Below are 115,343 nucleotides of genomic sequence, written 5' to 3' on the forward strand. Positions count from 1 at the left end.
CCGATCCGATCTTGCCCGAGGCAACGGTCGTCGCCTTCGACCTGCGCCGCAACCGCACGCTCTGGGAGGTCGCGCCGCTGCCCGGGGCGCAGTTCTACGGCGATCTCGTGGTTTATCGCGGTCGCCTCTACGCGACGACCGACGACGGGCGGCTCGCCGTACTCGATCCGTCGAACGGCAAGGTGCTCTCGACGGTTGTCCTCGGCACGGGTCAGAACCGGCTGACGATCGCGCGCTCCGGGCTGTTCGGGACGGACAGCAAGCGGGTGTTCCAGGTCGTGCCGAGCCGCTCCGGTCCGCCGACGATCACCACGGTGGTCGACGGGCTGGGCGCCCAGATCTACAGCTATCCATTGATCACGACGTCGCACACCGGCGACGCCCTTTACACGATCAAGGGCCGCGACCTGGTCCGAATCGGCAATCTCCCCCGTGAGAACTGAGGCCTCCCGATGACGATCTCTCGCCGTACCGTGCTGACCGGCGCGCTCCTCACCGGCGCCGCGACCGCGCTGCCGATCTCCAACGCTCACGCCACGGTCCGAGCCGACCCCGTCGACGGTTCTACGCTGCCTTCCTTCGGCGCGGCGTGCCTGACGGCTGCGGTGGTGGCGATGGCTGTACACGACGGGCATGCGTACGTGATCACTCGCGGCATCGTGCCGCCCAAGCTGGTCGAGATCGACCTCACCAGCCGTCAGGTGACGAGGACGATCGATCTCCCGGTCGGTGAAGGGGGCTGGGGCATCACGGTTGCCGCCGGCAAGATCTACGTCGGGCTGTATCCGGTCGCGGACGTCTATTGCTTCGACCCGATGAGCGCTCAGCTGACTCGGGTCGGCAGCCTGGCCGGAGCCGGTGGTTTCGTCTGGGACATGACGACCGCGCCGGACGGTCAGGTCTTCGCGGTCAGCTACCCCAACGGCACCGTCTGGCAGATCGACCCTGCCACCAACGCCCTGACCCGACTGGGCGCGCCGGTGACAGGTGCACAGTACGGACGGTACGTCGGCGCAGCGGGAGACTTCGTCTACGCCGGGATCTACACGCCATCCCAACTTGCCGGCTACGACCGGACCGCGAAGACCTTCCGCGATCTCACCCCGGCGGAGTTGAGCGGCCGGAACTTCGGTCCGTTCGCCGCGACGGCGGACCGGATCTACGCGGGTGCATCCGGTGCGCTGGTGAGCATGGCGCCGGACGGCAGCGACGTTCGCATCGTCCCGCTACCGGATGGCGAGAGCAGTGTCGATGCGATCGCGGTCAGTCCGGGCGGTACGGCGTACCTGACGACTCGTCGGTCGGGGACGGTGTGGTCCTGTGGCCCGACAGACACGACGCTGACCGCGGTCGGCACGCCTGCGCCCGCCGACGAGCATCGCCGGCTCGTGCTGCTCGATCCGACCACACTGCTCGGCTCGACCGGATCCGGCGTGCTCTGGTGGCTCAACCTCTCGACAGGCTCCTTCGAGCTGCTCGATCCCGTCGACGCCGGCTTCACCCCCGCGCCGGACAAGCCGCAGTCGATCGAGCTCGGCAACCCGCATCTGTACGTCGGCGGCCACTGGGTCGTCACCGAACACGCGATCGGCACCGGCACCACCCGCCGGATCCGCGTGCCGGGCGAGGCCAAGACCCTGACCTGGGTGAACGACGAGCTGTACTCCGCGATCTACCCGAGCACGGAGGTGGTTCGCATCAACCCGCGGACCAAGGAAGTCCACAGCCTCGGCATCATCGGCCACGACCAGATCCGGCCCTGGCAGGCGGCGTACGACGAGAAGACCAAGCTGCTCGCGATCGCCTCCGCACCAGGCACCGGGAAGCTCACCGGCGCGCTGACCCTGCTCGACACCACGACCGGCGCGCTCGACGTGTATTACGGCGTCCTGCCGGATCAGAGCATCATGTCGGTCTCGATCGTCGACGGTATCGCGTACCTCGGCGGCGACGTCGTCGGCGGTGGCGGGATCACCCCGACCCGTACGGCGGCCGCGATCGGCGCGTTCGACCTGAGCCGGCGGACGCTGCTGTGGAGAGCCGATCCGCTGGCCGGTGAACGGTCGATCCAGAGCGTCGCGGTCAAGGACGGCATTCTGTATGGCGTCCTGAAGCGGACGAGCGGGGGTTGGTTCACGTACAACCTGCGGACGCGCGCGGTCACCCGTGGGACGAACAAGCTGTCCGGCTACGGTGAGATCTATACCGACCGCACCGGCGTCTATTGTGAAACGAACTTCGGCGGGAACCTGTATCAGCTCGGTCCGGGTCTCACCGAGGCGAAACTGCTGGTGAACAAGCTCGGCGACGGGTGGTACACGGTGCCACAACTGTCGCCGGTCCGCGGCGGAGTACCGCACAGCGTGTGGGGCCTCGCCGACCGTGATCTCGTCCAGCTACCGTTGCCGTGAGCAACTTAATCGACCTGGGGACTGTTTCGATGGACCAGACACTCGCCCGCGACGGCGGCACCCCGGTGCGTTCCGCCCCGCTGCCGACGGTGATGGACGCCTCCGGCCGGCGCTTCGGCGACGAGGAGGTGAAGGCCGTCGAGCGAGTGCTCCGCAGCGGCATGCTGTCGGCCACCTGGGGCGCCGAGGTTCCGGCGCTCGAGCAGGAGTTCGCGGAGCTCCTGGGCGCCGGGCACGCAGTCGCCTGCAGTTCCGGTACGGCGGCTCTGCACCTTGCCGTCGCCGCGGTAGACCCGGAGCCGGGTGACGAGATCATCACCACGCCGATCAGCGATATGGGCACGGTGTTCCCGATCCTGATGCAGAACGCCGTACCGGTGTTCGCCGACGTGGACCCGATCACCGGCAACCTCGATCCGGCCGCGGTCGCCGCCGCCATCACGCCACGGACCAAGGCCGTGATGGCGGTCCACCTGTTCGGCAAGCCGGCACCGATCGTCGAGTTGCGGGAGCTGTGCGACCAGCACGGGATCATGCTGATCGAGGACTGCGCCCAGGCCTACCTCGCGCCGGTCGGTGACACGTTGGTCGGCCGGATCGGGCACGTCGGCTGTTTCAGCTTGCAGCAGACCAAGCACATCAGCGCCGGCGATGGCGGGCTGGTCGTCACCGAGGACGCGGCGCTGGCTCGGCGGATGCGGCTGTTCGCCGACAAGGGCTGGCCGCGAGCCACCAACGAGCGGAACTACCTCTTCCTCGCGCTCAACTACCGCATGACCGAGCTGGTCGGCGCGGTCACCCGTGCGCAGCTGACGCGTCTGGCCGGCGTGGTCGCAGATCGTCGTACGGCGGCCGCCCGAGGCTCCGCTGGGATCGCGGACTTGGCGGGGATCACGCCACCACCGGACTCCGGCGATCACGTGTACTGGCAGTACCCGCTGATCCTTGATCCTGCGGTTGCCGGCGACCTGCACGAGTGGGCGACCGCGCTCACCGCCGAGGGGGTGCCTGCGAACGGTGGTTATCTGACCAGCCCGCTGTACGGCGCACCGGCGTTACGGGATCGGCTGACGTACGGCGGCTCGCACTTCCCGTTGCAGGATGTCGAATATCCAGAAGGCCTGTGCCCGAACGCCGAGGAGCTGATCAGTCACCGGCTGCTCGTGCTCCCGTGGAACGAGAACTATACATCGGAGGACGTGGACGACATCGTCACCGCGATCCGCAAGGTCCACGCCGCCCTGTCTAAGGTGTCTTGATGAACGACGTACCCGTGTTGCTGGATTGCGACGTACTGGTCGGCCATGACGTGACGACGGGGCGATGGAGCCGGCCCGATGCGGTCCGGGACGTGATGAAGGCGACCGGGATCTCGGGTGGCGTGGTGTCGTCGCTGCGGGCGACGTACTTCGACGTACCGAGTGGGAACGACGAAGCGATGGAGGTTGCTGAAGGCAACGGGTGGACGGTGTGCCCGGTGCTGGATCTGCGCGATCCACTCGGTGCTGAGCGGGAGCTCGATCGCCTGCTGTCCGGGTCGGAGCCGCCGCGGGCGATGCGGTTGGCGCCGACGTCGCAGGGGGTCGCGCCGAGTTTCCCGGCGTTCGAGCATGTCGTGCGGTTGCTGGTGGATGCGGGACTGACGATCTTCACGGAGGGCGACGTACGGAAGGTGGGTCCGGCGTTCCGGGGGCTCGGGGCGCGGGTCGTGTTCCTCGACACGCACTTCTACTACCTCGGCGACTTCGTCATCCTGGCGCGAGGTGAAGCTGGCTTCCACACCTCGACGCGGATGCTGACCGGGCCTGATTCCTTGGAGATCGTCGCTTCGGAGGTCGGTGCCGAGCGATTGGTGCTCGGCTGCCGCACGCCGTTCCACGAGACTCAGGCAGTGGTCCGCCGTCTCCTCACCTCCAAACTCACCCCGGCCGAGACAGCCCTCACCGGCAGCCACAACCTCACGCGTCTCCTGGAGCAAGCATGATCATCGACGTGCACGCGCACTGGGGGCCGTGGTTCTTCTCCATGGATGTCGGCAGTGTGGCCGTGAACAGTGAGCTGCTGGACCGGTTCGGGATCGATATCCAACTGGTGTCAGCGATCGAGGCCATCGTGTACGACGCCCCGGCCGGCAACCGATCCCTGGCCGCCCAACTCCCGGCCGACCCGCGGTTGCGCGGCATGCTCGTGGTCGACCCGCGCCGGCTGGACGAGGCGCGGACCGACCTCACCGAGTTGCTCGCCGGCGACGGCCGCTCCCGATGGGTCGGCGCGAAGATCCACACCGAGTACAGCAGGACGCCGATCGACTCACCCGGTATGCAGGCCGCCATCGAACTCACCACCGAGTTCGGCTTGCCCACCTTGGTGCACACCTGGGGTGAGAACGTGCTCGACCTCGCCGACGTCGCAGCCCGCGTGCCAGGTGCCCGGGTGATCGCCGGTCACATGGGGGCGAACGGCTGGCCGCTCGTCCCCGAGGCCGCGAGCCGCAGCGACCGCATCTGGTTCGAGCCCTGCTGGTCCGCGCCCGAAGCCGGCCGGATCCGCTGGATCCTGGACCGCATCGGCCCGTCCCGCCTGATGTTCGGCACCGACGCCACCCTGATCGACCCCTCGGTCGCGCTGGGCACCTTCGAAGCCGCCAACCTCACCCCCGCCGAACACGAAGCCATCATGTCCCGCAACGCCACAGAGCTCTTCGCGCTGTGAACTACTTCTGGTAGTGGCAGGAGGCGGCGAACCTCACCAGCGTGGGCATGTCCCAGCCCGCACCCTGTACTACTGAGCGACCACCCGGCGCGGTTGCATCAGTTTGGCGCGAGGAAGACCACGATGTCGGTCTCCGGGCCGCGCACCGGCGGCTCCACCCAGCCGACCCGGCGGTAGAAGGCGATCGTGTCGTGCGCCTGGTTCCAGGTCAGTAGCCACGCTCGCGGGTGTTCCCGCACCGCCGCCTCCAGCAACCGTCGCCCGAGGCTGGTCCCACGTGCACTCTTCAGTACGCCGAGCTCGTCGATCTCGAAGGCGCCGACCAGCAGCTCCTCCGCCTGCTCGGCCCCGAGCCGCGCGAGCACGCTCCCGTACGAGCGATCCGTCCGGAACGGCGCCGGCGTCGTCCACCCGGTCACGAACCCCGCGATCGCCCCGTCGGCCGACCGCTCCACCAGCGCCCGGAACCCGTCCCGGTGCGCATCCCCCTCGAGCCGCCTCCGAAAGGCGATCCGAGTCTCGTCCGGATCCCGATGCTCCCACGGCGGCGCCGTGAACACCTCGACGTACGCCTCGGTCAACTCGTCGGCGATCCCCAGCACGTCAACCCCATAACTGTCCACCCGCCGAACTTACCCCGTGCGACCCGTTCGCAGGTGCGGGTTTTTCGCCGTACGACTGAGGGAAATCGTTTCCTCCAACGACACCCAATGATTGCCGGGAGCGCGTCGGATGGATTCTCATGCGGCGCCTGCTTGCCTTCTCCGGATTGGTCCTCCTCCTGTTCACAGTGGGAGCCGCGACCGCGTCCGCCCACGTGATCGCGTCCACCGGTTACTCCACGGTTCGCCAGACGGGCAGCCAGGTGACGTATCAGCTCAGCCTCGAGTACGCCGTACTCGCGAGGGCCGTCGATCTCGGCGTACCGGCAACCGACGACGGGCAGCGCGCGCAGGCACTCGACGCGGCCAAGCCCAAGCTCGAGGAGTATCTCCACGATCGCGTCGTCGTCTCCCTCGACGGCGCCGCATGCGAGCCCGCACTGGAGAGCACCTCCGTCAGCCAACGCGCCGAGAAACCGTACGCCGACCTGAGTTTGATCTACTCCTGTCCCGGTGATCGCGGCAGATTCCAGCTGCGGTACGACGTCTTCGCCGAGGCCGAGGCGGTCGCGGACGATCACACCAACGTGGTCGAGTACAGCTTCGGCGACGAGTCCGGCCGGACCGTCTTCGACCGGTCGCGGCACGACTTCACCGTCGGCGACAACACGCTGGCCTCGTCCAGCCTGCAGTTCGGGAAGATGGGCGTCGAGCACATCCTGCTCGGGCTGGATCATGTGCTGTTCGTGGTCGCCCTCATCCTCGGCGCGACCACGTTCCGGAGCCTGCTGCAGGTCGTCTCGATGTTCACCGTGGCGCACAGCGTCACGCTCGTCTCCACCCTGCTGGGCGGGATCTCAGTGCCGGCGGTGATCGTCGAACCGCTGATCGCGCTGTCGATCGCCTTCGTCGCGGTCGAGAACCTGCTCGGCTCCACCCGCCACCGGCTGCCGGTGGTCTTCGGATTCGGTCTTCTGCACGGTCTCGGCTTCGCCGGGTCGCTGCGGATCACCGATCAGGTCAGTCCGGAACTGCTCGTCTCGCTGCTGAGCTTCAACCTCGGCATCGAGGCGGGTCAGGCGATGCTGCTGGTCGCCGTCTTCCCGCTGGTCCTGCTGATCCGCCGGAGCCGCCTCGCGGTCCCGGCGGTGCGTACGGCGACCGGGGTCGTCGCCGCCTTCGGCCTCTTCTGGTTCGTAGAAAGGTTCTTCCTCGCATGATCCGCCTGACCCGAAGCGATCCCCCGGCCACCAGCCGGTGGCACAGGATTCTGTACGGCGTGACCGGTGGCCTGACCGCGTTGGTGATCGGGGTGCCGCTCAGCGGTGTCATCGCCGACGCCGTCGACGGCCCGAGCGCCACCATCTCCGGCACGGTCTTCGAGGACCGTGACAACAACGACCGGCTCGACGCCGGTGAGCCGGTGCTGCCCGGTGTCAGCGTGTCCGACGGACAGCAGCTCGTCGTGACCGACGCGCAGGGCCGCTACACCCTGACGACCGACGTCGAGCGCCGGGACGTCGACCTGGTCTTCGTCACCCAGCCGGCCGGCTACTCGGTCGGCACCGATGCCAACATGACCGCGAAGTTCTACCGGAACCTCGGTCAGCTCGCCACCGGCGACGCGAAGCAGGTCGACTTCGGCCTGCGCAAGGACAAGCAGTCCGAGGACGGCGGGTTCACCTTCGGCAATGTCGCCGACCCGCACGTCAACGCCCAGCTGGCCGAGCAGATCACCGAGATCAACACGACCCGGCAGCACCTCGCCTTCATCCAGGTCAGCGGCGACCTGACGAACAACGCGACCGACGCGGAGTTCGAGTTCTACAAGGCCGGCACCGCGCACTCGAAGGTGCCGGTCTGGCCGGCCGTCGGCAACCACGAGTACTCGGCGGGGTCGACGTACAAGGCCCGGATCAACAACTACCGCAAGCACGTCGGCCCGGAGTGGTACTCCTTCGACTACAGCGACCGGCATTTCCTGGTGCTGGAGAACAACGGCGCCGCCCCGTTCGCCGAGCAACTCGAGTGGGTCAAGGCCGACCTCGCCCAGAACGTCAAGACGGGCAAGCACCTGGTCGTGCTCGCTCACCAGCCGATGAACGTCCCGTTCGGCTCGCCGTCGGTGTACGACGAGTACGGCAAGCTGCTCGAGCAGTACGGCGCCGAGCTGATGCTGGTCGGCCACGAGCACTCGAACGACGTGGAGCCGCGGAGCGACTTCGCCGGCACCGCGAAACACGTGCAGACCGTGTCGAGCTCGTACACGATCGACAACTCGCCGCGCGGGTTCCGGTTCGTCAACATGGACAACAAGGCCTTCGACAACCCGTTCCGCCTGTACGGCGCCGAGAAGGACCTCACGATCGTCAGCCCGGCCCCTGGTACGTCGGTCCCGCTCGACCGCTTCCCGGGGATCCAGGTGAACGCCTACGACACCAGCGACGCACCCAAGCAGGTCCGCTACCGGATCGACAACGGCAGCTGGCTACCGCTCCACTCCACCGGTGACTTCACCTGGTACGGCGCCCTGCCTGGTCTCACCCGGGCAGGCAAGCACACCGTCACCGTGGAAGCCACCGACCAGAGCGGAGCCACCTGGCAGCGCACGTCGACCTTCACCCTGACCAACGAGAAGGCGATCGCGCCGATCGCGGGCGCGAACTGGTCCCAGCACCACGGCGACGCCACTCACAGCGGTGTCTCGGCCGATGCCATCGCAGCGGGTCAGCGACTCGCCTGGTCGTACCGCACCGAGGGCACCTTCCTCACCGGCTCCCCCGCGATCGTCGACGGTGTCGTGTACGCCGGTACGCGGGACGAGAACGGTGACGGAAACAGCGCCGTCCACGCGGTCTCGCTCGCGACGGGCAAGAAGTTGTGGAGTTACGCCGTACCGTCGTCCGTGCACGGCAGCGTCGCCGTGTCCGACGGGCTCGTCTACGTCCCGACGTTGCGCGGCACGCTGTTCGCGGTGGACGCCAAGACCGGTCAGCTCGAGTGGCGGAACGACCCGGGTCCGGCGCCGGAGGGCAACAACCAGCGCACCTACGGGTACTACGGCGTGACGGTTGCCGACGGCAAGGTCTTGTATCCGTACCAGACCCGCCACGGTGAGGCGAGCCGCGGTCTACTCGTCGCGCTCGACGCCAAGACGGGCACGCGAATCTGGGCGGCGCCGATGAGCGGCGCGACCATGAGCGACGGCACTCCGGTCGTCTCCGACGGTCACGTGTACGTCGGCAACGAGACCGCCGACCGGGTGATCTCGTACAACCTCCAGACCGGCGCGCAGGAATGGATCGGCGAGGCTGCCCTCGGCGGCTGGCAGGACGGCATCCCGTCGGCCGCGGACGGCCGGGTCTTCATCGGCTCGGGCAACGGCATCATCGCTCGCAACGGCACCACCGGCGCGACGCTGTGGAGCTACCGCAGTTCCTGGCCGTCGTTGGTCAACGGCAACGCCACTCCGGCGGCGCCCGCGATCAAGGGCGACGTGGTCTACATGGGCTTCCCGAGTGGTGAGGTGGCCGCGCTCAACGCGGGCACAGGTGCCGTTATCTGGAAGCGACTGTTGCCAGGCCAGCAGTACCGCGGTGGGTCGTTCACTTCGCCCGCGCTGAGCGGCAACACGCTCTTCGTCGGCTCCAACGGCGGCAGCTTCTACGCCCTCGACGCGCGGACCGGTCAGCCGCTCTGGCAGCAGGACATTGGCACCTGGGTCTCGGCGGGGCCTGCGGTCAGCGGCAACACGGTCGTGGTCGGTGCACTCGACGGCAACCTGTACGCCTTCACTCCCGGAGGTGTCGCGGCCAAGCCGTGGCCGGTCGTGTCCGGCAAGGTGACCAAGAAGGCCACCGGCGAGCCGCTCGCCTCGACCGCGGTCACGCTCGTCCAGAACGGTACGGCGATCGCCTCCACGTCGACCGACACGGCCGGCAACTACCGGCTCGGTCTGGAGAAGGGAGCCGGCTCGTACACCGTCCAGTCCGCGCAACTCGGCTACGCGACGGCCGCACGCGACATCACGGTCGGCGACACCGGAGCGTCGGGGATCGACCTCGAGATCTCCCCGGTCGCCGTCGACGCGAGTATCGGCAAGCGGCTGCTGAGCGGCCTGGTCGAAGGCGGTCCCGACGACGTGGTGATCGAGAACAGGAAGCTGGCTCTCTCGGTCGCCAAAGTCTACAACGACCCGCAGCTCAACCAGTCGACCACTGGCAAGGTGCTGGACATGGCGATCACCGGCCAGCCCGACCAGCTCGACTGGATCAACCTGCCCTACGTGAGTACGGCGGAACCGCTCGGCGGCAACTCGTGGCAACAGTTGCAGACCCGATCGAACGACGTACAGATCGTCGAGAACACCGGTGAGAAGGCGGTCGTCCGGGTCACCGGCACCTCGGCGGAGCACCCGGGGTTGAAGATCGTCACGACATACACCGCGACACCGGACGAGCAGTTCGTCACCGCCGCGACGACCTTCACCAACGACTCCGGTACGGCGCTGTCGGTATGGGCCGGTGATGCCATGGACCACGACGGCACCGGCTCACGCTCGGCCGTGTCCGGCTACCCGGTGATCACCAGTGGTGGTCCGTTCAGCCAGGTACCGGACGCCAAGCGGTGGATCGGCCAGTCGGGCACCGGCCCGGACAACCAGACCTACGGCCTGGTCTACTCCACCGACAGCGGCGCCTTCACCGGCTACTCCCAGAGCAACTTCACCATGAGCAAGTTCAAGCTCGACCTGCCCGCGGGCGGGAACCACACCATCACCCGGCGCATCGTTGCAGCCAGCAACGGAGGCGCCGCCGACAAGTTCGCCGTACTGAACCAGTTCGCCTTCTGACCTGACCCGTTGCGTCCGAAGATCCGTGGCCTATAGCGCTCGGATCTTCGGACGCTAGCGAATTTTGTTAGCGTTGCGTGTGGCCAGGCGGGAGGAGTTGCGGGCTCGGCGGGCGGCGGTGTCGCCGGGTGAGGTGGGGCTGCCGGACGTCGGGAGGCGGCGTACGCCGGGACTTCGGCGGGAAGAGGTCGCGTGGTGCCCGCCGGGCGCATCGGGACCGCCGAGGACGTCGCCGGCGCCGTCGCCTTCCTCGCCTCCGACGAGGCGTCCTACATCGACGGCCAGGACCTGATCATCGACGGCGGCCTGGTCACCGCCGGCGCCCCAGTCTGATCAAGGCGGCAGGCGTCGTCTGACGCGGATCGCTCGACCGCCGGCGGGTCCGGCCGCTCTCACTCGGTCGGACGGCCGCCGGCAGCCCTCAGGCGGCGGTTACCCGGTTGTGACGGGCGATGGATCGGCGGCGATGGTCTCCAGTTCGGTGCGGAACTGCGGCAGCATCCAGCGCAGCGGCTGGTCCACGACGCGGCCGATGGTGGCCTCGTCGACATGCAGCAGATCGGCGATGCGCGTCAAGGCGTCCGGCTCGTCGACCGCGGCGTAGAGCAGATGGACCACCTCGTGCCGGTGCGCGAACACCGCCAGCGCCGCGGCCGCCAATCCGGGATCGATCTCCGGCGGACTCGTGATTTCCCCGTGAACAGTCACGACATCACAACCTGACAGAACACCGATCGGTTACGGACCAGAGCCCTTTCAGCCTGGCAGCCAGCCCACCTTCCCGATCAGGTACGTCGCCCCGACCAGGGCGCCGATGTCGATCAGGGTGTGGGCCACGACCAGCGGCATCACCCGGCCCCAGCGCCGGTAGAGGTAGCAGAAGATCACGCCCATGATCACGTTGCCGAAGAACCCGCCGAGCCCCTGGTACAGGTGATACGACCCGCGCAGCAGCGAGCTGGCCGCCGTACTGCGGCCGACCGACCACCCAAGTTGGTCCAGCCGCCGGTTGAGGTAGGCCAGCACGATGACTTCCTCGAGTACGGCGTTCTGGGCCGCGACCGCGATCAGGATCGGGATCCGCCACCAGGTGTCGGGCAGCCGGGCCGGGTCGACGGTCAGGTTCGCCCCGGTGGCGTAGGCGGCCAAGTAGAAGGCCAGCCCGGCCCCACCGATGGCCGCGGCAACCGCCGTCCCTCGCCCGAGGTCGCGGAGGCGATCCCGAAGATCGAACCCGAGCGTCCGCATGGTCTCGCCGCCGCGGGCCAGGAAGTGTGCGACCAACGCGACCGGCACGAGCGCTGTCACCACCGCGAACAGCTGCCAGGTCAGGTCCAGCCACGGCCGTCCCGGCGCGCGCGACCCGACGATGATCGCGGTCTGACCACTGATCGGCTTCGCCGAGGTGAGCACCCCGGTGAACGAGATGATCGCCGACACCCCGGACGCCCCGAGCGACAACGCCAGGACCAGCCAGACCTCCTTCGTCAGCACCCGCCGGTCGGCCACCAGAGCCGCCGGTTCGGCGGCCTCATCCGCGGATCTCGTCATGCGTCAACTATCCCGCGCCCGCCAACCCGCGCCGTGCTCTCCCGGACGACGAGGTGCGGGACGAGGGAGATCATCTCGCTCGCGTTGGCAGGGGATGGTGGGCCGAGGAGGGTCCCGATCGCCGCCTCGGCGAGCCGGTCGATCGGGAACGCGACCGTGGTCAGGGCCGGGTGCGCCTCGCCTGCCGGGCTGATGTCGTCGATCCCGATGACCGACAGATCCCCCGGGACCCGTCGGCCGAGCGCGGCCGCCGCCTGCAGGACGCCGAGCGCTAGCAGGTCGTGAGTCGCGATCATCGCGGTCACGTCCGGGTGGTCGGACAGGATCCGGGTCGCGGCCTCGAAGCCGCCGAACTGCGACTTGGCCGGTGTCGGCCCGATCCGCGCCGGGCGGATCGCGATCGAGCCCTCGGCCAGCGCGCGCTGAGCACCCCAGAGCCGCACCTCGTGCGCGGGGAACTCGCCGACCACCGCGATCTCCCGATGACCGAGATCCCGCAGGTGCGCACCGGCCAGGTAACCGGCCTGGCCGTGGTCGAAGGTCACCACTGGGGTCGCGTCCGGGATCGTGGTCTCGGATCCGCACAGCACGAACGGCAGGCCGAGCTGCCGGACCAAATCCAGATGGCGGCTGACGTTGCCGTCGTCGAACAGGATCAGCCCGTCGATGTAGCGCCGCTTGAGAGTCACCAGCTGCCGCGAAGCGCGGTCCGGGTCGCCGTCCGTCGTACACAGGGCGATGCCGTAGCCGTCGGTCTCCAGACCGCGTTCGAGGCGGGTGATCAGCTCGGTGTAGAACGGGTTCGCCAGCGTCGGCACGACCAGGCCGATCATCATCGTCTGCCCGGTGGCCAGGCCGCGGGCGAGCAGGCTCGGGGTGTACCCGAGGTCGGCGATCGCCTGCTCGACCCTGGCCCGGGTGTCCGCCTTCACCACCGGGCGCTGGTTGATGACGTTCGACACGGTCTGCTTGGTGACTCCGGCCCGGAGCGCGACGTCCTTGATCGTGACCACTCGGCAGCTCCCCTCGACGACCGGTCCAATGATCTGCCCTCGATACCCTCGAACACCAGCATTCGAACGATCGAATCGCCCCGAAATTTTCGGTCGGAGACGGGCTGTTGACCGGTCCAAAGCCGCCCGGCAGGGTGACGCCATGCTGCTGAACCGTCGCACCTTGCTGATCGCCACCGGCGGCTCGATCGCCGCCGCGCACCTCTCCCCCGCCGCAGCCGCCACCTCCACCACTAGCAGCGCGACCGGGGCACCCTTCGCCCACCCCGGCCTGCTCCACTCGGCCGAGGATCTGGACCGCATGCGGACCGCCGTCGCCGCGCAGCAGTCACCCGTGTACGACGGCTTCCGCGCCCTCGCCGCGCACGCCAGATCGTCGTACGCCTATGTGGTCCGCAACGCGGGGCACATCACCTCATGGGGTCGCGGTCCGGCGAACTTCATGGCCGAGGCAGTCAGCGACTCGTGCGCCGCGTACCAGAACGCGCTGATGTGGGCCGTCACCGGCGACGTCCGGCACGCCGACAAGGCCCGCGACATCCTGAACGCCTGGTCCGCGAGCCTCGAGGCAATCACCGGCGCGGACGGCCAACTGGGTTCGGGCCTGCAGGGCTTCAAGTTCGTCAACGCCGCCGAACTCCTCCTCCACAGCGGGTACGACGGCTGGGCACCGGCCGACCTCGATCGCTGCCGGGACTCGTTCCGCAAGGTCTGGTACCGCTCCTTCGCCGGTACGGCGCTCTTTGCCAACGGCAACTGGGATGTCGCCGCACTGCAGGCGATCATCGGCATCGCGGTGTTCTGCGACGACCGAGTGATGTTCGAGGACGCGGTCCGGTACGCGGTCGCCGGCGCGGGCAACGGCCGCATCGAACACATCGTGGTCGAGGCGAGCGGCCAGGGCCAAGAGAGCGGACGCAGCCAGGCCTATGCCCAACTGGCCATCGGGCTGCTCGCCAACACGGCCGCGGTTGCATGGACTCAAGGCGTCGACCTCTTCGGTCACCTCGACAACCGCATTCTGAAGGGCTTCGAGTACACCGCTCGCTACAACCTCGGCAACGACACCGTCCCGTTCGTCACCGACCTCGATCGCACCGGCAAATACCTCAAGACAGCCATTGCCACCGGCAACCGCGGGCAGTTCCAGCCGATCTACGAGCTTGCCTACGGCCACTATGTCGGTCGTCGTGGCCTGCAAGCGCCGTACCTGGAGCAAGTCGTCGCCCGAGGCATCGAAGGCACGAACGACGACCACCCGGGCTTCGGCACCCTGACCCATCGCGGCGCGACGTCGGGCCCCGCCACGCTTCCCGGAATCCCCTCCGGCCTCACCGCGCGGTTCGAAGCGGCCGGCGTCGTCCTGACCTGGGTCCGATCCGTCAACGCCACGAGCTACACCGTGAAGCTGGACTCCACCACGATCGCGACCGGCGTCACGGCAACGACGTACACGGACAGTACGGCGAAGCAGCCGGGCCGCACGTATCACTACACGGTCGAGGCAATCGGCACCGTCGGCACCAGCGCGGAGTCGCTGCCGGTCACGACCCAGAGATCGCCCTGGGCAAGTAAAGACATCGGGTCGATCCGCGCCGGGCGAACAGACTTCGACGGTCAAACCCTGGTCGTCGAAGCCGCCGGCACGGACCTCAGCGAGGGCTTCCGTTTCGTCTACTACCCGCTGTTCGGCGACGGCACGGTCGTCGCTCGCCTCGTCCACCCGGTGAGTTCGCAGTACGCGACCCTCGGCGTGATGATGCGGCAGACGCTGAACCCCGACTCCGCCCACGCGTCCATGCTCCTCAAAGGACTCCCCCTCCACACCTGGAGCGGAGTATGGACGGTCCGACCGACTACCGGCGCGCCGACCACAGGCATCGGCAGCACCCTCGTGCCGCCGACACAGCAGCAGGCCATCACGGTCAACGCAGGCTTCCCGATCTCCAACCTCGGCGCGCTCCCCGAGTCCGCGACCCCACTCTCCGCGCCGTACGTCGAAGCAGCCAGCGACGGCTACCGTCTGCGCCGCCCGTACTGGGTCCGCATCGTCCGCAAGGGCACCACGTTCACCGGCTCGATCTCCCCCGACGGCAAGACCTGGACCGAGGTCGGCTCGTCCAAGCTCCACCTCGGCCCCCAGCTGTACGTCGGCATCGCCGTCTGCGGGAGCCTCGGCGACCGCGAGACAACCACGGCGGCCTTCGACAACCTCGGCATCTCGAGACCAGCCGCACCTGTTGGACCGCTGACGGCGAAGAGTACGACGAGCGCGGTCGAGCTCGCCTGGACCGACCTGGACGCCAACGCCACCTACACCGTCCGCCGCAGTTCGGGCGGTCCGTTCCAGGTGATCGCGGCGGACGTCTCCGGCTTCGGCGTGGAGACCCGCTATCGCGACGCGACCGGCGTACCGGGCACGACGTACAGCTATGTCGTCGCGAAGACCAACGGCCCCTACTCGCAGCCGACCAGCGCCCGAATGCCCACGAAGCCCGAGTCCGTGATCACCAGTGCCACCACCGCGTACGCCAACGTCGGCACCCGCTTCGATTATCGAATCGCCGCCACCAACGACCCGGCGACCTTCCAGGCAACCGGCCTCCCCAGCGGTCTCACTATCGACCGAAGCACCGGTGTCATCTCCGGAAATCCTGCTGAGCAAGGGGTTTTCACCATCCAGCTCGAGGCGGCGACAGCCACGGCCGACCTCACGCTGACCGTCGGCGCGCCACCTCCCGAGCCGTGGACCTACCGCGACATCGGCGACTACGTCCTGGACGAGCGCCAGCTCGCCACCTACAGCGCGGTCGCCATCCGCACCCCCGGCATCACCAGCTACGACGCCGGCCGCTTCACCGTCCGCGGCGCCGGCGCCGACCTGAACGTCATCAATCAAGGCATGACGGCCCAGTACGCCTCCCAGCTCGTGACCGGCGACCGCACCATCACCGCCCGCGTCTTGAGCACCGACACCGGCGGCCGGATCGGCCTGATCATGACCAAGTCCCTGTCACCGTTCGACCAGTCGGCCGGCCTGATCCTGACCGGCGACAAACAGCAGTTCGTACGACGCTTGCGAGTGGCAACCGGTCTCGTCACCACCGAAACCGTCGGCACAGCGACGTGGCTACGTCTCCACCGGATCGGCGAGACCTTCAGCGCCGAGCTCTCCGACGACGGCCAGACCTGGACCCCACTCGGTGACCCCGTCCCCATCCCCGGCTTCGGCAATGCGCCGTACCACGCCGGCCTCGCGGTCGTGTCCCGCAACCCCTTTGCCCTCAACACCACCGTTTTCGACCACGTGTCGATCGCCTGACCCCAAGGAGCCCCTTATGACCATGTCAGTCACCCGCCGCACGACCCTCAAGGCGGCCGGTGCCGCCCTCGTGGGAGCCGCCTCCGGCGTGCTCGGCGCCGGTCGGGCCGCTGCCGGGGAGCAGACCGCGGTCGGGAGCACCGTCGTCACCTATCCGATCCCGTCCGGCGTGCCGACCAACACCGCCTTCACCGTGAAGGTCCGCCCGGTCGGCGGCACGTGGGAAACGCTTGACGTCTACCTGGCCAAGCTGCCCCTGATCGACCCCCTGAACGGCCGCAACACCGCCCAGAACTCCTCGATGGCGTACTTCGACTTCTCCGGCACCGTCGAGGTCGAGGTCACCTACACCAAGGGAGCCTTCGAGAAGGCCCGCATCCGTCCCGACTCCTACGGCATCACGCCGGAGGTGCTGGGCAGCACCCTGCGCTTCACCCTCGACCGGCCCCGCGGTCTCGTCATCCAGCTCGACGACAAGATCTTCGACTGCCTGCACCTGTTCGCCAACCCCATCGAGACGGAGCGGCCCGACGAGAACGACCCGAAGGTCATCTACTTCGGCCCCGGCGTCCACACCCACCCCGACCGTACGCTGAAGGTCTCCAGCGGCCAGACCGTCTACCTCGCCGGCGGGGCGGTCCTCACCTCCAACGTCATCTTCGAGGGCGTGGAGAACGCCCGCCTCATCGGGCGCGGCGTGATCTACAACGCCACGGGCGGCGCGATCTACGTCCACGACTCCCAGAACGTCCAGGTCGAGGGCATCACGGTGCTCAACCCCCGGTACAACACGATCACGGTCGCCGAGTCGGAGAACGTCACCATCAAGAGCCTGCGCTCCTTCAGCCACCTGGGCTGGGGTGACGGCATCGACATCTTCTGCTCCGAGAACGTCACCATCGACGACGTCTTCATGCGCAACTCCGACGACTGCATCGCCATCTACACCCACCGCTGGGACTACTACGGCGACACCCGGAACATCACCGTCAGGAACTCCACCCTCTGGGCCGATGTCGCCCACCCGATCAACATCGGCACGCACGGCAACCCCGACCCCAACGCCCCCGAGGTACTGGAGAACCTGCGCTTCGAGAACATCGACATCCTCGACCACCGCGAGCCGCAGCTGCTGTACCAGGGCTGCATCGCCATCAACCCCGGCGACGGCAACCTCGTGCGGGACGTGAAGGTCGACGGCATGCGCGTGGAGGACATCCGCTGGGGCCAGCTCATCCACATGCGGGTCACCTTCAACCCCAAGTGGAACACCGCGCCCGGCCGGGGCATCGAGTCCGTCTACATCAAGGACCTCTCCTACACCGGCACGCACGCCGACATGTCCATCATGCTCGGTCTCGACGCAGAACACCTCGTCAAGGACGTCACCTTCGAGAACCTCGTGGTCAACGGCCGGGTCATCCGCGACAGCGGCGGCAAGCCCAGCTGGTATCTGGCCGCCGACGGCGTGCCGATGTTCGTCAACGACCACGTCCGCAACCTGCGCTTCCTCACCACGGCGGAGGCAGCAGCCCGATGACCCCGCTCACCAGAGCCTCGTTCTCACCGTTTCCTCGCGCACCGCTCCACCGCCCGAAGGAGAAGGACATGAAGGAGATCAATCGACGTACGCTGCTCAAAGCCGCCGGAGGTGTGGCCGCTGCCGGAGCAGCGGCCGCCGCCGGCGTCACCGCGCTCGGTCCGGCCGCGGAAGCCGCACCGGCCACGTTCACCCATCCAGGCGGGCTGCACATCTGGGGCGACCTGAACCGCGCCAAGGTTCGGGTCGCCGCAGGCGACGACCCCTGGCTGTCCGGCTACAACAAGCTGATCGCCAACGGGCACGCGCAGTCGACCTGGCAGCCGAACCCGCAGGCCACCATCATCCGCGGCGGCACCGGGCAGAACTACGGCATCCTCTACAACGACATCCACGCCGCGTACCAGAACGCCTTGCGCTGGTGGATCACCGGCTCCACCGCGCACGGCGACTGTGCCCGCAACATCCTCAACGCCTGGTCGGGCACGCTCACCAGCATCGGCGGTAACGCAGACCGGTTCCTGGCGGCCGGCCTCTACGGATACCAGTTCGCAAACGTGGCCGAGCTCATGCGCGGCTACTCCGGGTTCGACCTCAACCGGTTCAAGACGATGATGCTGAACGTCTTCTACCCGATGAACAACTCGTTCCTGATCAACCACAACGACGCGTGTATCACCAACTACTGGGCCAACTGGGATCTGTGCAATATGAACTCGATCCTGGCCATCGCCATCCTCTGTGACGACGGGCCGAAGTACGACCAGGCGGTCAACTACTTCAAGACCGGAGCCGGCAACGGCTCGATCAAGCACGCCGTACCGTTCGTCTACGACTCCGAGGGCCTGGCGCAGTGGCAGGAGTCCGGCCGCGACCAGGGCCACACGGTGATGGGCATCGGACAGATGGGCGCGTTCTGTGAGATGGCCTGGAACCAGGGCGAGGATCTGTACGGCTACGACAACAACCGGTTCATGAAGGCGGCGCAGTACGTCGCGAAGTACAACCTCGGCCAGGACGTGCCGTTCACCAAGTACACCTGGGGCACCGGCCAGAGCTGCGCCTATCAGGAGCACACGGTGATCTCCAGCGCCAGCCGCGGTCAGCTGCGACCGGTCTGGGAGATCCTGCACTTCCACTACACCCGGCGGAAGGGCCTGTCGGTGCCGTACATCTCCCAGATGGCCGCGCTGGTCCGGCCCGAAGGAGGCGGCGGCGACTACGGCTCGACCAGCGGCGGCTTCGACCAGACCGGCTTCGGCACCGTCATGTACGCGAAGTAGGTCCCAGCAACGCCAGCAGGTGATCCAGCACGTCGGCCGGCTCGGTGTCCAGGCGGAACTGTGACTGGACCTGCAGCCCGTCGGACAGGGCGATCAGCAGGGTGGCGATCTTCTCCGGATCGGCCGCCGTGCTGATCGCTCCGTCCGCTTGCCGGGCCCGAACTCCCTCGGCCAACGTCTCCCGCAGCCGCTGATAACGCTCCACGAAGTACGCGTGCGCACCATGCTGCGGATCCCCTGCCTCGGCCGAGAACGTCGAGTACAACTGGACCAGGCCGGGAACGTCGGTGTTGTGCCGCACGATCGCGGTCAGCTTGTTGATCACGTCCGGCTCAGTCTTCAGACGCGCGGTGTCGGCTTCGTCGCGGGCCCGCAGGACTGCCTCGAACAGCTTCTCCTTCGAGCCGAAGTAGTGCAGCAGACCCGCCTCACTCAGCCCGACCGCAGCGGCCAGCTCCCGCGTCGACGTCTTGCGGTAGCCCTGGCGGGCGATCACTTCGAGCGCCTTGGTCAGGATCTCCTCGCGCTTGGCGATCCCTTTCGCGTACGGACCTCTGGTCGTGGCCATATTTCAAAACCTAGCATCACTCGGTTTTCGCGCGTAGAGTGACACGCATGAGCCCGACGCCTCCTGATTTCGAAGAACTCCTCGGCCGCCTCACCCTCGAGGAGAAGGTCCGGATTCTGACCGGCCATGACTTCTGGTCGACCTATCCGCTTCCCGGGGTCGGGCTGCGGTCGATGGTCCTGTCCGACGGTCCGAGCGGTGTCCGCGGTCCGGTATGGGACGAGCGCGACCCGTCGCTCAACCTCCCGTCCGCGACCGCGCTCTCGTCGTCCTGGGACCTCGACATCGCCCATCGGTACGGCGTCGTGTCCGCACTCGAAGCGCGTCGCAAGGGTGTGGACGTCGTACTCGGCCCGACGATCAACCTGCATCGGTCGCCGCTCGGTGGGCGACACTTCGAGGCGTTCAGCGAGGACCCGGTGCTGACCGCCGAGCTCGCCGCCGCATACGTGGCCGGCGTACAGGAGCTCGGTGTCGGCGCGACGCCGAAGCACTACGTCGCCAACGACTTCGAGACCGAGCGCTTCACCGCCAACGTGGTGGTGAGCGACCGTGCGTTGCGCGAGGTGTACCTGCTCGCGTTCGAGAAGGCGGTCATCGAGTCCAAGGCGTGGCTGGTGATGAGTGCGTACAACTCGATCAACGGCGCGACCGCTTCGGAAAACGAACTGCTCGAGACCCCGCTGAACAGTGAGTGGGGTTTCGACGGCGTCGTCGTCAGCGACTGGACCGCCGTACGCAGCCTGGAGAGTGCCAAGCACTCGCAGGACCTGGCGATGCCAGGCCCGGCCGGGGCGTGGGGGGACGCCCTGGTCGAGGCTGTCCGGTCTGGTGAGATCAAAGAGGACGCGATCGACCGGAAGGTACTGCGGCTGCTCAGCTTGGCTGCCCGGGTCGGGGCACTCGAAGGGTTCGAGAAGCCGACCGACGTCCCGGACATCGACGGTGTGGCGTTCGCGCGCTCCGCGGCGGCCGAGGGTTCGGTTCTGGTACGCAACGAAGGCGAGCTGCCCTGGCAGGCTTCGGCGCTGCAGCGGGTGGCGGTGATCGGGCACAACGCGCGTGATGCGCGGACGCAGGGTGGCGGTAGTGCGACCGTCATCCCGACGGCTGTGGTCTCCCCGCTCGACGGACTCCGCGCGGCTCTCCCCGATGCCGAGGTCACCTACTCGATCGGCACGGTCGTCCAGGACGGTGTCGCCGAGCTGCCGCCGGGCACGATGACGAACCCGGTCACCGGTCAGCCGGGTGCCCGGGTGCGGTTCCTTGCTGCGGATGGCGCCGAGCTGTTCGCCGAGGACCGCTTCTCCAGTGCGCTGGTGTATCTGGGCGGGGACGCACCGATCGAATCCACCTCGGTCTTCGAGTTCCAGACGACGTACACCCCGGTCGAATCCGGCTCGATCCTGCTCGGCTTCGCCTCGGTCGGCCGCGGCCGGATCTTTGCCGACGGCAAGCTTCTGCGTGAGGAAGTCGCCGTACCGATGGGCGCGGATCTCGGCGCCGCCTTGCTGTCTCCGCCGTCCACCTCGGCCCCGCTCGAGGTGACCGCCGGGCAGCCTGTCGACGTACGGGTCGAGCTGGAGCTGCCGACCCGCGAGGGCGGTCTCAGCAACGCACTCGGCATCACCGTCGGCGTCGAGCCGGACCCGTCGGACCCACAGGCGTTGATCGACGAGGCGGTCGCGGCGGCGCGTGCTGCCGAGGTCGCGGTCGTTGTCGTCGGCACCAACTCCAAGGTCGAGTCCGAAGGCTACGACCGCAGCAGCCTCGCGCTCCCCGGTCTGCAGGACGACCTGGTCCGCGCCGTCGTGGCGGCGAACCCTCGCACGGTCGTGGTGGTCAACGCCGGTTCGCCTGTGCTGATGCCGTGGCGTGACGACGTGGCCGCCGTACTGCTGACGTACTTTGGCGGGCAGGAGTACGGCAACGCGCTGGCCGACGTACTGCTCGGCGTGGTCGAGCCCGGAGGTCGCCTCCCGACCACGTGGCCGCGCGAGCAGGCCGACGTACCGGTTATCGACGTCACCCCACGCGACGGCGAGGTCCGGTACGACGAGGGCATCCACATCGGCTACCGCGCCTGGCTCCGCGCCGGCGCCGAGCCCGCCTACGAGTTCGGCCACGGCCTCGGCTACACGACTTGGTCCCTGTCCGACCTGCGTGGCTCCGCGACGACTGCCTCGGTGACCGTCCAGAACACCGGCGAGCGGTCCGGCAAGCACGTCGTCCAGGTGTACGCCGAACGTCCGGGGAGCACCGTGGACCGCCCAACCCGCTGGCTCGCCGGCTTCACCGTCGTACGCCTCGCCCCCGGCGAGTCCCGCGACGTCACGATCCCCCTCCACCAACACACCTTCAACCACTGGGACAACGGCTGGACAACCGAACCAGGCGACTTCACCCTCCGAGCGGGCTCGTCCGTCGCACAGTTGCCGCTCTCGACCCGCGTCCGCCTCCCCTAGCCGGTTCGCGGCGGGTCGGCTGCCCACCCGCCGCGAACCAATCCAGCTGCTCTGCGGTTGAACAGAGAATGTGGTGTCGCGGCTCCGGGCTGCTTGATCGTGCTGGGAAGGACGCAGCTATCCCGGAGCTGCTCACCCGAGTGGTCGCAGGTGTGGGTGGATCCGGTGGGCGGGCCTGGATCCGGGGCATTTGGTGCAATCGGCGGGACTTTGAACACCTTTCGGGGACCTCGGACATCTGACCAGATGTTCGAGGTCCCCACGGGGTGTACGAGGTTCGGGGTTTTGCCCTGTTTGCCCACCATCCGGACCAAACCGGCCACATCCCGGGATCCCCGGCCGGATCGATCATCGAGTCGTGGATTCGTGTCCTCTCCCGGCAGTTTCTGGAGCAAACTTCCACGACTCGGTGATCCAGTTGCCCTCGGCACCGATCCGGGACACCACGAAAGGGGTGGTCCCGGCGAGCCGGTTCGCTCGGACGGACCAGATCGCCAAATGATTCGGGCTGCACTTTCCCGCGGGATCCGCGTAGCTGCGTCCTTCCCTGGTCGGGGCGGTGTGAGTCAAGGGTCGAACTTGTTCGATCCGCGCAGCGGACGCCGACGAAGGAGGCGCCCTTGACGCACGCCACCCCGACTAGCACCATCACGCAGCGGAGACCGCGAAACCACCTCACGTCTCGGAAGCCCCCGCGAGAACCACGATCCGCCCGGCGGACCCGCAGAGCCGCACACACCGCATGGCGTCGAGGCGGCGAGGTTGAATGGGCTACTTCTTCTGTGGCTGCACGAGTTTGAACAACCCGCGGACGGCGACGCGGTGGGCGGTGTGGCGGATCCGGGCGACCGGTGACGCGGTTGGCTTGATGGCCCGGGTAGTCGCGAGACGCGGAAAGAGAGCCTGCGCGTTGGCGTGGTTGATCCCAGCCAACTGACTCCCGTCGACGCCCTCGTCCAATCCAGCAGCGAAGTACTGCCCAGCGACATCCGGCGCGAACGGCCAGTCACTGCCAAACAGCACGCGCTCAGGCTGCGCAAACGCCAGCAAGCTCGGCAACGCCGCCGGACTCGACGACAACGCCGTATCGAAGTAGAAGCCACGGAAGTCATCCAGTACGTCGAGCACACTCGCACCGGTGTCAGCCGAGATCGCAAAGGCCATCCGATGCGACGCGTACGGCACCATCCCGCCCGCGTGGCCAAGGATGAACCTGATGTTCGGATACTTCCGCACTATCCCATTACGCACCAACAGATACGCCGCGCGCGTCGTATCAAGCAGGAAGTCAGCAGCAAACGCCGGTACGCCGACAACCTCCGGCCCAGGCAGCTCAGCCGGATGGATGAACACAACCGCGCCCCGCTCATCAAGCGCCCGCCACAGCTCATCCCGGCCTTCAGCGCCAAGGTATTCCCCATGGGTATTCGCCAGCAGTACGACGCCATCCGCCGTACCGTTGTCAAGAACCCGGGCGGCTTCCCGCGCGGAACCAGCGAGATCGGGCACCGGCAGCGTAGCGAAGTACCCGAATCGGTCCGGAAGCCCCGCACTGAAGTCGTTCAACTTCTGAGCCAGCGCGACCGCATCGTCGGCGTCCTTCAGAAACGACGTCCCCGGCATCGAGATCGACACGATCGCCGTAGTGATGCCGAGCAGATCCATCAACTCGACCGCAGCCTCGGAACTCCAGTCAGGCCAGGCACGCCCACCGGCCTCAGCGACACCGGTATCCCGCAAAGCTTCCCGGTAGAAGGACGGGATCAGGTGGTGGTGTACGTCGATGCGGTTCATGATGCGACCTGCTGCAGATCCAGGGCGATATCGGTGAGCATGTCCTCCTGGCCGCCGACCATGCGACGCCGACCGGCCTCGATCAGCAGGCTCCGGACGTCGATCCCGTAGCGCTCCGACGCGGCTTCGGCGTGACGCAGGAAGCTCGAGTACACCCCGGCGTACCCAAGCGTCAGCGTCTCTCGATCGACCCGGACAGGCCGGTCCTGCAACGGCCGAACCAGATCGTCGGCCGCATCCTGCCGAGGGAACAGATCGCAGCCATGCTCCCAGCCGAGCCGATCCGCGGCGGCAACGAACACCTCCAGCGGCGCGTTGCCGGCCCCCGCGCCCATACCGGCCAGGGATGCGTCGACACGATGGCAGCCGTGCTCGACGGCGGTGATCGAGTTCGCCACCCCGAGCGAAAGGTTGTGGTGGGCATGGATCCCGAGCTCGGTCGCCGGGTCCAGCACCTGCCGGAACGCATCGATGCGTTCGGCAACATCCCGCATGGTGAGGGCGCCGCCGGAATCGACGACGTACACGCAGACTGCGCCGTAGCTCTCCATCAGCTTCGCCTGCTGGGCAAGGCTCGACGCGTCGGTCAGGTGACTCATCATCAGGAACCCGACGGCCTCCATGCCGAGACGCACGACGAACCGCCGAGTCCGTCGCCGTGGGCAACTTCGATGGAGTCAACGCCGGCACGATCCAGCGCGGTGGCTATCGTCTTGACCTGATCCAGCGTGTACTGGTGCTTGATGGCGTGCATGCCGTCCCGCAGCGTCACGTCACTGAGGTAGAGGCTCATCCCCGGACTCCCACCTGGTTGCTCAGGGCGATCCGCTCGGCGACGGCCACCGCGGCCGACGTCATGATGTCGAGGTTGCCGGCGTACGCCGGGAGATAGTGCGCGGCGCCCGTGACCTCCAGCATCACGGTCACCTTCGGCCCGTCGAACTGCACCCGCTGCTTGAGCCGGTAGCCGGGCACATCGGCACGGACCTGCTCGGCCATCGCGAGAATCGACGCCTCGATCGCAGCGCGGTCGTAGTCGCCGTCGATCAGGCAGTAGACCGTGTTGCGCATCAGCAGCGGCGGCTCGGCCGGGTTCAGAATGATGACCGCCTTGCCGCGCCGGGCCCCGCCGACCTCCTGCAGCGCGGTGGCCGTCGTCTCGGTGAACTCGTCCAGGTTGGCGCGCGTCCCCGGCCCGGCCGACTTCGAGGCGATCGACGACACGATCTCGGCGTACTCCACCGGCGCGACCTGGTTGACTGCGGCAACCATCGGCACGGTGGCCTGTCCGCCGCAGGTGACCAGGTTGAGGTTCGGCGCGTCGAGATGCTGGTCCAGGTTCACCACCGGCACGCAGTACGGACCGATGGCGGCCGGCGTCAGGTCCAGCATCCGTACGCCGGTCGGCCCGAGTTTCGCCCAGTTGGCTCGATGCGCCGAGGCGGAGGTGGCGTCGAAGACCAGCCGGATGTCGGCGAACTCCGGCATCGCCATCAGGCCGTCGACACCGTCGGCGGTCGTTGCGACACCCATCCGCCGGGCCCGGGCCAGGCCGTCGGACGCCGGATCGATCCCGACCATCGCCCGGATGGAGAGTGCACCGGATCCGCGCAGGATCTTGATCATCAGATCGGTGCCGATGTTGCCGGAGCCGATCACGGCAACCGGCAGCGGTTCACTCATGGGTCACTCCTGGTACGAAGGTCGCCGAGACCCTGCCGAGCGTGCTGAAGACCGCCTCGACCTTCTGCCCGGCTGTGACGAACGGCGCCGTGGTCATCGCGCCAGGGAGGATCAAGTGGCCCGGCTCAAGCGCGGCGCCGAAGGTTGCGAGTGTGTTCACCAACCAGGCGACGGCCTCGGCCGGATGCCCCAGCACTGCATCACCCGCACCGCTGGCCGTGGCCTGACCGTCGATGAACAGGTCCACGGTCACCTTGGCGAGATCCGGCACCTGGCCGATCGGCGTCCACGCGCCGTGGATCAGACCGGCCGAGCTCGCATTGTCCGCGACCGTGTCGACCAATGTGATCTTCCAGTCGACGATCCGACTGTCGACAATCTCCAGCGCCGGCGCGACGGCTTCGGTCGCGGCCAACACATCCCCGGCGGTGACACCGGGACCACGCAGCGGTCGAGCCAACCGGAAGCAGATCTCAGGCTCGATCCGCGGCTGGCAGTAGCGCCCCGCGGGTACGGCGGCACCGTCGCGATGGACCATGTCGTCGAACAGCTGCCCGAAGTCCGGCTCGTCGACGCCGAGCAGTTGCTGCATCGCGGCCGCGGTGAGTCCGACCTTGTGACCGACCACGGTCGCTCCGGCTGCCATTCGCCGTACGACGTTGTCCTGCTGGATGGCGTACGCGTCGGCCAGGTCGATCGCGGGCCAGGTCTGGGACAACGGGTCGATCGGGGCGACGTCCCGCTCTGCTTGCCACAAAAGGTCTGCCGCGTGGCGTCGGTCGATCATCGGGTCCCTCCGGTCAGCCGTATGGCGGCCTCGTAGATCTGCCGTGCATGCAGCTCGAACAACGTCACCAGGTCGATCGCGTCGCCGCCGATCTCGCGCTGGATGAAGAGACCGTCCGCGCCGGCGACCGCGTACGTGGTGAGCGTGTTCAGCGCGGCCTTGTCGAGCTCGGGCACCACCAGCGCGATCGCCTCGGCGATCTTGTCCCGGGCGATCTCGCGCACCCGCAAGAACTCAGCCCTCCCCCGCGGCTCCTCCGGTCGCCGCTCCAACGCGAGCATCAGGCCGAGCCGGAGGAAGTCCGGCTGGTCGACCAGCGACTTGGCCACGTTCGCGGCCATCACGGTGACCCGCTCCAGCGGCGTACCGGCCTCCTCGCCGGGCAGCTCGAGGGCGCTCAGCCAGGCCTCGAAACTGCGCTCGATGACGGCGGCGATCAGATCGTCCTTGTCCTTGAAGTGCCAGTAGATCGAGCTCGCCGGCAGCCCGCAGGCGGCACTGACCGCCGCGATCGAAGTGCCCTCGTAGCCGCGCTCGCCGGCGATCTGCACCGCGGCATCGAGGATCCGCCGCCGTGACTCCACACCGTTGGCCCGCTGCCGGCGCGTGACTGCCTTGCTCATCCGACCTCCCGGTCTTGACCGCCCGTCTCCGCCGACCTTACCGTATCGATCACTCCAATTGGAACAGTCACTACAGTAAGCGTGATCACTACACTAAGGCGGCTTCGATGGATCGGTACGACGTGGCGATCGTAGGCTACGGCCCCACCGGGGTGACCGCGGCGAACCTGCTCGGCGGGCTCGGCCTGACCGTCGTCGTGGTCGAGAAGGACCCGGTGGTCTTCAACCGGGCCCGCGCGATCTCCACCGACGAAGAGGTCCTGCGGATCTGGCAACGCATCGGCCTGGCCGACCGGCTCGCGGCGGACATGCTGAGCGAGCGGCCGCTCGATTTCGTCGATGCTGGAGGCCGCGCCTTCTTCAGCGCGCGCCCGACGCCGCGCGGCCACGGTCATCCACCGCAACTCTTCATCTACCAGCCCGCACTCGAGCAGGTGCTGCGCGACGGACTCACTCGCTATCCCAAGGTTGACATCCTGCTCGAGCACGAGTGCCCTCGTACGGCGGCGCGGCCGCGCTGCGCTTGGCTCTGGACACACCGGATCGAGTCGACCGGATGGTGCTGATGGGCCCGGGCGGTATCGGGACGACCAGGGCGCTCCCGACGCGTGGGCTGAACAGTCTGCTCAACTACTACAGCGGTGAAGGTCCGTCGCGGCTCAAGCTGGAGAAGTTCATCCGGCAGTACCTGGTCTTCAACGCCGCCGAGATCCCCGAGTCGATCATCGATGAGCGGTACCAGGCGAGTATCGATCCCGAGGTCGTCGCCGCTCCCCCACTGCGCCGGCCGTCCAACCCCAAGGCTCTGTGGAGGATGGACTTCACCCGGGACAAGCGACTCGACCGGTTGCCGGTGCCGACGCTGGTGCTCTGGGGCGCCGACGACAAGGTCAACCGGCCGAGCGGCGGCCGAATGCTGGCCGACCGGCTGCCCAACGCAGATCTCTACCTGGTCGCCAACACCGGACACTGGGTGCAGTTCGAACGCGCGGAGCTGTTCAACCGGTTGTGCGCCGAATTCCTGGCAGGCCGGCGATGAGTGTCTTCGGGAACGTTCACCTCGGCTACATCGTGATCGAGACCAACCGCTTCGACGACTGGCAGCGATTCGGGGTCGATGCCATCGGCATGCATCACGACAGTCTCGGCCGCAACCTGATGCGGTTCCGGCTGGACGACCAGGCCTGCCGCTTCCTGGTACGGCGAGGGCCGGCCGAAGACGTAGTCGCCACCGGCTGGCATCTCGACGATCACTCGACCTTCGACGAGATCACGGCTCGGGTGCGGGCACACGCCGTACCCATGACTGAAGGGACTGCCGAGGAGGCGGAACTGCGCGGCGTCGAACGACTGCTGCGATTCCCCGGGCCGAAAGGGATCACACAGGAGATCTACACCAAGGCGGTGACGACGGCCGAGCCGTTACGGATGCTGGCGTCCGGATTCGTCACCGGTGACGCGGGCATGGGTCATGTCGCGATCACGTCGTCCAAGCCGGCGCAGTTACGCGGCTACTTCAACACCGTGTTCGACGCCCGGCTGACGGACTACATCGACGAGACGATCAGCGGGGTGAAGCTGAAGATTCGGTTCCTGCGGGTGAACGAGCGGCATCACTCGATCGCGATCGCCGCCATCCAGGGCGTGCCGGTCGATCCGATCCGCACGCGGGTCCAGCACCTCAACATCCAGGCCGCCACCCTCGACGACGTCGCGGCCAGCTACCAGCGGGTGCGCGAACTCGGTTTCGACATGGCACTGTCGGTCGGCCAGCACACCAACGACAAGGAGCTGTCGTACTAGGCGCGGACGCCGTCCGGCTTTGAATGGGAGGTCGGCTGGAACCCGCTCGTCGTCGACGAGACCACCTGGGAACCGACCACCCACCAGGGCATCAGCATCTGGGGTCACACCCCGGTCGGCCAGACCATCGTCGACAAACTCGACCAGTTCCGCCGCGGCGCTCTCTCCCTCGCGGCCCGCGAAGACACCGTCCCCGCCCTCAGCGCCCCCGGTATTCCGGACGGCTGAGATGAACGGCTCACGCGGTCGGCAGGTCGTCCAAGCTGGGCAGTGGCGCCCGGCTGAGCGCGTGAGCCTCATCGGCGGGTACGCCGAACATCCGCAGCAGGTCCTCGGCGATTTGATCGGTTGCCGCCGCGTCGTCACGGTCGGGGCGATCGAGAAGCAGTTGGCCGAGGGCGAGCAGCGCGCCACCGACTACGACCACCGCCAGCTCGGGGTCCTGCGTCGTGATGCGGCCGGCGTCGATCGCGGCCTGCAGATCGCGGATGGCGCGCGGCGCCAGCCCGCGGCCCGAGGTGATCAGCTCCGTCCCGCTGCGCAGCAGGACGCGGCTCAGCTGGGGCGCCTTACGGTGCAGCCGGCCGGTCAGGCGGAAGCTGCGCGTGAACGTCTCGATCGGATCGTCGGACGGTTCACCGAGCGTGTCCAGGACGGCACCATGCGACTCCAGCGCGTCGTCGACTGCGGCCTGGAACAGCTCGTCCTTGGTCTGGAAGTGGTTGTAGAACGACCCCATTCCGACATCTGCCGCCTTGGTGATCTCCAGGATCGGCGCGTTCAGGTTGCCCTCGGCGATGAACGCCTGGGCCGCACTCACAAGGGACGCCCGGGTCCGCATTTTGCGGCGTTCCAGGCGGTTCGGTTCGGGCGTGCGGTCGGCTGCCATGTCAATCACCCTAACACGGATCGTCAGGGGTGACGATATCGTCAGCTTGGTCTATGCTGACATTTGTCTCGCTACTGACGATATCGTCAGCACCGCATGATCGAAGGAGTCAGCGTGTCGTCGTTCCTCTATCGCCTCGGCCGGGCCGCGGCTCGCGCGCGGGTGCTGGTGGTCGCCATCTGGGTGCTCGTGCTGGCGGCAGCCGGCGGCGGTGCGGTGGTGTTCAACCACGGCACGGACGACACGTTCAGCATCCCGGGTTCCGAATCGCAGGATGCGCTCGACTACCTCGGGCGGGTCTTCCCGGAAGTCAGCGGTTCGTCGGCCCAGCTGGTCCTCGTCGTACCGGACGGGCAGAAGGTCGACACCGCCGCGAACCGGACCGCGGTCGGCGCCGCGGTGACCCGGATCGGGAAGGTCGACCAGGTCGCCACGGTGGTGAACCCGTTCGGGTCCAACGTCTCGGGCGCGGTGTCGGGTGACGGCCGAGCTGCGTTGATCGCCGTACCACTGAAGGTGGATCTGGCGCAGGTGGAGCCGTCGACCAAGGACGAACTGACCGATATCGCCACCGCGCTGGCATCGACCGTCGGCAACGGCGCGCACGTATACACCGGCGGCGACGCGTTCTCCGACAAGGTGCCGAAACTCAGCCCGACCGAAGGTATCGGCCTCGGGATCGCGCTGCTCGTCCTGCTGCTGATGTTCCGCTCCGTCATCGCGGCGGTGATGCCGTTGCTCACCGCCGTACTGGGCGTCGGGATCTCGGTCGGACTGATCTACCTCGCGACCGTAGTGACGCCGATCTCGTCGACCGCGCCGATGCTCGCGGTGATGCTCGGCCTGGCCGTCGGCATCGACTACGCGCTCTTCCTGCTGTCGCGGCATCGCGACCAGCTCGCCGACGGGCTCGAGGTCGAGGAGTCGATCGCCCGGGCGACCGCGACGGCCGGCTCGGCGGTCATCTTCGCCGGCCTCACCGTCGTGATCGCGCTGCTGGGCCTGGCCGTCGCCGGCATCCCGTTCCTGACCACGATGGGCGTCGCCGCCGCGGTCGCGGTCACCTTCGCCGTGTGCATCGCTGTCACCTTGATCCCGGCCCTGATGGCCTTCGCCGGCGACCGGCTGCGACCGCGCAAGCCTAAGGCCCAACGGCGCAGGCGGATCCGGCTCCCCCGCCCGCAGATCGCCAAAGCATGGGTGCGTACGGCGACCAAGATCCCACTGCTCACCGTCGTGATCACCGTGGCCGGGCTCGCCATCTGTGCCATCCCGGCGACCGACCTGCGACTCGCCTTGCCGGACAACGGCAGCGAGGAGCACGGTACGCCGGCCAAGGTCACGTACGAGGTGGTCAGCGAGCACTTCGGCCCCGGCTACAACGGCCCGCTGATCGTCACCGCGGACATCATCGCCAGCACCGACCCGGTCGGCCTGGTGAACAACATCGCCGCCGAGATCCGGACCATGCCCGGTGTCGCGTCGGTCCCGCTGGCCACTCCGAACCCGAAGGGCGACACCGGCATCATCCAGGTCATCCCGACCACCGCCGCGGATACGGCCGAGACCGAGGATCTGGTCAACCGGCTGCGCGATCAGGAGCAGCATTTCCTCGACAAGTACGGAACCCAGACCGCCGTCACCGGTATCACGGCGGTCGGCATCGACGTCTCGGCCAAACTCGGCCAGGCCCTGTTGCCGTTCGGGATCCTGGTCGTCGGATTGTCGATGATCCTGCTCGCGATGGTGTTCCGCTCGATCTGGGTGCCGCTGAAGGCGACGTTCGGGTACCTGCTGTCGGTCGGTGCCGCGTTCGGCGCGACCTCGTTCGTCTTCCAGCAGGGGCATCTGGCCGAGCAGTTGCATGTGGCCCACACCGGGAGTGTGATCAGCTTCCTGCCGATCATCCTGATGGGCGTCCTGTTCGGCCTGGCGATGGACTACGAGGTGTTCCTGGTCTCCCGGATCCGGGAGGACTACGTCCACCACGGCGACCCGCACCACGCGATCGAGTCCGGCTTCGTGTCCGCCTCCCGGGTCGTGGTCGCGGCCGCACTGATCATGTTCGCCGTCTTCGCCGCGTTCGTCCCGGAAGGCAGTGCGACGATCAAGCCGATCGCGTTCAGCCTTGCTGTCGGCGTCTTCGTCGATGCGTTCATCGTCCGGATGACGCTCGTACCGGCCGTGCTTGCCCTGCTCGGCAAGCGGGCCTGGGGTCTGCCACCGAAGCTGGATCGCGCGCTGCCCGTCTTCGACGCCGAGGGCGACGCACTGGTCCACGAGCTGCGGCTGGCGGACTGGCCCGGTGTCGACGAGGTGATCAGCGCCCGCGAGCTCAGCCTCACCGATGATCGCGGTCACCCGCTCTACCAGGACGTCGAGCTCCACCTGCCGCCCGGCGACACACTCGTCCTGCACGGGTACGGCGCTGTCGGCAAGACAGCCCTGTTGTTCACTCTCGCCGGCCGGGTCACCAAGCACAAAGGCGACCTGAAGGTTCTCGGCCGGGTGCTCCCCCAACACAGCCACTCGCTGCGCCGCGACGTCCATGTCATTCGCTGCCGCGATGTCGCCGACCCGGGCCCCGAAGTGGCCGCCGCGATCGCGGACGGCGTCGGCCTGGTGCTGCTCGACGACGTGGACGTCGTACTCCGGACCGATCAGCGCAACGCACTGCGCGAGGTGCTGGCCGGCCCCGGCACGTTCGTCGTCAGCTGCCAGGACCCGGAACGGATCCGCGACCTTCTCCCCATCACTACCCAACTGTTCGGGCTGGCTCCTCAGCTCGCGGAGGTTCACTGATGTTCACGCCGTTTGCCAACTCCGCGCGCGTGCCCGATGCCGGGCCACTGACCTGGCGGACCTGGGCCGGGCTGATCGCCGTACCCCTGCTCGTGATGGGGCTGTTGACCTGGGCGTTCTGGTCACCGGACAGCAACCACGACACGGCCACCGCGGCGGTCGTCAACAACGACGAGCCGGTCAAAGTCAACAATCAGACGATCCCGCTCGGCCGCACCCTCGCCGGCAACCTGATGAACAGCACGGACTCCCCCTACAACTGGGTCCTGACGGACGCATCGGATGCCGCGGACGGTCTCGCCGACGGCAAGTACGCCGCGGTCGTGACCATCCCCAGCAACTTCTCCGCGAAGGCCACGTCGTCCGCGACCGGCAAGCCGCTCGACGCCTCGCAGGCCGTCGTCGACGTGCGGACCTCCAGTACGGCGGGAGTCGCGGATCCGGCCCTGGCCACGCAGATCGCCCAGTCGACCCAGCAGTCGCTCGACCAGCAGATCGTGGAGACCTACCTGGACAACGTCTACGTCGGCTTCACCAACATCCACGGCCAGCTCGTGAAGGCAGCCGACGGCGCGACCCAACTAGCGGCCGGCACCAAGCAGCTCGTCCCCGGAGCGAAGCAGGTCGCCACCGGCTCGTCGCAGCTCTCCACCGCGGCTGCCCAGCTGGCGACCGGCTCCAAGGAACTGGCGTCGGGTACGTCGCAGCTCGCAACCGGATCGTCGCAACTGTCGAAGGGTCTCACCCAGGCCGAGCGTGACACGGCCCAGCTGCCCGCGTTGACCAAGCAACTGGCGGCCGGCGCCGAGCAGGTTGCTCAAGGCAACGAGGAGATCGCTGACACGGTCGTCCCGCTGGCCAACCGGGTGATCGCCGCGCTGGACGCCGTACCGTCGGCCAAGACGGAAGCGGCCAAGTTCAGGACGCTGTCGAGTCAGTGCAGTGCGAACGGCGGATCGGCGCAGTTCTGCCGGAACCTGGCGAAGGCAGCCGGCGACTTCACCGCGACGGCGGCCAAGATCGACGCGACCAAGGCTCGCGTGCGGGCGAACGCCGTACAGATCCGGAACTCGGTCCAGGCGCTGGCGACCGGATCTCGCAAGGTTGCCAACGGCAACGCGGAGTTGGCCAAGCAGGCTGTGCCGCTGACTCGTGGGATCGCGTCCGCGGCGCAGGCGTCGCGTAAGCTCGCATCCGGTGCCGCCAAGGTGAACACAGGGGCGCAGCAGCTTTCGACCGGCGCCGGCAAGTTGTCGACCGGGGCAGCTCAGCTCGCCAAGGGTTCGCAGCAGTTGTACGGCGGGGTGGTCAAGGTCAACACCGGCACGCAGCAGTTGGCGACCGAGCTCAACAAGGGTCGCAACCAGGTGCCGACGTACACGGCTGACGAGCGGGCGCACCTCAAGACGGTGGCGGCGAATCCGTCGACCGCCAGGATCGACAGCAGCTCGACCGGTCCGCTGGCGCTGACACTGTTCGCGGCGTTGGCCTTGTGGGCATTGGCCTTGGCGACGTACATCGTCACGCGGGCGGTGCCGGACGCCGTACTCATTGCTCGGGAGGCGACTTGGCGGATCATCGTCCGGGCCGCTCTTCCCGGCGCGACCGCCGCGGCCATGGCGGCCGCGGTGATCACGGCGATCGCCGTACCCGTGCTGCACCTCGGGTTCGGAGCGACCGTGGGCTTCCTCGCCGTGACGTTGCTCGCAGCCTGCGCTTTCGTCTCGCTGAACCAGGCGGCGACCGCGATCTTCGGCCGGTCCGGGCGGATCGCGTCCCTCGCCGTACTGCTCGTGGCCGGGGCGACCGGGATCATCTCCACCTTGCCGTCGCCGTTCTACGGGGTGGCGAACTACCTCCCGACCCACGGCGCGGTCGTCGCGTTGCGGGCCGTCGCGACCGACAGCCCTGGGTTGGTCGACGGCATCGTCGAGTTGGCAACCTGGCTGGCCATCGGCACCCTGGTCAGCATCGTCGTCACCGACCGCCGCCGGTACCTCGCCCCACGCCGGCTTCGTCGACCCGCTGCGGTGGCTGCTTAAGGACGGCGGCGGTTCGACGCCGGTCGTCGTACGACGCGGCGGCCGGTGTCGGACTGCCAGTAGAGGACTGAGCGGCCGGAGCGGCGGCGGTCGAGGAGGCCGGCGTCCGTGAGGACGCGGAGATGATCTGACACCGTGGCCAGGGACAGGCCGGTCGTTGCGACCAGCACGGTCGTGCTGACCGGGTCGGCGGCCTCGACCAGGATGCGGGCGCGGTTGCGACCGAGCAGCTGGACCAGCGGTTCGGGTGGGGCCTCGGTGCCGGCGAAGATCCCGGTGACGGGGTAGGTCAGCGCGAACCGGTCCGGTTTGCGCCAGGACACGTTGACCTTGTTCGTGTGGGCCGCGATGAACATCAGGTCCTGACCGCGGACATCGGTCACCGGATAGTCCCAGCGGTTCACCTGGATCCGCCCGTCACCGAGCCAACGGACATCCGGACCGAGCCCTCGCAGTACGCCGGACCACCCCTGCTCACTGAGCCGTGACGTCCGGGACACGATGTCGGCCTGTAACACCCGGAGCCGCCGCGGCCAGTCGGGCTCGACCGTGGTCGTCCACACCCACGTGAGCAATTCGGCCACCTGCTCAGCCAGCCCGGTCGACGCGAGCAGGATGTCCGGCAGAGGTGTCCGTACGACGCTCAGGTCCGCGCGGATGTGGTCGTCGTCCAGTGCGGTCAGCAGCTCGAGTTCGTCGTACAGCTCCTGGTTCGGTTCGAGTGGTGGGACGGTGAGGAAGTCGGCCACCCAGCTACGGCCGAAGGCATTGTCGACAATCGACGCCCAGATCGGGTGCTTGCTCAGCTGCTCCTCGTAGGCGGCGACGTGGGCGTCCTTCCAGGCCCGGTGCCAGGGCTCGGTCGGCGCGCGCAGGAGCTTCAGCGCGGACACCGTCTCGGTGAGCTGCGACGTACCGAACCGGGCGTTCGCCAGGGTGTCGGCGTCGACGAGGAATTCAGACAACGTTTCGCCTCCATCCGAAACTGTAGGTGGCTGCGGGGTCGGCGTCGATGCTCCTGACATGAGCACTTACCGCCAGATCTTCGCGAATCGGGAGTTCCGCAGCCTGTGGATCGGGAGTGCGCTGGGCAACGCGTCCTCGACCATGACGAGCCTGACACTCGCGCTGATGGTCGACGCCGCGACCGGGTCGGCGCTGCTGGCGGCGCTGGTGATGTTCGGGCCGTCGCTGGCCCAGGTACTGGGTGCCTCCACGCTGATGTCGGCGGCGGACACCGCGCGGCCCCGCCGGGTCCTGACCTTGCTCGCCTGCCTCTCGACCGTGGCGGTTGGTATTCAGGCCGCGCTGGATCTCAGTGCGGGGATCCGGTTGCTGCTCGCGCTGCTGGTGGCTTACGGGTTGTCGATTGGAGCCGGGGTGCGCTGGGGTCTGCTGAACGAGGTGGTCGACCAGAACCAGTTCGTGCTCGGTCGCTCGGCAATGAACCTGTCGGTCGGCGCTATGCAGATCGCCGGGTTCGGCACTGCGGGATTGTTGCTGCAGGCCCTCAGCCCGTCGGATGTGCTCTGGTTGGCGACCGGCTGCTCGGCGTTGGCCATCCCGATCATCCGGTTCGGCCTGCGGGACCGCTCCCCGCGCCGCGTTGCCCGCACGAGCTTCGCTGAGACCTGGCGCGGCAACCGCCGTTTGCTCGGTCAGGCCAACACCCGTCCGTTGCTGCTGGCACTGACTCTCCCGAACGGCCTGATCGTCGGTTGCGAAGCACTCTTCGTCCCGTACGCCGGTCCGGGTGCTGGTTGGCTGCTGGCCGCGGGTGCCGCGGGCATGATGACCGGTGACCTCGTCGTCGGCCGGTTCCTCAGTCGCTCGGGTCGACGCGTCGCCGGGCGCTGGTTGCGGATCATGCTCGCCGTGCCGTTCCTCGGCTTCGCGTTCGACCTGCACATCGCCGTACTGTCGGTGCTGGTCGCGGTCGGCAGCAGTGGGTACGCGGCATCCCTGTCCCAGCAGGAGGTTCTTGTCGAGCTGACTCCGACGGATCTTCGTGGTCAGGTCCTCGGCCTCGAGAGCGCGTTGCGGATGACGACGTTCGGCGTCGTCGCGATCCTGGCGGGCGCCACGGCCGACCTGACCTCCCCCGCGCCGGCGATCACCGCGTTCGCCACCGCTTCGCTGCTCGTCTCGATCGCCCTGACCCGACCGCTGTCCCGGGTGATGAACCCCGAGGCCGGGCTAGGCTCGCCGCATGGAGGTAGTGCGGCTGCGGAGGGTCTCGAAGAGGTACGGCCGTCGGCGTGAGGTCCTGGCGGACATCGACCTGCAGGTAGCCGCCGGTGATTTGCTGGCCCTGGTCGGCGCCAACGGCTCCGGCAAGTCGACCGTACTGAAGCTCATGGTCGGACTCTCGCGACCAACCTCGGGGACGGTACGACGGAATGCTCGCGTGGTGAGCTACGTGCCGGACATCTTCACCTCGCACGATCGGTTGTCGGCGTCGTCGTACCTGCGACACATGGGACGCATCCGCGGACTGAGCGCCCACGCGGCGCGGGCACGGTCCGACGAACGACGCCGCGCTGCTCACCGCCCTCAACCACGGCTGGTCAGTCACTACCGTCCGCCAGGTGAGGCCGGAGTGATCGCCTTCTATCGCTACCTGCTCATCAGCGTTTTGCTGTCCCAGCGCTACCTGCCGCCCACGCTGATCTTCCTCGCCGCGATGGCGGTCGGCACGACCTCGGACTCCGGTCCCCTGCAGGAGTCGTACGCGTTCTGCGTCCTCGCCATGCTCGTCTGCACCACCTGGCTCACCGTCAGCATCGTCAACCACGAGGACCCGACCCAACGCAAGATCACCCTCGTGATGCTCGGCGGCTCACTGCGGTCCTCGCGATCACGGTCGCCGTCGTCCTGACCTGGTCCGTCCCACTCCTGGTGATCGGCCTCGTCTACCCCATTGCCACCGGCAACCACGTGGTCACCGCCGGCGCCCTCACCATCGGCACCGTCGCCCAACTCTCCGCCGCCATGATCGGCACCTCCATCGGCCTACTCTGCTCCCGCCTGGTCATCCCCCGCATAGGCATCGCCATGCTCACCGCAACCACCGCCATCCTCGCCGTACTCCTCCTCCGCTGGCTCTCTCCCATCAGACCCCTCATGACCCTGCTGTCTGCGGACCGCACCTCCGCCGTACCCCTGACTCTCCTGACCGCGGCGAGCGTGGCGATCCTGATCGCCGCGCTCTTCACCACTCGAACCCTCGCGGACAGGAAGGAATGATCAGCGGCTGAAGCCGGCGGTGAGGCCGCTGAGGAGTTGGCGGCGGCCGATGGCGTAGAGGAGGACGATGGGGAGGGTGGTGAGCATGACGGAGGCCAGTACGGCGGGGATGTTGACGCTGTATTGGCCTTGGAAGGTCCAGAGGGCCAGCGGGAGGGTTCGCTTGTCGGGGCTCTGGGTGAGGATGAGTGGGAGCAGGAAGCCGTTCCAGACGCCCAGGCCGTTGTAGATGCTGACCGTGACGAGGGCAGGCCGGGTCAGAGGCAGCGCGAGGCCGCGGAGCATGTCCCATTCGCTCGCGCCGTCGACCCGCATCGACTCGAAGAGTTCTTTCGGTACGTCGCGGATGAAGTTCGACAGCACCAGCACCGACAGCGGGATGGCGAACGCGATCGACGGCAGGATGATCGCGAGCAGGCTGTCGTACAGGTGCATCCGGATGATCAGCAGGTACACCGGGATGATGGTGGCCTGCAGCGGGATCGCCAACCCCATCAGGAACAACCCGTTGACCCCGGCCAGGAACCTGCCGCCGGCACCGCGGACGATCGCGTACGCCGCCATGAACGAGATCGCGACCGCCGGGACGATGGTGCCGGCCGTGACGATCACGCTGTTCAGGAAGTACTGCGGGAAGTCGGACTCGATCACGAGTTTGTAGTTCGCCAGCGTCGGCGCCGACGGCAGCGCGAACGGGTTCTGGCTGAAGTACGCCGTCTGGTCCTTGAAGCTGGTCACCACGATCCAGTACAGCGGGACCATCACGATCACCAGCCACAGCCAGGCCGCCGTACCGCCGAACCAGTTCAGCCGGAGCAGTTTGCGGAGGTTGAACCGCCCGCGGGAGGTCGAGTGGCTCGCCGTACCGGCACCACTGGTCGCCACTGCCATGTCACGCACCTTCCTGCTGGCTGGCCGTCGTACTGCCGCCGAGCCTTCGCAACAGCAGCGCGAGCGCGAGGCCGATCAGGACCAGCAGTACGGCGATCACACTCGCCGGACCCATCAGGTTCGCCTGGAAACCGCGCTTGTACATGTCGAGGGCTAGTACCCGGGTGGCGTCACCAGGACCGCCCGCGGTGAGGACGAAGATCAGGTCGAAGAACGTCAGCGACCCGACCACCATCAGCGTCGACGACGTGATGATCGTGTACTTCAGTTGCGGCACGGTGATGCTGAAGAACTGCCGGACCCGGCCGGCGCCGTCGATCGACGCGGCCTCGTACATCGAGGCCGGGATCTGCCGGACCCCGCCTTGGTAGATCAGCGAGTGGAACGGGATGAACTGCCAGGACACCACGAAGACGACCACGCCGAGGGCGAGGTTTTCCCGGCCGAGCCAGTCCTGGGTGAGGAACCCGATCTTCAGTCCGGCGCCGAGCCCGAAGTTCGGGTCGAGCAGCGCCTTGTAGGTGATCGCGATCGCGGTCGAGCTGAGCAGCAGCGGGATGAAGAACAGGACGGCGAGGAAACCGCGATACCGCTGCCGGCCGGCCAGGAAGGTGCCGAGCAGCAGGCTGAGCGGCGTCTGCACCGCCCAGGACAGGATCATGATCTCGAACGTCACCCAGATCGAGTGCGGCAGTCCGGGATCGCTCAGCACCGAGCGCCAGTTGGAGAAACCGGCCGGATTGATGGCGCCGAGGCCGTCCCACTGGGTGAAGCTGAGGAACAGTACGCCGAACAGCGGGACGACCCCGAAGACGATGAAGACCACCAGCGCGGGGAGCGCCATCCAGGCGACCGCACCGCTCCGCCCGACGCCGGTCGGAGCTTTGCGGGCACTGGCCGGCAGGACGGGCGGAGCGGTCGCAGTCACTTGCCGATCACCGCGTTCATGCTGTCGGCGAACTGCTGGGGTGAGATCGACAGCTGGAACAGCTTGGCGATGTTGTCGAGCAGGGTCTCGGCCTGAGTCGGGCTGAGCGCCTGGTCCCAGGACTGGGCGAAGTTCTTGGCGTTGGCCGAGGTGTCGTAGACGAAGTTCAGCCACTCGGAGTCGTTCTTGTCCGTCACCGTGGACAGCTTGTCCTTGGCCGACTTCACCACCGGGATGTTGCCGGACTTGACCCACGCCTCGACCGACGCGTCGTCGAGGGTGTTGTTGGCGAGGAACTTCTTCGCGGTCTCCTTCTCGCCCTGGCTGGCCTTGGAGGAGATGGACAGGTACTGGCCCGGGTTGCCGACGGTGTCGCTCGGGTCGCCCTTGCCGCCGTCGACCGGCGGGAAGTTCATGTAGCCGAGGTGGCCGCCGGTGACGAAGTCGCCGCCGGAGGCCTTCATGTTGCCGTAGGTCCAGGCACCGTGCAGCATCATCGCGGCCTTGCCGGTGAACAGCAGCGCCTGGTCGGCGTTGGAGTCGGCGGTGATCGAGGAGAAGCCCTTGATGAAACCGTTCGCCTTGATCAGCTTCTGCATCTCGTCGAGCGCCTTCAGCGCGGACGGGTCGGACCAGCTGTTCGGCTTGCCGTCGAAGATGTTCTGGAAGACCTCGGCGCCGCCGATCCGGTCGAACAGGAACTCCAGCCACATCATGTTGGTCCAGCGCGACTGGCCGCCGAGCGAGAACGGCGCGATGCCCTTGTCGTTGAACTTCGGCACCAGGTCCATGATGTCGCCCCACGACTTCGGTGGCTCGGCGCCGATCTTCTCGAAGGCCCGCTTGTCGTAGAACAGCACGATCGGCGTGGTGGTCTCGACCGGCATCGCGTAGATCTTGCCGCCGACGGTCGCGGCACCGAAGGCGGACGGGAAGATCGACTCCTTCAGCGCGGACTGCTCGCCGAACCACGAGGTCAGGTCCTCGACCTGGCCGGCGTCGACGTAGCTCTTCAGGCCGCCGCCGCCCCAGCCCCAGATCAAGGTCGGGCCCTGGCCGGCGCCGATGGCGGTCTTGATCTTCTGCTTGAACGCGTCGTTCTGGAACTCGGTGAACTTGATCTGGGTGCCCGAGTTCGCGTCGTTGAACCGCTTGACCTGCGCTTCCCGGATCGCCTGCTGCGGCTGGCCGGTCAGGAACCAGTACGACGCACCGCTGCCGGCCGCCGCACCACCCGTGGAGCTACCGGAGCTCTGTGGGCCGGATGTACCGCAAGCAGCGAGGCCGGCGGCGAGCGCGCCGCCGCCGACCAGGCCGAGGAAGGAACGCCGAGATGTCGTCATGGGATCCACAGTGATCTCCGTACTCCGTGCCGCGGACCGCTCCACGGCGCATCGGTGGCGAGGTGCTCCACAGCGACCGCAAGCACCCCGATTAAGACTATGTTTCGTAACGTAGATTTCGGGAGTTTCGCTGTCAAGACTTGAACTACCGACTTTTTGGGGTCACAGTGAGGTCACGGAATCCCTGCTGTCACAGGCGATCCGCAGACTTCCCGAGTACCGTGGCGAGTTCGGCGATCAGCACCCGAATCTTCGAAAAGTTTTCGATACTTTGTCACGGCAAAGGGTCCAGGTTAAGGGAGAATTTCTTGTCCACGCCGACCTCCTCCACCCCGTCGGACCGGCCTTGGTACGACACCGCGCTCGCACCCGAGAAGCGGGCGGAGCTCCTCCTGCAGGCGATGACGCTGCCGGAGAAGATCGCGCAACTCGGCAGCCGGTGGGCCGGAAACGACATGGCCGATCACGAGCTCCCCGAAGAGGAGACGATCAACGTCGCGCCGATGGAGGACGTGTTCGCAGTCGGCGGTTCGCTGTCGCTGGAGGAGGCGAGCGAGCACGGCCTCGGCCACTTGACCCGGGTCTGGGGCAGTGTCCCGCAATCGGTCGAGCACGGCGTGGCCGAAGTGATCCGGCAGCACAAGGTGGTCCTCGAGGGCTCGCGGCTCGGCGTCCCCGCGCTGGTGCACGAGGAGTGCCTGACCGGCTTCACGACGTACGGCGCGACCGTCTATCCGGCCTCGATCGCGTGGGGTGCGACGTTCGATCCCGAGTTGGTCGAGCGGATGGCCGCGGCGATCGGGCGCGACATGGCCGCGGTCGGTGTGCATCAAGGGTTGTCACCGGTGCTGGACGTCGTACGCGACTATCGGTGGGGCCGGGTCGAGGAGACGATCGGTGAGGATCCGTATCTGGTCGCGATGCTCGGGTCGGCGTACGTCCGTGGTCTGCAGAGTGCCGGTGTGATCGCGACGCTGAAGCACTTCGCCGGGTACTCGGCGTCGCGGGCGGGGCGCAACCACGGGCCGGTGTCGATGGGGCGTCGTGAGCTGCTCGACTTCATCCTGCCGACCTTCGAGACCGCGATCGCGACCGCCGACGCCGGGTCGGTGATGAGTTCGTACTCCGATATCGACGGCCTCCCCGCGAGTGCCGACCCCTGGCTGTTCACCGATGTACTGCGCGATCAATGGGGTTTCGGCGGCACCCTCGTGTCGGACTACTGGGCGGTGCCGTTCCTCTCGTCGATGCATCGCGTCGCCGTCGACAACGCCGACGCCGGTGTGGTCGCGCTGACGGCCGGCACCGATGTCGAACTGCCGGACACGATCGGGTTCGCGGGCCTGGCCGACAAGGTCGCGTCGGGCGAGGTCTCCGAGGACCTGATCGATCGCGCGGCCCGGCGACTACTGCTGCAGAAGGTCAAGCTCGGCCTGCTCGATCCCGACTGGACCCCGGAGGGCTCGGTCCGCGAGGGCATCGACCTCGACTCGGCCGAGAACCGCGAGATCGCTCAGCAGCTCGCCGAGCGGTCGATCGTCCTGCTCGACGCGGGATCCGCGTTGCCTTTGAGTCCTGAGCTGCGCAAGATCGCCGTGGTCGGGCCATCGGCGGGCGATCCGCGCACGCTGATGGGTTGCTACGCGTTCCCCAATCACGTGCTGCCGCGCTACCCCGGCCGCGGTCTCGGCATCTCGGTGCTCAGCCCGCTGGTTGCCTTGCGCAATGAATTGCCAGGCGTCGAACTCGTGCACGAGAAGGGTTGTGACGTCACCGGCGACGACCGGTCCGGGTTCGAGGCAGCGGTCGCGGCGGCGCGCGACGCCGAGCTGTGCGTCGCGTACGTCGGCGACCTGTCCGGACTGTTCGGACACGGCACCTCCGGCGAAGGCTGTGACGCGGAGGATCTGCGCCTGCCCGGCGTACAGGGAGAACTGTTGTCAGCGGTCCTCGACACCGGCACGCCGGTCGTCGTGGTGGTCGTGTCGGGTCGGCCGTACGCACTCGGCGATTTCGCGGATCGGGTGGCCGGCCTGGTGCAGGCGTTCATTCCCGGTCAAGAGGGTGCGGCCGCGATCGCCGGCGTACTCAGTGGACGGATCGTGCCGAGCGGCAAGCTGCCGGTGCAGATCCCGCGGCACGTGGGTGGGCAGCCCGGTACGTACCTGCAGCCGGCGCTCGGCAGCGTCGAGAGTGCGGGGATCAGCGGGCTGGAGGTCCGGCCACAGTTCCCGTTCGGGTACGGCGCTTCCTACATCAGCTTCGAGGTCGGCGACCTGCGGATGAGCGCGACCGAGATCGGGAACGACGGTGAGTTCACCGCGACCGTGCGGGTCCGCAACACCGGTGAGCGAGCCGGTGACGAGGTGGTCCAGCTCTACCTGCACGACGTGGTGGCGCGGATCGCCCGGCCGCTGAAGCTGTTGACCGGGTTCGCCCGGGTGTCGCTGGAGCCTGGAGCGGCCATGGATGTCACCTTCCGTGTGCACGCGGATCGCACCGCGTACACAGGCCCGGACTTGCGCCGGATCGTCGAGCCGGGTGACGTTGAGGTGATGATCGGCACGTCGTCGGCGGACCTGCCGTGTCGGGCTTTTGTCCGGGTTACCGGGGATGTGAGGGTGGTAGGGCACGATCGCACGCTGACCACGCCGGTTGATCTCACGCCGGTGGTCGACGAGGGAGTAGGAGGAGGGTGATGAGATGCCGCGGTTGAAGGGGCGCGTCACCCTGGCCACCGTGGCCGACACGGCCGGAGTGTCGGTCGCCACGGTCTCCAAGGTGCTCAACGGGCGCAGCGACGTCTCGCCGGCCACCCGTGCGCGGGTGCAGGAGATCCTCGAGCGGCACGGGTACGTCGGTCGCCGGCCGGAACCGGTCGAGCGGGACACGGTCGAGCTGTTCTACCAGGGCGTGGTCAACGCCTACTCGGTCGAGGTGATCCAAGGTGTCGTCGAAGCCGGCCAGCTGGCGGGCGTGGACGTCGTACTGAACGCGCATCCGAAGCACCCTCAGACCTCGAACGCCGGCCGGACGGCCCGTTGGATCCGCGAACTCATCGCCAACGGCCGGCGCGCCGCCATCGGCATCACCAGCGAACTGGCCGACGCCGACCTGGCCGCGCTGTCCCGCGCCCGGCTGCCGCTCGTGGTCGTCGACCCGGCCAACATCCCGCAGCCGGACGTGACGAGTGTCGGCTCGACCAACTTCGCCGGCGGGATGACCGCCACCCAGCACCTGCTGTCCCTAGGCCATCGCCGAATCGCGTACGTCGGCGGACCACCGACGTCGGGCTGCAACCAGGCCCGGATGAGCGGCTTCCGCAGCGCGATGGAAGCCGTCGGCGCACCCGTGCCGCCGGAGTACATCTGGCTGCGGGACTTCCTGTACGACGACGGTCTGGCCGGCGGATCCACCATGCTCGACCTGCCGGATCGGCCGAGCGCGATCTTCGCCGGCAGCGACGAGGTCGCCCTCGGCATCCTGGAGGCAGCCCGCGCGCGCGGCCTGCGCGTCCCCGACGACCTCAGCATCGTCGGCTTCGACGACACCGAGGTGGCCCGGCTGGCGTCGCCACCGCTCACCACCGTGAAGCAGCCGCTCCGCGAGATGGGCGCCGTCGCCCTGCGCACAGCGCTCCAACTGGCGGCCGGCGAAAAGGTCGACTCCCACCACGTGGAGCTGGCGACCACCCTCATCATCCGGGCCTCAGCCGCCCCCAACCCCGTCACCTCGATCGCCGCCTCCTGACCCGCGCCACTCCGACGCGCCGGTCGGCTTCCCGAGCTTGTTCGGGCCGAACATCACCCTGACCAGTGGTCCGGCGCCGGCCCGCTCCTACATCGAGCGCCTCCTGCCGGGGATCCTCGACGGCACCGTCAACCCGGGCAAGGTGTTCGACCGGACCGTCGACCTCGGCGGAGTCCCCGACGGCTACCGTGCGATGGACGACCGCGAGGCACTGAAGGTCCTGGTCCGACCGTGATCTCGCGCGCCCGGCCGGGAGCGATCCTGGCGATCATCCTGGCCAGCTACTTCATGATCCTGCTGGACAACTCCGTCATCTTCACCGGCCTGCCGAGCATCCGCTCCGAGCTGGGGCTTTCGGCAACGGCGTTGTCGTGGGTGCAGGACGCGTACACGCTGGTGTTCGGCGGTCTGTTGCTGCTCGGCGCACGGGCCGGGGATCTGATCGGCCGACGGCGGTTGTTCGTCGCGCCGACCTCCCTGTCGTTGCTGACGGCAAACTTCCCGGAGGGTCGCGAACGCACGCGTGCGGTCGGCTGGTACGGCGCCACCGCGGGAATCGGCGCGAGTCTCGGGCTGGTCGTCGGCGGTGCCTGTGCACACTGGATCTCCTGGCGCGCCGGGTTCTTCATCAACCTGCCGGTCCGGCTGGCCCTGATGGTGGCCGCGCGGAAGTACCTCGGCGAGTCAGAACGCCGTACCGGACGCTTCGACAGCATCGGCGCGTTGACCGCCACGCTCGGAGTGGGTGCGATCGTGTTCGGGATCGTGAACTCGGCCGAGGCGGGCTGGAGTTCGGCGGTGACGATCGGTGCACTGGTCGCGGGCGTCGTACTGCTGGTGGTGCTGGTGGCGAACGAGTGGCGGGCGGAGCAGCCGATCATGCCGCTACGGTTGTTCCGGAGTCGCGAGCGCAGTGGTGCGTACGTCGTCCGGATGCTAATCCTCTTCGGAGAAGGAGCCGAGCAGTGACCACCTGGACCGCAGACGAACTCGACCGAATCGGCAACGCCACCGAACTCCGCGTCGCCTCCCTGCGCAAGGACGGCACCCTCCGCCGCTACATCATCATCTGGGTCGTCCGTGTGGGCGACGACCTCTACATCCGCTCCGCCTACGGCACCGACAACCCGTGGTACCGCCGCGCGAAGACCAGCGGCAAAGGCCGCATCAAAGCCGGCGGCATAGAACGCGACGTCACCTTCACCGAGGCCGCTCCAGACGTACACGAATCCATCGACGCCGCCTACCACACCAAGTACGACCGCTACGGCAAGGCGATCGTCGCCACCGTCGTCGGTCCCGAAGCCGCCCGATCCACCCTCCACCTCCTCCCCCGCGGCTGAGGCGGCCGAGCCGATCTCCGCCCACCGACCGGCTTCTGAGCGAAGGCGCCCGACAGTGAGCGGACGGTCACGATTGGTGAGAACTTTGGGCAGATGCGTTAACTCTGTAACGAAAAGGTCCCGGAAAGCCCTGTCCTGACGTAATCTGCCGGACCATGCACAGAGGCGAGCCGGCCCGGCCCAACGTCGTTCAGTCGGTGATTCTGTTCCTGCTGGTCAGCGGCCTCTGCGGCGCGCTCGTCGCAGGGCTGGCCCTTCCGTTCGCCGGCCTGGCCGGAGTCACCACCGAGAAGGCGCACGACACCGTCCAGTACCTTCCGCAGGACCTGAAGACGGCGCCGCTGGCGCAGAAGAGCCAGATCCTGGCCGCCGACGGCTCGCTGATCGCCACCCTCTACCAGGAGAACCGGACGCCGGTCACGCTGAAGCAGATCAGCCCGGTGATGCTCCAGGCGATCGTCGCGATCGAGGACGACCGGTTCTACGAGCACGGCGCGCTGGATGCCAAGGGCACCCTGCGCGCGCTGCTGCGGAACCAGTCGCAGGGCTCGGTGCAGCAGGGTGGTTCGAGCATCACCCAGCAGTACGTGAAGCTGAGCCTGATCGCCAAGGCGCGGACGACGGAGGAGATCCAGGCCGCCACCGCGGAGACGTACGAGCGGAAGGTCGCCGAACTGCGCTACGCCATCGCGATCGAGAAGCAGTACTCCAAGGACGAGATCCTCAACCGCTATCTGAACCTGGCCTTCTTCGGCGATCGCTCGTACGGCGTCGAGGCCGCGGCCATGCACTACTTCGGCGTCCACGCCTCGAAGCTCAACCTGCCGCAGGCCGCGCTTCTGGCCGGCCTGGTGAAGAACCCGACCGGCTACAACCCGACCAACAACCCGAATCGGGCCAAGGATCGCCGGGACCTCGTACTGCGCCGGATGCAGGAGCTCGGCATCATCTCGGCCAAGGAGGCCCGGCAGGCGATCAGTACGCCGGTCATCGACAAGACCAAGGTCCGCAACGTACCGAACGGCTGCGCCAACTCGAAGTACCCGTTCTACTGCGACTACATCGTGGCCAAGCTCAAGGAGAACCCCGCGTTCGGCAAGACCCCGGAGGACGCCGAGAACTACATCGAGACCGCCGGCCTGATCGTGCGGACGTCGCTGGACCCGAAGATGCAGCAGGCGGCCGAGGCGTCGATCAAGAAACACTCCAAGCCGACCGATGCCGCCGTCGCCGCGGTCACGCTGGTCGAGCCCGGGACCGGCCTGGTGAAGGCGATGGCGCAGAGCCGCCCGTACGGGAGCAAGAAGGGCCAGACGTCGTACAACTACAACGTCGAGAAGTCCTATCCCGGCGGGTACGGCGGTTTCCAGAACGGCTCGACGATGAAGGCGTTCACGATCGCAGCCGCGATCAGCAAGGGCGTCCCGATGACGTACCGGATCGCCTCGCCGCAGGTGCTCCCGCTGAGTGGCAAGAAGTTCAGCACCTGCACGGGGACGACCGAAGCCGACGACTACAACCCGGTGAACTCGACCAAGACGGTTCCGGACCCGTCCATGATCGACGCGGCCCGGGCGTCGACGAACACCTACTTCCTGCAGCTGTCCCAGCAGATCGGCCTGTGCCCGATCGCGACCATCGCATCGAAGCTCGGCATGTACGACGCCCAGACGATGAACCCGTTGAACCAGGTCGTCTCGTACACCCTGGGGCCGGGCCTGGTCACGCCGTTGATGCTCGCCAACGCGTACGCGACGTTCGCGGCCCGGGGGATGTACTGCAAGCCGCAGGTGATCACCGCGATCACGACCAGCAAGAACAAGCCGGTTCCGACACCGGGCCCGAGCTGCAAACGGGCCTTGTCACCGTCGGTCGCCGACGGCGTGAGCTATGTACTGGAGAAGGTGATGGAGCCTGGTGGCACCGGCGCCAAGCTGAAGTTCGGGAAGAGCGATCTGGCCGGCAAGACCGGAACCACCGACTTCAACAAGGCCGTCTGGTTCGCCGGCTACTCGACCAGGCTGGCCGCTGCTTCGGTGGTGGCCGACGCCAGCCTGCCGTACACGAACCTGATCGGGCAGACGCTCAACGGCAAGAAGATGCGCGACGCCTCCGGTTCCGGGACCGCGGGCCCGATCTGGGAGGCGGCGATGCAGGCCGCGCTGCAGGGTCTGCCGACGAGCCGGTTCGTGCAGCCGGACGACAAGACCATCCGCGGCGACGTGAAGGATCTGCCGTACCTGAAGGGGATGCCGCCGGCCGAGGCGATCGCCAAGCTGCTGGCGATGGGCTTCAAGGCCCAGGTCGCGCCGGCGCCGGTGGACTCGGACGCCGCGGCGGGTACCGTCGCCTACACCACCCCGCGGCAGGAGGACGGCGCGCCGGCGGGTGCGACCGTGACGCTGTTCCTCTCCAACGGCAGCAAGGCGCCGACCCCGCCACCGACCACACCGCCGACGATTCCGGGTAAGCCGCCGACCATCAAGCCGCCGCCGGGCTTCCCGACCTGTGGACCGTGGGACCCCAAGTATCCGAACTGCGGCCGCGGCCGCTGACCGTCCTGTGGATATCCGCGGGCGGACAGGTTCGGTGAGTCACTAGGCTGTGGTCTGCAAACGCCTCAGCTGAAAGGGATTCCCGTGACTGTCGACGAGCTGCACCGCGCCCGCCAGGAGTACGACGCCCTAGTCGCGCGCGGACTGAAGCTCGACCTGACGCGGGGCAAGCCGTCACCACGTCAGCTCGACCTCGCGAACGGGATGCTCGATCAACTGGACGCGCCGGTCTCCGCGGCCGGGGTCGACCTCCGCAACTACGGCGGGCTCGAAGGACTGCCGGAGCTGCGCGCGATCTTCGCCGACGCCTTGCAGGTGCCGGCCGATCAGCTGCTGGCGGCCGGTAACTCCAGCCTGGAGCTGATGCACGACGCGATCGTGTTCGCTTTGCTGGGCGCCGTACCAGGTGCCGAGCGGCGTTGGGTCGACGAGCCGGAGATCACGTTCCTCTGCCCGGTGCCCGGGTACGACCGACACTTCGCGGTGTGCGAGCGGTTCGGCATCAAGATGGTCCCGGTGCCGATGACCGCGGACGGCCCGGACATGGATGTCGTCGAGCGGCTGGTCGCCGCGGACCCACAGGTGAAGGGCATCTGGTGCGTGCCCAAGTACAGCAACCCCGACGGCACGGTCTACTCGGACGAGACGGTACGGCGCCTGGCCGCGATGGAGACCGCGGCGCCGGACTTCCGGATCTTCTGGGACAACGCGTACGCCGTCCATCACCTGACCGACGTGGAGACTGAGATCGCCGACGTGCTGGCGCTGTGCGCGGAGCACGGTCATCCGGACCGGGCGTTCGTGTTCGGGTCGAGCTCGAAGATCACCTTCGCCGGCTGCGGTGTCGCGTTCTTCGGGTCCTCCCCCGCCAACGTCGCCTGGTGGTTGAGCCACACCTCGAAGCGCAGCATCGGCCCGGACAAGATCAACCAGCTCCGGCATGTGCGCTTCCTCCGCGACACCGACGGCCTGCGGGAGCACATGCGGGACCTGGCCGAGTTGATCCGGCCCAAGTTCGAGGCGGTCGACAAGATCCTCACCGCTGAGCTCGGCGCCACCGGCCTGGCCTCGTGGACCAGCCCGGCCGGCGGCTACTTCATCACGCTGCAGGTGCCGGAGGGCTGTGCCCGCGCGGTCGTCGCCAAGGCCAAGGACGCCGGCATCGCCCTCACCCCGGCCGGCGCGAGTCACCCGTACGGCGACGACCCCGACGACCGCACGATCCGGATCGCCCCCACCTACCCCGAGCTACCGGAAGTGGAGGCAGCCATCTCCGGCCTCGCGACCTGCGTCCGCCTCGTCGGCCTCGAGAAGCAGCACGCCGCGGGCTGAGCTACTGAGCCGGGATCTCGAAGATCAGGCAGGTCGAGGTGGCGTGCGCCAACAGGGTGCCCCGCTCGTCGAACAGGCGCGCTTCGGCGGCGGCGGTACGGCGGCCGCGAGTGATGATGGAGCCTTCGCAGCGGAGCACGCCGGAGGCGATCGTGACCGGCTTGAGGAAGCGCGTCATCAGGTCGAGCGAGGTGTAGCCGACGCCGGCCGGCAGCGTCGAGTGCACGGTGCAGCCGGCCGCGGTGTCGAGCAGGGTCGCGATGATCCCGCCGTGCACCGTGCCGAGCGGGTTGTAGTGGAACTCCGCCGCCGGCATGAAGACCGTGACCCGGCCCTCCTCGACCTCGAACCCGGTCCCGCCGACCAGCTGCAGGATCGGCGGCGCCGGGATCTTCCCGTCCCGCATCGCCTCCAGCATCTCCAGCCCGGAGACCGCGCCGAGCGACGCGGCTGTCAGCGCCGGGTCGGACCAGGAGAACGTACGGCTGCGGGTCGCCTGCTGGGTCTCAGTCATGGACCGAGCGTCACATCACGCACCTGGGTCTGTCAACGAGACCTAGCCCTCACCCGATCGGGCGGTTGTCCACCGACCAGTCCAATGCGTCGTACGTGGTCATGGGGCCTCCCGACCTGGACTGAGGAGCGTAGGGAGCGAAGCGACTGGAGCGACGAGGGAAGGCCGGGAGTCAAAGCCCCGTGACCCCGCCGGCGCCGAAGGCCCGGCCAAAAGCACAGCGGTGGACGGTGGTCGTGCTGCGCGAGGTGTTCAACGGCATCCGGCGGTTCGACGACCTGCGGATCCGGACCGACATCCCGCGCCAGGTGCTGTCCAACCGGCTCGGCACCCTCGTCGACCACGGCATCCTCCGCCGGGTGCCGTACCGGGAGCCGGCGCCCGGCAGCGCGACGAGCACCGGCTGACCGAGAAGGGCTTCGACCTCTACCCGCTGCTCATCGCGATCCGCGACTGGGGTGACAAGTACCTCGTCGGCGACGAGGGTTCACCGCTCACCATCACCCACCGAGACTGCGGCGCAGTCGTCCACACCGAGGTCCACTGCGAGGCCGGGCATACCGTTCTGTCACCGCGTGACGCCGTACCGCGACCGGGTCCGGGTGCGCGCCGCCGACGGTCAAACGTATGAAAACAAGGCTTTCCGGCCCCGGTCCCCACTTCTCGCGCAGTACTGGGTAGGCTGCACCGGCGAAGAACAACCTCGGGGATCTGGGGGAGGTTGAGTGAGGCAGTTCAACGCGCCACCCGGTTGGCCCGACCCGCCGAACGCGAGGTGGCGTCCACCCAAACGCTGGGGCCCTGCTGAGTCCTGGCCGCCCGCGCCGTCCGGCTGGGCGTTCTGGGTCGACGAGGACGGTCGTCCGGTCCGTGGACCGATCGGCCGGTACGGCGGTCCGAGCATCGTCAAGCTCGGCGCGGTCGCTGCCGTCGTCCTCGCATCGATCGGCCTGGTGCTGTTCAACCCGTTCACCGGCGGCGACGACTCGTCGACCACCGCTGCGCCGACGTCCGAGGTCGAGACGACCCCGGCGCCGGAGGACACGCCGACCGCGCCCGAAACCGGCGCTCCGGCGACGACTGCCCCGACCACGGCGCCCACGCACACGCCGACGCACACGCCGTCGCAGACACCCAGCTCCACGCCCACCGAGTCGGAGTCGCCAACACCGACGCCGTCGTCGACGACGCCGGTGCCGACCACCGACCCAACGACCGAACCCGTCAGCACCAGCGACGCGATCGCGTACAAGAACTGCGCCGAGGTCCGTGCGGCCGGCAAAGCACCCCTGCTCCGCGGTCAGCCGGGCTACACCGAAGAGCTCGACCGCAACGGCGACGGCATCGCCTGCGAGAAGGGCAACTCCTGATCAATGACGCACGGGTGGGCCGCAGTGCGACCCACCCGTTCTGAATCAGCCGGCCTGGGCCGTGTTGTAGACGTTCTGGGCGTCGGTGCCGAAGTAGGGGCCGAACATCCAGGTCGGGATGAAGTTGATCTTGTAGCTGTTCACCGAGTTGACGATGCCGGCGCCGGTCGACTCGCTGAACTGCAGGAACCAGCCACCGCCGCTCGAGCCGCCGGTCATGTCGCACGTCATCCCGATCCCGTCGGAGATGAACGCGTCGAACGTCGACCCACTGCAGTAGATCAGCTTCGAACCGTCGTACGGCGCAGCGGCCGGGTAACCGAACGCGTACATGTTCTGGCCGCGCGCCTGGTTGAACGCGATGCCCTGCCCGCCGACCACGTCGGTGAGGTTCTGGCCGTTGAGCGGGTTCACCGCGGCCGCGCCGACGTCGTAGTTGATGTCCTCACTGGCCACCCACTGCGGCGTCGCGTAGGTCTTCTTCGCCGTCCAGGTCCCGTACGGCGTGCTGCCGTTGTTGTACGCCGGGACGAACACCCAGTTGGTGTGGAATGCGCCGTCCAGCTTCACGCAGTGCCCGGCGGTGATGACGGTGCTCTCGTTCGTACTCGTCACCGCCGTACCACTGCAGGACGCCGTACGGCCCTGATAGGTGAAGAACACCCGGCCTTCGGTGCTGACGATCTTGCCGCCACCGGTCCACTGACCACCTCCGTTCGGGAAAGCGGTCGGCGCGACTGTGGTCGGCTTACCGGCTGCCGCGACCTTGCCGGCCAGGCCCTGCTTCGGTTTCAGCAGCCGATCGATCGGTACGGCGGACTTCATCCGCTCGGGTGTCCAGAAGTCTCTGACCTTGGCCTGCTCGGCTTTGGTCGTGGCCTGCTCGTACACCGGCGACGGTTTCGCGGTGGGCGCCGCGGTCGCCGTACCGGTCAGCGGTACGACGAGGCCGACGGCGCACAGGGTTGCGATGAAGGCGGGGCGGAATCGCATCATCTGTAGCCACTCTTTCCCGGCCGGTGGGCGTGCCGGCCGCGCTCACGGGAACGATCTGGCCGGACCGGTTTCACTGTGTCACCGGTCCGTCACTTCAGGTGCGCCACGATAAGCGGAAAACGAGCGCTTCAAAAGGTCATAGTCGGATCGACTTCTTGTTCATGAACTCCTCGATGCCGGCCGGGCCGAGTTCGCGGCCGATGCCGGAGCGTTTGATCCCGCCGAACGGGAGGTCGGCCTGGGATCCGCCGGCGCGGTTGAGGTAGACCATGCCGGCGTCGATGCGCTCGGCGACGCGGCGGAGGCGATCGGGGTCGGTCCCCCACACGCTGGCGCCGAGACCGAACGGGGTGTCGTTGGCCAGCCGGACCGCGTCGTCCTCGGTCTCGGCCCGGAACACGATCACGACCGGCCCGAAGATCTCTTCGTAGTACGCGTCCATGCCGGGCGCGACATCGGTGAGCACGGTCGCCTCGAGGTACGCGCCGGGCTCGATCCGGTGACCGCCGGTCCGCAGCGTCGCGCCTTGCTCGACCGCCTTCGCGACCTGGGCCGCGACCTCGTCCGCCGCCGCGATCGACGCGAGTGGTGGCAGCTTCGTCTCCGGGTCGGCGGGATCGCCTGGGACGTAGTACTCCGCGACCCGTTTGGTCAGCCGGTCGACGTACTCGTCGTAGATGTCGGCGAGCACGATCATCCGCTTCGGCGCGTTGCACGACTGACCGCAGTTCCGCATCCGCGCGGTCGCGGTGGCGTTGACCGTCTCGTCCATGTCGTCGGTGTCGAGCACGATCAGCGGGTCCGAGCCGCCGAGTTCGAGCACGGTCTTCTTCAGGTGCCGGCCGGCCTCGGCGGCGACCGCCACCCCGGCCTGTTCGCTGCCGGTCAGCGAGACGCCCATGATCCGCGGGTCGGCCAGGATCGCCGGGATCTGCCGGCTGGACGCGTACGTGTTGACGTAGACGTCGTCCGGTACGCCGGCCTCCCGCAGTACCTCCTCGATCGCGCGCGCCGAGCGCGGGCAGATCGACGCGTGCTTGAGCAGGATCGTGTTGCCGAGCACCAGGTTCGGCGCGACGAACCGGGCCACCTGGTAGCACGGGAAGTTCCACGGCATGATCCCGACCAACGCACCGATCGGGCTCTTGGTGATGACCGCCTTGCCGCCCTTGATGTTCAGCGGTTCGTCGGCCAGCAACGCCGGCCCTTGCTCGGCGTAGTACCGGAAGATGTCGACCACGATCCCGATCTCGCCGCGGCCCTCGTTGATCCGCTTCCCCATCTCCAGCGTCATCACCGCAGCCAGCTCGTCGGTCCGCGCTTCGAAGATGTCCGCCGCCCGGGCCACGATCGCGGCCCGCTCCTGCACCGACCGGCCACGCCAGCCCGGGAACCCGGCGTGCACCCGCCCGATCGCCTCCCGCACCTCCTCGTCCGTCGAGTTGGCCACCTCCTCGACCAGCACCCCGTTCGCAGGATTCGTCAGCACATACATGGCTCCTCCATCCACAGACGACGCAAGCGCCCAGGCTAACCACTTCTCTCCATACTGTATACAGTGGTCTCATCTGTTGTAGTCAGGGGTGTTCACAAGGCAAGCTCATGGCAGCCCGTTGTCCCGCCCTGAGTGATCGGATGCCCGCCCGTGTCTGAGCAGCGGAAGTTTCGTGTTGTCCTGCGACTGGTCGCCGTACTGGTTGCCGTGTCTGTGCCGAGTCTGGCGCTTGCGTCGCCGGATGCCAGCCCGCCCCCGGATCCCGCCAACGCCTGGCAGTACCCGCACTGGCCGCAGAAGCAGCCGTGGCAGGAGTCGGGTGAGCAGCAGCGGATCGCCTCCACGACCGGCAACGGTCTGCCGGGGCCGATCGATCCCCAGAACTGGGAGAACCCGGACCACATGACCTGGAGCGACTATCGCAAGCCGCCCGGGACGAACTGGGCCGACCCGGACGTCAAGGGGTCGACCAGGACGTTCAAGGGTGCGCTGGTGCTGGTCGACTACCCGAACCAGGACTTCGTCGTGACCAAGCCGAAGGGGTCGACGCCGTTCGGCAACCCGAGTGCCGAGGCGAACGGCGTACCAAGGGATCAAGTCGCCGAGTTCTACAAGAACTTCCTCAACACCCCCGGCGCGCTGAATCGCGGTCACACCATCCACGAGTACTGGATGGAGGACTCCGGCGGCCGGTACGGCGTCGAGCTCACCGGGTTCGGCCCGTACCGGATGCCCGGCAAGTCGCACGAGTACGCGATGGAGTTCCAGGGCGGCACCGCCTGTCCGGCCGGCGACAACTGCACCAAGAACATCCGGACCGACGCCCGCGCCGCCTGGGTCGCCGCCACCGGACCCGAGGTGCCGGCCGGTTTCGACTTCGTCTTCTACCTGAGCGCCGGGCAGGACGAGTCGTCCACCTGGCAGGAGTTCGGGATGATGAAGTTCCCGACCAAGGAGGACGTCACCGACGAGTTCGGCCCGCCGGACCCGGCCCTGCCGAACTGGTCGAACACCCGGTACGTCGACTGGACCTCATGGGCCGCCGGTGCGTCGATCTGGCCGAACGCGGGCGGCGGTTCGTCGACCCAGGCGGAGAGCTCCGGGATGGCGGTCTACGCGCACGAACTGAGCCACATCCTCGGCATCGGCGACAACTACAACAATCCGTACGGCGTCCCACCACGGCGCGCGTACACCGGTATCTGGGAGATGCTCAGCCGGGGCAGCTTCAACGGACCGGGTGGACCGCACAGCCGGTGGATGATCCCGGCCACCGGTGGTGCGTCGATGGGCGCACAACACATGCTGCGGAACAAGATCAAGCTGCAGATGGTCGACGAGCAGAACGTCCTCCGGCTGTCCCGCGATGCATTGAAGACCTCGGGTGTCGTGATCGCCGACGTCACCGCGCGGACCGTGCAACCAGGCCCGAAGGGGCTGGCTGGGGTGAACGTCGAGCTCGGCGCCGCGGGTGATCTCGCGCCCGCGTGCAACGTCGCGACGGACCCGATGTGCGACGGCCGCGGGTACCAGAACTACACGGTCGAGGTCGTCGACCGGATGGGCACCGACTCGTTCACCCCCGACTCCGGCGTCCTGCTGGCGAAGACGAAGAACGAGGACCGGGCGCCGTTCGAGTGGGTCGTCGACGCCAACCCGCAGAACATCAACATGACCGACTACGTGCTGCCCGACGGTACCGAGGTCCCGATCACCATCGGCGACTACCGTCAACTGTCGGACGCCCTGTTCCACGCGGGCACGAACTCGGGCAGCGAATACGAGTACACCGATACCGCCAACCGTCTGCACTTCTACATCACCAACGTCAAACGGGATCAGCAGGGCGTCCTGTCCTACACGGTCGCCATCCGATCGCTCGACGGCGCCGGACCGCAGAAGCGCGGCGTCCGCGTCCTCCCGACGGCCGCGGTGAAGGCCCAGAACGGCGTACTCACTTGCAAGTTCCCGCTCACCAACACCGGCAAGGCCGGCGGCGGAACCCAGCACCCCGAGGACGTCACGTCGTACCTCAAGGGCGACGTCTACCGCCTCAGCGCCACGATCGACGGCAACGGCTGGTCGATGTCCCTCCCCAACGCCCTGACCACCGCCAACGCAGGCGAACACACCACCGTCCCGGTCCACGCGAAGCCCGGCACATCACCCCTGGCCAAGATCACCCTGACCGCCATCTCCGAAAGCGACCCCACCAAGAAGTCCACCGCGACCTGCATCGCGGTCAAGCAGTAAGAGCAACCAGCTCGTCCACCGTCCACACGCCGTCGACGCCGGGCGCGGAGATCAAGTACTCCGCGACCCGGACGGCGGTCCAGCCGTGGGCCTCGGTCAGGCCGGCGGCGATCCAGCGGAGGTATGGGATGGTCGGCGCTTTCGGCTCGAGATCGCCCACCGTCCCATGCGTCACCGTGAACATCGGTACGCCGTCCTGTTCGCCAACGCGGGCCACGGTTTCGTAGCGGCCCGGGCCCATCGCGTGGACCGCGTCGACGTCCGGGAGCAGGGCGGTCAGGTCGCGGGCGTATTCACCGCCTGGCTCGCGACGCATCTCCTGGGCGGCCACATCGCCCAACTGTTCCGGAGTCAGCAGATAGGCCCGCGCGGCCACTCGCCCCGGCGCTGTCGGGTCGTAGAACGCCGACCCGCCGCCCCACACCCTCGACTCCCCGGCGAACACCAATCCACCCGGCACCTCGACTGCCACGATCCGGTCGGGGTCGGTGTGGTCGCGGCAGCCTGGGTACACGCGTGCGCCACCGGCCGGGCGGCCGCCGGCGAGGTAGCAGCGGAAGCGGTCGAGCGCGAGATTGGACCCGTAGGCGACGTACCAGACTCGCTGCATCGAACCTCTCAGGCCGGAAGCGGACGTTCGGCGAAGGCCTGTTCGGCCTCCGCCAGCACAATGCGGGAAGCATCACGGTACCGGCGATCCGCTTCGGCCGGGGTGTTCCCCACCGCCGTCAGCCCCAGCCGGCCCTTCTCGGTCAGGCAGCTGATCATGTGGAACACGACGCCGACCTGCCGGGACTGGTCGAAGTGCAGCCCGTGCCGCGCGACGATGTCGAACAGGTCCGCCGGCATCAGGCCGGTCAGCAGTTCCGACTCGAGGTGATCGGTCGCGACCAGATGTTTCTCATCGCCTCCCGGTGTCATGAAGAGCGCCGTCCGCGGGTCGTAGCGCCCGTCGGTCAGGAACTGCAGGGTGAGGAACGGATGCGTCGTCCCGCCCTTGCGCAGGTTCAGTTCGATCGCGTACGGCGTCCAGCCGCCGTCCGCACCGCGGACCACGACGAAGTCGACCGCGAACCGTCCGAGCGCACCCTCGGTCGCCAACCGCCGCCCGATCGTTGCGGCGTGCTCGGTGATCAGCCGCGCGTACTCGGGCGCAGCCGGGAACACACAGCCCAGATAGCTCTGACCGCTCGCACCACCGAGCAGCTGATCATGCGTGGACAACAGCTCGATCTCACCACGAGGCAACACCCGCAGCTGCACACTCGGACTCCGCAGCTCGTCGCCGACGATCCGCTCCTCGACGATGCCGCCGTTCTCGGCGAACTTGGCGAGGTAGACGTCGAACGGCGTCTTCTGCGACTCCAGCTCCATCTCCAGCAGTCGCTTCGAGACCTCGTCGCGTTCCGTGGCCGAACCGGGTGCCGGCAGCCCCTTCAGCCGGACCACCGCGTTGCCCTCACCCGAGACACCCTCGTTGAGCTTCACGATCGCGCTGTCCATCGTGGGCCGTTCGGCCCGCATCGCCAGCACCGCGTCGGCGATGTCGTCGAGGCTGCGCAGGTTCTCCGCCCCGAGCGGATGCGGTACGCCGACCTCCGCGAACAACCTCCGGCACCCGGACTTCGAACCCAGCGGGGCCAGTCGCGGATCGGCGCCGTACATCGGAATGCCAAGACTGATCGCGACATCGCGCTCGAGCTCGGTCGTGTTGTAGGGAACCAAGTGTGAGCGCATCGGGTTCGGGATCAGCGCGGCGATCCGCTGCAGCAGCCGCGGCCGGGCCAGGAGTTTCTCGCTGAGCGAGATCGGCGTGGCGTCGTTGACCGCGATCAGCGACAGCCGGGCCCGCGCGTGGCTCGGGATCACCCCGGGCAGCAGCGCCAGGTAGTACTCGACGATCTCGGGCGCGATCGGCATGGACGTCACGTAGACCATCCGCAGCCGCGGCTCCCGGAGCAGGATCAGCAGGAACAGGAACCGTTCCTCGTAGGCCTGCATCATCGTTCCGGTCCCGGTGGTCTCGGTCCGGTCCAGAGTGATCGACGGTACGACGACCACCGACTCGTCGTCGTGGTTGAGCCGCATGGCGTCCCACACCCCGGCCATCCGCGTCTGCAACTGGTCGAAGTGACGGTAGCGCTCGTCCTCGCTCAGCGCTGACAGCACCTGCGCCGCCTGGCCCGGAGCAGTCCAGAGGTCGCCGGTCATGACGCGACCTTCGAGGTGTCCAGGCCGCGGATACTGTAGGCGTGCACGGTCCGGCTGAAGCCGCGAACCTCCCGCAACCCGGCGTCCTCGCCGACGACCGCGTTACCGGCGGCGCTGTAAACCCGTTCGGTAGCGAGGATCTGCCACGGTTCCGCGTCGGCGCACAGCCGCGCGGCCAGGTTGGTCACACTGCCGATCGCGGCATAGTCGAGCCGCCCGTCGAACCCGATGGTCCCGAGCGTCGCGTAGCCCTGGGCGACCCCGATGCCGAGCCCGAGGTCATGCCCGTGCCGGCTCCACGCCTCGGCCAGCCCGCGGACCCGGGTCCGCATCGCCACACTCATCCGCAACGCGCGCAGCGGGCCGTCCTCGCACCGCACCGGGTCGTTGAAGAACACCATCAGGCCGTCGCCGGTGAAGCGTTCGAGTGTGCCCTCGAACCGGAAGATCAGGTCACCGAGCGCGTGGTGGTACTCCTCGAGCACGCCCATCACCTCCTCCGGTTCACTCGCCTCGGCGAAGGTGGTGAAACCGCGCAGGTCGCAGAAGACCACGACGATCTCGCGCCGGTGGCTGGCCAGGAACGACTCGTCGCCGGAGTCGACGATCAGCTCGGCCAACTGCGGGCTGAGGAACCGGCGCAACCGGCCCATCCGCTGCAGCTGGGAGACCTGGCTCTCGACCCGCGACTCGAGTTCCTGGTTCCACGCGGTCAGCTCGGCGGCCTGGCGTTTGATCGTGTCCTGGTACCGCTTGATCCTGGCCAGCGACGCCACCCGGGCCAGTAGCTCGCTCTGGTTGACCGGCTTGGTCAGGAAGTCGTCCGCCCCGGCCTCGAGTGCCTTCACCTTCTGCTCGTCACCGCTGGCCGTGACCATCACGACCGGCAGGTACGCCGTGTCCACCTGGTCGCGGATCCGCCGGCACACCTCATACCCGTCGATCCCCGGCATCAGGATGTCGAGCAGGACGAGATCGATGTCCTCGGCTCCGATCAGCTCCAGCGCCTGTTCACCGGAGGACGCCGTCAGTACGTCGTACCCGCGCGGAGCGAGGATCGCCTCGAGCAGCCGGACGTTCGGCGGCTGGTCATCGACCACCAGCACCCTGGTCATCTGATCGGTCATGTCGCACCTCCGAGCCGGAGGAAGTCCTTCACCTGCTGGGGAAGCCGGCGGACGCTGATCGGCTTCTCGACGTAACCGGTGAACCCGGACGCGAACGCGTGCTCGCGGTCGTCGTCCATCGCGAACGCGGTCACCGCCACCACCGGTACGTCGCGGGTCCGCTCACCGGCCCGGATCCGGCGCAGCGCCTCGGCACCGTCGATCCCGGGCAGCTGGAGATCCATCAGGATCAGGTCGGGTTCCTCCGACGCCGCCAGCCGGACGCCGTCCTCACCCGAGGTCGCCTCGATCACCTCGTAGCCGGAGAACAGCAGGACGTCCCGCACCAGTTTCAGATTCTTCGGATTGTCCTCCACCACCAGGATCCGGCCTGGGCTCATCAACTCTCCCCCTCGTCGTCTGCTATGGCTCCGACCGCCCGCAGAGCGTGGAGCAACGCCTCCCGGCTGACCGGCTTGACCAGATAGGCGGCGGCACCGAGCGCGGCGCCGCGCGATCGTTCGTCGACAATCGACACGATGATCACCGGGATGTCGCGCGTGCCCGGTTCGGCCTTCAGCGCCTGCAGGACCGCCCATCCGTCGATCCCCGGCAGCCGGATGTCCAGCAGTACGGCGGCCGGCCGCACTCGTCGTACGGCGTCCAACCCGGACTGACCGTCACCGGCCACTGTGACCCGCAGCGCGGGACCGGATAGGTAGGCCGTGAGCAGGTCGAGCGACGGCCGGTCGTCCTCGATGACGACCACGTCGCCGACCGTCCGGGCCTGGTCCGGCCGGGACTCGTTCTCCCTGCTGCGCAAGGAGAATCCGAACGTGCTGCCGACTCCGACCTCGCTCTCCAGCCACATCCGGCCGCCGAGCAGTTCGACGATCCGGCGCGACAGCGTGAGCCCGAGACCGGTGCCCTCTTCCTGCGACGGCCCCCGGCCGCCCTGCTGGAACGACTCGAAGATCCGCTCCCGATCCTCCGGCGGTACGCCGCGGCCGTTGTCGGTGACGGCGATGTGCACGTCGGCGCCGGAGCGGGTCGCGCGAACCACCACCGAGCCGCCGTCGCCGGTGAACTTCACCGCGTTCGTCATCAGGTTGAGCACGACCTGCTTCAGTCGCAGCTCGTCGGCGTACACCTGATCGATCCCGGGCCCGACCTCGACCCGCAGGTCGATGCCGTGTGCGGTGGCCCGCTCGCGCAGCATCGACGCGGTGTTGTCGAGCAGCCGCCGCAACGGGAACGTCGAGTACTCCAGCTCCATCCGGCCGGCCTCGACCTTGGACAGATCGAGGATCTCGTTCAGCAGTTCGAGCAGGTGCTTGCCCGAGCCGTGGATGTCGCGCAGGTACTCCTCCTGCCGCTCGTTGAGATCCCCGAACATGCGCTCCAGCAGAACTTCGGAGAACCCGAGTACGGCGTTCAGCGGTGTCCGCAACTCGTGCGACATGCTGGCCAGGAACTCCGACTTGTGCCGGCTCGCGACCTCCAGCTCCGCACTGCGCTGCTTCAGCTCCCGGAACAGCTGCGCGTTCAGCAGCGTGAGTGTCGACTGATCGGCGAGCATCTCCAGCAGCGTCAGCGTCTCGTCCGAGAACTCACCCGGCCGCTTCCGCCGGACGACCAGCGAGCCGAGAATCTGCCCTTCCCGCAGCAGCGGTACGGCGACCAGCGACCGCCAGCCGGCGTCGTACAGCACGGCCAGATGCGGATCCCGCTCAGCCGTACTGAGATCGGGGACCGCGAGCGGCCGGCCGAGCTTGGCCGCCCGGCCGACCAGCGTCTCGTCCAGGTGGATCCGGGTGGCCCGCAGCCGCTCGATCACACTCGGCGCCGTCTGGTAGACGCTGCGGACCAGGAAGCACTGCTCGTCCTGGTCGTACTCCATGATCGAACCGCCGTCGGTCGCCGAGATCCGGACCGCGTGCTTCGCGATCGTCGACAGCACCTTGGTGACATCGAGACTGGAGTTGACCGCCTCGCCGACCTCGCGGAGCGCCTCCAGCTCGCCGACCCTGCGGGCGAGCTCGGCGCCCCGGGACTCCAACTGCTGCACGAGCTTCACGCTGTTGACCGCCATCGCGGCCTGTCCTGCGAAGGCGGTCACGAGATCCTGCTCGCGCTGATCGAACGGGCTGACCTCGTTGCGCCAGACCGCCAGCGCCCCGACCACCTCGTCGTCGACGAGCATCGGCGCACCCATCGTGGTCCGAAAGCCGGCCACCCGCTGCAGATCCTGCCGGTTGTAGTCCGGATCGGCCAGCACGTCGGCGATCTGCTGAGTACTGCGATCCAGGCCGGCCCGGCCGACCAGTGTCCCGCGGTCCATCGGGATCGGATGCTCGCGGACGTAGTGGATCGACTCCGCCGACATGCCGACTGCTTTGCTGAGGCGGTAGTACCCGTCCTCGAACAGATACAGCTGCGCGGCCTGTGACCGGCAGAGCCGGCGGGCGCTCTCGACGATGGTGGTGAGGACCCGGTCCGGGTCGCCGGCTGAGCGGCCGACCGCGGAGAGTACTTCGTTGGCCGCGGCGAACTGGTCGGACAATGCCGCGAGCTGTCCTTGGAGCCCCTGGTGCTCCACTGCTGATCCGGCGCCTCCAGCGAGCGCCCGCCCGCCCATCGCAGCCTCCCCCACCCCGGGTCCCCCAGGCCGCGCTCCTCCAGTCTCCCGCCGTACGTCGCGGAGAGCAATCACTCCCCGGTCATCGAACCACCGTTTGAACGCTCAGAAGGGCGTGAAAGTCACGCGGTTCAGACAGGAGAGTTCATCTTCCGTCGGTTAATCGTTCAGGTTAGGGTGCGGGCGACGCAGTGCTGGTGTTTGAGACTCCATCCGCCCCATCCGCCCACCAGGAGACCACGCATGCCAGACATCAACCGTCGCAGGTTCCTCCAGCTCGCCGGTGCCACGGCCGCGTTCAGCGCGATGGCGAACAGTATCGAGCAGGCCGCCGCGATCCCGGCGCACCGCCGGTCCGGCAGCATCGAGGATGTCGAGCACATCGTCGTACTGATGCAGGAAAATCGTTCGTTCGACCACTACTTCGGCACCCTCAACGGGGTCCGCGGCTTCGGCGATCCACGGCCGGTGACGCTGCCGAGCGGCAAACCCGTCTGGCATCAGACGAGCAGCACCGGCCAGGAGACGCTGCCGTTCCACCCGGAGGCGGACGACCTCGGCCTGCAGTTCCTCCAGGGGTTGCCGCACAGCTGGCCGGACGGACAGCAGGCCATCAACCGCGGCAAGTACAACCAGTGGATCGCGGCCAAGTCCGCGGTCACGATGGCGTACCTGACCCGCGAGGACATCCCGTTCCACTTCGCGCTCGCGGACAAGTTCACCATCTGCGACGCGTACCACTGCTCGTTCATCGGGGCGACCGACCCCAACCGCTACTACATGTGGACCGGCTACACCGGGAACGACGGCACCGGCGGCGGCCCGGTGATGGGGAACGACGAGCTCGGCTACGGCTGGACGACGTACCCGGAACGGCTCGAGCAGGCTGGCGTGTCATGGAAGATCTACCAGGACATCGGCGACGGTCTGGACGCGGCCGGCTCGTGGGGCTGGATCGAGGACGCGTACCGCGGCAACTACGGCGACAACTCGCTGCTGTACTTCAACACCTACCGCAACGCCACGCCCGGGAATCCCCTGTACGACAAGGCACGCACCGGCACCAACGCCAAGGCCGGCGAGAGCCTGTTCGGTCAGCTGGCCGCCGATGTGAAGGCGAACCGGCTGCCGCAGATCTCGTGGATCACGGCGCCGGAAGCGTTCAGCGAGCACTCGAACTGGCCGACCAACTACGGCGCCTGGTACATCTCCCAGGTCCTCGACGCGCTGACCGCGAACCCCGAGGTCTGGAGCAAGACCGCACTCTTCGTCACGTACGACGAGAACGACGGCTTCTTCGATCACATCGTCCCGCCGTACCCGCCGGCCTCGCCGTCCCAGGGATTGTCGACAATCGACACGACGCTGGACTACTACCCGGGCAGCAGCAAGCTGGTCGCCGGACCGTACGGACTCGGCCCGCGGGTTCCGATGTTCGTGGTGTCGCCGTGGAGCACCGGCGGTTACACCTGCTCGGAGGTGTTCGACCACACCTCGATCATCCGGTTCATGGAGCAGCGGTTCGGCGTGCACGAGCCGAACATCTCGCCGTGGCGGCGGGCGATCTGCGGTGACCTCACCTCGGCCTTCGACTTCGGCACCGCGAGCACCCAGCCCGCGGAGCTTCCGGACACGTCGGCCTACCAGCCGCCGGACGACGACCGGCACCCGGACTACCGGCCCACGCCGCCGGCGGTCGGCAGCATCCCGGCCCAGGAGCGCGGCCGCCGCCGTACCAGGCCGTTGCCCTACGCACCGGTCGTCGACGGCTCTGTTGCCGGCGGCAAGTACACACTCAACTTCGCGTCCGGAACCAAGGCCGGTGCCCAGTTCCTGGTCACGGCGGCGAACCGCACCGACGGCCCGTGGACCTACACGACCGAGGCCGGCAAGAGCATCGCGGACAGCTGGAACACCATCTACTCCAACGGTGTCTACGACCTGACCGTGCACGGCCCGAACGGCTTCCTCCGCACCTTCAAGGGCAAGCCCGCCACCGGCCTCGAGATCACCGCCCGCGAGAACGCCCGCACCGGCGACGTCGACCTCACCTTCAGCACCGACGTCGCCCGCCGCGTCACCCTCACCAGCGCGTACGGCGGCAAGCCCAAGCGCCTCGACCTCCGCCCGGGCAAGACCACCCACACCAGCACCACGACCAACCGCTGGTACGACGTCCAGATCCTCACCGACTCCGACCCGACGTACCTCCGCCGCTACGCCGGCCACATCGAAAACGGCACCGTCGGCCTCAGCGACCCAGCCATCCGCACTGTCTGACCTGGACTAGATGATCGGCGTCTCCGGCGCGCTCGCCGCCGGGACGTCGGTCTTCTCCTCTTCGTCGAGTTCGTCGACGCGGATTCGGGTGGTCCAGCGGTTGTCGGGGTCGGGTTGGGGGATGGAGTCGAGGAGGAGCTTCGTGTAGGGGTGGGACGGGTCGTGCATGACCTTGGAGACAGGGCCGCGTTCGACGATGGAGCCCTTGGTGATGACCATGACCTCGCCGCCCAGGTAGTAGACGGTGGACAGGTCGTGGGTGATGAAGAGCGTGGTCATGCCGTGCTCGCGCTGGAAGTCGAGCAGGATGTCCAGGAAGTGCTTGCGTACCTGGGCGTCCAGCATCGACACCGGTTCGTCCGCGATGATGAACGACGGTCGCAGCATGTGCACCCGGGCGAGCATGATGCGTTGCCGCTGGCCGCCGGACAGTTGGTGCGGATACCGGCCGAGGACGTTCTCCGGCTCGAGCCGGACCGCCCGGAGTGACTCCTCGATCAGCTCCAAGCCCTTGGACCGGCTCTTGGTCAGGCCGAACTTCTTCACCGCCTTCCACAGCACCCGATCCACCCGATAGAAGGGATTGAAGATCGCATACGGGTCCTGGAAGACCGGCTGGACGTCGCGCCGATACTCGTCGTACTCGGACCGGCTCAGCTTGAAGATGTCCTTCCCGCCGTACAACACCGATCCAGCCGTCGGCTTCTGCAGGCCGAGGACGTTGCGGGCGATCGTGCTCTTGCCACTGCCACTCTGTCCGACGAGCGAGACGACCTGCGGGGGCGACGCGGCGAGCGCGAAGCTCACGTCATCCACGGCGGTGATGTACCCGCCTTCCACGCCGCGGGCGTGGAATCGTTGCTGTACGCCACGAAGTTCGAGCTCGGCCGAATGCTCCCGACTAGACTTCATGAGGCCCTCCGTCCCAGCCGCGGGATCGACTCGATCAGCTGCCGGGTGTACGGATCGCGCGGATCCTTGAACACCTGCCGTACGTCGCCCACCTCGACCAGCCGCCCTTCGTACATCACCGCGACCCGGTCGGCCAGCTGCGCGTGCACCCCCATGTCGTGCGAGATCACCATCAGAGTCACGCCGAAGTCGGTGCGCAGGTCGGCCAGCGACTGCAGGATCACCCGCTGGATGGTCACGTCCAGCGCGGTGGTCGGCTCGTCCGCGATCACCAGATCCGGTTCGAGGGCGACCGCGATCGCCATCAGTACCCGCTGCTTCATCCCGCCGGACAACTCGTGCGGGTACATCCGCGCGACCCGGGGCTCCAGCCCGACCTGACCGAGCAGCCTGGGGATCAGCTCCCCCAGTGAGTCCTTGCGAGCCGGCGCGTGTTCCAGGATCACGTCCTTGAACTGCTCCTGCACCCGCATCACCGGGTTGAGCGAACTCATGGATCCCTGCGGCAGATACGAGAGCGCGCTCCAGCGCAGTACCCGAAGCTCCTCGCCGTCGACCTTCAGCAGGTCCACCGGCGAACGCTTGGCCGGGTAGAACATCACCGAGCCGGCCGTCACCTTGCCCGGCGGTTTCAGCAACCGCAGCAAGGCGACCGCGAGCGTACTCTTCCCGCTGCCCGACTCCCCCGCGATCCCGAGGATCTCGCCCCGGCGGACGGCGAGGTCCAGGTCGCGCACCGCCGTCACGTTGCCACGCGTCGACCGGTACGTCACCTCGAGACCCTTGATCTCCAAGACCGAGTCACTCACCGGTCACTCCCCTCAGCCGCGGATTGTAGACCTCTTCCAACCCGATGTTGACCATGTTCAGCGCCGCGAACAGCAACGTCAGCAAGATGATCGGCACGGCGAACATCGGCCACGCGCCCAGGGTCAACGCGCCGGTGGTGATCGCGTTGTAGATGATCTGCCCGAGGTCGACCACCCCGCCGGGCCCGAGCCCGATGACCTCCAGCCCGACCAGACCGAAGATCGCACCGAGCGCCGAGGACGCGAACCCGACGCCGATGAACGGCAACAGGTTCGGCAGCAACTCGGTGGTGATGATCTCCAGGTCACGGGCCTTGCTGACCCGGGCCAGATCGACGTACGGCCGCGTCCGCAGGCTCAGGACCTGCGAACGGATCGTCTTGGCCGCGAACGGCCACGAGAAGATCGAGATCATCACGCCGACCTGGAACAGGGTGACGTTCTTCGCGTACGCCGACAGCGCGATCAGCAGCGGGAACGTCGGGATCACCAGCAGGATCCCGGTGAACGTGGACAGCACCCCGTCGATCCAGCCACCCTTGTACCCGGCGACGAACGCGACGATCACGCCGGCGACGGTCGAGATGACACCCGCGATCGCGCCGATCTGCAGCGACACCGAGAGTGCCTTGATCACCATCGCGAACACGTCCCGGCCGAACTGGTCGGTGCCGAGCAGATGATCCCCGGACGGCACCAGCCACTTCTCGTACGCCGCCACCTCGATCGGATCCTGGCCGCCACCGATGGCCTTCGTGATCAACGGGCTGCACAACGCCAGCAGCACCATCAACCCGAGGATCACCAGTCCGGTCGCCAGCCGCCGGCTGCCCCGGATCGTCCGCACCACCGCAGTCAGAAGTCTCATCGCGATCACTTCCAGTACTTGACCCGCGGATCCAGCAGCGGGAGCAGGAGGTCGAGGATCAGGACGGCGGTCAGCACCGAGAAGATCGCTATGTTGGTCACCCCAAGGATCGTGTTGAAGTCGAGCTGCTGGATCGCAGTGACGAGCGTCGTCCCGAGACCCGGGTAGTTGAACAGCTGCTCGACCAGAACGTTGCCGTTGAAGATGAAGCCGAGCGAGATGCCGAACGCGGTGATCTGCGGCAGGTAGCAGTTCCGCAGCGCGTACCGGGTCAGGATCCGCGAGCCCTTGAGACCCTTGGCCTCGGCGTACACCAGGTAGTCCTCGCCAAGGATCGGGATCATCAGCATCCGGGTGGAAAGGATCCAGCTGAACGTCCCGATCAGCACGATCGAGAACGCCGGCAGGAAGCCGTACTTGAGCACGCTGCCGATGAACTCCGGCGTGATCCCCGGACTGATACTCGAGTCGTACGCCGATCTGGCCGGCAGCATCCCGAGTGTGTACGCGAAGACGTACACGAGGATCAGCGCGACGAAGAAGTACGGCACGTGCGACAGCGCGATCGACAGGTTGGTCGCGATCCGCGAACCGAGCTTGCCGCGCCGCCAGCCCGCGATCGCCCCGATCACGACGCCGAAGATCCAGGACAGCACGGCGGAGATGCCGAGCAGACCGATGGTCCAGGGCAACGATCTGAGGATGACGGTCTGCGCCGGTGTCGGGTAGTTGATCAGCGACGGCCCCATGTCGCCGTGCAGGACCAGCTTCTCCATGTACTTGACGTACTGGGAGAACAGGTTGCCGTCGAGCCCGAACTCGTGCTGGTACCGCGCGATGAGCTCGGCACTCGCCTGCTGGTTGTAGATGTAGTTCTGCTGCAGGGTCTGGATCAGCGTCTGGATCGGGTCACCCGGCATCAGCCGGAAGAAGAAGAACGCGATGGTGAGCGCGCCCCACAGCTCCACCAGGTAGAGCCCGAACCGGCGGAGCGCGTACGCCGCCAGCGGGTGCCGCGACAGCCAGGCCCGCACCCCCGACGAAGGTGCGGAGTCCTGGCTCTTGTCCACAGCCACCACGGGCGGGGCTTCCGTCGTCACGCCGGTCCCTTCTGCCCGGTGGCCTTGATCTTGCCGAGCACGAAGATGAAGTGTGGCCACCAGTTCAGCGGCACCTCGTAGAGGTCGTCGTCGGTCGGCCAGCCGGACCAGAACGCGGTGTTGAAGAACTGCGGGTACCCGGTCTGGATCACCGGGAGCAGCGGCAGCTTCTGGAAGTAGATCTCCAGCGCCTGGTCGAGCAGCGGTTTCGCTTCCTCGCTGTTCGGGTCCATCCCGGCAAGCTTCTGGGATATCTCGTCGAACTGCGGATCCCGGAACCGCATCTTGTTCTTCCCGGCGGCGTTCTTGCCGATCGGCTGCGCCTTGCTGCTTTCCCAGTCGGTGTAGAGCTGCTCGGGGTCGATGGCGAATCCGGCCCAGCTCGAGTCGATGTCGTACTCGCCGCGCTGGAACTTCTGGTCGTGCACGCTGCCGGACAGGCTGCGCAGCGTGGCGGGCACCCCGACCTTGGCCAGGTCGACCTTCAGCACGTTGGCGATCGCGTACTCGTCCTTGTCGACTTGCGCCGGCGTGATGATCTCGAGGTTGATCTCCTTGCCCTTGTACGTCCGCTTGCCGGCGGCGTTCTTCGGGGCGATCTCGTCGAGCAGCTGGGTCGCCTTGTCCAGGTTGTACTCGAACTTGTACTTGTTCGCCAGCTCGTCGTTCTTCCACTTGTCGTTGGTCGGGTAGTCCGCCCACGGGTAGATCGCCGGCGGCACCTCGACCTGCCAGACCGACTTGCCGATCTTCTCCCGGTCCAGGCAGTAGTTGATCGCCTGGTGCATCTTCGGCTCCGCCATCACGCCGCGGGCCGGGTCGCAGTTCAGCCAGAGCACCCGCGGGTTCGGGTCGTGGAACTGCGTGGTCTGCAGCGCCGGGTAGCCGGTGTTGCGCAGCTGCTTGGCGTGCTGCTCGTCGATCGAGCCGACGTCGAACTCGGCCTTCTCGAACGACAGCGAGGCCTGATCGGCCTGCTTCGACGTGCTCTGGAAGATCACGTACTGCGGCTTGACGTCGAGCTTGTCCTTGTTCCAGTAGTTCGGGTCCTTCTCCCAGACGAACATCTTCTGGTTCCGGATCGCCTGCTTCAGCTTGTACGGGCCGGACCGGACCGGTGGGTTGTCCTTGTACTTCGTCGGGTCCTGCGACTTCCAGACGTGCTCGGGCATGATGTTGTTCGGCGCACCGGCGATCGCGGCGATGAAGTTGTAGTGCAACCGCGGGGTCGGCTTGAGCAGCTTGACCACCGCGGTGTGCGGGTCCGGAACCTCGACGTCCTTCACGAACTCCTTCAGCTCACCACCGCCACCGAACAGGTCCGGGCGGTCCTTCAGGAGCATCACGGTGAACCTGAAGTCGTTGGCGCCCAGCGGCTTGCCGTCGTTCCAGTGGGCCTTCGGGTCGAACTTGATGGTCAGCTCGGTGTGGTCGTCGTTGTACTTGTACTCCGTGGCCAGCCACGGCGTCAGCTTGCCGGTGGCGAAGCTGAGGAAGAACAACGGCTCGGTGGCGAGCTCGACGCCCGCGCCACCGGGTGAACCGTTCGGGATCATCCCGTTGAAGCTGTCGAAGACCGTGTACTCGACCTGGCCGACGATGACCGACTGGTCGCGCGGGACCGGGATGTTGGCCTTGCCGATCTGGATCGACTTGGTCGCGACCGGTTTGTTGTTGTTGGCGGGCTTGTCGGAGTACGAGCCGCCGCCGGAGCAGGCCGCCAGGAAGGCGGTCATCGCGGCGGCGGCGCCTCCTCCGAGCATGCTCCGCCGGCTCAGCTGGTAGCGGACGACGTCAGCGACATCTTCGAACTGGGGGCGCGGTGCATCGTTCATGACGAAAGTCACCTCCGTTTGTGTTGCGCGGACAGGGCGATCACCGACCGAGAGGTGCCACGGACTATAAGTAGCGTTGACAACGTTGGCAAGAGTTCATTGCCACGTTGGAACAATCACCCTGAACGTGCAGGTCAGTCGATATACCAACCTCTGACAACGTTGGTTCGCTCTGCGTAACGACCGGTCAGGCGGAACCTCGGCACTTCGTCACACGCCGCATCACACGCCGGCCCTCTTTGATCAGGCACGACGGCCGCATCGGGCGGTCGCGAAATTCCCAGGGGGAAAGACATGACGAACACGACGGTGGACTTCGAGGCGATCAAGGACAAGCAGCGAGCGGCGTGGGAGACCGGAGACTACCCGCGGGTGGGCAATACGTTGCAGATCATCGCCGAGCTCCTGGTCGAGGCCGCCGACGTACGGGCAGGGCAACGGGTTCTCGACGTCGCCTGCGGTCAGGGCAACGCCGCGATGGCGGCGGCCCGGCGGTTCGCCGAGGCGACCGGCGTCGACTACGCGGCGAATCTGCTCGAGCAGGGCCGCGAACGGGCGGCGGCGGAACACCTGCCGGTGACGTTCACCGAGGGGGACGCGGAGAAGTTGCCGGTTCCGGACAACTCGTTCGACCTGGTCTGCAGCACGGTCGGCGTGATGTTCGCGCCGAACCACCAGCAGGCCGCGGACGAGCTGGTCCGGGTGACGGCGCCGGGCGGCAAGATCGCGCTGGCGTCGTGGACACCGGCAGGCATGATCGGCCAGCTCTTCAAGACGGTGTCGAAGTGGGCACCCCCGCCGGCCGGCGTGAAACCGCCGACCCTGTGGGGCACCGAGGACCACCTGTTCGAGCTGTTCGGTGACCGGGTCGAGTGGGTCGCGCTGAACCGGCGCGAGTACGTGTTCCGCTACCACTCGCCGGAGCACTTCTCGGAGTGGTTCCGGGACTTCTACGGCCCGATCACCCGCCTGGCCGGGACGCTGGACGGCGAGGACCTGAACCAGTTCGCCCGGGAGCTCGCCGACGTACCGCGTGCGTTCGACTACGCCGACGACGGCACGGTCGCCGCCCGCGCGGAATACCTCGAGGCGGTCGGAATCCGCCGCTAGGGTGCGTCTCTCAATTCCCTGCAGTCGCGAGCAGGTGCTCGGCGGAGTGCAGCGCAAGGCGGAGGGCGGGGCTCGGAGTGGGGTTCTCCGTGCCTCGTCCTCCAACGCGGCGATGCGCCCGCCGAGTGCCGCGCAGCACGCAGGGAATTGGGAGTCGTGCCCTAGGGGTCCACACTGGTCTCTTGGGAGGGGGAGAGATCATGGTGACGATTCGGTTGCTCGGTCCGCCGGTGATCGAGCACGGCGGGGAGCCGGGTCGTCAGCCGCGTGGGCGGAAGGCGTGGGCGCTGCTCGGCTATCTGTTGCTGGCCGAGCGGCCGCCCAGCCGGCGCCGCCTCGCCGAGCTGTTCTTCGCCGACGCCGAGGATCCGCTCGGCGCGCTGCGGTGGACGCTGGCCGAGCTCCGCCGCACGATCGGCGTACCGGATCTGCTGACCGGCGATCCGGTCGTCACCGCGCTCGACGGTACGACGACCATCGATGTGCTCACGCTGACCGAGCCGTCGGCCGCGCCGGAGTCGTTGCTCAAGCTCGGCGGTGAACTCCTCGATGGTGTGGATCTGGAGTCCTGTCCGGAGTTCGAGTCGTGGTTGCTGGTGGAGCGACGCCGGGTCGCCAGCGCCATCGAAGCGCGGGTTCGGCAGAACGCGATCGCCTTGCTCGCGGCCGGGCAGGCGACCGCGGCGATTCCCTTTGCCGCAAAGGCGGTCGAGATCAATCCGCATGAGCAGGGCAACCACGAACTGCTGATCCGGAGCATGGCGACCTCAGGCGATCGAGTGGGCGCGCTCCGGCAGGCCGCAATCTGCGAGGACCTCTTCCGCCGCGAGCTCGGCATCGGAGTATCCCCGACGCTCCGCGAAGCCGCGGAGGTCGGCCCGCGGCCGGGTCCACCGCTCAGCGGTCGGGCCGCAGCCGTCAGTCAACTTCAGGCCGGGCGGGCAGCCATCGTGGCCGGCGCGGTCGATGCCGGTCTGCAGTGTCTGCGGCAGGCCGCCGCACTCGCGGTTCAGTGCCACGACAAGACCTTGGAAGCAAGGGCGCTCGCAGCTCTCGGCGGCGCTCTCGTACACGCGATCCGCGGTCACGACGAGGAAGGCGCGATCATCCTGCACGAAGCACTGATGGTCGCCGACGAAGCCGGTGAACGGGCCACGTCGGTGCTGGCTCTGCGCGAACTGGGCTTCATCGAGGTGCAGGCCGGCCGGCGCACGACCGGGGACGAATGGCTGACCAAGGCCCAGGCACTCGCCGAGACCGATGCGGAGTGCGCTGCGATTCTCGGCGTACGCGGGATGAACTCGTCCGACCGGGCCGACTATCCGGCCGCCTTCGAGCAGTTGGGTGAATCGGCCGAGCTCGCTGCCCGGTGTGGTGATCACCGGCAGCAGGCCTGGTCACTGTCGCTCGTCGGCCGCGCGCATCTGCTGCGGTCGGAGTACAGCCAGGCGGCGAGGATCCTGGCCGAGAGCCTCGACCTCGTCCGGCAGGAACGCTGGATCGCCTTCCTGCCTTGGCCGCAGGCCCTCGCTGCCGAGCTCGATCTGTACGCCGGGAAGCTCGACACGTCGGCCGAAGGATTCGAGCAGGCCTGGGCGTTGGGCTGTCAGCTGAACGATCCCTGCTGGGAAGGCATGGCCGGCCGGGGGCTCGCTCTCCTGCATGCCGGTCGGGGCGATTACCCGGGTGCGACCGAGTGGCTCGATCTTGCACTGACACGCGCGAGCCGCGAGCCGGATCGCTATCAGTGGGTCCACGCGCACGTACTCGACACGGCCGTCGGGACCGCGCTCGATCAATCCGACGGCGATCGGGCTCGGCACTTGGCCGGCAGGCTTTCCTCGCTCGCCGCTCGGTGTGACTTGCGGGAGATACAGGTGCACGCCCAGCTTCATCTCGGCCGGCTCGGCGACCGGCGGGCCGGCGCCGCCGCGCAGACGCTGAGCGCCGACATCGACAATCCGGCCCTGCGCAAACTGACTCAGTCGTAGGCGGCGTCGACCAGGAGTTCGGAGCTGCGGTCGGGTTCGTTGAGTACCGCGCGGATCACATGCCGCTGGTCCCACCGGCCGCTCGCCCACGCCAGCGCCTTGGCCAGGCCGTCGAACGTCGCCGCATGCGGAGCACCGTCGTCGTCCACCCACCACGACACCTCGACACCGTCGACAGTGAGCTCCTCGTGCTCCCACCAGGTCGGCGGGACCTCCGGGACCAGTTCGCGCACGATCGCCGGCACGTCGGCCGCCGTACCCTCGCCGTCGATTTTGCCCTGGGCAACTTCCTGCGCCATCGGTACGTCGAACAGGTCGCTCAACCCGTCCGCCGCCGCACCGGAGGCGACGACGAATCCGCCCAGATCGTCGCGCTGCAACCACATCGGGCCGTCGACGACCACCGCCCGGCCGGACTCGGCGACCCGGGTCATACCGTCGTCCGCGAGCACCCGGACCTGCTCCGGCGCATCTCCCGGGAACACCGACAGCGTGCCGAGCTGACTCCACAACCGCAGGATCTCGCTCTCGTCGACGTCGCGCTCCGGATCGGCCAGACGCTCCAGCAGCAGACTGATGCCGTCGGCATCGAGATCGCCGACCTCGCGGACCAGGCCGACCGCCGTCCGCACCTCGGGATCCAGCCCGGCCGTCCACGCCGGCGCCTCGTCGAGGAAGCTCGCGAGGACCGGATCGGCGTCCGGATCGGCCCGCCCGGCCAGGGGTTCACCGTCCTCGAGCAGTACGCGCTCGCGGATCCACCAGGCCGAGTACGACGGGACGCCGAGTGCGCGATCGTCGGGACCGACCACGCGCACCTGGGTCACCAGAGCCCGGCGGAGCTCGGGTGACGAGCCGAACAGTTCGAGGACCCGCGGCCAGGCGTCGTCGGTGATCCAGTCGAGGTCGCGGATCGCGCTGAGTTCCCCGACGTGGGCGCCGTACCGGGATCCGTCCGGCGCCACGTCGTACGCCCAGTCCTCGATGCCGTCGAGGTCGTTGAGCGAGACCGGCAACTCGTCGAGGGCGACGTCCGAGGCGGTGACCACAGCGAGGGTCGCGAGTACGCCGACCGCCTCCAGCGCGGGCAGGCCGTATCGATCGAGGAAGGCCCGGTCGACCGGTGCGACCTCGTCCTCGTCGAGGACGGACTCGGCCTCGGACCCGGGGATGACCAACGCGTTCGCCGGGACCAGATCGCCTTCGTCGTCCCTGAGGGCGAGGTCGGCCAGCCACCACAGCCCTTCGGCTTGCGCCGGGTCGGCGGCGACCAAGCTCAGGACGGCGTGGGCGATCCCGTCGGGATCATCGGCTTCCAGCGAGTGCTCGACGGCGGTGCGTACGGCGCTGTCCTCCAGGACAGTCCGTGGCGTCGCCGGGAGTGCGCCGAGTCGTTCGAGCGCTGGGTCGACGGCATCGGGGTGGACGATGCGAACGCCGTACTCACCGAAGGCGGCGAGGGCATCGGTGGGTAGTTCGGGGCCTGGGAGGAGAAGGCCGCGGACACCGCGAACGAGGCGACCGTCGGCGAGCGGGACGGGCAAAGTGCCCAGGGACTCGCGAAGCAACGCGTCCGTGACCATGCCGGAGAGCGATGCGTAGAGCGTGCGCCACCACTCGGGAGATTCGTCCGCGCCGAGTTGGTCGACCACCTCGGCCAACTCCAGCCGGCGTACCTGGAGCGTGTCGAGGGCTGTCCGGAACTGCAGACTCGATCGGATCAGGCCAGGAACGATCGGCGCGAGTACGGCGTTGAAGGCCTCGTCCGCTCCTTCGACGACCACCGCGTCGCGCGGTCTGAGCAGCGCCCCGTCCTCCACTGCCCGGAGGATCGCCGTACCAGGGAGCACGGCAACGATCTCATCCCTGATTGCCCGGTCCAACGCGCCGGCGGCAAGCCCGGTCGGCACCAGGCTGAGCACCTCGTCCCCGTCCTCGACGCGTTGCCGGAGTAGCTCGGCGTACGCCGTTGCCGCTTCCCGCACCAGCCGATCGGTCAACGGGCCCTGCGCAACATGCCGCCGGGTCGGATCCAACGGGAATGTTGCCAACAGCAACGCTCGCAGGCTGAGCGGCTCGTCAGTCGGCGTCGGCGCCTGTACGACGCCCGGAAGTTCGACGGCCTCGTCACGCGGAAGGGCCCACAGCACCGACCACTGCGGGCGCGAGCGTTCCTCGGTCGGACGATCGGCCAGCAACTGCTCTCGTTCGCGCTCGTCGAAGACGCCGGCCACGCGGTGCACGTGCCAGCGAGACTCCGCGTCCGCCAGGGTGCGCCGGCCCTCAACCGTGTCGATCTCGATGCGTTCGAGACCGGGGAGCGCCAGGAGAAGCGCATCGCCGGCTTCGTCGAGCAGGCGTCGTACCAGCTCGGCCGCGGCCTCGTCGCGCAGCGGCAGGATGACTGCGGTGTCGTACCCCTCCGGCGGCTCCCCCTCAGCCTCGAACGGTAGCCGCAACACAGGCACCTGCCCGTCACGCCGCCGTACCTCTGTATCGAGCCCAGCAGACCCCAGCCCCGCAATCGCCGCCGCGGTATCAGCCTTCGAGAACCGCACGCCACCGGTCTTCGACAGGATCACCGGCTCATCCGCCACCGCGAGTACGGCGGAGAACCCGACCCCGAACCGTCCGACCGTCCCCTCGTCACGCTTGGCCGAGGCCCGCAGAGTCGCCAGTGACTCGACTCCTTCAGCCGTCAACGGCGCACCGGTATTCGCAACCACCAGCGTGCTGTGCTGCAGTGAGAACAGCACGCGCCCGGCCACGCCGGCCCGTGCAGCGGCGTCGGCCGCGTTCTGAGCCAGCTCGACGACGACGCGGTCGACGTACCCTCCGAGCGCGAGATCCTCCTCGGCGTTCGCGTCCTCCCGAAACCGCACAGGTGCCGCCGACCACCCGGCGAGCACCCGCTCACGAATCCCCGCCGTACCGAACTCGTCGTCAGTCACGCCGTGCAGTATGTCAACCGCCTACTGCCCGGGTGCCACCGCCGTACGCCGGCCGAGCAGCACACCGAGGGCGATCATGGCGACCGCGAGAATCAGGTGCAGCCAGTTGTCCGCGGTGTTGACGGGCACGAAGTTCGCCGAACTGTCGTGGTCGATCACGAGTCCGTAGATCCACAGCACGGCGTACACGACGCCCCCGCCGATCAGGAACGCCTGCGCACCGGAGAACGTCCGCGCCGCCAGCAGCCCGACCACGCCGAACAGCAGGTGCACGATGTTGTGCAGCACCGAAACCTGGAAGATGCCCAGCAGCATGGCATCCGATTCGTGACCACCGAAGGTCATTGTGTCGTAATCCGTGGTGACGCCGGGGACGAACCCCAGCACCCCGACCAGCAGGAACACCACGGCCACGGCCATTGCGGCCTTCTGGATCGTCGTCGCCGTCAGCCGCCCAGCTTGTGCGTCAGCCATCACGACCAACTCCTTCCCCGTGTTGCCACCGGACCGTCCGGCACTCCGCCAGTACCCCTCGGGATGGCCTGATCACCTGCTGATCCGGGGCAAATTTAGGTAACGAAATCGGCCCGATCGGGAAGGTCCTACTGGAACGAACAGCCTGGGTTGGGTGCGTCTTCGGACAGCGGGCTGCCGGCCGGGTTCACGTAGAGGACCTCGAGAACGAGTGGCTTGGAGCCGAGGTTGCGGCCGATGTGGACGTGGTCGGAGCCGCTCGGCTCGGTGAACGCGGCACCGGCCTGGTAGACACCGTCGGTCTCACAGGTGTGCTCCGAGTGCGTCAGGGTGCCCGCCTTGACGAAGGCGTACAGCGTGCCGTCGTGGTAGTGCCATCCCGTCGTACCGCCCGGCTGGATGGTGATCTCGCGCAGGATGTAGTCCTTCCCGCCGATCGTGGTCTGCGCCAGGATCGTGCCGCTGACCCCGGACCCGGGAGTGGCCTCGGCGACCACCGGTCCAAGGGCGAGAGAGGCGACCGCGAGTGTGCCGGCCAGGGCTCCCCGAGTGGCTCCGCGCATGAGTGATTTCCTTTCCTCTGCAGGGTTGTGGAGTCATGGTGGCAGGTCGCGGCTATCGTGGTCCGGTGATCCCACCCGGCAGTCGGTACGTCGCCCTCGGCAGTTCGTACGCCGCAGGCCCAGGAATCAGCCCGATCGTGCACAAGGCGGCGGGACGTTCGGGCAGCAACTACCCGCACCTGGTCGCCGCCGAACTCGGCCTCGACCTCGTCGACGTCTCCTACTCCGGCGCGACCACCGCGAACCTCCTCGACACCCCGCAGGACGACGCACCTCCGCAGCTCGACGCGGTCGGACCCGACACCGCCCTGGTCACGATCACTGCCGGAGGCAACGATCTCGAGTACGTCGGGACGTTCAGCCGGGGCAGCATGCTCAACACCCTCGCCAAACCCGCGACCCTGCTCGGCCGCCGGGTCGCGAACCGGATCCGCGCCCGGGTTAGCTACCTCAAGGACGACGCCGCCTACCAGGCCGTCACCGATTCCCTCGTCACCGTCGTCGAGCGGGTCCGGGAGCGGGCTCCGGCAGCGCGCATCGTGCTCGTCGACTACCTGACTCTGGTCGGACCGAGCACTCGGCCGCGTCTCGACGTACCCCTGAACGAGGAGCAACTGCCCAGCATCGCCCTGATGGCCCACGGCCTCGCCGCCGCCTTCGCCAAAGCGGCCGCGATCACCGGGGCCGACCTGGTCGCCGCGTCGGCCGCGAGCCGGGACCACGCGATCGGGTCGGCCGAGCCTTGGACAACCGGGTTCCGCCTACGACCTGGCGTCGTGCCCTACCACCCGAACGCAGCCGGTATGCGAGCCGTCGCAGACCTGATCCTGCGGACGCTGAAAACGTAAGCTCGGACCATGGAGGTGCGGCAGGCATCAGAACAGGACGTCGACGCGGCGGTCCGCACCCTGGCCCGCGCCTTCGAGGACTACCCGATGACCCGGCTGGGCCTCGACCCGGTGGGCTACCTCGACCGACTCACCCAGTACCAGCGGCTCTTCCTGACCGGGATCGGTCTGCCGCACGGCCGCGTCTGGGTCACCGACGACGCCAGCGCGGTCGCCGTCTGGACCACGCCGGCCACTCCCCCGGACGCGTTCGCGTCACACGCCGACGAGTTCGTGAAGCTCGCGGGTTCGCGGGCGGAGCTCGCCAAGGAATGCGAGCAGGCGATGGGCATCTTCCGGCCGAGCGAGCCGGTCTGGTTCCTCGGCCTGGTCGGCGTCGATCCGGACCGTCAGCGCCACGGCCTCGGCCGAGCCGTCATCGCCCCCGGACTGGCCGCCGCCGACGCCGAGCACTCGCCCGCGTTCACCGAAACCGCGGAGCCGGCCAACATCAACTTCTACGAGTCCCTCGGCTTCACCGTCACCGCCGAACTGGAACTCCCCCACCGCGGCCCCATCCACTACGCCATGTACCGCCCGCCCCACTGAGGAGAGGCGCCTGTTCAGACGCCTCTCCCGGGGTAGCTCAGGGGTTGAGGAAGCTGGCGTGGGGTGGTTGGTTGTAGCCGGTGTTCTGCCAGGCCACGGCGAGGCGGTACATGCGGTCCTGCATCAGGGAGACGTGCGAGATGCTCGTCGAGTCGGTGGTCGAGTAGATCCGCAACGCCGTGTCGTTCGTCGTCGGCCAGATGACCTCTTCGCGCCAGTCGCCGAGGATGTCGGCCTGCAACGCGGGCGTGGCCTTGGTTCCGTTGTTGGAATGTACGCCGCTTGCCGTCAGCAACCGGGTGTCGCCGCCGGTGCCGTACTTGTCGATGTGGGTGCCGTCCAGCAACTCTCGTTGCCGGTCGCCGTCCCACCAGATCACGAAGTTCGTCGACCCGGGCTTGCGGCTGGCGACCTGCGCACCGTTCGTTGCCGACCGCAACCCGCCGACCGCTGACGACCACACCTCGGCACCGGCGTTCCCGGACCAGATGTCATCACCGACGGCACGGCCGTTGTCGCAACCGCACGACGCCGCACGCCACAGCGTTTGGCCGGTCCGCGCGTCCGCCACCCAGTCAGCGGGCTTCGAACTGTCCTCGGACGGCTTGTAAACCTCGAGTCCGGCGCGACTCGGCACCAGATCGCCGACGTGGTACGCATCTCCGTGGCCCAAACCGTTGGTCCACAAACCGTTGCCGTTGTCATCGATCGCCATCGAGCCGTACATGATCTCGTCACGGCCGTCGCTATCCACGTCGGCGATGGACAACTGGTGGTTGCCCTGCCCGGTCCATGCCGATCCGTTGGTCGAGCTACTGCTGTCGAACGTCCAGCGCCGGGTCAACGTCCGGTTCGCGTAGTCCCACGCGGAGATCACCGACCGGGTGTAGTAGCCGCGGGCCTCGATGATGCTCGGCCGCGTCCCTGAGACGTACGCCGTACCCGCAAGGAACCGATCGACTCGGTTGCCGTACGAGTCGCCCCACGAGGAAACGGTGCCGCGCGGCGGGACGTAGTTGGCGGTCGCGAGCGTCTCACCAGTGACGCCGCTGAACACCGTCAGGTACTCGGGACCCGTGAGGATGTAGCCGGACGAGTTCCGGTGGTCGGCGTTGGCGTCGCCGATCACCTGGCCGGTGCCGGAACGGGTGCCGTCCGCGGTCTTCACCGCGACCTCCGCGCGGTTGTCACCGTCGTAGTCGAAGACCTGGAACTGCGTGTAATGCGCACCAGCGCGGATGTTGCGACCGAGATCGATCCGCCATTTGCGGGTGCCGTTGAGTTCGTACGCGTCGAGGTAGACGTTGCCGGTGTACCCGGCCTGCGAGTTGTCCTTCGCGTTCGTCGGATCCCATTTCAGGACGATCTCGTACGCACCGTCGGCGTCGAGATCGGCGACGGACGCGTCGTTGGCCGTGTAGGTGTAGGCGACACCGTCGGGCGTCGTACCGCCGGCCGGCTCCTGGATCGGCACGTCCTGGCTGGTCGCCAGGGTCGACACTTCACCGTCGGCGGCCTTCGCTTCCAGACCGCCGACCAGCGGACGAACGCTGTAGCGCGCGGTGGCCGGGGCGCCGGCGTCGAGGTAGTTGGTGACTTTGGTCGTCGCGATCCTGGTGGAGTCGCGATAGACGGCGTACTCGATCCCGGCGGGGTCGTCGTGCAGCAACCGCCAGGACAGGAAATTGCCCTTCGCCGTCCGCAGGCTCACCAGGCCGCGGCCGAGATTGGCTGTGTCAGTGGGGACGAGGCTGTTGAGGGCCGCAGGTGCCGGGGGTTCGGCTGTGGGTTTGGCCTGCGCGTGGACTGCGGTGAGTCCGGCGGCGAGGGTGGTGATCGCGACCAAAGTCGCGCGGGCAGAGTTGAGACGTTTCATCGTGACCATCCAGTGTGGGCGGGGACTGGAAAGCGTTTCCCGAAACCGTAGAAGACGTCTCTTTGCGTGTCAATAGTGCTACTCAGGGTGAATCGTTCAAAAATCACCGCGCGCCGGACCGGCCGCCGTGTCAAAGTCCTCCGGTGACGTCTACGAGTGAGCAGGCTGCCGCGTTGCTGGCGGCGTACGACGAGCAACTGCGTGGCGCGAGCGAGGGCGCCGACGTACCGACAAGCCAGGACGGGCCGGTCATTCGGGTCGAGTACCCGAGCCGGGGTTTCGTCAGCTACCGCTCGCTCGCGGGCCTCGACGGCGCTGAGCTGGACGCGCTGATCGCGCGGCAGCGGGACTACTTCGCCGCCAAGGGCCAGGCGGTCGAATGGAAGCTGCGCGGCCACGACCTGCCGGCGGACCTTCCGGATCGACTGCGTGCGGCCGGCTTCGTACCCGAGGACGAAGAGACCATCCTCATCGCCGAGAGCGCAGCCATCGCCGAACGCCTCCGCGGCCGCGATTCCGTCGACGGCGTCGTCGTACGCCTGACAACCGATCGGAACGACTTCGAACGCATCGCCGCGATGGAGTCCTCCGTCTGGGGCGAGGACTGGTCCTGGCTGACCGACGAGCTGGTACGACACCACACCAGCGGCCACACGGACATCTACGTAGCCGAAGCCGCGGGGCAGGTCGTCTCCGCAGCCTGGGCCGTCTACAAACCAGGCACCGACTTCACCGGCCTCTGGGGCGGCTCAACCCTCCCCGACTGGCGCGGCCGAGGCATCTACAAAGCCCTGGTCGCAGTCCGTGCCGCCCGAGCCATCGAACTCGGCTACAAGTACCTCCAGGTCGACGCCTCCGACAACAGCTCCCCCATCCTCCAACGCCTCGGCTTCCTCCCGGTCACCACAACCACCCCCTGGGTCCACACCCCCGGCGGCTAGCGGGCCGTTGTCGTGCGGAGCCAGTGAAGGGCTCGACGGGCGGTGGTTGCGCGGTGCCGCGCGGCTGGGTTGGCTTTCGCGCGGCGCTTGGGCTTCGGGGGGATGGTGCGCTTGGGGTTGGCGAAGTGGCTCAGGGAGACCATCAGGTTGAGGGGTTCCATCTGTCCGTCCTCCGGATCGGGGCACCGCTTGGTGGGTGCCTACACGTGGACGTCGGAACAGATCGCGGCATCTTGACATCGCTCCCCTTGTCTTATTGTCTTACTTGAGTAGGACAATAGGGAGGTGTGGCGTGATCGAGTTCCACCTCGACGGTCACTCGAAGGTCGCGACCTACATGCAGCTCGTGCAGCAGGTCAGGCAGTCGCTAAGGCTCGGCCTGATCGACCCGGGCGACCAGTTGCCGCGCGTGCGGGAGGTCGCCGAGGCCCTGGCGATCAACCCGAACACCGTACTGAAGGCGTACCGGCAACTGGAGCTCGAAGGGCTGGTCTCCGCGCGCCCGGGTGTCGGCACGTTCGTGACCCGGTCGCTGGCCGGTCCGTCGCTGGCGAATCAGGCCGCGCTCCGGCACGAACTGGTCGGCTGGCTCAACCGGGCCGCGACCGCGGGCCTGGACCAGGAGGACATCGTGGCCCTGGTCGAGACGACGTTGCGGGCGACGTTTCAGGAGGGGGTAGAGCAGGCATGAGTACGACGCTCGAGACCACCGGCCTGGGTAAGCGGTACGGCCGGACCTGGGCCTTGCGGGACTGCTCGCTGCGGATTCCAGCCGGCCGGGTCGCCGCCCTGGTCGGCCCGAACGGCGCGGGTAAGACGACGCTCCTGCACCTCGCGGTCGGATTGCTCCGGCCGGACGCCGGATCGGTCCGGGTTCTCGGGCGTACGCCGGCCGCCGACAAAGGACTGCTGACACAGGTCGGGTTCGTCGCCCAGGATGCGCCGATGTACCCGGATTTCACCGTGCCGGATCTGCTCAAGATGGGCCAGAAGCTCAACCAGCGGTGGGATTCCGAGCTCGCGGCCGGCCGCCTCGAGCGGCTGCGGATCCCCTTCGATCGCAAGGTCGGCAAGCTGTCCGGCGGCCAGCGGGCCCAGGTGGCGCTGGCTCTCGCACTGGCCAAACGCCCCGAGCTCCTGCTCCTGGACGAGCCGGTGGCCAGCCTCGACCCACTGGCACGGCGCGAGTTCCTCCAGGCATTGATGGGCGCCGTTGCGGACGACGGAACGACCGTCCTGCTGTCATCGCATCTGGTCGCCGACCTCGAACGTGTCTGTGACTACCTGATCGTGCTGCAAGAGTCGCGGGTGCAGGTGATCGGCGCTGTCGAGGATCTGGTGGCCGAGCACAAGGTGTTGATCGGTCCGCGTCGCGCGGGGTCTCCTGCTGGTGTGGCGGCTGTCATCCGGGAAAGCCACACCGACAAACAGACGACCATGTTGGTGCGCACCGACGGGCCGATCCTCGACCCCGCGTGGACTATCCGCGACCTCAGCCTCGAGGACCTGGTGCTCGCCTACCTCGCCGAGCCGTCCGCGGGAAAGCTGCCTGGACCGGCTCCGCTCGGGATGGATCTGACGTCATGATCTGGATGACTTGGCGGCAGCACCGCAAGCAAGTGGTGTTCGTGCTGCTCGGCCTGGTCGCGATCGCAGCGCTGATCGTACCGACCGGCCGCACAATGCACGACGTCTTCACCGACAGCGGCCTGGCCGACTGCCTCCGTCGTACCGGCGACGCCGAATTCGTTGCTGTCGGCGACTATTCGCAGACCGACTGCGGTGAGCTCGCGAATCAGTTCCTGGCCCGGTTCGGCTACTTGCAGCCGCTCGCCGTCGTGTTCGCTGTGCTGCCGCTGCTGGTCGGGTTGTTCCTCGGTGCGCCGCTGGTCGCCCGCGAGGTCGAGCACGGGACTCACCGGCTGGTCTGGACCCAGGGGGTCAGCAGACTGCGCTGGGCACTGGTCAAGTTCGGCCTGGTCGGGGCGGGCTGCCTTGCCATCGCAGTCGGCTACACGCTGCTGATGACCTGGTGGATCCGGCCGCTCAACGGGGCCAACGGCAGCCGCTTCACGGTTCTGATCTTCGACCAGCAGGGAATCGTGCCGATCGGGTACACGCTGTTCGCGGTCGCGCTCGGCATCTTCGCCGGCACTGTGACCAGGAACGTGATGACCTCGATGGCGACCACGTTGGTCGGCTTCCTCGCCGCACGGCTCTTGGTCGCCGGAGTCGCGCGGCCGCACTTCCTGGCACAACGCGAACGCAAGTTCCCCGTCACCAGCACTGTCGAGCCGAACCAGCTCAACGGCGACTGGATCATCCGCGTCGGCATCTACGACTCGTCCGGCGTACAGGTCGCGGCGAACCAGCAACGCTCCTGCCGCGCCGAATCACCGCCCCCGAGCCCGACACCGGCAGGCCCAATGCCAGAGGGCTGCCAAGACGGCCTCTACAACCTGCAGATCTACCAGCCAGCCAACAGATTCTGGCTCTTCCAAACAATCGAAACCACCATCTTCCTCGCCCTGACCGTGGTCCTGATTATCCTTGCAGTACATCGCGTCCGACGCCGCATCTCCTGACCACCCGCCGCGCTCGCGCGGGACCACCTCCGCAGAGCGACAGCAGGACCAGGCTCAGGCGCCCGGAGGGGCTGCCGTCGCCAGGGCCCTCCCACCGGACCTGGGGACCTGACGAGCCTCTCTCATGAACACCTCCGAGGGTGTTCATGAGAGCGCTACGTCCGGATCTCAGCTGGATTCTCGCTCAGCGGCCTGGACCAAGCGGCGGAGGAGGGACTCCAGGCGGATGCGGTCGCTGGAGGAGAGTTCGTGGATGAGGTTCTCCTCGACGCGTTGGATCTCGTCGATGCCCTGCTCCCAGACCTTGTGGCCGGCGGGGGTGAGGGAGGCGACCACCTTGCGCCGGTCGTCTCGGTCGTGGGTGCGTTCGACGTAGCCGCGTTTCTCGAGCGCATCCAGGCGATTGGTGAGCGCGGCCGCCGACATGCCGAGCTGCTTGGCCAACTCCCCCGGAGTCGCCCGGTACGGCGTACCTCCGCGACGAAGCATGTGGAGCGTCTTGAACTCCCACCATTGCAGGCCAAACTCCGCCAGCACCGCGTCCCGGTGCCGATCCAGGTACTTCGTCAGCACCTGCAACCGGACCGAGATCCCCTCGACCCGCCGATCCAATCCAGGCAACTCGTTGGCCCAGAGGTCGACATGGTCATCCACCGAATCCTTCACCCGTCTAACTTTTCATCGACTGAAGGTTAGTTGTCAAATATTTCGATGTCGAAATACTCTGCGAGCACAGTCACTGCTCACCCGTGAGGACATCCCATGGCCCAGCTCGCCGTACCCGCGGTCATCACCGCCGCCACCCACCTGATGCGCGCCGCCCAATGGATCGCCGCGGCCAACCTCCTCCGCGCCGCAACCCCTGACGACCAAGCCGACCAGCTTGCCCTGGCGTTGGCCCTCGCCGAGGTCGCCGTAGACCAGGACTTCGCCCAGCAAACAGATCACGCCACGGCCGAACTCGCGGCCGTCGCGCGGCTGCTGGAAACCTTGCCCGATGCAACAACTAGCTGGGACCTCGCAATGCTGCACCTACGCAAGGACTACTCGAACGCGCTGTTCCACTCGACCCCGGCCACGTCCGGCACGCCCGATCCGAACGCACCCCGCGACCCGTCAGAAGCTCGCGACCAAACCACCGCAGCCGCACTGGCCAAGCGCGCCGAACAGCTACGCGACGAAGCACCTGACGACGCTCGCCGCGGGTCGGCTTCCTTCTACGCGGGCGTGATCGCCGACAACCTCCGCGACGATCCCGACGCTGCCTTCACCCACTTCACCGCCACCTTGGAACTCGGCGAGCGAGCCGCCGACGACCTTCTGGCCTCCCTGGCCCTCCGCCACCTGGGCGACCACTCCCACACCGCCGGCAACCTCGAACTCGCCCGCGCACAATGGGAACGCTCAACCGAACTCCGCCAGAAAGTAGGCCACCTCCTCGGGGCCCTCGCCCAGCAAACACTGCTGGCTGTCCTGCTCCGGGACGAAGGCGACGCAGCCGGTTCGCGAGCGCTTGCCACCGAAGTCAACCGCTGGTCGAACCAGGTCGGGCTGACGTTCATCACCAAACAAACCGCCGACCTGATGAACTGACAGCCGACAACACAACCGCCTCCAAGCACATCCCCCGGCATCGCACACAACGACCCCGATCCCGGCCGATGCGCCGCCGAGCTCAGCGCTCGGCGACGCATCCCGCGCTCCACGGCCCGACACAGTCGACGGAGGCACCGCGCTCGACAACCCGCCGGAGTCCGCGGTCGGCCGGAACCGGAGGTCGGCCCCAACGGCGGTCGGGCGGAATCGGCGGTTTGGCGGATGCACCCGGCGGAGTCGGCGGTCGGACGGAACAGCAGTCGGCCGGAACGGCGATCGGCCGGAACGGCGATCGGCCGGAACGGCGATCGGCCGGAATCGGCGATCGGCCGGAACGGCGATCGGCCGGAACGGCGACCGGGCGAAGTCGGCGGTTTGGCGGTTGCGCCCGGCACCGCCGCCGCGATTCCGGCGCCTTCCCGTCCGCTGCCGATGCACCAGGACCGCTGCGGGCTGGGGGTGAAGGCGCGTCTGCAGCGGATGTCAGGCGAGGCCGAGCTCGGTCTACCAGGTATCCCCGCCGACGAACCGGCGGAGGACCTTCGCATGCCAGACACTGCAACTTGCTGGGATCCAGCCCGATCATCGGGCGTGGAAGCCCACTTGCCCGTCGCCATTGCGACGTACGGCGACCGCCCCGGCGCGAACGACATCGCGGGAACCGGGCGTCCCACTTCCACGAATGGAACACGCACGTCGTCAACTTCCTCGGCGGACCGCGCATGCAGATGCCAGCTCCGCAGTCATGCCGCGATCGGTTTCCTGACCTATCGCCGGGCTTCAGCTGGCGGGCGGTGGCGAGGCGCCGATTGGCTCGCCCTTCCGGGCCGTGTCGCCCCAGACCGCGAAGCGGGCCGCCTCCTCACGGGTTCCCTCGTTAGCCCAACGGTTGCGTCGCGGAGCCTCCGCGAGGATCTCGGACTCGCCCCAAGGGTCGAGTCGAGCATTCGCGACCGCGCTGACCCCGTCCGCATTGTCAGCGCAGGACCCAGTCTCACCGTCAGACTGCGCCGGCCGGAACCCTCGCCAAGGGCTACTGGCGGGATCGTCCCAGGGGTCGCGCTCACCGGCCCTCCCGGTGGGTGGACGGGGATCGGCAACCCCAGTCGGAACGGCGCGGGTTGGGGTGCCGTTTGGTGGCGGCGAACTGGGCGCGCAATCGGCTGCATCGGACTCAGCTGGCGAGCCGTCCCGTGCCAACGCGCCCGGCATTGAGCCCAGAGCAGACCGGACTGCGGCGCTGCTGGTTTCCGGTTCGGCTGGCGTGCCTGACAGTGGCGGAGGGCCGACGTCGATGTCGATGGGTGCTTGGTCACCGGCGACTGGCGTTTGGGTAGGCGGGTGCGTTTGGGCGTGGCGGCGTGTAATGGGTGGTGGGTCGGCCCAGGTGGGGCGGGATACGTGGACGGTGTCGTTGGTGATGGTGATGGTCCAGTGGCCGTGGTGCAGGTCGATGTGGTGGCGGCGGCAGAGCAGGACGAGGTTGGAGATGGCGGTGGGGCCGCCGTCGATCCATGACTGCACGTGGTGGGCGTCGCACTGGATGGGTGGTGCGCCGCAGACGACGCAGCCTTTGTCGCGGGCGTTGAGGGCGCGGCGCATCGCTCGGTTGACGAGGCGTTCGGAGCGGCCGACGTCGAGTGGTTCGGAGTTCGAGCCGAGTACGAGCGGGATGATGGTGGCGTCGCAGGCGAGGCGGCGGATCGCGGCGGCCGAGAGCGCGTCGCCGTACACGAGTTGACCGGTCGCGTCGGCGGTGGCGGCCTTGAGGTCGTTGAAGTCGATGGTAACGGTGATGTTCGCCTTCGCCCCGAACCCCGGCACCCACCCCCCACCAGGTCCAGCAGTGCCGCCAACTCCGGCGGTCCCGGCGGTGTCGCCGGATGCGGCGGCGGGATCGGTGGCCGTGGCGGCGGCATCAGGTGCAGCGGACGCGGTGTCGGCTCCGGCTGTGTCAGTGATCGGACCGTCGAGGGTGGTTTTGGCGGAGGAGCGGGTGGCGCCGGTTGCTGCGCAGGTGGGATCGGTGGCTGCGGTCGCCTCGCCGGGGTTGGTGCGGGTGGTGGGCGGGGTGTGGCCGGTGTCGGTGGCTGTCGCGGCGATGGTTAGGGCGGTGGTTAGGGCGTCGGCTTGGCGCTTGTCGCGGGGGCGGGGGTCTAGTTCGCCGTCGATGGTTTTGTGGGGGCGGGCGCCAGCGTGGACCAGGCCGCGGAGGAGTTCGGCGTTCTCGTTGGCCAGGAAACCGCGGAACTTCACCCCGTTCTCCGCGTTCGCCAAGGTCAGCGACTCGCGGGCGTAGGCCTTGTCCTCGTCGGGACCGGGGCCGTCGCTGTCCAGCAGGTCACCGATCTCCTTGCCGGCCTTGCGGAGCTGGCCCGGCGACAGGTGCCTGGCGAGGCCGACCAACTGTTCCTCGGCCACGGCCAGATGCTCCGGCGGGACCCTGGCCGCGACACGCTCCAGCGCCCACACGATCGCCTGAGCCTGGGCCGGGCACAGCGGGCGCACCGGCTGCATGCCAGCGTCACCGGAGACGTCGTCCGCGACACCGTCATCGTCGGCGGCGGCCTGGGCCGCGTCGGTGGTGGTGTCGGTGGGTTCGGCGCCTGGGAACGGCGCAGTTGTGTCGGGCAGGGCGTCGGACACGGCCGGGTACTTAGCCAGTGCACGCGCCAGGCGGACATCACGGTGCGCCTCGACACTGTCCAGACGGTAGCGAAACGACAGCAGACGGGCGGTGTCGTGGGCACCGATCTCCTCGGCGTGACCGGTCTCGTCGACCCGGGCGACCAGCTGCAGCCGGCGCGTCGCCAGACGGGCGACCACATCGTCGACCAGGTCGAGCTCGGTCAGCGCTTCGCCGCCGCTCATCGACCACACCGGCCGCCCGTCCAGGAGTTCCATACCGACAACTCTAGGCAGCCCCACCGACAGTTTCAAACCCAGAAGCCGTTATTTTCAAGGGGGTATGGTATCGCGGATTGTCCACAGGCGGATGAGGTTGTGGACAATGGTGGCGGACGCCGACAATCGTTGCTCTTGGCAACTTTCAGGACTCGCAGCGGAACGGCAGGCCGAACTCGGCGGGGACACCTGGGCTGTAGGCGATGTGGTCCGGTCGCCGCTCGAGCACCGGCAGGCCTAGTGAGGACAGGAGGCCTTGGTCTTCGAAAGCGAGCAGTTCTGCTGTGTGGAGGGGCCAGGGTGGGTGGTGGTTGGGGAGGTACCAGGTGCGACCGGCTCGGTGGGTATGCAGGCCCCAGCGGGCGGTGAGGAAGTGCTCCAGCGGGCCTGGCTCCAACCGTGGCCCGACCCGCACGGCGACGGCGCCGGCCGCCCGCACACCCGGCCAGCGGAGGGTCGAGGTGTAGGTGTGGTGGTTGCCGTCAGCAACGTGTGTCATGCGGGCCCAGCGGTATGGCAGGCCGAACACCATCCGCGCTGTCGCGACGACGGCCAGGCGGTCGGCGTCCAGGCTGAGGAAGACGACGCCGCGGCGGCCTGAGGAGTCGATGGAGTACAGGCGGATGTTGGTTTCCAGGAAGGTGCCCCAGTACGGTACGGCGGGTCCGTGGGGCAGGCCGGTGTCGATCATCCGGAAGGGCACGAGGCCGACGTACGTGCTTCCCTCGAACGTGTCCGGCCGGGTGCCGGGCGGAAGGTGGTGCGCGACCGACGACGGCTCGACGGCCCAGTGCAGGAAGGTCAGATCGAGCCACCACTGCCGCAGGATCCGGGGGCGGCGAAGCGTGGGTGCCTCGGGCCAGGTCGCAGCACTCATGGCATCGAGCGTAAGGCCAGAGACGCCCTGGAGGTCTCCGAGCTGGTGTCGGAGACCTCCAGGAGCTGGTCAGGAAGAGAAGGCGGCGTCGAAGGAGGCGGTGGGTGGGTCGAAGGCCAGGGAGCGGACGAACTGGAGGGCTTCGGCGGCGCCGACCAGGCGGTCCATCCCGGCGTCTTCCCATTCGACCGAGATCGGGCCGTCGTACCCGATCGTGTTCAGCATCCGGAAGCAGGCCTCCCAGGGGACGTCACCGTGGCCGGTGGACACGAAGTCCCAGCCGCGGCGCGGGTCGCCCCAGGCCAGGTGCGAACCCATCCGGCCGTTGCGGCCGTTGCCGACCTGGCGCTTCGCGTCCTTGCAGTCGACGTGGTAGATCCGGTCCTTGAAGTCCCACAGGAAGCCGACCGGGTCGAGGTCCTGCCAGACGAAGTGCGACGGGTCCCAGTTGAGCCCGAACGCGGGCCGGTGCCCGATCGCCTCCAGGGTCGCGGTGGTCGACCAGTAGTCGTACGCGATCTCCGACGGGTGTACCTCGTGCGCGAAGCGTACGCCGACCTCGTCGAACACATCCAGGATCGGATTCCACCGGTCCGCGAAGTCCTTGTAGCCCGCCTCGATCATGGCCGGCGGCACCGGTGGGAACATCGCGACCGTCTTCCAGATCGACGAACCGGTGAACCCGACGACCACGTCGACGCCGAGCGCACGGGCCGCCCGGGCGGTCGTCTTCATCTCCTCGGCCGCACGCTGCCGGACGCCCTCGGGATCGCCGTCGCCCCAGATGTGTGCGGGCAGGATCGCCTGGTGCCGCTGGTCGATCGGATCGTCGCAGACAGCCTGGCCGAGCAGGTGATTGGAGATCGTCCACACCTTGAGGTTGTACTTCTCCAGGATGTCCATCCGGTCGCGGACATACGTGTCGTCCTCGGCGGCACGCCGTACGTCGAGATGGTCACCCCAGCAGGCGATCTCCAGCCCCTCGTACCCCCACGAGGACGCCAGCCGGGCCACCTCCTCGAACGGCAGGTCGGCCCACTGGCCGGTGAACAGGGTGATCGGTCGAGCCATGTCCTCTACTCCTTTGTCGAACAACTTCTTCCGGTACGGCGTCCAGCCGGGGCGGACTGGTGATCGAGGGAGCCGGGTGTCCCCGGCGGCGCCTGGAGCGCAGAGCGGCGCCGGGGTCCCCGCCGGCCGTGGGAGGCCGCACTGCCGGGTGCCCTGGATGGGGCCGAACCAGCCGGGGCGGCGGCAGGTGACAGAAAGGCGATCTCCCACGGCGACGTCATCAGGCCAGCCGGCCCTTCAGGTCATTGCCCACCGCAATCAGCAAGGTGCGGGCGGCAACGTCTTGGACCGTGCGGGCCTTGGCGAGGTACAAGTCGAGAGCAACCGCCGCTACGCCGTCCCGACCACGACGCACCGCTTCAGCTGCCAAGCCCAGTTGGACTTTCAGCACCTTGGCGGTTGCCGCCGATACCTTCCCTTCAGCTCGGAACCGATCGACCAGCTTGACGGCTTCGGGGTACGACGCAACGACCGTGAACGGGATCGTGGTCACGGACTTGTTGCCTGCGACATCGGCTGTGGAAGCCGTCAGCGCATGAGGGCCGAGACCGAGAGCTACGCCGTCGACGCGGCCGGTGGATGGTTGGCCGTCGACGGTCAGTGTCACCGCGCCCGGACCGGACAAGGCATCCGCTGTGGACGCTGCGACTGAGACGACCGTGGCTACGCCGAGAGAGCCGTTGGGTGACAGACCCGTGAGCGCGATGGTTGGCGGTGTTCGGTCGATCTTCACTGTGACCGACTCGGGCGGCGACACGTTCCCGGCGGTGTCACTCGCGCGCACCTGAAGCGTGTGTGTCCCGTCGGCGGATAGCGTCACCGGTGCCGTGTACTCGGACCAGTCACCGGCACCAACCTTCTGCTCCAGATACACCTGCCCGGCCTGATCGTCCGTCGCCATCGCAGTAGCAACCACCGGATCGATCCACCACCCGGCGAGCCCAGAAGGCGTCGACGGGTTCAGCGACAGATTGACCGACGGAGCGACCGTGTCCCGGACCAGCTTGAAGTAGTCGAAGCGGGTCGTCTTCGACGCAACCTGATCCGCCCCGAAGGCGTACACACCGAACTTCGCGGCAGACAGGGCAGTGTTCGTCACGGCCGGCAACGCGGTCCACGCCAGGCCGTCCGCACTGTAAGAGCCTGTGAAAGTGGAGCCGGTTTTGGAGATCCGCAGGTGCCAGATCCCTTGCGTGGGCGCCGGTGCATTGGGCTGAGGTGACTGAACCACGTCGCCGACTTCGCTCCGCAGCTCCAGCCCTCGCGTCACCGTGGACCCGGCTGCGTTGGTGGTCAGGTAGTCGAGCTTCACGTAGTTGGCGTCGTCGGCGTACACCATCAACCCGGCCTGCTGGTACCGCTCGTTGAACGCCGACCCATCCACCTTCGTCTCGATTGTCCAGTCCCCGTCCGGCGCCGGCTGCAGCATCAGGTTGCGCGGGTTCGTCGCCGTACCCGCGTAGATGTCGCCCTTGCTGGTGTCGATCTCGAGAGCGTCACCAGTCACCCGGAACGCCGCCGGATCAGGACGTACGACGGCCGACCACCGGCATGCGTCCAGCGTCGTACCCGCGAACTCGTCGTCCGGGGCCGGCTGCTCGGCGGTGTCGTCGGGCGTGATGACGAAGTGGTCGAACGTCGCCGTGATCGGCAACGCCTCGGCCCGGTTCGTCAGCCCGAACAGCCCGATCCGCGGATTCGAGATCCCGGCCAACTGCTTGGTCTCCGGCATCTCGGTGAAGGTTGCGCCGTCAGCACTGTACGACGCCTTCAACGACGACCCGTCCGAGGTGAACCGCACCCACACGGTGTCCGGGTACGACGCACCCAGGTTGGCCGTGTTCGACCCGGCGACCTCGTTCGGTGCGCCCGCTTCCTCGCGAATGAACTGGAAGATCCGGTCCGCCGCCGACGGTGCTCCGGTCGACCGGCCCTGAAGAACCATCTTCGCGTAGTTGTCGTCGTCGCCGTACACGATCAACCCGGCCTGCTGATACGCCAGCCGGGCCGGCAACGTGAGCTTCGTCGTCGCCTGCCACGGACCGGCCGGCAACGGTTGCAACACGATGTTCGGCGTACCCGAGTTGCCCGTCCCGTAAATGTCCGTCGCCGTCAGCGGGATCGACAGCTTGCCATCAGCAACCGACAGCTCCTGGTTGCCCCGGACAACGGCGGACCATCGCCCGGTGTCCAGCGCCGTACCGTCGAACCCGTCGGATCGCCCGGTCAGACAGGCCGGCAACGACGGCGAATCCACAGTCACCGTGACGGTCGACGTGCCCACTGCACCCCGGGCATCTGTCACGGAAACCTTGACGGCAAAGGTCCCAGCCGCCGTGAACGTGTGACTCACCGACGCCCCAGTCCCAACCGCACCGTCGCCGAAGCTCCACGCGTAGGACAACGGCAGGTCACCCTCGGGATCGGTCGCAGCGGCCGTGAAGTCGACCTGCAACGGTGCCTTGCCCTGAGTCACGGACGCCGACGCAGTCACCGCCGGCCGCTGGTTCTCCGTGACCCCCTTGCCGAGGAAGCGAACCCAGTTGACGTTGAGCTGCCCGGTCGTCTTGACGAAGTACAGCGGCCCACTCTCCAACGAAGCACCGGTCACCGAACCGGTGAAGTCGCCGTACGTCTGCCACCCACCTGTAGGCGACACCTGAATCGTCGCCACCACCGGACCATCCGTCGGCGATCCCTGACGAACCTGCACGGTCGCACCGGCGTCAGGAGAAGCCGCCCGCAACTGGATCTGATCGATCGCGGTCAGGTTGGTCGGCTTCCAGCCCCACCAGTCGCCGTCCTCGATCCACCCGATGTTCTTCCCGCCACCCAGCACGTCACCGGTGTCCTCGACCTGCACGCCAGGCGTCGAACCCGGTCCCCCGGTCTCGCTGAAGTACTCCGCCTCCCGCGTCTTCGGCTGCAGTTGCACAACCTTCTGCGTGGTGATCGGCCCGGACCCCGGCGCGCCCTTGTCCGTGTACGTCACGGTGACGATGCCGAAGATGTTCGCGCCGACATGCCCCTGGTCGCCTGCCAGCGGGAAGATCCCCTCGCAGCCGCGGTACTGCTCATAGCCGTGCGCATGCTCGTCATGCCCGAGCGCCGGCTGCGTGATCACGTCATTGCAGTCGACCACCCCGTCCTCGGGATCGGTCACCGTCACCTTGTAGCGGATGGTGTCGCCGAAGTCGAAGAACCCACCATTGACCGGAGCCTCCACGGTGATCGTCGGCGCCGTGTTCCCGGAGGTGATCGTCCGGTTCGACACCGCCGTACGCCCGTCGGGATCGCTCACCGTCAGCCGGGCCGTGAAGACGCCGGGCGTCGTGTAGGTGTACGACGGCTTGGCCTCGGTGCTGTCCGTCGTACCGTTGCCATCGAAGTCCCAGGCCAGCGTGATCGGCTGCCCGTCCGGATCCCGCGAACCGGTCGAGTCGAAGGCGACCGTCAGCGGCACCGGCCCGGACGTCTTGTCCGTGCTGAACTGCGCGATCGGCGCCCGATTTCCTTGCACATAGTCGATCCGGTAGATCCCCGAGTCGGCGTTGTTCCCGCCGAACCCACTCCCCCACTCGATCACGTACAACGCACCATCCGGTCCGAACTGCAGCGCATGCGGCCGGACGAAACTCAACTTCTGCAGCATCCGCGACACGTCGGCCACACCGCTGCGGTCGTCGTTCAGCTGCACCGAGAACAGCCGGCTGTCGTTCCAGTCCGCCCACACCGCCTTGCCGTCGAAGTACGCCGGCCACTTCCGGTCCGACGCACTGTCAGCGTCAAACCGATACGCACCACTCGTCATCGGCGCGCCACTGCCACCGATCTCCGGTACGCCGGTCGTCGACTTGCCCATCCACATCGTCGCGGGGATCGCTGCCGGCAACTGCGTGATGCCGGTGTTGTTCGGCGACTCGTTGACGGGAGCGTTGCAGTTGAACACAGCACCGGACGTCCCGGTCGCGAAGTCATGGTCGTTGTACGGCGTGTTGTTGCCGACGCAGTACGGCCACCCGTAGAACCCGGGCTTGTCGAGGATGTCCCACTCGACCCGTCCGTCCGGCCCGCGCGTCGGCGACACCGCACCCGCGTCCGGTCCGTAGTCCGCGACGAACAGGTGGTTCGTGGCCGGGTCGATCCCGATCCGGAACGGGTTCCGGAAGCCCATCGCGTAGATCTCCGGCCGCGTCTTCGCCGTCCCCGGCGGGAACATGTTGCCGGCCGGGATCGTGTACGACCCGTCGGGTGAGGGGTGGATCCGCAGGATCTTCCCGTTCAGGTTGTTGCTGTTGGCAGCACTCCGCTGCGCGTCCCAGGCGGCCCGTCCGGTCCGCTCGTCGATCGGCGTGTACCCGTCGGAGTCGAACGGATTGCTGTTGTCGCCGGTGGCAACGAAAAGGTTGCCCTCACCATCGAATTCCAGCGCACCACCCGCATGACAACACTGATCCCGTTGCGTGTCGATCCGCAGTACCTGCTGCTCACTCGCCAGTTCAAGCGTGTCACCAGTCACCTTGAATCGCGAGACCCGGTCGAACGGCTCAGTGCCCGCCGGGGAGTAGTACAGGTAGACAAACCCGTTGTCAGAGAACGAAGGATCCAGCGCGATACCGAGCAGCCCGAACTCTTGGCCGGTGTAGACGTTCAACGTCCCGGCAGTGACGACTGAGCCGTCCGGCTTGACGATCTTCACCGCGCCGTTCCGGTCGATGTAGAACACCCGGCCGTCACCCGCGATCGCGAGCTCCATCGGGTTCGACGTGTCGTCGTCCAGCGTCACCTTCTGGTAGCTGTCACTCAGCGACGCACCACAGTCCGCGGCCTGCACACCGGCGGCAGTCTTGATCCCGCCCAGCAGCAGCTGACGGAAGGCCGGTTCGGCGTACGACGCGATCGTATGCCCCATGCCCGTGTACCAGGCCCTGCCACCGTCGTAGTCCTGACACCAGGTGATCGGGTGCTCCGGGCCCATGTTCCCGCCCGTGTACGACGATTCGTCGAGCGAAGCGAGCACGTGGACCTTGTCACGCGGGTTGGTGCGGTAGTTGTACCACTCGTCCGTGCGCTGCCAGCTCGTCGGCGCTTCCGCGGTCGACGGGTGCGCGTGGTCCTCCACCTTCACCGTACCGGTCGGCGTACCCGGTGGATGGCTGTCGAAGTAGCTGCCGACAAGCTGTCCGTACCAAGGCCAGTCGTACTCCGTGTCCGACGCGGCGTGCACACCGGCGTACCCGCCGCCGGCCCGGATGTACCGCTCGAAGGCGGCCTGCTGGTCCGCGTTCAGTACGTCGCCGGTCGACGACAACCAGATGACCACCTCGTACTTGGCCAACTCGGTGTCGTTGAACATCGACGCGTCCTCGGTCGCTGTGACGGTGAAGTTGTTCGCCGCCGCGAGTTCGGTGATCGCCTGGATGCCGGCCGGGATCGAGTCGTGCCGGAACCCGGCGGTCTTGCTGAAGATCAGGGCGTTGAAGGTCTCGTCACCGTGGCCGGGATGAGCCCGGGCCGGCAACACGACCAGTAGTGACGCGATCAGGGCGAGCACGAGCGCACGAATCACCGTGCCGTGCCTGCGTAGCTGGATCATGCGGAGCTCCTCATGGGTCGGATAAGGCGCGCGCTCCATCAGTCCGGGGCGGGAAAGACCCCAGCTACTACAAGTCCCGTGCTCTGCCCTGCGCGGGAGTCACTCCTTCGTGGATCAGCGAACGCCGAGCAGGTGCTCCATCGCCAGCTGGTCCAGCTTCTCGAACCCGAGACCGCGCTCGGCCAGCGCTTCCCGGTCGAACTTCTCGTTGCGGAGATCGGCCAGCGACTCACCCTCGGCCAGGGTGGGCACGGACAACTCCGCGACCTTGGCCGCGGCGAGTGCCTCGGCCACCTCCGGGTCGGCCCGGAACGCGGCCACCTTCTCCCGCAGGATCAGGTAGTTCCGCATGCAGCCGCGCGCGGTCTCCCAGACGCCTTCCTCGTCCTCGGTCCGCGGCGGCTTGTAATCGAAGTGCACGTACCCGTCGTATCCAGGCCGGCCGTCAGTACCCTGCAGCACATCCACGGTCCAGAACGCCTCACGCAGGTTGCCGGCGCCGAAGCGAAGGTCCTGGTCGAACCGCGGACCGTGCTGCCCGTTCAGGTCGATGTGGTACAGCTTCCCGTGCCACAGCGCCTGCGCGATGCCGTGCGCGTAGTTGAGCCCGGCCATCTGCTCGTGGCCGACCTCGGGGTTGATGCCGACCAGTTCCGGATCCGCCAGATCGTTGATGAAGGCAATCGCGTGCCCGATCGACGGCAGCAGGATGTCACCACGCGGCTCGTTCGGCTTCGGCTCGATCGCGAACCGGATGTTGTAGCCCTGTTCCCGCACGTACGCGCAGAGCAGGTCCATCGACTCCTTGTACCGGTCGAGGGCCGCGTTCACGTCCTTCGAGCCACCGGACTCGGCCCCTTCGCGACCGCCCCAGAGCACGTACGTCGTCGCACCGAGCTCAGCCGCGAGGTCGACGTTGCGGAGCACCTTCGCCAGTGCGTACCGCCGTACCTGGCGATCGTTGGCGGTCAGGCCGCCGTCCTTGAAGACCGGGTGGCTGAACAGGTTCGTGGTCATCATCTCGACGCCCATGCCGGTCTCGGCCAGCGCCTTGGTGAACCGCTCGAGCACCTGCTGCCGGGTGCCCTCGTCCGGCACCACGTCGTCGTCGTGGAACGTGACCGCCGCGGCGCCCAGTTCCGCGAGCTTCTCCACCGCGTAGACCGGGTCCATCGCCGGCCGGACCGCCGTACCGAAGACGTCGACGCCCTGCCAGCCGATCGTCCAGAGACCGAAGGAGAACTTGTCGTCCTTGGTCGGGGTGTAGCTACTCATTCAGGAATCTCCTGCCATTGTCGTGACGTCGAGCTGGCCTCGACCGCGGCCAGCACGCGCTGGACCTGCAGCCCGTCGGCGAACGACGGTGTCGGATCGGCTTCGTCGGCGATCGCGGTGACCAGGTCGACGACCTGATGGGTGAACCCGTGCTCGTAGCCGAGCAGGTGGCCGGGCGGCCACCACGCTCCGACATACGGATGGGCGGACTCGGTGGCGAGGATCCGGCGGAAACCAGCCGTCGTCGCGTCCTCGGTCGCGTCGTAGAAATGCAGCAGGTTCATGTCCTCGAAGTCGAACGCGAGGCTGCCGAGGCTGCCGTTGATCTCGATCCGGATCGCGTTCTTCCGGCCGGTGGCGAACCGGGTCGCCTCGAAGACGCCGAGCGCACCGGAGCCGAACTTGGCCAGGAACACCGCGGCGTCGTCGACCGTGACGGGTCCGCGTTCGCTGCCCGCCGTACCGGCCAGGCCGGAGTGTTCGGCCGCGACCGGGCGCTCCTTCACGAACGTCTCCAACTGACCGCTCACCTCGGCGATGGTGTCGCCGGTGATGAACTGGGTCAGGTCGATGATGTGCGCGCCGATGTCGCCGAGCGCACCGGAGCCGGCCTTCTCCTTGTCCAGCCGCCACGACAGCGGCGCCTCCGGGTCGGCGATCCAGTCCTGCAGGTACTGCGCCCGGACGTGCCGGATCGTCCCGATCTTGCCCTCGGCAACGAGCTGGCGGGCCAGCGCGATCGCCGGCACCCGGCGATAGGTGAACCCGACCATCGACCTGATCCCCTTGGCCGCCGCGGCCGCGGCCGCCGCCGTCATCGCCTCGGCCTCCTCGACCGTGTTGGCCAGCGGCTTCTCGCACAGCACGTGCTTACCGGCCTCGAGGGCGGCGATCGCGATCTCGGCGTGGCTGTCCCCCGGCGTGCAGACGTCGATCAGCTGGATGTCGTCGCGGCCGAGCAGCTTGCGCCAGTCGGTCTCGGTCTCCTTCCAGCCGAGCTTGGTCGCCGCGGCGGCGACCGCGTCAGGGTTGCGGCCGCAGAGCACGCTCATCTCCGGGTTCAGCGGCAGGTCGAAGAAGCGCGGCGCGCTCCGCCAGGCCTGCGAATGGGCCGCACCCATGAACGCGTAGCCGATCAGGCCGATGCCCAGGTTGGTCATAACTCTCCTTTAGCTCTCGAAGGCAGTGGGCAAGTACTGGTCCACGTTGTCCTTGGTCACCACCGGTGCGTACAGCTGGATGGTGCGCGGCACCTCGACCTCCACCAGGTCGCCGAGGGCTTTCTTCTGCACCAGCAGCCGGGCCAGCCGGACCCCGTCCGCACCCTGGGTGGACGGGTAGATGACGGTTGCCCGCAGCAAACTCGTACCGGACTTGATGTCCCGCATCACGTTCGCCGAGCCGGCCCCGCCGACCACGAAGAACTCCTTGCGGCCGGAGTTCTTGATCGCGGCCATCACGCCGACGCCCTGGTCGTCGTCGTGGTTCCAGATCGCGTCGATCTTCGGTGCCGCCTGCAACAGGTTGGCGGCGGCCTTCTCACCGGACTCGACGGTGAACTCGGCCGCGACCCGGTTGCTCACCTTCAGGCCGCAGTCGGCCAGCGCCTCCTTGAAGCCCTGGCTGCGGGCCTGGGTCAGTGGCAACGAGTCGATCCCGGCGATCTCCGCGACCACCGCGTCCTTCTTGCCCTTCATCTCCTGGCAGATGTAGGTGCCGGCGGAGATGCCCATCCCCTTGTTGTCACCGAGGATCGTGGTCCGGGCCGCGAACGTGCTGTCGAACTCGCGGTCCACGTTCACTACCGTGATCCCGGCCTCCATCGCCTTGGTCGCCACCGGGGTCAGCGCCGCGCCGTCGAACGGCAGCAGCACGATCGCGTCCACCTTCTGGTTGATGAAGGTCTCCACCTGGCTGATCTGCAGGTTCACGTCATTGGTGCCCTCGGCCACGATCAGCTCGATGTCGGAGTACTTCTTCGCCTCCGCCTGGGTGGCCTTGGTGATCGCACCCATCCAGCCGTGGTCGGCGGCCGGCGCGGAGAACCCGATCTTGACCTTCTTCCCGGGTTCGTCGTTCTTGCCGACCGCGACCCCGGCCTGGGTCGCGGGCGCGTTCTTCTCGGCCTCCGGGGTGTTGCTGGTACAGGCGGCCAGGGCGAGTGCGCTGAGGCCTGCGATGATCAGGGTTCGGGCGGAACGTGCGGACATCTTTGTCCCCTCCTTGTGGTGGTTCACTGACTGCTTGCCCGTCCGGCCAGGCGCTGCTGCAGGAGGACCGCGATCACGATGATCAGGCCCTTCGCCACCGACTGGGCGGAGATGCTCAGGTTGTTCAGGGTGAAGACGTTGTTCAGCGTGGTGAAGATCAGTACGCCGAACACGGTGCCGACGATGGTCCCCCGACCACCGGACAACAGGGTGCCGCCGATCACCACGGCCGCGATCGCGTCCAGTTCGTACAACTGACCGTGGGTCGAGCTGCCGGTCGTCGTACGGGCCATCAGCATCACGGCCGCGATCCCGCAGCACAGTCCGGCCAGCACGTAGAGCGCGACGGTGTGCCGCTGCACCTTGATACCGGCCAGGCGGGCGGCTTCGGCGTTGCCACCGACGGCGAAGGTACGGCGGCCGAAGGTGGTCCGGTTCAGCAGCACCCAGCCGGCCGCGGCGACCAGCAGGAAGATCCAGACCAGCACCGGTACGCCGATCAGCGAGCCGCCGAAGAAGTCGACGAACGAGTTGACCGAGATGATCTGCGTCCGGCGATCGGAGATGATCTCGGCCAGACCACGGGCGGCGGCCAGCATCGCCAGGGTCGCGATAAACGGGACGACCTTGCCGTAGGCAACGAGCAGCCCGTTGACCAGACCACACGCGGCGCCGACGAGGAGCGCCGTACTGACCATGAAGATCCAATGGAAGTCGGCCGCCATTTGCTGGGTCGCCAACGTGGTCGCCCAGACCGAGGCGAGCGCGACCATCGCACCGACGGACAGGTCGATCCCGCCGCCGGTGATGACGAACGTCATGCCGATGCTGACCACACCGATGACAGCGGCGAGCCGCAGGATGGTCAGCACATTGGCGCCGGTGGCGAACGTGTCGCCGGCGGTGATGATGCCGACGAGACAGAGCAGAACCAACGCCACCACCAGGCCGACGTTGCGTCCCATCCCCGTCCTCAGCAGATTGCTGGAGCGTGGCGCCGCGGGCGGAGTGACTGTTGCCTGCGTCGACGCCGTTTGTTCAGGTGGGCGTGCGCCATCCTCAATCATCGTTTGGCCTCACTCACACGGCACTTCCTTCCATCACCAGGTCGAGGACCTGGTGTTCGTCGATGTCTTGCGCGGGTCCGCTGTACACGGCCCGTCCCTCCCGCAGTACGACGACCCGGTCGGCGAGACCGAGCACTTCCTCGACCTCGCTGGAGACCAGCACGATCGCGACCCCGTTGGCGGCCAGCTTGTGGATCAGGGTGTAGATCTCGGACCGCGCGCCTACGTCGACTCCCCGCGTGGGTTCGTCGAGCAGCAGTACGCGGCAGTCCCGCAACAGCCAGCGGGCCAGCACTACCTTCTGCTGGTTGCCGCCGGACAGGTTGCGGACCGGATGGTCCACGCCAACCGGGCGGACATCCAGTGCCTTGGTCAATTCGGCCGCCGCTTCCCGCTCGGCCCGGCCGTTCAGGAATCCCCCGCTGGCGAACCGCTGCATGCTCGACACCGTGATGTTCTTGTACACGGCCTCGTCCAGCAGCAGCGCCTGACTCTTCCGCTCCTCCGGCGCCAGCCCGACCCTGGCCTTCACCGCGCCCTGCACCCGGCCTGGTCGCAGCGTCCGGCCGTCGACCCGTACCGATCCGGTGGCTGCCCGGCGAGCGCCGTACACGGTCTCCAGTACTTCGGAGCGCCCGGAGCCGACCAGTCCGGCCAGACCGAGGATCTCGCCGGCCCGGACGGTGAACCCGATCCCGGCGAACTCACCCGGCCGGGTCAGGTCATCCACCTCGAGTACGACGGGCGCCGTACTGAGGATCTCGCGACGCGGCGGGAAGACGTACTCGATCGAGCGGCCGGTCATCAGCCGGATGAGTTCCTTGGTGGGCGTCGCGCGGGCATCCAGACCGGTCGCCACGGTGGCGCCGTCCTTCAGCACGGTGACGCGGTCGCCGATCTGGCGGATCTCCTCGAGCCGGTGTGAGATGTAGACGACCGCGACACCACGCGCGGTGAGGTCGCGGATGACCCGGAACAGATTGGACACCTCTTCGGGGTCGAGCACCGCGGACGGCTCGTCCATCACGATCAGCCGGGCGTCCCGCGACAGCGCGCGCGCCATGCTGACCACTTGCTGTCCGGCGGACGGCAGCGATCCGACCGTGCGGTGCGTCGGGATCTCGCCGTGGCCCAGGCCCTGCAGGATCTCGCGCGCCCGGGCGGTCGCCTCGTGCCTCCGGCTGAAGCCGAAGCTGGCCGGCTCGTGACCGAGAAAGATGTTCTCGGCAACGGTCAGCTCGGGGACCAGATCGAGCTCCTGGTAGATCGCGGCGATCCCGCGCTGGATCGCGTCGGTCGGGGTGTTCAGCCGCACCGCTTCGCCGTTGATGTGGATCGTGCCCGCATCGGGTTGGTGCGCTCCGGTCAGCACGCGGATCAGCGTGGACTTGCCAGCGCCGTTCTGGCCGAGCAGACAGTGCACCTCGCCGGGGCGCAGGTCGAGGTCGACACCGTCGAGCGCCCGGACCCCCGGGAACTCCTTGACGATGCCGGTCATGGTCAGTAGATCCGTCATTGCGCGACCCCCGCTTCGGCCCGGCCGATCATCGTCGGGTCGACCAAGACCTGGTCGAGGGAGATCTGAGCACCACCGCGAACTGCCGCGGTGAAGCCGAGGTCCGATCGGATCACCCGGCAACCGCCGCCGTCCGGAGCGATCACGCGATCGCGGATCGCCACCTCCAAAGGTTCCTGCAGCCATGGCCCGAGCACGGCGAAGTAGCCGCCGAGCACGAGCACATCCGGGTTCAGGATGTTCACCAGGATCGCTCCCCCAATCCCCAGCCAGGTTCCGACGTCCTCGAGTGCGGACAACGTCCGCGGTTCCCCCGCTTCGGCCCGCGCGGTGATCTCGGCCAGCCGTTGCTCGACGTCCAGCGACGGATCACGGACCGGATCGTCCTCGTCCGTTGCCTTGTGCAACAGTGCGGTCAGGCCGACGACCGTCTCCCAGCAGCCGGTCCGGCCGCAGCCGCAGGTGCGGCCGGCCGGCGCGACCGGCATGTGCCCGACCTCGCCGCTGTACCCGTGCCCGCCGCGGAGCAGGTGCCCATGCGACACCACCCCACCGCCGACACCGACCGCACCGGTCAGCAGCACGATGTCCTGGACCGACTCGGCCTTCCGCAACTCCGAGTACGCCGCCAGCGCCGCGAGGTTCGCCTCGTTGTCCACATGCAGCGGGTACGACGGTGTGCCGAGCCGCTCGCGCATCTCGCGGACGACCGGGACCTCGCCCCAACCCAAGTTCGGAGCCAGCTTCAGTTCACCCGTGTCGCCTTGGACGAGGCCCGGTACCGCGAGCGTCACGCCGGCCACCTCACCGTCTCGCGCGTCCACAGCCGCCACGGCTTCTCGAATCAGCTCGGCCAAGCGATCGAGCGTCGTACCCGGGCCGAGGTGGGCGACGTCCAGCGGGACGCGTCGTTCGCTGACCACGGCGCCGGTCAGGTCGAGGGCGGTGACGGCGAGGTAGTCGACGTTGATCTCGGCACCGACGCCGCAGACTCCGGTGCCGTCGAGTTCGACGAGTTGTCCGGGGCGGCCGAGGGCGCGGGTGGAGTCGGCCGGGCCTTCGCGGAGCAGGCCGCGCTCGACGAGCTCGGCGACCAGGCTGCTCACGGTCGCCTTGTTCAGGCCGGTGTCGCCGGCGATCCGGGCCCGCGATCGCGGGCCGAGGTCGCGGACGTGACGCAGGACGACGGAGAGGTTGTTGCGGCGGAGCGAAACGTGGTCGGCGGCAACGACCCGATTGCCCGGGCGACGGCCGTCGGACAGCGTCATGCGGCTCCCACCTCACCAGTCGTTGTGAGCCCGATCACAGACTTTGTCTGTTGAACCAACAAACTAAGTACGCCGCTGAAGGTGCGTCAAGATGTCGCGGTCAAGTTTTCGCTGACGGTACTGGGCAAACGCTCTCTCTGACCAGAGCCGGACTTAGTTCCGGAACTTGCGCGCTGCTCGTTCGACTCTTGCGTGCTCTATCGAGCGTTTGCACCTCGCGTCAGTTCGCCAGCCAGTGAAGCCACCGGGCGCTCCCAGGCGCGAGTGGATATGCGTGCGATCGAGTGTGACCTCCGCGCTGACGGTAAGGGCTTGCCCTCGACATACTTCCTTCACTCGGCGATCGGTGAGCCGAACTTGACCGCCAGTGAAGCCGTCTGCTGCAGTCTGGCGGGTTGGCCAACGAGCGTGCGGGTTGGCACCCCGGAATATGGATCGCGAACCCACCCTCTGGTGGGCGAACCCATCAGAGGATGGGGGGCGGGCGTGACGCGAGAGGGTGCACGAAGTCAGCCGGCGTTTTCCAGGCGCAAGACGCTAGAAGAGTTCGAGGCTGTCGGAGGCGAGGGTGATGACGGTGTCGTCGAGGTAGAGGCGGCACGCGATCGCGTGGCCGGCGCAGGTGAGCAGGGCCGGACCGGCGGCGTCGACCACGCGGTAGACGACGGGGTGCTCGCAGCGCTCGACGGCGCCCTCGTTCTCGCGGTGGCAGCCGAGCACGTGGCAGGTGACGGTCTCGCCGACGTTCATCAGGGTGAGGCCGTGCTCCGGGCAGACGCCCCAGCCGACGCCGCACGAGCGGCCTTCGGTGGCAGCGAGGCGGATCAGGTTGCCGGCGGTTGCCTCGAGTGCGCCGGCGACGGAGCCCAACGTGCTGGCGGCCTGGTCGAGGTCACGGCGCAAAGCCCGCAGCTCAGGCGATTCGGGCATACCGCGGGTGGCGGCCTGCAGGTTCTCCGACAGAGCCTTTGCGGCAACCGCGATCTCGTCGACCCGGACGGGTGTCTCGAACTCGGCGCGCGCCGGAACGGTGGCGACCCGGCCGGACCTGCGAGCGGCGTACTCCTCGACCCAGGCAGGCGTTTCAGCCGGCTTTCCCGCGGCTCCCTGGCCGGCCTGCTCGGCTCTGTTGTCCTCCTGGTCGGCTGGTGAGACCTGACCTGGGTGAGACTCTGGTGACGGAGCGTGACCATTGGTCCCGTTCTTCGCCGCGGTCCCGTTCACCGGGATCCGGCTGTCCTGCGCTGTCCGCCCGTTCATACAGCCTCACTCGTCAAGTGCCTGGCCATCGCCATGCCCGCCCCCTGATGTGCCTCCGGTGGCCGATCGTGCCATGCCCGCAGGGCCCACGACCAGAGGAAATCACCGAGCGTCACCCACTGCTCCCCCTCACTTGCACAACGCAACGATCCACCCCGGACTCCGGACAGATTCCCCACTCAGCGTCGGCATAGTCACACGCTGAGCATTCCTCAACGTTGCTTTAACATTTCCCTACGCACAGTCACTACTGGGTCGCAATCAGGTGCTGGCGGAGGAATTCGACGGTCCGGGCGCGGGCCTTCAGAGCCGAGTTCGGCGGGTCCTCGCGCAGGTCGCGGGTGAGCACAGAGTGAGCCATCTTGCGGTAGCCGTCCGGGTTGCCGGGACGACTGTCGAGCTCGATCACCTCGAACGCTTCGCCGAGTTGTGCGCGCAGGGTGGTGAACCGCTCGGCCGGCGCCATCCGGTCATGGCTGAACCGCAGTCCCAGCACGCACAGACCGTCCGTCTGCGTCCGTTCCTTGACTACCTCGAGCTCCCGCCGCGACAACCCCGGATCGCGCCGCAGGCGGCCGCTGACGGCGAATGGTGTCGACGGCTGGCTCAGCACCGGCGCCTTCACCACGTCTTCGACCGCGGTGGCGAGGGCGAAGCCGCCGGTGAAGCACATCCCGATCACACCGACGCCGCGTCCCGGCGTCCGCGCGGCGAGGTCGGCTGCAACGGCTCGCAGGTACTTCGTGATCGGCCGCTCGGCATCAGCCGCGAACGCGCGGAACTCCTTCGCCACACACATCCGCGCGATCACCCCCAGGGCGTAGCCGGTTGTTTCGGGGCGTCCCGGCGTACCGAAGGGTGATGGGATGACGACTGTGAAGCCCTCGCTGACGAGGTGGTCGCCGAAGCCGAGTACCTCGGGGGTGAGGCCCGGGATCTCCGGGATCAGTACGACGCCTGGGCCTTCGCCCTTCTCGAAGCAGTCGTAGGTCAGCCCCGCACCGGTGAAAGGCGCCCGCGTCCAGCCGGTCAGATCAGAACTCGGTGCCGTCATCGCGCCTCCTCGGAAATGAAGCCCAAGCTTAGGGTGCGCGACCGGCGACAACGTGTGGTCGTCCAGGCGGGATTGCAGCTTTTGACATGTGCTTCGGGGCGCAAACTGGACCAGACCTCTGACATACTCCGGGCGACTATCACTTTGACCCTTGGGGGGGTCCCGTGTCTTTCCGTCCTGCTCATTTACTGCGCCTAGGCCTGCCCGCGGCCATGGTCGCGGCGACTCTGGTGGCGGTGACCGGCTCGTCCGGGTCCGCCGAGGTGTCCGCCGAACCACGTCCGTTCAAGGCGCCCCGCCCCGAGAGGGGGAACGGACCCGCCTACGACGCGAAGTCCGTGGTGGTGAAGTTCAAGCCGAAGGCAACCACTTCGGCCCGTAAGGCCGCGCTGGCCAAGGTCAAGGGCAAGTCCGACGTGTCCGTCACCTCGGACATCGTCGCCATCACCGCTGAGCTCGCGGCGCCCGACCTGCTGAAGAAGGTCAAGGCCGACCCGGCAGTCGAGCTTGCCTCGCTCAACTACATCCGCCAGAAGTCGGCCACGCCGAACGACTACCTCTACACCAACTATCAGAAGTACCTGCCGACCGTCCGGGTCAACCAGGCCTGGGATCTGAGCAAGTCGGCCGGCAACCAGGTCGTCGCCGTACTGGACACCGGTGTCGACGCCGGTCACCCGGATCTGGCCGGCCACCTGCTGCCCGGTTACAACACGTTCAACACGGCCTTGCCGCCCAACGACGGCGACGGCCACGGTACGGCGGTGACCGGCATCATCGCGGCCGGTACGAGCAACACGATCGGCATCGCCGGCGTGGCCTGGAACGCCAAGGTCCGGCCGGTCAAGGTCCTCGACGACGAAGGCAGCGGCACCGACGCGAACGTCATCAACGGCATCAACTGGGCGGTCAAGAACGGCGCCCGGGTGATCAACCTGTCGCTCGGCAGCGACGAGGACAGCCCGGTCCTGCACTCGGCGATCACCAGCGCGGTCGCCAAGGGTGTCGTGGTGGTCGCCGCGGCCGGCAACACCGGCTACTCGGCACCGCACTACCCGGCCGCCTACCCGGAGGTCCTCTCGGTCGGCGCCACCAACTGGTACGGCGCGCTGACCGAGTTCAGCACCTACGGCGACACGGTCGACATCGCGGCCCCCGGCTTCGACATCACCAGCACCGCACCGCGTGCGCAGACCCCGGCGGGCTTCGACCCGTACTACATCGGCCTCGGGGGTACGTCGTTCTCGTCCCCGATCGTCGCCGGAGTCGCGGCGCTGGTGCGGAACAAGTATCCGTCGTTCACGCCCGCACAGGTGATGACGCGGCTGAAGGCCACCGCCCGGGACGCCGGCCCGCGCGGCATCGACCAGTACTACGGCGCGGGCATCCTGGACGCGTACGGCGCCCTCGGCGGCAAGTGGACGACCGACTTCCCCGGTGGCGGTGCCGACGGCAACGACCAGCCGTCCCGGGCGACTCCGGTCGCGGGCTCGATCAGCTCCACCATCAGCACCGAGGGTGACGTCGACTGGTACGTCGTCAACTCGGCCGCGGCCCGCAACCTCAAGATCTCGGTGACCGGACCCGCGTACGACCTCGACCTCCCGGTCAACATCGGCCCGCGGGTCGACGTGTACGACGCCGACCTGAAGCCCTTGGCATACGCGGTGAACCCGTTCCCGACGAACCCGAGCGTTCCGGTGCCGCTGACCGCAACCGCGAACGTCAGCGTTGCCGCGGGCAACACCTACATTGCCGTCCGCAACGACAACGGGTCGCGCGACACCCGCTCCTACCAGCTGTCCGTCAGCGAAGAGGGCACTGGCGGGACGCCGGCGGGCGTCGCCTACCCGGTGCGGGACGTCCTTCCGGCCGACCGGGCCGCGGGTGCGGCGGTCACCACCAAGCCATCGGTGACCTTTGCTCGTGAGGTTGTCGCAGACTCCGTGACTGCGAGCACGGTGCGGCTGCTCAACGGCAAGACTGGTTCCACCGTTGGCGCCACGGTTGCGTACGACGCGGCGACCAAGCAGGCCGTGCTCACTCCGACCGTGCCGCTGCTCGACAACGCGCCGTACAAGGTCGTCGTGAGTGGTGTGCAGGAGGCCAGCGGTACCGCGCTTGCGCCGTTCAGCAGTGTGTTCTCGACCGTTGACCTGGTGCCGGCGAAGCCGGTGTTCGATGCGACCGGGGCGTTCGCGGCCGCGACGCTGGCGTGGCAGATCGCGCCGATGTCGGATCTCGATCAGGTGATCGTGCGCCGGAACGTCGGCAGCAAGGCACCGACGCTGACCACTGGCACGCTGGTTTACGCGGGGACCGGATCCTCGGTCAAGAACACCGGGTTGGCGCAAGGTTTGACGTACACCTTCGCGGCCTGGGTGAAGGACCGGAGCGGGAAGGTCAGCCCGGTGGCGGTCACGCAACTGTTCGGGATGAAGTCCGGGATCGCGCTGACCACGACGCTGATCAAGTACGGCGGCTCGGTCACGATCAAGGGCAGCCTGCTGCGGATCGACAACAAGGCGTACTCCGGTCTGCCGGTCAACCTCTACGTCCGGCCGAAGAACGTGTCGACGTGGAAGCTGCTGGCGACGTTGAAGACCTCGTCGTACGGGACCGTGAGCTACACGTACAAGCCGGCGGTGTCGTCGGTGTTCACCATCTCGTACTTCGGCAACGCCGACCTGATGGGGACCCGGACGGCTGACGTGATGACGCAGGTAACGCCGACGATCTCGGCGACCCTGGCGCCGACGACGATCCGGCTCGGCCAGGTGACGAAGTTCAGCGGGTACGTCGCTCCGGCGCACTCGGGCAAGTACGTCTACCTGCAGCAGTACGGCAACAAGACCTGGAAGTCGATCGCCTGGGTGAAGCTGAGCTCTTCAGGCGCGTACGCGTTCGGCATCAAGCCGGCCGTCCGCGGCAAGATCGCCTACCGGGTCTGGTTCCCGGGCGACGCCGACCACACGCAGGCGTTCACCGTGAACAAGATCCTCACGATCAGCTGATTTCTATCGCCTTTTGAGTACGCCCCGGCCGACTGAACTAGCCGGGGCGTACTGCGTTCTACGGCGCGTAGTGCTGGACGGCGCCACCCTTGGAGAGGTCGACGAGGGTGTGGGCGAGGTCCTTCGCATCGGCGAGGACTTCGTCGAGGTTCATGGTGGTGAGCTGGCGATCGCGTACGACGATCTCGCCGGCGACCAGGACCGTGACGACGTCGGAGGAGCGGACCGAGTAGACGAGGGCCGCTCGGGGGTCGTGGACGGGTTGGCAGTGCGGGCCGGAGAGGTCGACGAGGGCGATGTCGGCCTGGCGACCTGGCTCCAGCGCACCGATCTCGTCGGCCAGGCCGGCTGCCGCGGCGCCGCCTCTGGTGGCCAGTCGGAGGGTGTCGGAGACGTTCATCCACTCGGCGTCCTGCTCGCGTTGCTTCTGGGTCAGCGCGACCATGCGCAGCGATTCCCAGACGTCGAGCGTGTTGTGGACGGCCGCTCCGTCGGTGCCGACGCCGACCTGCACACCGATGGACTGCAGGCCTTTGATCGGCGTGACTGTGCCCATGGCGAGTTTGAGATAGACCTTCGGGCAACTGGCGACCGTTGTGCGGTCCGCTGTCCGCTCCAGGATCGGCAAGTCGGATTCACGGATGCCGCAGCCGTGGGCGATGAGCGCGCCCGCGTCGAGTACGCCGGTTCGTTCCAGGACCTGCATCGGTGTCACACCGAGCCGGTCGACGGACGACTGCGTCTGGTCGTCGGTCTCGGCTGCGTGCAGGTGGATGCGGAATCCCTCTGCTCGTGCGATGTCCGCCGTACGACGTAAGTCCTCGTCGCTGACCGTGTAGGTCGCGTGCGGGCCGAGGCTGGACGTGATGCGTGGGCTGCGGTTGCGGAGGTCGCGGGCAGTGGTGATCGCGGCCTCGATGGCTTCGGGACCGGTCGACGAGAAGTAGGTGGGTGCCAGGTCGGCGCGGATGCCTGATTCCACGACTGCTTCGGCGATCTGGTCGGCGTGGAAGTAGTGGTCGACGAACGTGGTCACGCCGGCGAGCAGCATCTCCGCGCACGCGAGCCGGGCGCCGACCCGGACGCGTTCGGGCGTCAGGTTCACCTCCATCGGCCAGATCCGCTGGTTGAACCAGTCGTCGATCGACAAGTCCTCGGCCGCGCCACGCATCATCACCATCGGACTGTGCGTATGCGAGTTCACCAACCCTGGCACGGCCACCAACCCGGTCCCGTCGATCACCTCTCCCCCGCCGTCCGGCTGTGTGGTGCCGGTGGGTGTGATCGCGGTGATCCGATCGTCGTGGATGTGGATGTCCTGCGCCTCGTCCACGCGGCACTCGCCGGACTCCGGGACGATCAGTACCGAGACGTTGCGGATCAGCAGATGTGGCATACGTCCTCCAGCCGGTGGGTCGTCGTACCGCAGTCTCCTGCATCCGCCGGGCCATCCGTTTGCAGCAATCGAGGACAAGCGCGACTCCGCATCTGTGCCGTAGCGTCGGTCTGGACGTGAGACAGGCCGGGCGAGGCGGGCGCGTATGGACTACGAGGCGATGGTTCGGCAGGTCATTGTGGACCTTCAGCGCAGCCTGGACGAGCCGCCGACGTTCCGTGAGCTCGCGGCCCGGTACTACGTGTCGCCGTATCACTTCCACCGGATCTTCCGCGCGATCGCCGGTGAATCGCCGGCCGAGCTGACGCGGCGACTTCGGCTGGAACGAGGCGCGTGGCAGGTCCGGAACACCAGCCGGCAGATCTCGGAGATCGCCTTCCAGGCCGGCTACGCGACCCATGAGGCCTTCACCAAGGCCTTTCAGGCCGGGTTCGGGATCGCGCCGTCGGTCTTCCGCTCGGGCCTGCGGGAGTGTCCGGGGATCCGCAGCGCGAACGGTGTCCACTTCCACCCCGAAGGTATGACCAGGTTTCACCTGCCCGCGAACGGAGGAGATCCGATGAAAGTCGAGATGGTCGAGGTGCCGCCGACCCGGCTGGCCGCCGTACCGCATCAAGGCCCGTACTTCGAGATCGGCGCGGCGTTCGGAGCACTCGAGCAGAAGGCGGCCGAACTCGGGCTCGGCCAGGAGCCGAACGCGCTGCGGGTCGCGATCTACTACGACGACCCCGACGAGAAACCGGCGCCCGAGCTGCGGTCCGTCGCGGCGATCAGCGTGCCCGAGGACGCCGAGATCGGCGACCTCGAGGAGACCCGGCTACCGGCCGGGAAGTACTTGCGCGCCGAGTTCATCGGGCACTACTCGGGACTGGAGACCGCGTGGGCACAGTTGTACGGCGACCACGTCCCGGCCGGCGGGTACACGCTGCGGGACGGGGTGAACTTCGAGGTCTACGTGACCGACCACAGCGTGCCACCGGACCAGTTGCGCACTGACCTCTACCTGCCCATCACCTGAGGCGACCCATGATCGATGAAAGCAGCCTGTCGAATACCGTCGATGCGGTCGCGGCTGTCGACTGGGACGGCGGGTCGCTGCCGGCGGCAGAGCGGTTGCGGATCGGCCGCTGGATCGCGGCACGTCAGGGGTTGCCCGGTGCCTACGGGGACACGTTCGCCGGGTTCGCGGGCGAGTTGGAGCAGGGCATCGTCGTCTTCACCGGCGAGCGCATCACTTCGGCCTCGGCTCGGCACATCCTCGGCGAGGAGTCGAGCCGCGCGCTTCGTCGGCTCGGTGTTGCGGACACCGTCGTGCAGGAAGCCCTCGATCGCGCGAGTGCGGGCCTGCTGCAGTGCCTGGAGAGGGCGGCTCGGGATCCGCGCAATACCAACCCGGTAGGTTCTGCTGCGGCCGATGCACGGTCGGCCTGTGGCGCAACCTGCAGGCGGGCAACCTCGATCGCCAGGAGGAACGCCTGACCGCGGGTATCGGCGATCTTCGCCAGCTCCGAAAGGGCGATGGCGAATGGCGGACCTATCCCTTCTGGTACACCGTGCTCGCGCTCACCGCCGTCGACCTGGCCGAAGCCCGGCAAGAACTCGAGTACGCCGCCCCGAAGCTCGAGTCCCTCATCCGCAAGCCCCGTCCCACCACCCGCCACGCCCAGCGCCGCCATGCCCTTGCCCACCGAGCACTCGCACAGCTCTAGCGCGTGTTCGAAGGGTCGGCGTGCTCAGCTGGCGCGGCCCGTTATCGTCGTAAGCTTCGCGAGATGTTTCCAATGGGATTGTCGATGCTGTGGGAATCGACCGAGCCGCGGCGGGCTCTGCAGGAGAGGTTCGGGCCCGACAGCTTCGATGACGCGGTCGACTGGCTTACCAAAGGTCTCGCCCAGGCTTGGGCCATCGACGTGGAAGCCTGCGACCGGATCGTCATCAGCGGCGACAACGCCATCGCCTGGGTCGGCACCAACCAGGGGCCGTTGGTGGCGAAGTGGTCTCGAGCCCAGGAACAGTTCGTCAGATTCACCGCGATCGCAGATCTGCTCCAGGCGCTGCACCAGCAAGGGGTGCCGGTGGCCCCACCCCCTGTCCTCAGCGGACAGCACGTATCGAGTGATCGTTGATTCCGGTTCGTTGCCGCTGTCGATAACGGTGCAACCGCTGATAGACGGCGATCTGCTGGACACGACTGACGAGACGGCAGTCCGCCGGGCTGGTGCTTGTCTGGCTTCCCTGCACGGCGCCTTGGCGATCCACAAGGACTACCGGGCCTCCAACGTCCTCACGGCCGACTCAGAGATCCTTGCCGTCATCGACTTCGACTCGGTCGTTCGGGACTACTGCGTCAGCGACCTCGCGAACTCGTTCGTCAGGCTCGGCACCCGTTTCACCAACTGGCAACCGACACCCGCAAGTGTTCGCCACACCCTTCTCGAGGGGTACCAATCAGTGCGATCACTCACCCTGCTCGAACGCCAATGGCTCCAAGCACTCGTGCTCTGGCAAGGAATCGCCGCCATCCCGCCCGGTGATGACCCAGCCGGCTGGGCAAGAGCTCTGTAGAACCCCCATTGCCTGACAGATTCAGGGGAACACCTGTTCGATTCTCGGGTATGGTGGGGGTATGGCTGCTGATCTTCAGGGCTCGTTGCTGGATGCTTTCGAGGATCCTGCGCTGGGTTCGGTGGACGGGGTCCGGCGGACGGATCTCGGCCGGGGCGCGTGGATCGACGTACTGCCGCGGTGGCTGACCGGGGCGGATCAGGTGTACGAGCGGTTGGCGCGGGACGTCCCGTGGCAGGCCGAGCGGCGGCAGATGTACGACCGGGTGGTCGACGTACCGCGGTTGCTCTGCTTCTACGGGGAGAACGAGGCGCTGCCGTTGCCAATCCTGGACGAAGCCCGCGACCTGCTCAGCGCGTACTACGCGGAGGAGCTGGGCGAACCGTTCCGTACGGCGGGGTTGTGCTTCTACCGCGATGGCCGGGACAGCGTCGCCTGGCACGGCGACCGGATCGGGCGCGGGAACCACGAGGACACGATGGTCGCCATCCTGTCCGTCGGCGAACCACGCGTGCTCGCGCTGCGACCACGCCCCGGCGGCTCGAGCGGCCCCGTCAGCTCGACCGTCAGGTATCCCCTCGGCCACGGCGACCTCATCGTGATGGGCGGCTCCTGCCAACGCACCTGGGAACACGCCATCCCCAAGGCCTCCGGCCGCATCGGCCCCCGCATCAGCATCCAATTCCGCCCCCGCGGCGTCCGCTGACCCCGGCGGCTAGGCGGTTGGGCGGTAGCGCAGGTTCACCTGGGCTGAGGGGGCGCCGTTGACCAGCTCCAGGCGGATGGGACTGCCTGCGGGGTTGTCGAACAAGCGGATCCCGTCGCCGAGCAGCACCGGCAGGACGTGCAGGTCGATCTCGTCGATCAGTCCGCGGTCGAGCAGTTGCCGGCGATCGAGGGCGAGAAGACCTCGAGGTTCTTGCCGGCCGCGGCCTCCAGGCCGATCCGGACCGCCTCGGCCACGTCACAGTTCAGGAAGGTCACGCCGTCGACGGCCTGCGCGTCTTCGGGGTGATGCGTGAGGACGAAGAGCGGGCCCTGCCACGCACCGCCGTAGATGGCGCCGGGGTTGGGGTAGGCGTCCCAGCCGTCCCGGCCGCCGAGCACGGCGCCGGTCGTCGACGTACTCCTCGATCAGGCCGGGGCGGTTCGACCCGTCCATCCAGTCCATCGAGTGATTCGGGCCCGCCACGAACCCATCCAGCGACATGGCGAAGTGCCAGAGCACCTTGCCTGCGGCGGTCTGCGGTTCGGTGTCTACGAACTGCACGGTGGACATACTGATCCTCTCCGTCGGCTTCTGCTGTCGCCCGGTACGTCGGAGGCGATTCGCGCGTCTCGACAAGGCGTGAAAATCACCAAGACGATCACCTGTCTTCCGTCTAGCCTCCACGTCATGGACAACGAGGCCGCCAAGGATGTGGTGCGGCGCGGGTACGACGCTTTGTCTGCTCGGTACGACGAGGCGTACGGCGGAGAGACGAAGTACGGCGGGTGGTTGGAAGAGGTACTCGCCCGCCTCCACGGGCCTAGCCGGGTCCTCGACGTGGGCTGCGGGTCGGGCGTGCCGGTCGCACTTACTCTTGCCGAGGCCGGCCATCACGTCACGGGTGTCGACCTCAGTGAAGTACAGATCGACCGGGCAAGAGCGCACGTCCCGGCGGCCACCTTCATCCAGGCCGATGCCACCACGTTGGACCTGCCTCCGGGCTCCTTTGATGCCGTGCTGTCGTTCTATGCGCTCATCCACATTCCAGTCGACGAACAGGAGCCGCTCCTGCGCCGGATAGCGGAGTGGCTGCGCACGGGTGGCCTGTTTGTCGCAACCATCGGCGCGACCGCCTGGACCGGCTCCGAGGAGAACTGGCTCGGCGGCGACGTCCCGATGTGGTGGAGCCACGCCGACGCGTCCACGACCCGAACCTGGGTTGAGCAAGCCGGTCTCGTGGTGGAGCGCGAAGACTTCATCCCCGAAGGGCCCGGCGGCCACACCCTCCTGTGGGCCACCCGAGTGTGAGCCGTGGCGGGTCATGCGGCGGCCTGGGCTGGTTGGAGGGGTTGGTAGATGTGGTGGGCGGAGGCTATGTAGAAGCCGAGGAGAGGGACTCCAGCGGCTCGGCAGGTGTGGGTGGCGGCTGACGCCCATTCAGTGTCCAGGGACGGCCAGGTGGGTGGCCCGGGTCGGCCTAGGGCCAGGAGTAGCGAGGTGCCCGGGGCGGTGCGGACGGCG

Annotated in this window: 96 protein-coding genes and 1 pseudogene (2 of these 97 running past the window's edge); 48 read left to right on the top strand and 49 right to left on the bottom strand. The window is 67.7% G+C overall.

All coding sequences use genetic code 11. The features are described from left to right. The 5 genes in view from V9K99_RS27335 to V9K99_RS27355 are tightly spaced (at most 29 nt apart) and all read left to right on the top strand, a layout consistent with a single transcriptional unit that may run on beyond the window. A protein-coding gene (locus V9K99_RS27335) for an outer membrane protein assembly factor BamB family protein (RefSeq protein WP_337006563.1) crosses the window boundary here: on the top strand, nucleotides 1-443 show its final stretch. It extends 1,495 nt beyond the left edge of the window; the window shows 443 of its 1,938 coding nt (coding positions 1,496-1,938); its start codon lies beyond the left edge, outside the window; it ends in the stop codon at nucleotides 441-443. A gap of 9 nt (nucleotides 444-452) precedes the next feature. Then, nucleotides 453-2,411 carry a hypothetical protein gene (locus V9K99_RS27340; RefSeq protein WP_337006565.1) on the top strand — a complete coding sequence of 653 codons (1,959 nt, stop codon included), beginning with the start codon at nucleotides 453-455 and terminating at the stop codon, nucleotides 2,409-2,411. A 29-nt stretch (nucleotides 2,412-2,440) separates the two neighbouring features. Then, nucleotides 2,441-3,670 (top strand): DegT/DnrJ/EryC1/StrS family aminotransferase, encoded by a 1,230-nt coding sequence (locus tag V9K99_RS27345; protein ID WP_337006567.1) that lies wholly within the window; start codon nucleotides 2,441-2,443, stop codon nucleotides 3,668-3,670. Then, on the top strand, nucleotides 3,670-4,395 hold the full coding sequence (locus V9K99_RS27350) for a hypothetical protein (protein ID WP_337006569.1): 726 nt from the start codon (nucleotides 3,670-3,672) through the stop codon (nucleotides 4,393-4,395). Before V9K99_RS27345 ends, V9K99_RS27350 begins: the two co-directional genes overlap by 1 nt. Next, nucleotides 4,392-5,123 (top strand): amidohydrolase family protein, encoded by a 732-nt coding sequence (locus V9K99_RS27355; RefSeq protein ID WP_337006571.1) that lies wholly within the window; start codon nucleotides 4,392-4,394, stop codon nucleotides 5,121-5,123. Before V9K99_RS27350 ends, V9K99_RS27355 begins: the two co-directional genes overlap by 4 nt. 98 nt (nucleotides 5,124-5,221) lie before the next feature. Here V9K99_RS27355 and V9K99_RS27360 read toward each other — a convergent pair whose 3' ends face one another. Further along, nucleotides 5,222-5,746: a GNAT family N-acetyltransferase gene (locus tag V9K99_RS27360; protein ID WP_337006573.1), complete on the bottom strand. Its 525-nt coding sequence runs from the start codon at nucleotides 5,744-5,746 to the stop codon at nucleotides 5,222-5,224. A 119-nt stretch (nucleotides 5,747-5,865) separates the two neighbouring features. Between V9K99_RS27360 and V9K99_RS27365 the strand changes: the two genes are divergently transcribed. The 3 genes from V9K99_RS27365 to V9K99_RS27380 all read left to right on the top strand — a co-directional run bounded on the left by V9K99_RS27365 (nucleotide 5,866) and on the right by V9K99_RS27380 (nucleotide 10,910). Continuing rightward, nucleotides 5,866-6,945, top strand: coding sequence for a HupE/UreJ family protein (locus tag V9K99_RS27365; RefSeq protein ID WP_337006575.1), 1,080 nt, complete (start codon nucleotides 5,866-5,868; stop codon nucleotides 6,943-6,945). Then, entirely contained in the window at nucleotides 6,942-10,577 is a 3,636-nt protein-coding gene (locus V9K99_RS27370) for an outer membrane protein assembly factor BamB family protein (RefSeq protein WP_337006577.1), read from the top strand. The genes V9K99_RS27365 and V9K99_RS27370 overlap by 4 nt, the downstream gene beginning before the upstream one ends. A 195-nt stretch (nucleotides 10,578-10,772) precedes the next feature. Continuing rightward, nucleotides 10,773-10,910, top strand: coding sequence for an SDR family oxidoreductase (locus tag V9K99_RS27380; RefSeq protein ID WP_337006579.1), 138 nt, complete (start codon nucleotides 10,773-10,775; stop codon nucleotides 10,908-10,910). A 99-nt stretch (nucleotides 10,911-11,009) separates the two neighbouring features. Here the strand turns inward: V9K99_RS27380 and V9K99_RS27385 are convergent, their stop codons facing one another. Genes V9K99_RS27385 through V9K99_RS27395 form a run of 3 tightly spaced genes read right to left on the bottom strand, consistent with a single transcriptional unit; the run spans nucleotide 11,010 to nucleotide 13,141 of the window. Further along, nucleotides 11,010-11,285 carry a hypothetical protein gene (locus V9K99_RS27385; protein WP_337006581.1) on the bottom strand — a complete coding sequence of 92 codons (276 nt, stop codon included), beginning with the start codon at nucleotides 11,283-11,285 and terminating at the stop codon, nucleotides 11,010-11,012. A gap of 48 nt (nucleotides 11,286-11,333) precedes the next feature. Continuing rightward, nucleotides 11,334-12,128: a CPBP family intramembrane glutamic endopeptidase gene (locus V9K99_RS27390; protein ID WP_337006583.1), complete on the bottom strand. Its 795-nt coding sequence runs from the start codon at nucleotides 12,126-12,128 to the stop codon at nucleotides 11,334-11,336. Next, the gene (locus V9K99_RS27395) at nucleotides 12,125-13,141 is read right to left on the bottom strand and encodes a LacI family DNA-binding transcriptional regulator (protein ID WP_337006584.1); all 1,017 of its coding nucleotides are present in this window, start codon (nucleotides 13,139-13,141) and stop codon (nucleotides 12,125-12,127) included. The genes V9K99_RS27390 and V9K99_RS27395 overlap by 4 nt, the downstream gene beginning before the upstream one ends. A 142-nt stretch (nucleotides 13,142-13,283) precedes the next feature. Here V9K99_RS27395 and V9K99_RS27400 point away from each other — a divergent pair, with 142 nt between their 5' ends. From V9K99_RS27400 to V9K99_RS27410, 3 genes are all read left to right on the top strand, one after another. Further along, nucleotides 13,284-16,463, top strand: a complete 3,180-nt coding sequence (locus V9K99_RS27400) for an alginate lyase family protein (protein WP_337006586.1) — start codon at nucleotides 13,284-13,286, stop codon at nucleotides 16,461-16,463. Nucleotides 16,464-16,479: 16 nt separating this feature from the next. Next, nucleotides 16,480-18,003, top strand: a complete 1,524-nt coding sequence (locus V9K99_RS27405) for a glycosyl hydrolase family 28 protein (protein WP_337006588.1) — start codon at nucleotides 16,480-16,482, stop codon at nucleotides 18,001-18,003. A 68-nt stretch (nucleotides 18,004-18,071) separates the two neighbouring features. Then, nucleotides 18,072-19,286 carry an alginate lyase family protein gene (locus V9K99_RS27410; protein ID WP_337006590.1) on the top strand — a complete coding sequence of 405 codons (1,215 nt, stop codon included), beginning with the start codon at nucleotides 18,072-18,074 and terminating at the stop codon, nucleotides 19,284-19,286. Here V9K99_RS27410 and V9K99_RS27415 read toward each other — a convergent pair. Beyond that, nucleotides 19,270-19,854, bottom strand: coding sequence for a TetR/AcrR family transcriptional regulator (locus tag V9K99_RS27415; RefSeq protein ID WP_337006592.1), 585 nt, complete (start codon nucleotides 19,852-19,854; stop codon nucleotides 19,270-19,272). The genes V9K99_RS27410 and V9K99_RS27415 overlap by 17 nt on opposite strands. Before the next feature lie 47 nt (nucleotides 19,855-19,901). Between V9K99_RS27415 and V9K99_RS27420 the strand changes: the two genes are divergently transcribed. After that, entirely contained in the window at nucleotides 19,902-22,319 is a 2,418-nt protein-coding gene (locus tag V9K99_RS27420) for a glycoside hydrolase family 3 protein (protein WP_337006594.1), read from the top strand. A gap of 771 nt (nucleotides 22,320-23,090) precedes the next feature. Here V9K99_RS27420 and V9K99_RS27425 read toward each other — a convergent pair. From V9K99_RS27425 to V9K99_RS27450, 6 genes are read right to left on the bottom strand one after another with little or no spacing between them, the layout of a single operon-like run. After that, nucleotides 23,091-24,113 (bottom strand): amidohydrolase family protein, encoded by a 1,023-nt coding sequence (locus tag V9K99_RS27425; protein WP_337006597.1) that lies wholly within the window; start codon nucleotides 24,111-24,113, stop codon nucleotides 23,091-23,093. Beyond that, nucleotides 24,110-24,736 carry a 4-hydroxy-2-oxovalerate aldolase gene (dmpG, locus tag V9K99_RS27430; protein WP_337006599.1) on the bottom strand — a complete coding sequence of 209 codons (627 nt, stop codon included), beginning with the start codon at nucleotides 24,734-24,736 and terminating at the stop codon, nucleotides 24,110-24,112. The genes V9K99_RS27425 and dmpG overlap by 4 nt, the downstream gene beginning before the upstream one ends. Further along, entirely contained in the window at nucleotides 24,715-24,906 is a 192-nt protein-coding gene (locus tag V9K99_RS27435) for a hypothetical protein (protein WP_337006601.1), read from the bottom strand. The genes dmpG and V9K99_RS27435 overlap by 22 nt, the downstream gene beginning before the upstream one ends. Next, nucleotides 24,903-25,796 carry an acetaldehyde dehydrogenase (acetylating) gene (locus V9K99_RS27440; RefSeq protein ID WP_337006603.1) on the bottom strand — a complete coding sequence of 298 codons (894 nt, stop codon included), beginning with the start codon at nucleotides 25,794-25,796 and terminating at the stop codon, nucleotides 24,903-24,905. The genes V9K99_RS27435 and V9K99_RS27440 overlap by 4 nt, the downstream gene beginning before the upstream one ends. Continuing rightward, the gene (locus V9K99_RS27445) at nucleotides 25,789-26,583 is read right to left on the bottom strand and encodes a 2-keto-4-pentenoate hydratase (RefSeq protein ID WP_337006605.1); all 795 of its coding nucleotides are present in this window, start codon (nucleotides 26,581-26,583) and stop codon (nucleotides 25,789-25,791) included. Before V9K99_RS27445 ends, V9K99_RS27440 begins: the two co-directional genes overlap by 8 nt. Further along, nucleotides 26,580-27,206 carry a TetR/AcrR family transcriptional regulator gene (locus V9K99_RS27450; protein WP_337006607.1) on the bottom strand — a complete coding sequence of 209 codons (627 nt, stop codon included), beginning with the start codon at nucleotides 27,204-27,206 and terminating at the stop codon, nucleotides 26,580-26,582. Before V9K99_RS27450 ends, V9K99_RS27445 begins: the two co-directional genes overlap by 4 nt. Nucleotides 27,207-27,328: 122 nt before the next feature. On the opposite strand from V9K99_RS27450, the gene V9K99_RS27455 reads away from it, so the two are divergent. From V9K99_RS27455 to V9K99_RS27465, 3 genes are read left to right on the top strand one after another with little or no spacing between them, the layout of a single operon-like run. Beyond that, complete coding sequence (locus tag V9K99_RS27455; RefSeq protein ID WP_337006609.1) at nucleotides 27,329-27,772, top strand: FAD-dependent monooxygenase; 444 nt, start codon at nucleotides 27,329-27,331, stop codon at nucleotides 27,770-27,772. After that, nucleotides 27,763-28,245: an alpha/beta fold hydrolase gene (locus V9K99_RS27460; RefSeq protein WP_337006611.1), complete on the top strand. Its 483-nt coding sequence runs from the start codon at nucleotides 27,763-27,765 to the stop codon at nucleotides 28,243-28,245. Before V9K99_RS27455 ends, V9K99_RS27460 begins: the two co-directional genes overlap by 10 nt. Next, nucleotides 28,242-29,009 (top strand): VOC family protein, encoded by a 768-nt coding sequence (locus V9K99_RS27465; protein ID WP_337006613.1) that lies wholly within the window; start codon nucleotides 28,242-28,244, stop codon nucleotides 29,007-29,009. Before V9K99_RS27460 ends, V9K99_RS27465 begins: the two co-directional genes overlap by 4 nt. 238 nt (nucleotides 29,010-29,247) lie before the next feature. Here V9K99_RS27465 and V9K99_RS27470 read toward each other — a convergent pair whose 3' ends face one another. Continuing rightward, nucleotides 29,248-29,898: a TetR/AcrR family transcriptional regulator gene (locus tag V9K99_RS27470; protein WP_337006615.1), complete on the bottom strand. Its 651-nt coding sequence runs from the start codon at nucleotides 29,896-29,898 to the stop codon at nucleotides 29,248-29,250. A gap of 96 nt (nucleotides 29,899-29,994) precedes the next feature. Here V9K99_RS27470 and V9K99_RS27475 point away from each other — a divergent pair, with 96 nt between their 5' ends. Together V9K99_RS27475 and V9K99_RS27480 are read left to right on the top strand one after the other, a co-directional pair. Next, the gene (locus tag V9K99_RS27475) at nucleotides 29,995-32,700 is read left to right on the top strand and encodes an MMPL family transporter (protein WP_337006617.1); all 2,706 of its coding nucleotides are present in this window, start codon (nucleotides 29,995-29,997) and stop codon (nucleotides 32,698-32,700) included. Next, nucleotides 32,700-34,742, top strand: coding sequence for a YhgE/Pip family protein (locus V9K99_RS27480; protein ID WP_337006619.1), 2,043 nt, complete (start codon nucleotides 32,700-32,702; stop codon nucleotides 34,740-34,742). The genes V9K99_RS27475 and V9K99_RS27480 overlap by 1 nt, the downstream gene beginning before the upstream one ends. Here V9K99_RS27480 and V9K99_RS27485 read toward each other — a convergent pair. Beyond that, a complete protein-coding gene (locus V9K99_RS27485; RefSeq protein ID WP_337006621.1) occupies nucleotides 34,739-35,707 on the bottom strand; it encodes an ArsR/SmtB family transcription factor in 969 nt (322 codons plus the stop codon). The genes V9K99_RS27480 and V9K99_RS27485 overlap by 4 nt on opposite strands. Nucleotides 35,708-35,765: 58 nt before the next feature. On the opposite strand from V9K99_RS27485, the gene V9K99_RS27490 reads away from it, so the two are divergent. Genes V9K99_RS27490 through V9K99_RS27500 form a run of 3 tightly spaced genes read left to right on the top strand, consistent with a single transcriptional unit; the run spans nucleotide 35,766 to nucleotide 37,988 of the window. Further along, a complete protein-coding gene (locus V9K99_RS27490) occupies nucleotides 35,766-37,004 on the top strand; it encodes a hypothetical protein (protein ID WP_337006623.1) in 1,239 nt (412 codons plus the stop codon). Then, complete coding sequence (locus tag V9K99_RS27495) at nucleotides 36,952-37,620, top strand: ATP-binding cassette domain-containing protein (protein WP_337006625.1); 669 nt, start codon at nucleotides 36,952-36,954, stop codon at nucleotides 37,618-37,620. Before V9K99_RS27490 ends, V9K99_RS27495 begins: the two co-directional genes overlap by 53 nt. 20 nt (nucleotides 37,621-37,640) lie before the next feature. Beyond that, the gene (locus tag V9K99_RS27500) at nucleotides 37,641-37,988 is read left to right on the top strand and encodes a hypothetical protein (RefSeq protein WP_337006627.1); all 348 of its coding nucleotides are present in this window, start codon (nucleotides 37,641-37,643) and stop codon (nucleotides 37,986-37,988) included. Here the strand turns inward: V9K99_RS27500 and V9K99_RS27505 are convergent, their stop codons facing one another. From V9K99_RS27505 to V9K99_RS27515, 3 genes are read right to left on the bottom strand one after another with little or no spacing between them, the layout of a single operon-like run. Continuing rightward, nucleotides 37,989-38,879, bottom strand: coding sequence for a carbohydrate ABC transporter permease (locus V9K99_RS27505; protein ID WP_337006629.1), 891 nt, complete (start codon nucleotides 38,877-38,879; stop codon nucleotides 37,989-37,991). It abuts the gene before it with no gap. A 1-nt stretch (nucleotide 38,880) separates the two neighbouring features. Continuing rightward, nucleotides 38,881-39,807, bottom strand: coding sequence for a carbohydrate ABC transporter permease (locus tag V9K99_RS27510; RefSeq protein WP_337006631.1), 927 nt, complete (start codon nucleotides 39,805-39,807; stop codon nucleotides 38,881-38,883). Then, nucleotides 39,804-41,150: an extracellular solute-binding protein gene (locus V9K99_RS27515; protein ID WP_337006633.1), complete on the bottom strand. Its 1,347-nt coding sequence runs from the start codon at nucleotides 41,148-41,150 to the stop codon at nucleotides 39,804-39,806. The genes V9K99_RS27510 and V9K99_RS27515 overlap by 4 nt, the downstream gene beginning before the upstream one ends. Nucleotides 41,151-41,458: 308 nt before the next feature. Here V9K99_RS27515 and V9K99_RS27520 point away from each other — a divergent pair, with 308 nt between their 5' ends. The 7 genes from V9K99_RS27520 to V9K99_RS27550 all read left to right on the top strand — a co-directional run bounded on the left by V9K99_RS27520 (nucleotide 41,459) and on the right by V9K99_RS27550 (nucleotide 50,130). Continuing rightward, complete coding sequence (locus V9K99_RS27520; RefSeq protein ID WP_337006635.1) at nucleotides 41,459-43,849, top strand: glycoside hydrolase family 3 N-terminal domain-containing protein; 2,391 nt, start codon at nucleotides 41,459-41,461, stop codon at nucleotides 43,847-43,849. 4 nt (nucleotides 43,850-43,853) lie between these two features. Beyond that, the gene (locus V9K99_RS27525; RefSeq protein WP_337006637.1) at nucleotides 43,854-44,900 is read left to right on the top strand and encodes a LacI family DNA-binding transcriptional regulator; all 1,047 of its coding nucleotides are present in this window, start codon (nucleotides 43,854-43,856) and stop codon (nucleotides 44,898-44,900) included. A 37-nt stretch (nucleotides 44,901-44,937) separates the two neighbouring features. Continuing rightward, nucleotides 44,938-45,135: a hypothetical protein gene (locus V9K99_RS27530; protein ID WP_337006639.1), complete on the top strand. Its 198-nt coding sequence runs from the start codon at nucleotides 44,938-44,940 to the stop codon at nucleotides 45,133-45,135. After that, the gene (locus V9K99_RS27535) at nucleotides 45,132-45,869 is read left to right on the top strand and encodes an MFS transporter (RefSeq protein ID WP_337006641.1); all 738 of its coding nucleotides are present in this window, start codon (nucleotides 45,132-45,134) and stop codon (nucleotides 45,867-45,869) included. Before V9K99_RS27530 ends, V9K99_RS27535 begins: the two co-directional genes overlap by 4 nt. Continuing rightward, nucleotides 45,866-46,243 carry a DUF2255 family protein gene (locus V9K99_RS27540; protein ID WP_337006643.1) on the top strand — a complete coding sequence of 126 codons (378 nt, stop codon included), beginning with the start codon at nucleotides 45,866-45,868 and terminating at the stop codon, nucleotides 46,241-46,243. Before V9K99_RS27535 ends, V9K99_RS27540 begins: the two co-directional genes overlap by 4 nt. A gap of 155 nt (nucleotides 46,244-46,398) precedes the next feature. After that, nucleotides 46,399-48,798, top strand: coding sequence for a transglycosylase domain-containing protein (locus tag V9K99_RS27545; protein WP_337006645.1), 2,400 nt, complete (start codon nucleotides 46,399-46,401; stop codon nucleotides 48,796-48,798). 54 nt (nucleotides 48,799-48,852) lie between these two features. After that, entirely contained in the window at nucleotides 48,853-50,130 is a 1,278-nt protein-coding gene (locus V9K99_RS27550; protein WP_442914748.1) for an aminotransferase class I/II-fold pyridoxal phosphate-dependent enzyme, read from the top strand. Nucleotide 50,131: 1 nt separating this feature from the next. On the opposite strand, the gene V9K99_RS27555 is transcribed toward V9K99_RS27550, so the two are convergent. Continuing rightward, entirely contained in the window at nucleotides 50,132-50,644 is a 513-nt protein-coding gene (locus V9K99_RS27555; RefSeq protein WP_337006649.1) for a PaaI family thioesterase, read from the bottom strand. A 182-nt stretch (nucleotides 50,645-50,826) separates the two neighbouring features. On the opposite strand from V9K99_RS27555, the gene V9K99_RS27560 reads away from it, so the two are divergent. Next, a complete protein-coding gene (locus V9K99_RS27560) occupies nucleotides 50,827-51,051 on the top strand; it encodes a winged helix-turn-helix transcriptional regulator (RefSeq protein WP_337006651.1) in 225 nt (74 codons plus the stop codon). Nucleotides 51,052-51,369: 318 nt separating this feature from the next. Next, complete coding sequence (locus V9K99_RS27565; protein WP_337006653.1) at nucleotides 51,370-52,014, top strand: excalibur calcium-binding domain-containing protein; 645 nt, start codon at nucleotides 51,370-51,372, stop codon at nucleotides 52,012-52,014. 45 nt (nucleotides 52,015-52,059) lie between these two features. Here the strand turns inward: V9K99_RS27565 and V9K99_RS27570 are convergent, their stop codons facing one another. Together V9K99_RS27570 and V9K99_RS27575 are read right to left on the bottom strand one after the other, a co-directional pair. Beyond that, a complete protein-coding gene (locus tag V9K99_RS27570) occupies nucleotides 52,060-53,010 on the bottom strand; it encodes a trypsin-like serine peptidase (RefSeq protein ID WP_337006655.1) in 951 nt (316 codons plus the stop codon). Between the two features lie 136 nt (nucleotides 53,011-53,146). Continuing rightward, nucleotides 53,147-54,505, bottom strand: coding sequence for an NAD-dependent succinate-semialdehyde dehydrogenase (locus V9K99_RS27575; protein WP_337006657.1), 1,359 nt, complete (start codon nucleotides 54,503-54,505; stop codon nucleotides 53,147-53,149). 150 nt (nucleotides 54,506-54,655) lie between these two features. On the opposite strand from V9K99_RS27575, the gene V9K99_RS27580 reads away from it, so the two are divergent. Next, nucleotides 54,656-56,758 (top strand): M6 family metalloprotease domain-containing protein, encoded by a 2,103-nt coding sequence (locus V9K99_RS27580; RefSeq protein ID WP_337006659.1) that lies wholly within the window; start codon nucleotides 54,656-54,658, stop codon nucleotides 56,756-56,758. Here the strand turns inward: V9K99_RS27580 and V9K99_RS27585 are convergent. The 5 genes from V9K99_RS27585 to V9K99_RS27605 are packed head-to-tail and all read right to left on the bottom strand — an operon-like array spanning nucleotide 56,748 to nucleotide 62,713. Beyond that, entirely contained in the window at nucleotides 56,748-57,368 is a 621-nt protein-coding gene (locus V9K99_RS27585) for a histone deacetylase (RefSeq protein ID WP_337006661.1), read from the bottom strand. The genes V9K99_RS27580 and V9K99_RS27585 overlap by 11 nt on opposite strands. An 8-nt stretch (nucleotides 57,369-57,376) precedes the next feature. Further along, nucleotides 57,377-58,969 carry a peptide ligase PGM1-related protein gene (locus V9K99_RS27590; RefSeq protein WP_337006663.1) on the bottom strand — a complete coding sequence of 531 codons (1,593 nt, stop codon included), beginning with the start codon at nucleotides 58,967-58,969 and terminating at the stop codon, nucleotides 57,377-57,379. Next, nucleotides 58,966-60,096, bottom strand: a complete 1,131-nt coding sequence (locus V9K99_RS27595; RefSeq protein WP_337006665.1) for a response regulator — start codon at nucleotides 60,094-60,096, stop codon at nucleotides 58,966-58,968. The genes V9K99_RS27590 and V9K99_RS27595 overlap by 4 nt, the downstream gene beginning before the upstream one ends. Beyond that, a complete protein-coding gene (locus V9K99_RS27600; protein ID WP_337006667.1) occupies nucleotides 60,093-60,476 on the bottom strand; it encodes a response regulator in 384 nt (127 codons plus the stop codon). The genes V9K99_RS27595 and V9K99_RS27600 overlap by 4 nt, the downstream gene beginning before the upstream one ends. Next, complete coding sequence (locus V9K99_RS27605) at nucleotides 60,476-62,713, bottom strand: hybrid sensor histidine kinase/response regulator (protein ID WP_337006669.1); 2,238 nt, start codon at nucleotides 62,711-62,713, stop codon at nucleotides 60,476-60,478. The genes V9K99_RS27600 and V9K99_RS27605 overlap by 1 nt, the downstream gene beginning before the upstream one ends. Before the next feature lie 243 nt (nucleotides 62,714-62,956). Between V9K99_RS27605 and V9K99_RS27610 the strand changes: the two genes are divergently transcribed. After that, complete coding sequence (locus V9K99_RS27610; protein ID WP_337006671.1) at nucleotides 62,957-64,993, top strand: phosphocholine-specific phospholipase C; 2,037 nt, start codon at nucleotides 62,957-62,959, stop codon at nucleotides 64,991-64,993. A 6-nt stretch (nucleotides 64,994-64,999) separates the two neighbouring features. Here the strand turns inward: V9K99_RS27610 and V9K99_RS27615 are convergent, their stop codons facing one another. Genes V9K99_RS27615 through V9K99_RS27635 form a run of 5 tightly spaced genes read right to left on the bottom strand, consistent with a single transcriptional unit; the run spans nucleotide 65,000 to nucleotide 70,517 of the window. Then, nucleotides 65,000-65,905, bottom strand: a complete 906-nt coding sequence (locus V9K99_RS27615) for an ABC transporter ATP-binding protein (protein ID WP_337006673.1) — start codon at nucleotides 65,903-65,905, stop codon at nucleotides 65,000-65,002. After that, nucleotides 65,902-66,714: an ABC transporter ATP-binding protein gene (locus tag V9K99_RS27620; protein WP_337006675.1), complete on the bottom strand. Its 813-nt coding sequence runs from the start codon at nucleotides 66,712-66,714 to the stop codon at nucleotides 65,902-65,904. The genes V9K99_RS27615 and V9K99_RS27620 overlap by 4 nt, the downstream gene beginning before the upstream one ends. Next, entirely contained in the window at nucleotides 66,707-67,582 is an 876-nt protein-coding gene (locus tag V9K99_RS27625) for an ABC transporter permease (RefSeq protein WP_337006677.1), read from the bottom strand. Before V9K99_RS27625 ends, V9K99_RS27620 begins: the two co-directional genes overlap by 8 nt. Before the next feature lie 5 nt (nucleotides 67,583-67,587). Next, a complete protein-coding gene (locus V9K99_RS27630) occupies nucleotides 67,588-68,682 on the bottom strand; it encodes an ABC transporter permease (protein WP_337006678.1) in 1,095 nt (364 codons plus the stop codon). Further along, nucleotides 68,679-70,517: an ABC transporter substrate-binding protein gene (locus V9K99_RS27635; RefSeq protein ID WP_337006680.1), complete on the bottom strand. Its 1,839-nt coding sequence runs from the start codon at nucleotides 70,515-70,517 to the stop codon at nucleotides 68,679-68,681. The genes V9K99_RS27630 and V9K99_RS27635 overlap by 4 nt, the downstream gene beginning before the upstream one ends. 294 nt (nucleotides 70,518-70,811) lie before the next feature. On the opposite strand from V9K99_RS27635, the gene V9K99_RS27640 reads away from it, so the two are divergent. Further along, nucleotides 70,812-71,627: a class I SAM-dependent methyltransferase gene (locus V9K99_RS27640; RefSeq protein ID WP_337006681.1), complete on the top strand. Its 816-nt coding sequence runs from the start codon at nucleotides 70,812-70,814 to the stop codon at nucleotides 71,625-71,627. Between the two features lie 200 nt (nucleotides 71,628-71,827). Then, a complete protein-coding gene (locus V9K99_RS27645) occupies nucleotides 71,828-73,618 on the top strand; it encodes a BTAD domain-containing putative transcriptional regulator (RefSeq protein WP_337006682.1) in 1,791 nt (596 codons plus the stop codon). On the opposite strand, the gene V9K99_RS27650 is transcribed toward V9K99_RS27645, so the two are convergent. The 3 genes from V9K99_RS27650 to V9K99_RS27660 all read right to left on the bottom strand — a co-directional run bounded on the left by V9K99_RS27650 (nucleotide 73,609) and on the right by V9K99_RS27660 (nucleotide 77,606). After that, nucleotides 73,609-76,569, bottom strand: a complete 2,961-nt coding sequence (locus tag V9K99_RS27650) for a sacsin N-terminal ATP-binding-like domain-containing protein (protein ID WP_337006683.1) — start codon at nucleotides 76,567-76,569, stop codon at nucleotides 73,609-73,611. The two genes, V9K99_RS27645 and V9K99_RS27650, sit on opposite strands and share 10 nt — an antisense overlap. A gap of 21 nt (nucleotides 76,570-76,590) precedes the next feature. After that, on the bottom strand, nucleotides 76,591-77,043 hold the full coding sequence (locus tag V9K99_RS27655) for a DUF4383 domain-containing protein (RefSeq protein ID WP_337006684.1): 453 nt from the start codon (nucleotides 77,041-77,043) through the stop codon (nucleotides 76,591-76,593). A gap of 128 nt (nucleotides 77,044-77,171) precedes the next feature. Further along, nucleotides 77,172-77,606: a cupin domain-containing protein gene (locus V9K99_RS27660; protein WP_337006686.1), complete on the bottom strand. Its 435-nt coding sequence runs from the start codon at nucleotides 77,604-77,606 to the stop codon at nucleotides 77,172-77,174. Nucleotides 77,607-77,641: 35 nt separating this feature from the next. Between V9K99_RS27660 and V9K99_RS27665 the strand changes: the two genes are divergently transcribed. Beyond that, entirely contained in the window at nucleotides 77,642-78,454 is an 813-nt protein-coding gene (locus V9K99_RS27665) for an SGNH/GDSL hydrolase family protein (protein WP_337006687.1), read from the top strand. A 9-nt stretch (nucleotides 78,455-78,463) separates the two neighbouring features. Continuing rightward, entirely contained in the window at nucleotides 78,464-79,042 is a 579-nt protein-coding gene (locus V9K99_RS27670) for a GNAT family N-acetyltransferase (protein ID WP_337006688.1), read from the top strand. 37 nt (nucleotides 79,043-79,079) lie between these two features. Here the strand turns inward: V9K99_RS27670 and V9K99_RS27675 are convergent, their stop codons facing one another. After that, complete coding sequence (locus V9K99_RS27675; RefSeq protein WP_337006689.1) at nucleotides 79,080-80,918, bottom strand: rhamnogalacturonan lyase; 1,839 nt, start codon at nucleotides 80,916-80,918, stop codon at nucleotides 79,080-79,082. A gap of 143 nt (nucleotides 80,919-81,061) precedes the next feature. On the opposite strand from V9K99_RS27675, the gene V9K99_RS27680 reads away from it, so the two are divergent. The 4 genes and pseudogenes from V9K99_RS27680 to V9K99_RS27695 all read left to right on the top strand — a co-directional run bounded on the left by V9K99_RS27680 (nucleotide 81,062) and on the right by V9K99_RS27695 (nucleotide 84,444). Further along, nucleotides 81,062-81,859 (top strand): GNAT family N-acetyltransferase, encoded by a 798-nt coding sequence (locus V9K99_RS27680; protein WP_337006690.1) that lies wholly within the window; start codon nucleotides 81,062-81,064, stop codon nucleotides 81,857-81,859. Nucleotides 81,860-82,151: 292 nt separating this feature from the next. Next, nucleotides 82,152-82,550 (top strand): GntR family transcriptional regulator, encoded by a 399-nt coding sequence (locus V9K99_RS27685; RefSeq protein ID WP_337006691.1) that lies wholly within the window; start codon nucleotides 82,152-82,154, stop codon nucleotides 82,548-82,550. Between the two features lie 43 nt (nucleotides 82,551-82,593). Next, nucleotides 82,594-83,446, top strand: a pseudogene (locus V9K99_RS27690) (ATP-binding cassette domain-containing protein); the annotation flags it as partial. After that, entirely contained in the window at nucleotides 83,443-84,444 is a 1,002-nt protein-coding gene (locus V9K99_RS27695; protein WP_337006693.1) for an ABC transporter permease, read from the top strand. The pseudogene V9K99_RS27690 and the gene V9K99_RS27695, both read left to right, overlap by 4 nt. Before the next feature lie 168 nt (nucleotides 84,445-84,612). On the opposite strand, the gene V9K99_RS27700 is transcribed toward V9K99_RS27695, so the two are convergent. Next, on the bottom strand, nucleotides 84,613-85,110 hold the full coding sequence (locus V9K99_RS27700) for a MarR family winged helix-turn-helix transcriptional regulator (protein WP_337006694.1): 498 nt from the start codon (nucleotides 85,108-85,110) through the stop codon (nucleotides 84,613-84,615). Between the two features lie 96 nt (nucleotides 85,111-85,206). Here V9K99_RS27700 and V9K99_RS27705 point away from each other — a divergent pair, with 96 nt between their 5' ends. Next, a complete protein-coding gene (locus V9K99_RS27705; RefSeq protein WP_337006696.1) occupies nucleotides 85,207-86,037 on the top strand; it encodes a hypothetical protein in 831 nt (276 codons plus the stop codon). Nucleotides 86,038-86,820: 783 nt separating this feature from the next. Here V9K99_RS27705 and V9K99_RS27710 read toward each other — a convergent pair. The 12 genes from V9K99_RS27710 to V9K99_RS27765 form a co-directional block, all read right to left on the bottom strand. Next, nucleotides 86,821-88,944 carry a DUF222 domain-containing protein gene (locus V9K99_RS27710; RefSeq protein ID WP_337006698.1) on the bottom strand — a complete coding sequence of 708 codons (2,124 nt, stop codon included), beginning with the start codon at nucleotides 88,942-88,944 and terminating at the stop codon, nucleotides 86,821-86,823. A 145-nt stretch (nucleotides 88,945-89,089) separates the two neighbouring features. Next, nucleotides 89,090-89,821, bottom strand: a complete 732-nt coding sequence (locus V9K99_RS27715; protein ID WP_337006700.1) for a YqjF family protein — start codon at nucleotides 89,819-89,821, stop codon at nucleotides 89,090-89,092. Between the two features lie 69 nt (nucleotides 89,822-89,890). Then, nucleotides 89,891-90,892, bottom strand: a complete 1,002-nt coding sequence (locus V9K99_RS27720) for a sugar phosphate isomerase/epimerase family protein (protein WP_337006702.1) — start codon at nucleotides 90,890-90,892, stop codon at nucleotides 89,891-89,893. Nucleotides 90,893-91,112: 220 nt separating this feature from the next. Next, nucleotides 91,113-96,488 (bottom strand): ThuA domain-containing protein, encoded by a 5,376-nt coding sequence (locus V9K99_RS27725; RefSeq protein WP_337006704.1) that lies wholly within the window; start codon nucleotides 96,486-96,488, stop codon nucleotides 91,113-91,115. A 114-nt stretch (nucleotides 96,489-96,602) separates the two neighbouring features. Then, on the bottom strand, nucleotides 96,603-97,763 hold the full coding sequence (gene xylA / locus V9K99_RS27730) for a xylose isomerase (protein ID WP_337006705.1): 1,161 nt from the start codon (nucleotides 97,761-97,763) through the stop codon (nucleotides 96,603-96,605). Then, nucleotides 97,760-98,923, bottom strand: a complete 1,164-nt coding sequence (locus V9K99_RS27735) for a Gfo/Idh/MocA family protein (protein ID WP_337006707.1) — start codon at nucleotides 98,921-98,923, stop codon at nucleotides 97,760-97,762. Before V9K99_RS27735 ends, xylA begins: the two co-directional genes overlap by 4 nt. 9 nt (nucleotides 98,924-98,932) lie before the next feature. Beyond that, on the bottom strand, nucleotides 98,933-99,973 hold the full coding sequence (locus tag V9K99_RS27740) for a substrate-binding domain-containing protein (protein WP_337006708.1): 1,041 nt from the start codon (nucleotides 99,971-99,973) through the stop codon (nucleotides 98,933-98,935). Between the two features lie 23 nt (nucleotides 99,974-99,996). After that, on the bottom strand, nucleotides 99,997-100,938 hold the full coding sequence (locus V9K99_RS27745) for an ABC transporter permease (protein ID WP_337006710.1): 942 nt from the start codon (nucleotides 100,936-100,938) through the stop codon (nucleotides 99,997-99,999). A gap of 115 nt (nucleotides 100,939-101,053) precedes the next feature. Beyond that, the gene (locus V9K99_RS27750) at nucleotides 101,054-102,556 is read right to left on the bottom strand and encodes a sugar ABC transporter ATP-binding protein (protein WP_337006712.1); all 1,503 of its coding nucleotides are present in this window, start codon (nucleotides 102,554-102,556) and stop codon (nucleotides 101,054-101,056) included. Then, nucleotides 102,553-103,824 carry an ROK family transcriptional regulator gene (locus V9K99_RS27755; protein WP_337006713.1) on the bottom strand — a complete coding sequence of 424 codons (1,272 nt, stop codon included), beginning with the start codon at nucleotides 103,822-103,824 and terminating at the stop codon, nucleotides 102,553-102,555. The genes V9K99_RS27750 and V9K99_RS27755 overlap by 4 nt, the downstream gene beginning before the upstream one ends. A gap of 537 nt (nucleotides 103,825-104,361) precedes the next feature. Next, the gene (locus V9K99_RS27760; protein WP_337006714.1) at nucleotides 104,362-105,084 is read right to left on the bottom strand and encodes a hypothetical protein; all 723 of its coding nucleotides are present in this window, start codon (nucleotides 105,082-105,084) and stop codon (nucleotides 104,362-104,364) included. A gap of 247 nt (nucleotides 105,085-105,331) precedes the next feature. Continuing rightward, nucleotides 105,332-106,138: a dienelactone hydrolase family protein gene (locus tag V9K99_RS27765; RefSeq protein WP_337006716.1), complete on the bottom strand. Its 807-nt coding sequence runs from the start codon at nucleotides 106,136-106,138 to the stop codon at nucleotides 105,332-105,334. A 164-nt stretch (nucleotides 106,139-106,302) separates the two neighbouring features. Here V9K99_RS27765 and V9K99_RS27770 point away from each other — a divergent pair, with 164 nt between their 5' ends. Beyond that, on the top strand, nucleotides 106,303-109,152 hold the full coding sequence (locus V9K99_RS27770; protein WP_337006717.1) for a S8 family serine peptidase: 2,850 nt from the start codon (nucleotides 106,303-106,305) through the stop codon (nucleotides 109,150-109,152). 58 nt (nucleotides 109,153-109,210) lie between these two features. Here V9K99_RS27770 and V9K99_RS27775 read toward each other — a convergent pair whose 3' ends face one another. Then, a complete protein-coding gene (locus tag V9K99_RS27775) occupies nucleotides 109,211-110,548 on the bottom strand; it encodes an amidohydrolase (RefSeq protein ID WP_337006718.1) in 1,338 nt (445 codons plus the stop codon). Nucleotides 110,549-110,693: 145 nt separating this feature from the next. On the opposite strand from V9K99_RS27775, the gene V9K99_RS27780 reads away from it, so the two are divergent. The 6 genes from V9K99_RS27780 (at nucleotide 110,694) to V9K99_RS27805 (ending at nucleotide 113,819) form a co-directional block, all read left to right on the top strand. Next, nucleotides 110,694-111,566: an AraC family transcriptional regulator gene (locus V9K99_RS27780; protein WP_337006720.1), complete on the top strand. Its 873-nt coding sequence runs from the start codon at nucleotides 110,694-110,696 to the stop codon at nucleotides 111,564-111,566. 8 nt (nucleotides 111,567-111,574) lie between these two features. Beyond that, the gene (locus V9K99_RS27785; protein ID WP_337006721.1) at nucleotides 111,575-112,027 is read left to right on the top strand and encodes a hypothetical protein; all 453 of its coding nucleotides are present in this window, start codon (nucleotides 111,575-111,577) and stop codon (nucleotides 112,025-112,027) included. 74 nt (nucleotides 112,028-112,101) lie between these two features. After that, the gene (locus tag V9K99_RS27790; RefSeq protein ID WP_337006722.1) at nucleotides 112,102-112,257 is read left to right on the top strand and encodes a hypothetical protein; all 156 of its coding nucleotides are present in this window, start codon (nucleotides 112,102-112,104) and stop codon (nucleotides 112,255-112,257) included. A gap of 63 nt (nucleotides 112,258-112,320) precedes the next feature. Then, entirely contained in the window at nucleotides 112,321-112,674 is a 354-nt protein-coding gene (locus V9K99_RS27795; RefSeq protein WP_337006723.1) for a hypothetical protein, read from the top strand. A gap of 28 nt (nucleotides 112,675-112,702) precedes the next feature. Then, nucleotides 112,703-113,113, top strand: a complete 411-nt coding sequence (locus tag V9K99_RS27800; protein ID WP_337006724.1) for a phosphotransferase — start codon at nucleotides 112,703-112,705, stop codon at nucleotides 113,111-113,113. A 61-nt stretch (nucleotides 113,114-113,174) separates the two neighbouring features. Beyond that, entirely contained in the window at nucleotides 113,175-113,819 is a 645-nt protein-coding gene (locus V9K99_RS27805) for an alpha-ketoglutarate-dependent dioxygenase AlkB (RefSeq protein ID WP_337006725.1), read from the top strand. A gap of 158 nt (nucleotides 113,820-113,977) precedes the next feature. Here the strand turns inward: V9K99_RS27805 and V9K99_RS27810 are convergent, their stop codons facing one another. Then, nucleotides 113,978-114,220 (bottom strand): hypothetical protein, encoded by a 243-nt coding sequence (locus V9K99_RS27810; RefSeq protein WP_337006727.1) that lies wholly within the window; start codon nucleotides 114,218-114,220, stop codon nucleotides 113,978-113,980. Between the two features lie 289 nt (nucleotides 114,221-114,509). On the opposite strand from V9K99_RS27810, the gene V9K99_RS27815 reads away from it, so the two are divergent. After that, nucleotides 114,510-115,130 carry a class I SAM-dependent methyltransferase gene (locus V9K99_RS27815; RefSeq protein WP_337006729.1) on the top strand — a complete coding sequence of 207 codons (621 nt, stop codon included), beginning with the start codon at nucleotides 114,510-114,512 and terminating at the stop codon, nucleotides 115,128-115,130. Between the two features lie 11 nt (nucleotides 115,131-115,141). Here V9K99_RS27815 and V9K99_RS27820 read toward each other — a convergent pair whose 3' ends face one another. Beyond that, nucleotides 115,142-115,343, bottom strand: partial view of a hypothetical protein gene (locus tag V9K99_RS27820; RefSeq protein WP_337006730.1) — the final stretch only. Its footprint extends 251 nt past the window's final position; the window shows 202 of its 453 coding nt (coding positions 252-453); its start codon lies off the right edge, out of view — the gene reads right to left on this strand; the stop codon is at nucleotides 115,142-115,144.

Source organism: Kribbella sp. CCNWLW201 (assembly GCF_037203805.1).
Taxonomy (GTDB): Bacteria; Actinomycetota; Actinomycetes; order Propionibacteriales; family Kribbellaceae; genus Kribbella.

What these genes read in the sequence shown, in the direction of transcription:
- V9K99_RS27545 (WP_337006645.1), top strand. Translation starts at nt 46,399, where the DNA reads ATGCACAGAGGCGAGCCGGCCCGGCCCAACGTCGTTCAGTCGGTGATT.
- V9K99_RS27760 (WP_337006714.1), bottom strand. Translation starts at nt 105,084, where the DNA reads ATGAACGGGCGGACAGCGCAGGACAGCCGGATCCCGGTGAACGGGACC.
- V9K99_RS27365 (WP_337006575.1), top strand. Translation starts at nt 5,866, where the DNA reads ATGCGGCGCCTGCTTGCCTTCTCCGGATTGGTCCTCCTCCTGTTCACA.
- V9K99_RS27705 (WP_337006696.1), top strand. Translation starts at nt 85,207, where the DNA reads ATGGCCCAGCTCGCCGTACCCGCGGTCATCACCGCCGCCACCCACCTG.
- V9K99_RS27525 (WP_337006637.1), top strand. Translation starts at nt 43,854, where the DNA reads ATGCCGCGGTTGAAGGGGCGCGTCACCCTGGCCACCGTGGCCGACACG.
- V9K99_RS27735 (WP_337006707.1), bottom strand. Translation starts at nt 98,923, where the DNA reads ATGACCAACCTGGGCATCGGCCTGATCGGCTACGCGTTCATGGGTGCG.
- V9K99_RS27450 (WP_337006607.1), bottom strand. Translation starts at nt 27,206, where the DNA reads ATGAGCAAGGCAGTCACGCGCCGGCAGCGGGCCAACGGTGTGGAGTCA.
- V9K99_RS27785 (WP_337006721.1), top strand. Translation starts at nt 111,575, where the DNA reads ATGATCGATGAAAGCAGCCTGTCGAATACCGTCGATGCGGTCGCGGCT.
- V9K99_RS27635 (WP_337006680.1), bottom strand. Translation starts at nt 70,517, where the DNA reads ATGAACGATGCACCGCGCCCCCAGTTCGAAGATGTCGCTGACGTCGTC.
- V9K99_RS27480 (WP_337006619.1), top strand. Translation starts at nt 32,700, where the DNA reads ATGTTCACGCCGTTTGCCAACTCCGCGCGCGTGCCCGATGCCGGGCCA.
- V9K99_RS27745 (WP_337006710.1), bottom strand. Translation starts at nt 100,938, where the DNA reads ATGGGACGCAACGTCGGCCTGGTGGTGGCGTTGGTTCTGCTCTGTCTC.
- V9K99_RS27425 (WP_337006597.1), bottom strand. Translation starts at nt 24,113, where the DNA reads ATGAACCGCATCGACGTACACCACCACCTGATCCCGTCCTTCTACCGG.
- V9K99_RS27570 (WP_337006655.1), bottom strand. Translation starts at nt 53,010, where the DNA reads ATGATGCGATTCCGCCCCGCCTTCATCGCAACCCTGTGCGCCGTCGGC.
- V9K99_RS27355 (WP_337006571.1), top strand. Translation starts at nt 4,392, where the DNA reads ATGATCATCGACGTGCACGCGCACTGGGGGCCGTGGTTCTTCTCCATG.
- V9K99_RS27445 (WP_337006605.1), bottom strand. Translation starts at nt 26,583, where the DNA reads ATGATCGACCGACGCCACGCGGCAGACCTTTTGTGGCAAGCAGAGCGG.
- V9K99_RS27765 (WP_337006716.1), bottom strand. Translation starts at nt 106,138, where the DNA reads ATGACGGCACCGAGTTCTGATCTGACCGGCTGGACGCGGGCGCCTTTC.
- V9K99_RS27590 (WP_337006663.1), bottom strand. Translation starts at nt 58,969, where the DNA reads ATGACCGGCGACCTCTGGACTGCTCCGGGCCAGGCGGCGCAGGTGCTG.
- V9K99_RS27640 (WP_337006681.1), top strand. Translation starts at nt 70,812, where the DNA reads ATGACGAACACGACGGTGGACTTCGAGGCGATCAAGGACAAGCAGCGA.
- V9K99_RS27750 (WP_337006712.1), bottom strand. Translation starts at nt 102,556, where the DNA reads ATGACGGATCTACTGACCATGACCGGCATCGTCAAGGAGTTCCCGGGG.
- V9K99_RS27370 (WP_337006577.1), top strand. Translation starts at nt 6,942, where the DNA reads ATGATCCGCCTGACCCGAAGCGATCCCCCGGCCACCAGCCGGTGGCAC.
- V9K99_RS27795 (WP_337006723.1), top strand. Translation starts at nt 112,321, where the DNA reads ATGTTTCCAATGGGATTGTCGATGCTGTGGGAATCGACCGAGCCGCGG.
- V9K99_RS27505 (WP_337006629.1), bottom strand. Translation starts at nt 38,879, where the DNA reads ATGGCAGTGGCGACCAGTGGTGCCGGTACGGCGAGCCACTCGACCTCC.
- V9K99_RS27695 (WP_337006693.1), top strand. Translation starts at nt 83,443, where the DNA reads ATGATCTGGATGACTTGGCGGCAGCACCGCAAGCAAGTGGTGTTCGTG.
- V9K99_RS27440 (WP_337006603.1), bottom strand. Translation starts at nt 25,796, where the DNA reads ATGAGTGAACCGCTGCCGGTTGCCGTGATCGGCTCCGGCAACATCGGC.
- V9K99_RS27460 (WP_337006611.1), top strand. Translation starts at nt 27,763, where the DNA reads ATGGTGCTGATGGGCCCGGGCGGTATCGGGACGACCAGGGCGCTCCCG.
- V9K99_RS27470 (WP_337006615.1), bottom strand. Translation starts at nt 29,898, where the DNA reads ATGGCAGCCGACCGCACGCCCGAACCGAACCGCCTGGAACGCCGCAAA.
- V9K99_RS27675 (WP_337006689.1), bottom strand. Translation starts at nt 80,918, where the DNA reads ATGAAACGTCTCAACTCTGCCCGCGCGACTTTGGTCGCGATCACCACC.
- V9K99_RS27400 (WP_337006586.1), top strand. Translation starts at nt 13,284, where the DNA reads ATGCTGCTGAACCGTCGCACCTTGCTGATCGCCACCGGCGGCTCGATC.
- V9K99_RS27780 (WP_337006720.1), top strand. Translation starts at nt 110,694, where the DNA reads ATGGACTACGAGGCGATGGTTCGGCAGGTCATTGTGGACCTTCAGCGC.
- V9K99_RS27615 (WP_337006673.1), bottom strand. Translation starts at nt 65,905, where the DNA reads ATGAAGTCTAGTCGGGAGCATTCGGCCGAGCTCGAACTTCGTGGCGTA.
- V9K99_RS27610 (WP_337006671.1), top strand. Translation starts at nt 62,957, where the DNA reads ATGCCAGACATCAACCGTCGCAGGTTCCTCCAGCTCGCCGGTGCCACG.
- V9K99_RS27410 (WP_337006590.1), top strand. Translation starts at nt 18,072, where the DNA reads ATGAAGGAGATCAATCGACGTACGCTGCTCAAAGCCGCCGGAGGTGTG.
- V9K99_RS27815 (WP_337006729.1), top strand. Translation starts at nt 114,510, where the DNA reads ATGGACAACGAGGCCGCCAAGGATGTGGTGCGGCGCGGGTACGACGCT.
- dmpG (WP_337006599.1), bottom strand. Translation starts at nt 24,736, where the DNA reads ATGGAGGCCGTCGGGTTCCTGATGATGAGTCACCTGACCGACGCGTCG.
- V9K99_RS27475 (WP_337006617.1), top strand. Translation starts at nt 29,995, where the DNA reads ATGATCGAAGGAGTCAGCGTGTCGTCGTTCCTCTATCGCCTCGGCCGG.
- V9K99_RS27720 (WP_337006702.1), bottom strand. Translation starts at nt 90,892, where the DNA reads ATGGCTCGACCGATCACCCTGTTCACCGGCCAGTGGGCCGACCTGCCG.
- V9K99_RS27600 (WP_337006667.1), bottom strand. Translation starts at nt 60,476, where the DNA reads ATGAGCCCAGGCCGGATCCTGGTGGTGGAGGACAATCCGAAGAATCTG.
- V9K99_RS27495 (WP_337006625.1), top strand. Translation starts at nt 36,952, where the DNA reads ATGGAGGTAGTGCGGCTGCGGAGGGTCTCGAAGAGGTACGGCCGTCGG.
- xylA (WP_337006705.1), bottom strand. Translation starts at nt 97,763, where the DNA reads ATGAGTAGCTACACCCCGACCAAGGACGACAAGTTCTCCTTCGGTCTC.
- V9K99_RS27715 (WP_337006700.1), bottom strand. Translation starts at nt 89,821, where the DNA reads ATGAGTGCTGCGACCTGGCCCGAGGCACCCACGCTTCGCCGCCCCCGG.
- V9K99_RS27420 (WP_337006594.1), top strand. Translation starts at nt 19,902, where the DNA reads ATGAGCCCGACGCCTCCTGATTTCGAAGAACTCCTCGGCCGCCTCACC.
- V9K99_RS27710 (WP_337006698.1), bottom strand. Translation starts at nt 88,944, where the DNA reads ATGGAACTCCTGGACGGGCGGCCGGTGTGGTCGATGAGCGGCGGCGAA.
- V9K99_RS27725 (WP_337006704.1), bottom strand. Translation starts at nt 96,488, where the DNA reads ATGATCCAGCTACGCAGGCACGGCACGGTGATTCGTGCGCTCGTGCTC.
- V9K99_RS27660 (WP_337006686.1), bottom strand. Translation starts at nt 77,606, where the DNA reads ATGCGCGGAGCCACTCGGGGAGCCCTGGCCGGCACACTCGCGGTCGCC.
- V9K99_RS27465 (WP_337006613.1), top strand. Translation starts at nt 28,242, where the DNA reads ATGAGTGTCTTCGGGAACGTTCACCTCGGCTACATCGTGATCGAGACC.
- V9K99_RS27555 (WP_337006649.1), bottom strand. Translation starts at nt 50,644, where the DNA reads ATGACTGAGACCCAGCAGGCGACCCGCAGCCGTACGTTCTCCTGGTCC.
- V9K99_RS27515 (WP_337006633.1), bottom strand. Translation starts at nt 41,150, where the DNA reads ATGACGACATCTCGGCGTTCCTTCCTCGGCCTGGTCGGCGGCGGCGCG.
- V9K99_RS27775 (WP_337006718.1), bottom strand. Translation starts at nt 110,548, where the DNA reads ATGCCACATCTGCTGATCCGCAACGTCTCGGTACTGATCGTCCCGGAG.
- V9K99_RS27435 (WP_337006601.1), bottom strand. Translation starts at nt 24,906, where the DNA reads ATGAGCCTCTACCTCAGTGACGTGACGCTGCGGGACGGCATGCACGCC.
- V9K99_RS27755 (WP_337006713.1), bottom strand. Translation starts at nt 103,824, where the DNA reads ATGACGCTGTCCGACGGCCGTCGCCCGGGCAATCGGGTCGTTGCCGCC.
- V9K99_RS27405 (WP_337006588.1), top strand. Translation starts at nt 16,480, where the DNA reads ATGACCATGTCAGTCACCCGCCGCACGACCCTCAAGGCGGCCGGTGCC.
- V9K99_RS27595 (WP_337006665.1), bottom strand. Translation starts at nt 60,096, where the DNA reads ATGACCGATCAGATGACCAGGGTGCTGGTGGTCGATGACCAGCCGCCG.
- V9K99_RS27390 (WP_337006583.1), bottom strand. Translation starts at nt 12,128, where the DNA reads ATGACGAGATCCGCGGATGAGGCCGCCGAACCGGCGGCTCTGGTGGCC.
- V9K99_RS27655 (WP_337006684.1), bottom strand. Translation starts at nt 77,043, where the DNA reads ATGGCTGACGCACAAGCTGGGCGGCTGACGGCGACGACGATCCAGAAG.
- V9K99_RS27740 (WP_337006708.1), bottom strand. Translation starts at nt 99,973, where the DNA reads ATGTCCGCACGTTCCGCCCGAACCCTGATCATCGCAGGCCTCAGCGCA.
- V9K99_RS27415 (WP_337006592.1), bottom strand. Translation starts at nt 19,854, where the DNA reads ATGGCCACGACCAGAGGTCCGTACGCGAAAGGGATCGCCAAGCGCGAG.
- V9K99_RS27665 (WP_337006687.1), top strand. Translation starts at nt 77,642, where the DNA reads ATGGTGGCAGGTCGCGGCTATCGTGGTCCGGTGATCCCACCCGGCAGT.
- V9K99_RS27490 (WP_337006623.1), top strand. Translation starts at nt 35,766, where the DNA reads ATGAGCACTTACCGCCAGATCTTCGCGAATCGGGAGTTCCGCAGCCTG.
- V9K99_RS27340 (WP_337006565.1), top strand. Translation starts at nt 453, where the DNA reads ATGACGATCTCTCGCCGTACCGTGCTGACCGGCGCGCTCCTCACCGGC.
- V9K99_RS27345 (WP_337006567.1), top strand. Translation starts at nt 2,441, where the DNA reads ATGGACCAGACACTCGCCCGCGACGGCGGCACCCCGGTGCGTTCCGCC.
- V9K99_RS27605 (WP_337006669.1), bottom strand. Translation starts at nt 62,713, where the DNA reads ATGGGCGGGCGGGCGCTCGCTGGAGGCGCCGGATCAGCAGTGGAGCAC.
- V9K99_RS27670 (WP_337006688.1), top strand. Translation starts at nt 78,464, where the DNA reads ATGGAGGTGCGGCAGGCATCAGAACAGGACGTCGACGCGGCGGTCCGC.
- V9K99_RS27805 (WP_337006725.1), top strand. Translation starts at nt 113,175, where the DNA reads ATGGCTGCTGATCTTCAGGGCTCGTTGCTGGATGCTTTCGAGGATCCT.
- V9K99_RS27585 (WP_337006661.1), bottom strand. Translation starts at nt 57,368, where the DNA reads ATGCAGCGAGTCTGGTACGTCGCCTACGGGTCCAATCTCGCGCTCGAC.
- V9K99_RS27575 (WP_337006657.1), bottom strand. Translation starts at nt 54,505, where the DNA reads ATGTATGTGCTGACGAATCCTGCGAACGGGGTGCTGGTCGAGGAGGTG.
- V9K99_RS27645 (WP_337006682.1), top strand. Translation starts at nt 71,828, where the DNA reads ATGGTGACGATTCGGTTGCTCGGTCCGCCGGTGATCGAGCACGGCGGG.
- V9K99_RS27625 (WP_337006677.1), bottom strand. Translation starts at nt 67,582, where the DNA reads ATGAGACTTCTGACTGCGGTGGTGCGGACGATCCGGGGCAGCCGGCGG.
- V9K99_RS27350 (WP_337006569.1), top strand. Translation starts at nt 3,670, where the DNA reads ATGAACGACGTACCCGTGTTGCTGGATTGCGACGTACTGGTCGGCCAT.